Origin of the sequence: Humibacillus sp. DSM 29435 (assembly GCF_001758225.1) — a bacterium.
In the GTDB taxonomy this organism is placed as follows: Bacteria; Actinomycetota; Actinomycetes; order Actinomycetales; family Dermatophilaceae; genus DSM-29435.
In genome coordinates this window covers 56511-171853 of the sequence record NZ_MAST01000045.1, presented here as the reverse complement: position 1 = coordinate 171853, position 115343 = coordinate 56511, and the positions used below count along the sequence as shown (strand labels likewise).

99 protein-coding genes, 2 tRNA genes, 2 pseudogenes and 1 riboswitch (2 of these 104 cut by a window edge) are annotated in these 115343 nt (G+C 69.9%); of the genes and pseudogenes, 46 read left to right on the top strand and 57 right to left on the bottom strand.

Annotation, left to right across the window (positions count from 1 at the left end; all coding sequences use genetic code 11):
- The 3 genes from BA895_RS18840 to BA895_RS18830 form a co-directional block, all read right to left on the bottom strand.
- On the bottom strand, positions 1-578 hold the start of the coding sequence (locus BA895_RS18840; RefSeq protein WP_070193412.1) for an MMPL family transporter. The gene continues 1696 nt to the left of window position 1, outside the view; 578 of the gene's 2274 nt are visible here — the first part of the coding sequence; it begins with the start codon at positions 576-578; its stop codon lies off the left edge, out of view.
- Positions 579-628: 50 nt separating this feature from the next.
- On the bottom strand, positions 629-1246 hold the full coding sequence (locus BA895_RS18835; protein WP_070193411.1) for a hypothetical protein: 618 nt from the start codon (positions 1244-1246) through the stop codon (positions 629-631).
- A 94-nt stretch (positions 1247-1340) separates the two neighbouring features.
- Positions 1341-2708: a DUF2254 domain-containing protein gene (locus tag BA895_RS18830; RefSeq protein ID WP_070193410.1), complete on the bottom strand. Its 1368-nt coding sequence runs from the start codon at positions 2706-2708 to the stop codon at positions 1341-1343.
- A 152-nt stretch (positions 2709-2860) separates the two neighbouring features.
- Between BA895_RS18830 and ppc the strand changes: the two genes are divergently transcribed.
- Positions 2861-5698: a phosphoenolpyruvate carboxylase gene (gene ppc / locus BA895_RS18825; protein WP_070193409.1), complete on the top strand. Its 2838-nt coding sequence runs from the start codon at positions 2861-2863 to the stop codon at positions 5696-5698.
- A 68-nt stretch (positions 5699-5766) separates the two neighbouring features.
- Here the strand turns inward: ppc and BA895_RS18820 are convergent, their stop codons facing one another.
- From BA895_RS18820 to BA895_RS18805, 4 genes are all read right to left on the bottom strand, one after another.
- Entirely contained in the window at positions 5767-6825 is a 1059-nt protein-coding gene (locus BA895_RS18820; RefSeq protein ID WP_070193408.1) for a Brp/Blh family beta-carotene 15,15'-dioxygenase, read from the bottom strand.
- An 11-nt stretch (positions 6826-6836) separates the two neighbouring features.
- Complete coding sequence (locus BA895_RS18815; protein WP_070193407.1) at positions 6837-7697, bottom strand: bacteriorhodopsin-like; 861 nt, start codon at positions 7695-7697, stop codon at positions 6837-6839.
- Between the two features lie 147 nt (positions 7698-7844).
- Positions 7845-8735, bottom strand: coding sequence for a MerR family transcriptional regulator (locus BA895_RS18810; RefSeq protein ID WP_070193406.1), 891 nt, complete (start codon positions 8733-8735; stop codon positions 7845-7847).
- A gap of 61 nt (positions 8736-8796) precedes the next feature.
- Positions 8797-9777: a YafY family protein gene (locus BA895_RS18805; RefSeq protein ID WP_070193405.1), complete on the bottom strand. Its 981-nt coding sequence runs from the start codon at positions 9775-9777 to the stop codon at positions 8797-8799.
- Between the two features lie 61 nt (positions 9778-9838).
- Between BA895_RS18805 and BA895_RS18800 the strand changes: the two genes are divergently transcribed.
- A complete protein-coding gene (locus BA895_RS18800; protein ID WP_083283541.1) occupies positions 9839-10429 on the top strand; it encodes a DinB family protein in 591 nt (196 codons plus the stop codon).
- A 22-nt stretch (positions 10430-10451) separates the two neighbouring features.
- Complete coding sequence (locus BA895_RS18795; RefSeq protein WP_254666556.1) at positions 10452-11027, top strand: DinB family protein; 576 nt, start codon at positions 10452-10454, stop codon at positions 11025-11027.
- 1 nt (position 11028) lies between these two features.
- On the opposite strand, the gene BA895_RS18790 is transcribed toward BA895_RS18795, so the two are convergent.
- The gene (locus tag BA895_RS18790; RefSeq protein ID WP_070193403.1) at positions 11029-11781 is read right to left on the bottom strand and encodes a dienelactone hydrolase family protein; all 753 of its coding nucleotides are present in this window, start codon (positions 11779-11781) and stop codon (positions 11029-11031) included.
- A 145-nt stretch (positions 11782-11926) separates the two neighbouring features.
- Here BA895_RS18790 and BA895_RS18785 point away from each other — a divergent pair, with 145 nt between their 5' ends.
- Positions 11927-12769 (top strand): CPBP family intramembrane glutamic endopeptidase, encoded by an 843-nt coding sequence (locus tag BA895_RS18785; protein ID WP_083283561.1) that lies wholly within the window; start codon positions 11927-11929, stop codon positions 12767-12769.
- Between the two features lie 79 nt (positions 12770-12848).
- Positions 12849-14432 (top strand): dolichyl-phosphate-mannose--protein mannosyltransferase, encoded by a 1584-nt coding sequence (locus tag BA895_RS18780; RefSeq protein WP_070193402.1) that lies wholly within the window; start codon positions 12849-12851, stop codon positions 14430-14432.
- Positions 14433-14450: 18 nt separating this feature from the next.
- Here the strand turns inward: BA895_RS18780 and BA895_RS18775 are convergent, their stop codons facing one another.
- Positions 14451-16340: a hypothetical protein gene (locus BA895_RS18775; protein ID WP_070193401.1), complete on the bottom strand. Its 1890-nt coding sequence runs from the start codon at positions 16338-16340 to the stop codon at positions 14451-14453.
- 109 nt (positions 16341-16449) lie between these two features.
- Here BA895_RS18775 and BA895_RS18770 point away from each other — a divergent pair.
- From BA895_RS18770 to BA895_RS18755, 4 genes are all read left to right on the top strand, one after another.
- Positions 16450-16525 (top strand) — tRNA-Ala (locus BA895_RS18770).
- Positions 16526-16783: 258 nt separating this feature from the next.
- Positions 16784-17257 carry a DUF1003 domain-containing protein gene (locus tag BA895_RS18765; protein ID WP_371327740.1) on the top strand — a complete coding sequence of 158 codons (474 nt, stop codon included), beginning with the start codon at positions 16784-16786 and terminating at the stop codon, positions 17255-17257.
- Between the two features lie 47 nt (positions 17258-17304).
- Positions 17305-19413, top strand: a complete 2109-nt coding sequence (pta, locus tag BA895_RS18760; protein ID WP_070193400.1) for a phosphate acetyltransferase — start codon at positions 17305-17307, stop codon at positions 19411-19413.
- A 7-nt stretch (positions 19414-19420) separates the two neighbouring features.
- Entirely contained in the window at positions 19421-20584 is a 1164-nt protein-coding gene (locus BA895_RS18755; protein ID WP_217493948.1) for an acetate kinase, read from the top strand.
- Here BA895_RS18755 and BA895_RS18750 read toward each other — a convergent pair.
- Entirely contained in the window at positions 20581-22095 is a 1515-nt protein-coding gene (locus BA895_RS18750; RefSeq protein ID WP_070193398.1) for a glycoside hydrolase family 32 protein, read from the bottom strand. The genes BA895_RS18755 and BA895_RS18750 overlap by 4 nt on opposite strands.
- Before the next feature lie 90 nt (positions 22096-22185).
- On the opposite strand from BA895_RS18750, the gene BA895_RS18745 reads away from it, so the two are divergent.
- Positions 22186-23418, top strand: coding sequence for an AI-2E family transporter (locus tag BA895_RS18745; protein ID WP_254666554.1), 1233 nt, complete (start codon positions 22186-22188; stop codon positions 23416-23418).
- 93 nt (positions 23419-23511) lie between these two features.
- Here the strand turns inward: BA895_RS18745 and BA895_RS24050 are convergent, their stop codons facing one another.
- The 6 genes from BA895_RS24050 to glp form a co-directional block, all read right to left on the bottom strand.
- Positions 23512-23667: a hypothetical protein gene (locus tag BA895_RS24050; RefSeq protein WP_175442383.1), complete on the bottom strand. Its 156-nt coding sequence runs from the start codon at positions 23665-23667 to the stop codon at positions 23512-23514.
- 108 nt (positions 23668-23775) lie between these two features.
- On the bottom strand, positions 23776-24903 hold the full coding sequence (locus BA895_RS18740; protein WP_070193397.1) for a hypothetical protein: 1128 nt from the start codon (positions 24901-24903) through the stop codon (positions 23776-23778).
- A 61-nt stretch (positions 24904-24964) separates the two neighbouring features.
- The gene (locus BA895_RS18735) at positions 24965-25600 is read right to left on the bottom strand and encodes a GNAT family N-acetyltransferase (protein ID WP_070193396.1); all 636 of its coding nucleotides are present in this window, start codon (positions 25598-25600) and stop codon (positions 24965-24967) included.
- 54 nt (positions 25601-25654) lie between these two features.
- Positions 25655-26158: a molybdenum cofactor biosynthesis protein B gene (locus tag BA895_RS18730; protein ID WP_070193395.1), complete on the bottom strand. Its 504-nt coding sequence runs from the start codon at positions 26156-26158 to the stop codon at positions 25655-25657.
- Positions 26151-26576, bottom strand: coding sequence for a cyclic pyranopterin monophosphate synthase MoaC (moaC, locus tag BA895_RS18725; RefSeq protein ID WP_254666566.1), 426 nt, complete (start codon positions 26574-26576; stop codon positions 26151-26153). Before moaC ends, BA895_RS18730 begins: the two co-directional genes overlap by 8 nt.
- A gap of 61 nt (positions 26577-26637) precedes the next feature.
- On the bottom strand, positions 26638-29274 hold the full coding sequence (gene glp / locus BA895_RS18720) for a gephyrin-like molybdotransferase Glp (protein ID WP_070193393.1): 2637 nt from the start codon (positions 29272-29274) through the stop codon (positions 26638-26640).
- 55 nt (positions 29275-29329) lie between these two features.
- On the opposite strand from glp, the gene BA895_RS18715 reads away from it, so the two are divergent.
- A complete protein-coding gene (locus BA895_RS18715; protein WP_070193392.1) occupies positions 29330-29983 on the top strand; it encodes a 5-formyltetrahydrofolate cyclo-ligase in 654 nt (217 codons plus the stop codon).
- Here the strand turns inward: BA895_RS18715 and BA895_RS18710 are convergent.
- Positions 29940-32531: a penicillin acylase family protein gene (locus BA895_RS18710; protein ID WP_070193391.1), complete on the bottom strand. Its 2592-nt coding sequence runs from the start codon at positions 32529-32531 to the stop codon at positions 29940-29942. The genes BA895_RS18715 and BA895_RS18710 overlap by 44 nt on opposite strands.
- A gap of 167 nt (positions 32532-32698) precedes the next feature.
- Here BA895_RS18710 and BA895_RS18705 point away from each other — a divergent pair, with 167 nt between their 5' ends.
- Positions 32699-34219 carry a potassium/proton antiporter gene (locus BA895_RS18705; protein ID WP_070193390.1) on the top strand — a complete coding sequence of 507 codons (1521 nt, stop codon included), beginning with the start codon at positions 32699-32701 and terminating at the stop codon, positions 34217-34219.
- A 42-nt stretch (positions 34220-34261) separates the two neighbouring features.
- Positions 34262-34405 (top strand): annotated as a pseudogene (locus BA895_RS24995) (FmdB family zinc ribbon protein); the annotation flags it as partial.
- Positions 34406-34419: 14 nt separating this feature from the next.
- Here the strand turns inward: BA895_RS24995 and BA895_RS24990 are convergent.
- Positions 34420-34725, bottom strand: a complete 306-nt coding sequence (locus tag BA895_RS24990; RefSeq protein ID WP_070193389.1) for a hypothetical protein — start codon at positions 34723-34725, stop codon at positions 34420-34422.
- A gap of 81 nt (positions 34726-34806) precedes the next feature.
- Here BA895_RS24990 and BA895_RS18695 point away from each other — a divergent pair, with 81 nt between their 5' ends.
- From BA895_RS18695 to mscL, 3 genes are all read left to right on the top strand, one after another.
- Positions 34807-35631: an S-methyl-5'-thioadenosine phosphorylase gene (locus tag BA895_RS18695; protein ID WP_070193388.1), complete on the top strand. Its 825-nt coding sequence runs from the start codon at positions 34807-34809 to the stop codon at positions 35629-35631.
- A gap of 83 nt (positions 35632-35714) precedes the next feature.
- Positions 35715-36365: an SAF domain-containing protein gene (locus BA895_RS18690; RefSeq protein WP_175442382.1), complete on the top strand. Its 651-nt coding sequence runs from the start codon at positions 35715-35717 to the stop codon at positions 36363-36365.
- Positions 36366-36551: 186 nt separating this feature from the next.
- Positions 36552-36935 carry a large conductance mechanosensitive channel protein MscL gene (gene mscL, locus BA895_RS18685; RefSeq protein ID WP_070193386.1) on the top strand — a complete coding sequence of 128 codons (384 nt, stop codon included), beginning with the start codon at positions 36552-36554 and terminating at the stop codon, positions 36933-36935.
- 94 nt (positions 36936-37029) lie between these two features.
- On the opposite strand, the gene BA895_RS18680 is transcribed toward mscL, so the two are convergent.
- On the bottom strand, positions 37030-37422 hold the full coding sequence (locus BA895_RS18680) for a tetratricopeptide repeat protein (protein WP_070193385.1): 393 nt from the start codon (positions 37420-37422) through the stop codon (positions 37030-37032).
- 60 nt (positions 37423-37482) lie between these two features.
- Positions 37483-41679: an AAA domain-containing protein gene (locus BA895_RS18675; RefSeq protein ID WP_070193384.1), complete on the bottom strand. Its 4197-nt coding sequence runs from the start codon at positions 41677-41679 to the stop codon at positions 37483-37485.
- Positions 41680-41792: 113 nt separating this feature from the next.
- Between BA895_RS18675 and BA895_RS18670 the strand changes: the two genes are divergently transcribed.
- A tRNA-Arg gene (locus tag BA895_RS18670) sits at positions 41793-41865 on the top strand.
- Positions 41866-41966: 101 nt separating this feature from the next.
- On the opposite strand, the gene BA895_RS18665 is transcribed toward BA895_RS18670, so the two are convergent.
- Positions 41967-42362 carry a universal stress protein gene (locus BA895_RS18665; protein WP_254666553.1) on the bottom strand — a complete coding sequence of 132 codons (396 nt, stop codon included), beginning with the start codon at positions 42360-42362 and terminating at the stop codon, positions 41967-41969.
- Between the two features lie 355 nt (positions 42363-42717).
- Here BA895_RS18665 and BA895_RS18660 point away from each other — a divergent pair, with 355 nt between their 5' ends.
- The 3 genes from BA895_RS18660 to BA895_RS18650 all read left to right on the top strand — a co-directional run bounded on the left by BA895_RS18660 (position 42718) and on the right by BA895_RS18650 (position 47756).
- Positions 42718-44973: a thiamine pyrophosphate-dependent enzyme gene (locus tag BA895_RS18660; protein ID WP_070193383.1), complete on the top strand. Its 2256-nt coding sequence runs from the start codon at positions 42718-42720 to the stop codon at positions 44971-44973.
- A complete protein-coding gene (locus BA895_RS18655) occupies positions 44973-46130 on the top strand; it encodes an FAD-binding oxidoreductase (RefSeq protein ID WP_070193382.1) in 1158 nt (385 codons plus the stop codon). Before BA895_RS18660 ends, BA895_RS18655 begins: the two co-directional genes overlap by 1 nt.
- Before the next feature lie 63 nt (positions 46131-46193).
- Positions 46194-47756 carry an aldehyde dehydrogenase family protein gene (locus tag BA895_RS18650; protein ID WP_070193381.1) on the top strand — a complete coding sequence of 521 codons (1563 nt, stop codon included), beginning with the start codon at positions 46194-46196 and terminating at the stop codon, positions 47754-47756.
- Positions 47757-48222: 466 nt separating this feature from the next.
- Here BA895_RS18650 and BA895_RS18645 read toward each other — a convergent pair whose 3' ends face one another.
- Positions 48223-49890: an APC family permease gene (locus BA895_RS18645; protein ID WP_070193380.1), complete on the bottom strand. Its 1668-nt coding sequence runs from the start codon at positions 49888-49890 to the stop codon at positions 48223-48225.
- A gap of 320 nt (positions 49891-50210) precedes the next feature.
- Between BA895_RS18645 and gntA the strand changes: the two genes are divergently transcribed.
- Both gntA and BA895_RS18635 read left to right on the top strand, forming a co-directional pair.
- Complete coding sequence (gene gntA / locus BA895_RS18640; protein WP_139142769.1) at positions 50211-50897, top strand: guanitoxin biosynthesis heme-dependent pre-guanitoxin N-hydroxylase GntA; 687 nt, start codon at positions 50211-50213, stop codon at positions 50895-50897.
- A complete protein-coding gene (locus tag BA895_RS18635; RefSeq protein WP_070193379.1) occupies positions 50894-51475 on the top strand; it encodes a DUF1989 domain-containing protein in 582 nt (193 codons plus the stop codon). Before gntA ends, BA895_RS18635 begins: the two co-directional genes overlap by 4 nt.
- A 79-nt stretch (positions 51476-51554) precedes the next feature.
- Here the strand turns inward: BA895_RS18635 and BA895_RS18630 are convergent, their stop codons facing one another.
- Positions 51555-53150 (bottom strand): NAD(P)/FAD-dependent oxidoreductase, encoded by a 1596-nt coding sequence (locus BA895_RS18630; protein WP_070193378.1) that lies wholly within the window; start codon positions 53148-53150, stop codon positions 51555-51557.
- 170 nt (positions 53151-53320) lie between these two features.
- Here BA895_RS18630 and BA895_RS18625 point away from each other — a divergent pair.
- The 9 genes and pseudogenes from BA895_RS18625 (at position 53321) to BA895_RS18585 (ending at position 58268) form a co-directional block, all read left to right on the top strand.
- Positions 53321-54143 (top strand): annotated as a pseudogene (locus BA895_RS18625) (TIGR03557 family F420-dependent LLM class oxidoreductase).
- 131 nt (positions 54144-54274) lie between these two features.
- Positions 54275-54841, top strand: coding sequence for an Asp23/Gls24 family envelope stress response protein (locus BA895_RS18620; RefSeq protein ID WP_070193377.1), 567 nt, complete (start codon positions 54275-54277; stop codon positions 54839-54841).
- Positions 54838-55020: a hypothetical protein gene (locus tag BA895_RS18615; RefSeq protein WP_070193376.1), complete on the top strand. Its 183-nt coding sequence runs from the start codon at positions 54838-54840 to the stop codon at positions 55018-55020. The genes BA895_RS18620 and BA895_RS18615 overlap by 4 nt, the downstream gene beginning before the upstream one ends.
- Entirely contained in the window at positions 55020-55442 is a 423-nt protein-coding gene (locus tag BA895_RS18610; RefSeq protein WP_083283536.1) for an Asp23/Gls24 family envelope stress response protein, read from the top strand. The genes BA895_RS18615 and BA895_RS18610 overlap by 1 nt, the downstream gene beginning before the upstream one ends.
- On the top strand, positions 55439-56014 hold the full coding sequence (locus BA895_RS18605) for a DUF6286 domain-containing protein (RefSeq protein ID WP_070193375.1): 576 nt from the start codon (positions 55439-55441) through the stop codon (positions 56012-56014). The genes BA895_RS18610 and BA895_RS18605 overlap by 4 nt, the downstream gene beginning before the upstream one ends.
- Before the next feature lie 40 nt (positions 56015-56054).
- The gene (locus tag BA895_RS18600; protein ID WP_070193374.1) at positions 56055-56669 is read left to right on the top strand and encodes a hypothetical protein; all 615 of its coding nucleotides are present in this window, start codon (positions 56055-56057) and stop codon (positions 56667-56669) included.
- A 3-nt stretch (positions 56670-56672) separates the two neighbouring features.
- Positions 56673-57299 (top strand): RNA polymerase sigma factor, encoded by a 627-nt coding sequence (locus BA895_RS18595; protein ID WP_139142768.1) that lies wholly within the window; start codon positions 56673-56675, stop codon positions 57297-57299.
- Positions 57290-57886 (top strand): Asp23/Gls24 family envelope stress response protein, encoded by a 597-nt coding sequence (locus tag BA895_RS18590; protein ID WP_070193373.1) that lies wholly within the window; start codon positions 57290-57292, stop codon positions 57884-57886. Before BA895_RS18595 ends, BA895_RS18590 begins: the two co-directional genes overlap by 10 nt.
- On the top strand, positions 57879-58268 hold the full coding sequence (locus BA895_RS18585; RefSeq protein WP_070193372.1) for a hypothetical protein: 390 nt from the start codon (positions 57879-57881) through the stop codon (positions 58266-58268). Before BA895_RS18590 ends, BA895_RS18585 begins: the two co-directional genes overlap by 8 nt.
- Positions 58269-58361: 93 nt before the next feature.
- Here the strand turns inward: BA895_RS18585 and BA895_RS18580 are convergent, their stop codons facing one another.
- The 7 genes from BA895_RS18580 to pdxH form a co-directional block, all read right to left on the bottom strand.
- On the bottom strand, positions 58362-59036 hold the full coding sequence (locus BA895_RS18580; protein WP_070193371.1) for an alpha/beta fold hydrolase: 675 nt from the start codon (positions 59034-59036) through the stop codon (positions 58362-58364).
- The gene (locus BA895_RS18575; RefSeq protein WP_070193370.1) at positions 59033-59773 is read right to left on the bottom strand and encodes a DsbA family oxidoreductase; all 741 of its coding nucleotides are present in this window, start codon (positions 59771-59773) and stop codon (positions 59033-59035) included. The genes BA895_RS18580 and BA895_RS18575 overlap by 4 nt, the downstream gene beginning before the upstream one ends.
- A gap of 607 nt (positions 59774-60380) precedes the next feature.
- Entirely contained in the window at positions 60381-61376 is a 996-nt protein-coding gene (locus BA895_RS18570) for a Fic family protein (protein ID WP_070193512.1), read from the bottom strand.
- Positions 61377-61692: 316 nt separating this feature from the next.
- Positions 61693-62388 (bottom strand): TIGR02569 family protein, encoded by a 696-nt coding sequence (locus tag BA895_RS18565; RefSeq protein ID WP_139142767.1) that lies wholly within the window; start codon positions 62386-62388, stop codon positions 61693-61695.
- A gap of 583 nt (positions 62389-62971) precedes the next feature.
- A complete protein-coding gene (locus BA895_RS18560) occupies positions 62972-63886 on the bottom strand; it encodes a C40 family peptidase (protein ID WP_070193368.1) in 915 nt (304 codons plus the stop codon).
- Positions 63885-64063: riboswitch (cyclic di-AMP (ydaO/yuaA leader) on the bottom strand. (Overlaps the previous gene by 2 nt.)
- Positions 64064-64204: 141 nt before the next feature.
- Entirely contained in the window at positions 64205-64900 is a 696-nt protein-coding gene (locus tag BA895_RS18555) for a metal-dependent transcriptional regulator (protein ID WP_070193367.1), read from the bottom strand.
- Between the two features lie 353 nt (positions 64901-65253).
- On the bottom strand, positions 65254-65961 hold the full coding sequence (gene pdxH, locus BA895_RS18550) for a pyridoxamine 5'-phosphate oxidase (protein ID WP_070193366.1): 708 nt from the start codon (positions 65959-65961) through the stop codon (positions 65254-65256).
- Positions 65962-66060: 99 nt separating this feature from the next.
- On the opposite strand from pdxH, the gene BA895_RS18545 reads away from it, so the two are divergent.
- Positions 66061-66504 (top strand): hypothetical protein, encoded by a 444-nt coding sequence (locus BA895_RS18545; protein ID WP_070193365.1) that lies wholly within the window; start codon positions 66061-66063, stop codon positions 66502-66504.
- 58 nt (positions 66505-66562) lie between these two features.
- Here BA895_RS18545 and BA895_RS18540 read toward each other — a convergent pair whose 3' ends face one another.
- Positions 66563-67207: a pentapeptide repeat-containing protein gene (locus BA895_RS18540; RefSeq protein WP_070193364.1), complete on the bottom strand. Its 645-nt coding sequence runs from the start codon at positions 67205-67207 to the stop codon at positions 66563-66565.
- A gap of 206 nt (positions 67208-67413) precedes the next feature.
- Here BA895_RS18540 and serC point away from each other — a divergent pair, with 206 nt between their 5' ends.
- Complete coding sequence (serC, locus tag BA895_RS18535) at positions 67414-68565, top strand: phosphoserine transaminase (protein WP_070193363.1); 1152 nt, start codon at positions 67414-67416, stop codon at positions 68563-68565.
- Positions 68566-68619: 54 nt separating this feature from the next.
- On the opposite strand, the gene BA895_RS18530 is transcribed toward serC, so the two are convergent.
- The 4 genes from BA895_RS18530 to BA895_RS18515 all read right to left on the bottom strand — a co-directional run bounded on the left by BA895_RS18530 (position 68620) and on the right by BA895_RS18515 (position 72947).
- The gene (locus BA895_RS18530; protein ID WP_070193362.1) at positions 68620-69141 is read right to left on the bottom strand and encodes a ferritin; all 522 of its coding nucleotides are present in this window, start codon (positions 69139-69141) and stop codon (positions 68620-68622) included.
- Positions 69142-69328: 187 nt separating this feature from the next.
- Positions 69329-70612 (bottom strand): MFS transporter, encoded by a 1284-nt coding sequence (locus BA895_RS18525; protein WP_070193361.1) that lies wholly within the window; start codon positions 70610-70612, stop codon positions 69329-69331.
- On the bottom strand, positions 70609-71064 hold the full coding sequence (locus BA895_RS18520) for a MarR family winged helix-turn-helix transcriptional regulator (protein ID WP_070193360.1): 456 nt from the start codon (positions 71062-71064) through the stop codon (positions 70609-70611). Before BA895_RS18520 ends, BA895_RS18525 begins: the two co-directional genes overlap by 4 nt.
- Positions 71065-71429: 365 nt before the next feature.
- The gene (locus BA895_RS18515; protein ID WP_070193511.1) at positions 71430-72947 is read right to left on the bottom strand and encodes an NCS2 family permease; all 1518 of its coding nucleotides are present in this window, start codon (positions 72945-72947) and stop codon (positions 71430-71432) included.
- Positions 72948-72998: 51 nt separating this feature from the next.
- Between BA895_RS18515 and BA895_RS18510 the strand changes: the two genes are divergently transcribed.
- Entirely contained in the window at positions 72999-73223 is a 225-nt protein-coding gene (locus tag BA895_RS18510; protein ID WP_070193359.1) for a DUF2530 domain-containing protein, read from the top strand.
- 33 nt (positions 73224-73256) lie between these two features.
- Here BA895_RS18510 and BA895_RS18505 read toward each other — a convergent pair whose 3' ends face one another.
- The 3 genes from BA895_RS18505 to BA895_RS18495 form a co-directional block, all read right to left on the bottom strand.
- Complete coding sequence (locus BA895_RS18505; RefSeq protein WP_083283532.1) at positions 73257-74228, bottom strand: DUF3027 domain-containing protein; 972 nt, start codon at positions 74226-74228, stop codon at positions 73257-73259.
- Between the two features lie 4 nt (positions 74229-74232).
- Positions 74233-74628, bottom strand: a complete 396-nt coding sequence (locus BA895_RS18500) for a cold-shock protein (protein WP_070193358.1) — start codon at positions 74626-74628, stop codon at positions 74233-74235.
- Positions 74629-74760: 132 nt separating this feature from the next.
- Positions 74761-75699, bottom strand: a complete 939-nt coding sequence (locus BA895_RS18495; protein ID WP_070193510.1) for an aldose 1-epimerase family protein — start codon at positions 75697-75699, stop codon at positions 74761-74763.
- 69 nt (positions 75700-75768) lie between these two features.
- On the opposite strand from BA895_RS18495, the gene BA895_RS18490 reads away from it, so the two are divergent.
- Complete coding sequence (locus tag BA895_RS18490; protein ID WP_070193357.1) at positions 75769-78162, top strand: helicase-associated domain-containing protein; 2394 nt, start codon at positions 75769-75771, stop codon at positions 78160-78162.
- A gap of 47 nt (positions 78163-78209) precedes the next feature.
- On the opposite strand, the gene BA895_RS18485 is transcribed toward BA895_RS18490, so the two are convergent.
- Entirely contained in the window at positions 78210-79139 is a 930-nt protein-coding gene (locus BA895_RS18485) for a hydroxymethylglutaryl-CoA lyase (protein WP_070193356.1), read from the bottom strand.
- 104 nt (positions 79140-79243) lie between these two features.
- Here BA895_RS18485 and BA895_RS18480 point away from each other — a divergent pair, with 104 nt between their 5' ends.
- The 6 genes from BA895_RS18480 to BA895_RS18455 all read left to right on the top strand — a co-directional run bounded on the left by BA895_RS18480 (position 79244) and on the right by BA895_RS18455 (position 86424).
- The gene (locus BA895_RS18480) at positions 79244-80896 is read left to right on the top strand and encodes a DNA repair helicase XPB (protein WP_070193355.1); all 1653 of its coding nucleotides are present in this window, start codon (positions 79244-79246) and stop codon (positions 80894-80896) included.
- A gap of 65 nt (positions 80897-80961) precedes the next feature.
- Positions 80962-81153, top strand: a complete 192-nt coding sequence (locus BA895_RS18475; RefSeq protein WP_070193354.1) for a hypothetical protein — start codon at positions 80962-80964, stop codon at positions 81151-81153.
- Between the two features lie 68 nt (positions 81154-81221).
- Positions 81222-81935, top strand: a complete 714-nt coding sequence (locus tag BA895_RS18470) for a response regulator transcription factor (protein WP_070193353.1) — start codon at positions 81222-81224, stop codon at positions 81933-81935.
- A 19-nt stretch (positions 81936-81954) separates the two neighbouring features.
- On the top strand, positions 81955-83466 hold the full coding sequence (locus BA895_RS18465; protein ID WP_254666552.1) for a HAMP domain-containing sensor histidine kinase: 1512 nt from the start codon (positions 81955-81957) through the stop codon (positions 83464-83466).
- A 67-nt stretch (positions 83467-83533) separates the two neighbouring features.
- Positions 83534-84859 (top strand): S1C family serine protease, encoded by a 1326-nt coding sequence (locus BA895_RS18460; protein WP_070193352.1) that lies wholly within the window; start codon positions 83534-83536, stop codon positions 84857-84859.
- A gap of 44 nt (positions 84860-84903) precedes the next feature.
- Positions 84904-86424, top strand: coding sequence for an SDR family NAD(P)-dependent oxidoreductase (locus tag BA895_RS18455; RefSeq protein WP_070193351.1), 1521 nt, complete (start codon positions 84904-84906; stop codon positions 86422-86424).
- A 76-nt stretch (positions 86425-86500) separates the two neighbouring features.
- On the opposite strand, the gene BA895_RS18450 is transcribed toward BA895_RS18455, so the two are convergent.
- The 14 genes from BA895_RS18450 to BA895_RS18390 form a co-directional block, all read right to left on the bottom strand.
- Positions 86501-87316: an aminoglycoside adenylyltransferase domain-containing protein gene (locus BA895_RS18450; RefSeq protein ID WP_070193350.1), complete on the bottom strand. Its 816-nt coding sequence runs from the start codon at positions 87314-87316 to the stop codon at positions 86501-86503.
- Positions 87298-89796, bottom strand: a complete 2499-nt coding sequence (gene pepN / locus BA895_RS18445) for an aminopeptidase N (RefSeq protein ID WP_070193349.1) — start codon at positions 89794-89796, stop codon at positions 87298-87300. The genes BA895_RS18450 and pepN overlap by 19 nt, the downstream gene beginning before the upstream one ends.
- A gap of 37 nt (positions 89797-89833) precedes the next feature.
- The gene (gene htpX, locus BA895_RS18440) at positions 89834-90718 is read right to left on the bottom strand and encodes a zinc metalloprotease HtpX (RefSeq protein ID WP_070193348.1); all 885 of its coding nucleotides are present in this window, start codon (positions 90716-90718) and stop codon (positions 89834-89836) included.
- A gap of 54 nt (positions 90719-90772) precedes the next feature.
- Positions 90773-92413 carry an NADH-quinone oxidoreductase subunit N gene (locus tag BA895_RS18435; RefSeq protein WP_070193347.1) on the bottom strand — a complete coding sequence of 547 codons (1641 nt, stop codon included), beginning with the start codon at positions 92411-92413 and terminating at the stop codon, positions 90773-90775.
- Positions 92410-93924, bottom strand: a complete 1515-nt coding sequence (locus tag BA895_RS18430) for a NuoM family protein (protein ID WP_254666551.1) — start codon at positions 93922-93924, stop codon at positions 92410-92412. Before BA895_RS18430 ends, BA895_RS18435 begins: the two co-directional genes overlap by 4 nt.
- Positions 93921-95888: an NADH-quinone oxidoreductase subunit L gene (locus BA895_RS18425; RefSeq protein ID WP_070193346.1), complete on the bottom strand. Its 1968-nt coding sequence runs from the start codon at positions 95886-95888 to the stop codon at positions 93921-93923. The genes BA895_RS18430 and BA895_RS18425 overlap by 4 nt, the downstream gene beginning before the upstream one ends.
- Complete coding sequence (gene nuoK, locus BA895_RS18420; RefSeq protein ID WP_070193345.1) at positions 95885-96283, bottom strand: NADH-quinone oxidoreductase subunit NuoK; 399 nt, start codon at positions 96281-96283, stop codon at positions 95885-95887. Before nuoK ends, BA895_RS18425 begins: the two co-directional genes overlap by 4 nt.
- Positions 96283-96807, bottom strand: coding sequence for an NADH-quinone oxidoreductase subunit J (locus BA895_RS18415; RefSeq protein ID WP_070193344.1), 525 nt, complete (start codon positions 96805-96807; stop codon positions 96283-96285). The genes nuoK and BA895_RS18415 overlap by 1 nt, the downstream gene beginning before the upstream one ends.
- Positions 96804-97709 carry an NADH-quinone oxidoreductase subunit I gene (locus BA895_RS24595; protein ID WP_254666550.1) on the bottom strand — a complete coding sequence of 302 codons (906 nt, stop codon included), beginning with the start codon at positions 97707-97709 and terminating at the stop codon, positions 96804-96806. The genes BA895_RS18415 and BA895_RS24595 overlap by 4 nt, the downstream gene beginning before the upstream one ends.
- Entirely contained in the window at positions 97702-98016 is a 315-nt protein-coding gene (locus BA895_RS23710) for a hypothetical protein (protein ID WP_139142766.1), read from the bottom strand. The genes BA895_RS24595 and BA895_RS23710 overlap by 8 nt, the downstream gene beginning before the upstream one ends.
- Positions 98017-98021: 5 nt before the next feature.
- Positions 98022-99020: a complex I subunit 1 family protein gene (locus BA895_RS18405; protein ID WP_070193343.1), complete on the bottom strand. Its 999-nt coding sequence runs from the start codon at positions 99018-99020 to the stop codon at positions 98022-98024.
- A complete protein-coding gene (locus tag BA895_RS18400) occupies positions 99017-99550 on the bottom strand; it encodes an NADH-quinone oxidoreductase subunit C (protein ID WP_070193342.1) in 534 nt (177 codons plus the stop codon). The genes BA895_RS18405 and BA895_RS18400 overlap by 4 nt, the downstream gene beginning before the upstream one ends.
- Complete coding sequence (locus BA895_RS18395; RefSeq protein ID WP_254666565.1) at positions 99547-100152, bottom strand: NADH-quinone oxidoreductase subunit B; 606 nt, start codon at positions 100150-100152, stop codon at positions 99547-99549. The genes BA895_RS18400 and BA895_RS18395 overlap by 4 nt, the downstream gene beginning before the upstream one ends.
- A gap of 86 nt (positions 100153-100238) precedes the next feature.
- A complete protein-coding gene (locus tag BA895_RS18390) occupies positions 100239-100598 on the bottom strand; it encodes an NADH-quinone oxidoreductase subunit A (protein ID WP_070193340.1) in 360 nt (119 codons plus the stop codon).
- Positions 100599-101101: 503 nt separating this feature from the next.
- Here BA895_RS18390 and BA895_RS18385 point away from each other — a divergent pair.
- From BA895_RS18385 to BA895_RS18365, 5 genes are all read left to right on the top strand, one after another.
- A complete protein-coding gene (locus BA895_RS18385; protein ID WP_070193339.1) occupies positions 101102-103000 on the top strand; it encodes a 2-oxoacid:acceptor oxidoreductase subunit alpha in 1899 nt (632 codons plus the stop codon).
- Positions 102997-104103, top strand: coding sequence for a 2-oxoacid:ferredoxin oxidoreductase subunit beta (locus tag BA895_RS18380; protein ID WP_083283530.1), 1107 nt, complete (start codon positions 102997-102999; stop codon positions 104101-104103). The genes BA895_RS18385 and BA895_RS18380 overlap by 4 nt, the downstream gene beginning before the upstream one ends.
- Entirely contained in the window at positions 104100-105092 is a 993-nt protein-coding gene (gene rarD / locus BA895_RS18375) for an EamA family transporter RarD (protein ID WP_371327739.1), read from the top strand. The genes BA895_RS18380 and rarD overlap by 4 nt, the downstream gene beginning before the upstream one ends.
- Positions 105093-105405: 313 nt before the next feature.
- Entirely contained in the window at positions 105406-109044 is a 3639-nt protein-coding gene (locus BA895_RS18370; RefSeq protein ID WP_070193338.1) for a PKD domain-containing protein, read from the top strand.
- A 246-nt stretch (positions 109045-109290) separates the two neighbouring features.
- Positions 109291-110706: an aspartate ammonia-lyase gene (locus BA895_RS18365; RefSeq protein ID WP_070193505.1), complete on the top strand. Its 1416-nt coding sequence runs from the start codon at positions 109291-109293 to the stop codon at positions 110704-110706.
- 262 nt (positions 110707-110968) lie between these two features.
- Here the strand turns inward: BA895_RS18365 and BA895_RS18360 are convergent, their stop codons facing one another.
- The 4 genes in view from BA895_RS18360 to nuoN are tightly spaced (at most 31 nt apart) and all read right to left on the bottom strand, a layout consistent with a single transcriptional unit that may run on beyond the window.
- The gene (locus BA895_RS18360) at positions 110969-112288 is read right to left on the bottom strand and encodes a D-arabinono-1,4-lactone oxidase (protein ID WP_070193337.1); all 1320 of its coding nucleotides are present in this window, start codon (positions 112286-112288) and stop codon (positions 110969-110971) included.
- Positions 112281-113453 carry an alanine racemase gene (locus BA895_RS18355; RefSeq protein WP_070193504.1) on the bottom strand — a complete coding sequence of 391 codons (1173 nt, stop codon included), beginning with the start codon at positions 113451-113453 and terminating at the stop codon, positions 112281-112283. Before BA895_RS18355 ends, BA895_RS18360 begins: the two co-directional genes overlap by 8 nt.
- A gap of 31 nt (positions 113454-113484) precedes the next feature.
- Positions 113485-114504, bottom strand: a complete 1020-nt coding sequence (locus BA895_RS18350) for a polyprenyl synthetase family protein (protein WP_070193336.1) — start codon at positions 114502-114504, stop codon at positions 113485-113487.
- Positions 114505-114526: 22 nt separating this feature from the next.
- Positions 114527-115343, bottom strand: partial view of an NADH-quinone oxidoreductase subunit NuoN gene (gene nuoN / locus BA895_RS18345; protein ID WP_070193335.1) — the 3' portion only. 806 nt of this gene lie beyond the right edge of the window; only the last 817 of its 1623 coding nucleotides appear in the window; its start codon lies beyond the right edge, outside the window — the gene reads right to left on this strand; it ends in the stop codon at positions 114527-114529.

Here is a 115343-nt window from a genome sequence, read left to right as displayed (position 1 = left end):
TCGAGGCGAGGCAGGTTCTCGCCGACGAGGGCGGCCTGCTGCGCCCGCGCGGGAACGGAACCGGTCACGCCGACGACGTGGTCCTCGGGCCGGTCCAGGTGTTCGTCGATGTAGCGCCGCGCGGCATCCTGCTGGCTGCTGAAGCTGCTGACCGGGTTCATGAACAGGTAGGTCAGCACTGCCGTGTCTCGTTCGCTGCTGGTGCCGATCAGCGGCAGGCTGTTGGTGATCGGGATCGCCCCGAGGAGCGGCCACTCGAGCTTAGCCCCCTGGTTGATCGCGAGGCCGTCGAGCACCGACTCGGCCTGCACGTAGGGCGACAGACCCGCGGGGTCGCGTTGTACGACGGCGGTGCGGCTCGAGAGCGGAAACCCGAACTCCTGTATCGATCTCAGCTCCGAGCTCAGGGCCGGGCTGTCGAGGGGGATGATGCTGGCGATCTCGTTGTCGTTCGAGGGCGGGGCCGGTGTGAGCACGAGGGCGAGCACGACCAGCAACCAGCCACCGACGATGTACCAACGGTTGCGAACCGTCCAGCCGGCGTATCGCGTGAAGAAGCCGTCCCGCCTGCCCTCCACGCCTGACGGCGGCGGCGAGGAACCGGTGCGTCGTGCGCGCCACGGGGGCCTCATGAACCGGGTAGATCCGACAACCGCAGGCCGAGGCGCCGCAGCTCGCCCGCCGCCAGCCGGTCGTAGCGTCCGGCGGCAAGGTCGGCCTCCGGCTCGCTCGTGATCGTCAGCACCTGCGCCACCGACAGGTTGGTCACGCAGCGGCGCGCCAGCTGACCCATGACGGCATCCCGACGCCTCGGGTCGCCGAGGAGGGCGACGATCTGCGCCACCTCGGCCCGCCAGGCCAGGCGCCCGGGGAGGTAGACGAAGAGCACCGGGCCCAACGGGCCAAGGGCGATCGTCACCGCGAGCAGGATCGCGAGAACCCGGGTGCTGGAGGCGGCCTCCTGACCACCGGTCACGATGCTCGCGCCGCTGGTGACCACCTGCCGGCCGAGCTCGCCGGTGCGATCGCCGATGACGGGAAGCGCCGAGAGGTCTTGCAGTGCCTTACCGGCCGTGCCCAGGGCCCGGCCCGAGTCGACCACCCCCGTGCTCAGGGCTTCGAGGTTCCAGATCTGAAAACCGGCCAGCACGCCGACCACCAGCCAGAACACGACCCAGAAGGCGACGACGCCGTCCCAGGTTCGTACTGAGTCGGCATCCCGCAACCACGACTGGCGCACCTTCATGCCACGCCTGTACCCGATGCCGGCACACAACGCACGGTGACCGGGCCGCGGCAGGCCATCAGTGCACACATCAGTGGGCACATCAGTGGGCACATCAGTGGGCACCGTCGATGATGCCCGGGTCGACCGGATCACGGGTGGGTGAGGCCATCGTTCCGACGCGGGCCGAGATGGCGGCGAGGCGGGCCCGGCTGACATCGTCGAAATCGGCCGAGGCCGTCGTTGCGTCAAGTCGTCGTCGTTCACGGTCGACCAGGCCCAGGTCTGTTGCCGGTACGTTCCAGGCCAGCTCGTCGAGCAGCAGGTACAACCGGCCCATCACGAGCGGGTCTCCCGCCCCGTAGCGCCGGATCTGGGTCAGCGACATCTCGACGAGGTGTTCGAGGTCGGGCCGGTTCACCACCACGCGGGCTCCCTCGTCTGCGGTGTGCTCGACCGGCCCCAGCTCGCAGCCGGCGAGCTGGGAGAGCACGACCGAGATGTGGTCGATGGCATGGATGGCCGTCGTCGGGTCGTTGATGCCCGGCGAGAGCGCCTTGTTGGCGACGTCGGTGAGCTGTCGCAGCCCGAAGCCGACGTCTTGGGCGGCGGTGCGCTCGGGGCCGGTGCGCAGCGAACCACCCACCGTCTCAGCCAGCTCGGTCAGCTGGTCGGCGCTGAGCGGCCCCTGCCGGCCGTGAGCCGACCCGAGCGGAGCACCCTGCACGATGAAGTCGCCGGGAAGGGCCGTGATCTCCAGCACCGCCCCCGCCTGTCGCGAGGCCTTGAGCAGCTCATCGGTGTCGACGCGCAGCAGAAACCCGGAGCTCGTCGACAGCAGGGGCTGGCCTCTGCCCGGCGCCACCGCTGTCGCCGGGTTGCCCTCCCCACGCGGGGCGAGCACCGAACGAACCGTGCCGGCTGCGTCACGGGCCACCTCGTGCAGCATGGTCTCGACGCGGATCTGACGGGTGAGATGGGCCAGGAAGAGCACCAGACCGATGACACTGAGGATGGCGAGCACGAACGCGGTGGTCACGGCCAGGCGCGGCACGAACGGGTCCTGCCCGTCGCCTCCCGAGCGCACCGACCGCAGCACGGTGAGCGAGAAGGCGAAGGTCGACAGGAACAGGGCGAGGGTGCCCTGGACGAAGAGATCCTGGGTGAAGGTGCGCAGCAGTCGAGGCGAGAACTGGCTGCTTGCCAGCTGCAGGGTGACGACCGTCAACGAGAAGGTCAACGAGGTGACGGTGATCAACGAGCTGGCCACAGCATCGAGCACCGTGCTGGCCGCGTTGCCGTCGCCACCGAAGACCACGGCCGTCACCGCGCCGGGCAGCCGGTCGTCGACGGCGGCATCCACCCGCGGCAGCACCAGTCCGAGCGTCACGGCGACGACGATGGCCACGGTCGGCAGCGGCCACAGCTGCGCCCGCAGGGCGTCCTTGGCGCTGCGGGCGACCGCCGCCGGGGCCGAGCTCACGGTTGGGGCCTGCGCGAGAACGACATGTTCGCGACCCTAGCCCGGCCGGCGTGGCCTTCGCGCGTGCCGCGCGAGGGAAGGACTGAGCAACGACCGTCCCCGATGCTGGGACGGGAAACGCGCCGGAAACCTCGAGACGGTACGACTGTGACATGACCTCCTCCGACCGGGCCACGACCGAGCAGCTCCTCGAGGCCGATCGCCGCCGACCCAACGAGGCCACGTTCGCCGGAGGAGTCTCCTCGGCCCAACAACACGCGGCCCTGCGAGCCTCGGTGCGCCAGCTCGGCGCGTTGCTCGGGGAGGCGCTGACGCGGCACGAGGGGCCCGAGCTGCTGGCCCTCGTCGAGAGCGTGCGCAGCCTCGCGCGCCAGCCCGACGACGAGCAGCTGCGAACCACTCTGGCCGGGGTCGACGCGCCGACCGCCGTCGTGCTGGCCCGGGCCTTCACCGCCTACTTCCAGCTGGTCAACGTGACAGAACAGCTGCACCGGTGGCAGGAGGTCACGGCCGGTTCCGAGGGCCCGCTCGCCGCCGCTGCCCTACGCATAGGTGAGGCGCTGGATGCCGGCAGCATCGACCGCGAGCTCATCTCGTCGGTGCTCGGCCGGCTCGAGTACCGCCCGGTCTTCACCGCCCACCCCACCGAGGCGACCCGCCGCACCGTCATCGACCTGCTGCGCCGCATCGCCGACACGGCGGCAGCGATCGAGGACCCCCGGCGACCGGCCTCCGACCTGCCCCGGGTCGAGCGACGGCTGGCCGAGCTCGTCGACCTGCTGTGGCAGACCGACGAGCTGCGCATCGAGCGGCCGGAGCCCACCGACGAGGCCCGCACCGCTATCTACTACCTGCACTCCCTCGCCGCCCAGGTCGTTCCCGACCTGCTGGCCGAGCTCGACCGCACGCTGACCGGCATCGGGGTCTCGCTGCCGGTCGACGCGCGCCCGCTGCGGTTCGGAACGTGGGCCGGCGGCGACCGCGACGGCAACCCCAACGTCACCCCGGCCGTCACGCTGGAGGTCATCGGCCTGCAACACGACGCAGCGTTGCGCGAGCTCGTCGAACACGTCCAAGAGCTGCTGGTGGAGATCTCGTCGTCGACCCGGGTCGTGACGGTGAGCGACGAGCTGCGACAAAGCCTCGAGCGTGACGGGGCCGCCCTGCCCGTCACCAACTCCGCTGTCGAGCGGCTCAACGCCGAGGAGCCCTACCGGCTCAAGCTGAGCTTCGTGCGGGTGCGCCTGCTGCGCACCAGGGACCGCCTCGAGCACGGCACGGTGCACGAGCCCGGACGCGACTACGCCGGCTTCCACGAGCTGTTGGCCGACCTCACCCTCGTTCGCGACTCGATGCTCGCCAGCGGTGACGAGCTGACCGCCGGCGGATCGATCCTTCGCCTCATCCGCGGTGCGACGGCCATCGGGCTGGGACTGGCCACCCTCGACATCCGAGAACACAGCGAGAAGCACCACGCCGCCCTGGCCGAGCTCTACGAACGCATCAGCGAGCTCGACCAACCGTATGCGGCGCTGGACCGTTCGGCACGAATCAGGTTGCTGTCCAACGAGATGGCGTCTCGTCGGCCCCTCACGGGCAGTGGCGCGACCGACCTCGGTCCAGCGGCATCCGCCTCGCTCGAGCTGCTGACCACGATCCGTCACGCGCTCGACACCTACGGCCCCGACACGATCGAGACCTACATCGTGTCGATGACCCACGACGTCGACGACCTGTTCGCAGTGGTCGTGCTGGCGCGGGAGGCAGGCCTCGTCGACATCGGCGCAGACGCCGCCACGACCACGGCCCGCATCGGGTTCGCCCCCCTCTTCGAGACCGTCGCCGAGCTCGAAGCGGCCGGTCCGCTGCTCGACGCCCTACTGGGCGACCCCGCGTACCGCCGCGTCGTCTCGGCCCGCGGGGACGTGCAGGAGATCATGCTGGGCTACTCAGACTCGAGCAAGGATGCCGGGATCGCCGCGTCGCAGTGGCAGATCCACCGGGCGCAGCGAGCCCTGCGTGACGTCGCACGCGAGCACGGCGTGGTGCTGCGCCTCTTCCACGGACGCGGTGGTTCGGTCGGTCGTGGAGGCGGACCTACCGGCGAGGCCGTGCTCTCCCAGCCCTACGGCAGTCTCGACGGCCCGATCAAGATCACGGAGCAGGGCGAGGTGATGAGCGACAAGTACACCCTGCCTGGCCTGGCCCGCTTCAACCTCGAGGTGGCGCTCGCGGCGGTGCTCGAGGCGTCGGTGCTGCACCGCACCTCGTTGCTGCCCCGTGACGTCATCGACGGATGGAACACCACCATGGACCTCGTGGCCGGCCGCGGGCAGAACGCCTACCGCGAGCTGGTGCGCGACCCGGGTCTGGTGCCGTTCTTCGTGTCGGCCACCCCGGTCGACGAGCTCGGCAAGATGAACATCGGGTCGAGGCCTTCCAAGCGGCCAGGTGGCGCCGGCGGGCTTGATGATCTGCGCGCGATCCCGTGGGTGTTCGGGTGGACCCAGTCGCGCATCATCCTGCCCGGCTGGTACGGCGTCGGTTCGGGGCTCGCGGCTGCCCGCGAGGCCGGCCGAGACGAGCTGCTGCAGGAGATGTACGGGTCGTGGGCCTTCTTCCGCACCTTCTTGTCGAACGTGCAGATGAGCCTGGCCAAGACCGACCTCGAGATCGCGGCAGGTTACGTGCGCGAGCTCGTTCCGACCGAGGTGGCCGGCCTGTTCGACACGATCCGCGACGAACACACACGCACGATGGAGGAGGTGCTGCGCGTGACCGGTCAACAACGGCTGCTCGAGCGGGCTCCGGTGCTGCAACGCACCCTTGAGCTGCGCGACAGCTACCTCGCGCCTCTGCACGCCCTCCAGACGTCGCTGCTCGCGCGTTCGCGATCAGTGCCCGACGCAGCCGGGACCGACCCCGACGTGCAACGCGCCCTGCTGCTGACGATCAACGGCATCGCCGCCGGGCTGCGCAACACCGGGTGACGCGACACCCGGTGTCGCGTCACCCGGTCGAACAGGAGGCTCACCCCTTCCCCTCGGCTGCCGGCCGGTCAGCCCAACGACCGGGCGGCCTGAGCCTCACCCGATGACCGCCGCGCGTCGAGCCAGGCCACCACGGCGGCGTGCGGGAACGTGACGGCCAACAGCACCGCCACCTGAGCCTGGATCGTCACGACGCCACTCAGCGAGATGATCACGCCCACCGCGACGAGAGCGACAGCAGTCGGGGCCACCGAGAGCCTCATGAGGTGACGCAGGGCAGCCGCACCGCCGTGGTCCACGCGCGAGACGAGGCCGTCGTGCAGGCGAACCGCATCGACGAGGCGACCGGTGAACCGCACGGCATGCCACAGGCCGAAGTAGACACCGAACGCCGCCAGCGGTGGGCAGGTGGCGAACACGAGGGCCAGCAACACCAGCTCGAACGCCTGGTGCCCTTGTCGACGCCACAGCAGCGCCGCCGTGGCGGCGCCCACGACGACGACGACCGAGGCGAGCCCCGCACTTCGCGAGCTGAGCGCAAGATCAGCCACCGTGGGCGACATCGCCCGAACGATGGGGTCGGTGTCGTCCGGTTGTGACCAGACGATGAGGCCCACGGTCACAAGGCCGACTGCGAGGGCGTGCAGCACCGACACGGGGCTCAGCCCGATCCGGGTTCCCGTGCGGTCGGCCCCTGCGGTCACCTCCCCCCAGCCGAAATGGCCTCCGGCCACCACCAGGAACGCGATGAGGGTGGGGGCCGGAGCCAGCACGAGCAGGATGCCCATCACGCCCGCACTCACCAGGTAGCCCACGAGGAGCAATACGACATCGCGCGCGCCAACTCGGCGGCGCTGGCCCTCACTCGTCTCCGCGGCATCGAGGAACAGCCACCCTGGTAGCAGATGGTCGACGGCACCATGGGGCAGGCCGGCGAGGGCTCCGACGATCGCGATCGGAAGAGTTATCGTTCGAAGCCCTTGCGGCGCAACGGCGTTGGCGCTGAACAGCAACACCATCGCCAGAACGGGAGCCCAGGTGAGCCAGGGGACGTCACGCAGGCTGTCGAAGTCGGCACGGGGCACCCGCTCCCTCTCGGGAGCGGGCACCCCGTGCAGCGTCTCCATGGTGACGACCGTCAGACCGGCGACGGCACGTTCCGGTCGCCCGTGTTGGAGGCGACAGTCGGGCTTGCGTGGTCGTCGTCGTACTCCGGGTCTTCGAGGCCACTCTTGACGCGGGCGATCTTGTAGATCACCAGCCCGTAGGCGGCCTTGGCAAAGATGTCGGCCAGGCTGTAGCCGGTCTGCCTCAGCACGAACCCGCTTGCGCCGCCGAAGAAGTCACCGCCGATGATCGGGAAGAGATAAGCGATCGGGTAGACGCCCCAGAGGGCCAGCAACGAGATGCGCAGCCGCTTGATGCTGGTCTGCACCTGCACGGGCTGACGATCGAGCGACTTGGAGAGCTCGACGAACAGCACGTAGAGCAGGTAGAGGAAGGGGATCGTCGACAGGCCGCCCCACAGCGCACGCGCGCCCATACCCTGGGCGATCTCACCCGGGTAGCCGAGCAGAATCATCAGGGCCGAGGCCGGCACGAGCTTCCAGAGCAGGGTCTTGGAGGCGGCCCGACCGAGCGCCATCACGGCGATCGTCTCGACGAGGAGCAGCGGCACGGTGAGCAGCCAGTCGACGTAGCGGTAGGCCTCGTTGAACTCGATGTTGCTCAGCAGGTGGTCGGCGGCCACCGTGGCCCCCGGGGGGTAGCTCTCCTTGAAGTTCTCGAAGATGCGGAAGTAGTGGTACGCGGCGATGCCGCAGACGGTGGCCGAGACGACGAGCGCGTTCCGATAGCGCGGCGCCACCCTCGACCGGGAGAGCAGGAGGTAAAGAGCGGTGAAGAGCATCGAAGCGATGACGAGCGAGAAGAGGTTGTAGACCGTTGCGAACTGACCGGACGTGAGAGCAGAAATGTCCGTTCCTGAAACCGTGCTCATGGCGTACTCCCGTGTGAGGCGGCATCGTCGCCGCTCGTGGTGGCCGCCGGTTCGCGACCTCTTTCAGCGTACGCCGACTTGGCCTGTCGCGCTCAACTCGTGCAACTTCTACGAGTCACCGGGAAGATGCCGAGAATGCCATGCCGGTCACGACCGGCCGGCCCACGTCTCCACGAGCTGGTCCACCGCACCGGCGAGGCTGTCCGATCTCGCACCGTGAACACTCTGGACGTCAACCCAGCCGGGGCCGGCCAGGAAGAGCCGCAGCGTGCGGTGGCTCTTGACCAGATGAGCCAACTCTTGTTCAACAGCAAGGTCTTTCAGGCTCATCCAGATCAAAACACCGGGCGCTCGGGTGCGTTGGGCAACCCGGGCCAGAGCAGCGACCGGAGTTCGTGGGCCCAACAGACGAGACGGGATGCCGCGTTCCGCGAGGCACGCGCGCAGTGCGTGCAGAGGGAGAACATGCTCTTCGTGGGGACCTCCCGCCAGAAGAATGGCCTTGTCTCGTGGAAGTTCTGGCAAACCTGCCGTGTAGCGGATCAGGGCCATGCTGACGGCCTGGGTCAACAGGTGTTCAACCTCGATACCGGTGCCTGTGTGCTGCCACTGCTCTCCCGCGGAGACGAGAAGCGGTCGCACCACCTCGTCCCACACCGCTACCCCCTTCATCGCCTCGAGAGCCTCCAGCACTCCGTCCTCGACCGCCATCTCGTCAAGCCGGGAGGCTGCCCGGGCGAGACCCCGGGTTCGCCGCCCCGCGCCAGGCACCGCGAGCACGTTGCCACCCGGCCCCCCTGACGATGACGGGATGGGGGCAGCCCCGGTCAGGTCGGCAGCGGCCTGGCGGGGGGACTCCCCCGCGATCACGGCTTGGTGAAAGCGTTCGAGCAGGTCGACGTCGTCGTCGGTGAACCTCCGGTGACCCCCCGATGACCGGGACGAGGCCGTCAGGCCGTAGCGAGTCCCCCACATCCGCACGGTCGACGGGGTCACCCCAAGCCGAGCCGCCAGGTCGCCCACCGTGTGCTCCGTCACGCCTCAGTGTTTCACGCGCGGCCGCTCCGCTGCCCTCGAGACGCGGGGGGTGTCTCGCGGCTCACGGCAGTCGCGTTGCGGCGGCCGAGAGTCGGCGACCCTGCTCGGCCAGCACGGTTCGCAGCTCAGGCGGCTCGATCACCTCGAAGGGCCACGGCAGCCGTCCGAGATTGAGGGCCATGACGCTCAGGTCATGGCCGCCCGCCTCGAGCACGCAGTGGTCGGCGCCATCGGCTGTCACCCTGCCAACAGAGGGCGGGACCTGTTGCTCCACAGCCAGTTTGGAGGCGTGCACCCGCACCCGGGCGACGTGGCCGTACCCGGAGACGCTGATCGCTCGGCTGACGAAGTCGGCCGCATCCGGTGCCTCGCGTGGGGCGTACCGCCATCCCCGTGACCGGGCAGCATCGATGCGGTCGAGCCGAAAGGTGCGCCAGTTGTCACGGTCGAGATCGAAGGCCATGAGATACCAGCGCCGCCCGGTCGCGACCAAGCGGTAGGGCTCGACGCGACGCTCCCCCGTGCCTCTCGGCCCGGTGTAGGTGAAGACGACCTGCTCGGTCTCACGCACCGCCCGGGCCAGGGTGAGCAGCGTGCGCGAGTCGACGATCGGACCGGCCGAGTCGAGGGTGACCGTCGCCTGGTGGATGGCCTCCACCTGCCCTCTCAGACGTGAGGGCAGCACCTGGTCGAGCTTGGCGAGGGTGCGCACCGCGGCCTCACCCAGCCCTTCCACGGTGCCCCCGGCCGCGAGGCGCAGGCAGACGGCCACGGCGACGGCCTCGTCGTCGTCGAGCAGCAGCGGGGGCAGCCGGCGACCGGCCCCGAGCTGGTAGCCGCCGCCCGCGCCGCGCCCGGCGTTGACCGGGTAGCCGAGGTCTCGGAGCCGCTCCACGTCGCGCCGCACGCTGCGGGTCGTCACCCCCAGGCGCTCGGCCAGCTCGGTGCCGCTCCAGACCGGCCTCGACTGCAACAGGTCGAGCAGGCGCAGCACCCGACCCGTCGTCGTCGAGGTGGTGCTGCCGTCGCCGTCGTCCGCCATGCCACGACTCTTTCAGAGCCTGCGGACAGATCCTGTCCTAGATGGCTGCCAGAGTCGAGCCATGACAACGACAACGAACCGACCACTGGTGCTGAACGAGATGCTCGTCGACCAGCTGGACCGGCACTGGCGCCAGCAGCTGCGACCTCGGCTCGAGGGGCTCCTCGACGAGGAGTACCTCTGGGCACCGGCGCCGGGCGCCTGGAACGTGCACCCGCGCGGAGAGGGCCTCACCGAGATGCAGGGCGGCAGTGGCGACTTCACGGTCGACTTCGCTCACCCCCAGCCGAACCCGGCCCCGGTGACGACCATCGCGTGGCGCCTCTCGCACCTCATCGTGGGCGTGCTCGGCGTTCGCGTCCACGCGCACTTCGACGGTCCGCCGGTGGACTACCTGGGGTTCGACTACGCCGGCACCGCCGACCGCGCCCTGGCTCAGCTCGATGAGGCCTACGCCGCCTGGGTGGCCGGAGTCAGGGCCTGGGGCGAAGACGGGCTCGCGCTCGAGTGCGGGCCTGCCGAGGGTCCGTGGGCAGGCCACACGCGCGCCGATCTGGTCGCGCACATCAACCGCGAGGTGATCCACCACGGCGCTGAGATCGCGCTGCTGCGCGACCTGTGGGCGCACCGGGACGACCGGGCGCGGGCCTGACGTGGCGGCCCAGGTTCCACCCGTGGCCGATGAACGTGAAGGCCTGATCGCCTACCTCGACCAGCAGCGCGACGCCTTCGTGTCGGTCTCGTTCGGTCTCACCGAGGAACAGCTTCGGCAGGCTCCCACCGCCGGCAGGCTGAGCCTGGGCGGGCTGATCAAGCACGTCACGACCTGCGAGCGAGGCTGGACCGAGAGAATGGCGGCCGCGCCCGATGCTCCACCCCCGGCCGAGCGGTCGGTCGGCGACGAGAAGCAGGCCTGGGGTGATGACTTCCGGGTCAAAGACGACGACAGCCTCGGCAGTCTGCTGGCCAACCTGGCGGCGGTCGGTGACCGCACCCGAGACGTGCTGCAGCGCGCCGACCTCGACGCGCCCGTTCCGGTGCCGCGCGACGCGCCCTGGTTTCCCAAGGACATCGACGCGTGGTCGGTGCGCTGGGTCGCACTGCACATCATCGAGGAGCTGGCGCGGCATGCCGGCCACGCCGACATCGTGCGTGAGTCCATCGACGGGGCCACGATGTACGAGCTCATCGCCGGTCGAGAGGGGTGGCCCGAGACCGACTGGCTGAAGCCATGGCGGCCGGCCGACTGAGTCAGCCCAGCGGCATCCGGTCAGACGGGGTCAGACGTTCTCGCAGAAAGTCGAGCACGGCGGCCACCGCGACCGGATGCCGCTCAGCCGTCAGGGTGGCGTGGCCGGGGCCGTCGAGCTCGACGCGGCGAAAGCCCTCCCCCAGCTCGCGGGACAGCGTCTCGAAGCGGGTACCGGTGGCCCGGTCGTTCCGGTAGCGCACTCCGAGCACGGGGCATCCGCCGGCCACCCTGGCCCGCACGGCGGCCAGGTCGGCCGGGGCCAGGTTCACGTCGGCCGCGCGCCGGCGGTCGGTCGCCAGTGGGATCGCCGGCTGGGCCACGACGGGCGCCACGACCGAAGGGTCGATCATCATGGCGAGCGCGAAGCTGCCGGTGAAGCACATGCCGATCGCGCCGATGCCCACGCCGCCGAGCTCGGCGTTCAGCCCGGCGGCCAGGCTGCGCAGCCACCCGGCCACGGGCGTGGTGCGCCCCGTGGCCAACAGGGTGAACTCGCGACGGATGCACACCCGGGCGATCACCCCAGCGGCCTCGGTGCGGCTCGGCGCCAGCTCGGCGCTGCCGAAGAAGTGCGGCATCACGACGGTGTAGCCCTCGCGGGTCAGGTCGTGGCCGAAGGTGGTGACCTCGGGGGTGAGGCCCGGGCTCTCGTGCATGAGGATGACACCCGGGCCGACGCCACGACGGTAGGTGTCGAAGGTGAACCGCCCGCTCGTGTGGCTCGACCTCTGCCAGCCCGCCAGCAACGACATCGCCCAACCCTACGGCGGCCCGGCTGCCCACCCCACCCCACCTAAACCTCACCCGTCGAGTGGCCACTTTCGAACGACATCCAGCCGGCGCCCAGGGAACGCGCAGGTCAGGGGCACCTGGAAAAAGTAGGGTTCGACCATGACGATGCCGGAGGCCGGGGTGCTGCGCCGCTTCGTGGCCCATCTCGACGCGCCCGGTCGCGCGCCCATCGGGGTGAGCGACCGGGGAGAGCGCCGCGGCCTGAGGGTCGAGACGTTGCTCGTGCTCGGTCTCAGCCTCGGCGCGTCGGCGATCGGGTCGATCCTCAGCATCATCGAGAAGCTGACGCGCCCGGTGCCGCTGGCGGCGCAGACGACCTCGATGAACAACTCCCAGACCCCCGACCGGCCCTGGCTCGACCTCGCCTACCAGCTCGTCAACATCGCGTTGCCCCTAGTGGCGGTTCTGCTGGCCATCTACCTGCTGAACCGCATCCACCGTCCGTCCCTCGATGTCCGGGCCGGCCGGTTCATCGGGTTCGACCGTCGGCGGCCCGGCAGTGACCTGGTGCGCGGGCTGGGGCTGGCTGCGCTCATCGGTATCCCCGGGCTCGGTTTCTACCTGTTCGCCAAGGCGATCGGCATCAACACCCAGGTGGCCGCCGCCAACCTCACGGCCGTGTGGTGGTCGGGCCCGGTGCTCGTGCTCGCGGCCATCGAGAACGCCGTGCTCGAGGAGGTCATCATGGTGGCCTACCTGTTCACCCGGTGGCGTCAGATCGGGTGGTCATGGCCTCTCGTCATCGGCGTGTCGGCCGTCATCCGCGGCAGCTACCACCTCTACCAGGGCTTCGGCGGGTTCGCCGGCAACATCGTGATGGGGCTCGTGCTGGGGCTGGTGTACGCCCGCACCCGCCGCGTGCTCCCCCTGGTGATCTGCCACGCGATCCTCGACACCGTCGCCTTCGTCGGCTACACCGTGCTGCGATCACGCGGCGTCTCCCTCTGAGATCTGCGCTACCCCCGCCACACGGCCACGGCGGCGGGCCTCTGCGCCCGACTGCGTCCGTCTGCATACGATGGCGCCCATGAACTCGGCCCGGGCGCTGCGCGCACGCCTGCTCGGGCCCCCGGAAGACGACTTCCGCTCAGCGGGCCGCATCCACTGGCTCGGCTGGGGCGGCCCGCTCTTCTTCATGCTCGTCGGCGGCTTCATGCGGTTCTGGCACGTCGGCGCCCCCCACAAGCTGATCTTCGACGAGACGTACTACGTCAAGCAGGGCTGGTCGATGGTCCAGTTCTGGTACGAGGTGAAGAACGACACCCTGCTGCAGAGCGCGAACCAGGTCGACCAGCACTTCACGGCCAACGACCCCTTCATCTACGGCACCGAGGGCGACTTCGTGGTTCACCCACCCGTCGGCAAGTGGCTGATCGGCTGGGGCGAGGTGCCGTTCGGCATCCTCAACTCCTTCGGTTGGCGCTTCGCCGTCGCCCTGGCCGGCACCCTCTCGATCCTCATGCTCGGGCTCATAGCGCGGCGGCTCCTGCGCTCTGACCTGCTCGGCACCGTGGCCGCTGCCCTCCTCGCGTTCGAGGGCCACCACTTCGTGCACTCGCGCACGGGGCTGCTCGACATCTTCGTGATGTTCTTCGGCCTGGCCGCCTTCGGGGCCCTGCTCATCGACCGAGACCGAACGCGCGCCGTGCTGGCCGACAAGGTCGCCGGGCGCACGCGCGAGTCGCTGTCCTGGTGGGGCCCGTGGCTCGGCTGGCGACCGTGGCGGTGGGTCGCCGGGGTGATGCTCGGGCTCTCGGTGGGGGTGAAGTGGTCGGGTCTCTACTTCATCGTCTTCTTCGGCCTGCTCACCGTCTTCTGGGACCTCGGCGCTCGTCGTGCGGCCGGCATCCGCGGTTGGCCCGCCGGCGCCGTCATCAAGGACGGTCTGTTCGCCGTGGTGCAGCTCGTCGGTGTCGCGCTCGTCACCTACGTGGCGAGCTGGACCGGATGGATCCTCAGCAAGGGCGGGTCGTTTCGCGACTGGGCGGCCACCAACCCGAGCGAGAAGTGGGGCTGGCTGCCCGACTGGTGGCGCTCGCTCTGGGCCTACCACCAGCAGATGTACGCCTCGAGCGCCTCGATCAACGACCCCCACCCCTACCGCACCAGCCCCTGGTCGTGGCTGATCCAGGGCCGCCCCACGTCGTTCTTCTACGAGGGGCCGAAGAAGGGCCAGGACGGCTGCCTCGTCGACCAGTGCAGCAAGGCGATCACCTCGATCGGCACCGTGTCGATCTGGTGGGGAGGCACGCTCGCCATCTTCGTGCTGCTGTTCATGTGGGTGCTGCGGCGGGACTGGCGGGCCGGGGCGATCCTCTGCGGGCTGGCCGCCGGGTACGTGCCGTGGTTCTTGCTCGCCAACCGCACCATCTACTCCTTCTACACCGTGGCCTTCGTGCCCTACGTGGTGCTCGCCTGTGTCTACGTGCTGGGCCTGATCATCGGTGGCCGAGACAGCTCACCGACCCGACGACGAGTCGGCTACGCCATCACCGGCGCCTTCGTACTGCTCTCGATGGCGCTCTTCGCGTTCTTCCTGCCCATCTACGTGGCCGACATCATCCCGCTGCAGGAATGGCAGCGACGGATGTGGTTCCCCAGCTGGGTCTGACCCTGGCCGGGCGGAAACTCAGCCCGCCTTCGCGGGCTTGGGCGCCCCGGGCCAGCGCACCAGGTAGCTCGTCGGCTCAGCCCGGGGCGTGAGCGCCAGCCCGGTGTGGTCATCGACGACCAGCCAGGTTCCGAGCGATGTCTCGCGAACCCCGATCACCGCGTCGTAGTGGAAGTCGTAGCGCACGCGCCGGCCAGCATCAAACAGGTCGAGGCGGCCCTGCGGGCCGGCCGTCCAGCGGGCCGCAGTGTCCTCGGGTCGAGGCGAGAAGGCAGCCGACCCGGTGTCATAAGTCAGACCGCTGGCCCAGCGCAGTACCTCCGTGCCGGTCACCGCCTGCTGGCTCACCACCGCCAAGGTCGCCGGATTGCGTTGCACCGCAGTATAGGTGGCCCCCTCGCTCGCGTCGTCTGGCGTCGCCGGCTGGAGCGTCCAGAGCACGCCGGGGACCTTGCCCTGGGCGGCCTCGGCAAGCACCGCCGTCAGCGGCCCGAACTTCTTCTGTCGCACCACCACGCCCTTGGTGCTGACCGCCACCAACCGGCCCCCACGCTCGGCCACGAAGGCCGTGTTCCCCACCACGGCGAGAGTGGGGGCCGACCCTCTTGCGAGCACCAGCACCGGTGTCACCCGAACTGGGGCGCCCTTGGCAGAGCCCCCGACCAGCACGACGCGCGGTGTGGGTTCGTCGGTGAGAGCCACGACCCGGTCACCGAGCTGACGGGCATCGGACACCGCAAGATCGACGACGCGCGTCTGCTGCGTGGCCGGGTCGAAGTGCATCAGATGGTGATCGCGAGTCACGAGCCACATCGTCTGCGCGGCACCGTCGAGCGCGCGCAGCACCCGGCCGTCGATCGGACGCTCCGACACGACGTACTGGTAAGCGACCTCGACCCGGTTCGGATCGCCGAGAAAGACCCGGTAGGTGAAGGTCAGCCCACCGACCACGACGAACGACAGCACGACGATCACGATGTTCAGACGCTGGACGAAGGCGACGTCGCCGCGCAGAAACCGAGGCAGCGCGCTGCTCACCGGCCCCGCCGACGCTGTTGGCCGGTCACGGTCGCTGCCGCCCGCGCTGCCGCGGTCACGCAGCATGGTGACCAGGCCGGACGCGCTCGCACCCTCCCGCGCGGTCACCACGCCATGCACACCCACCACGATTCCGGTCGCGGCCCCGGGGCCCACCGTGACCAGCATGAGCAGGCTCCCGAGCAGAGCGGCGACCCCCAGCAGCAGCGGAAGACCGGCCACCACTCCCACGGCCAAGGTGATGGTGGACAGCGTCGCGCCCACGATGACCTCGGCGAGCAGCATGCCACCGACGAGCAGCAGCGCGACCCGTTCGAGTCGCGACATCCGGCTTCGCGTCGCGAGCACCCACGCGACCGCAACGGTCACCGCCAGCGGGATGCCGTACTGCACGATCGACAGGTACGCGACGGCGAGCGTGAAGTCCGGTGCCTGTGGGTTGGCCTGCGGGCCGGCCCACGCGACGAGCAGCCGCACCCCCCGCCACCCGCCCGTCTCCGTGGCGTAGCTGTGCGACAACCCGAGCACGCTCACCCAACCGACCAGCCCGTAGGCGAGCACCAACACCGAGAGCCCGGCCCAGAACCGCTCGTCGCGGCGCAGCAGCAGACCGACCAGCACAAGCGCAGCCACCCCCGTCCAGGGCGCCGTCCACGGGATGCCGGCCCGCTGACCGGCCACCACCCCGACGACGGCCACGGCCACCACGAAGACGCAGGAGGAGATCGCGACGACAACCGGCCGCCAGGAACGCAACGTGGCCCTCCCCGGGCGCACGAACGAGACGACGACGGCGACGGCCAGCACCGGTACGGCGGCCAGTGAGAGCACGCGAGCGACAGACTCGATGATCGAGGCCACCTCGGGCACGATGTTCCTCCTCCGTTGCCGGCCCCCTCGGGCGATGGTCGCAACCGTAGACGTAGCGTGGGCGGTTTTCACGGGCATCGGGCCTGGTGTTAGAGTTCCTGACGCACGAGGGGCTGTGGCGCAGGTGGTAGCGCGTCTCGTTCGCAATGAGAAGGTCCGGGGTTCGAATCCCCGCAGCTCCACCACGAAGACCCCGCCCGCCCGGCATCTGGGCGAGCGGGGTTTTGTGGGTACCGGCCAGGCATCACTGCTCACGACCCGCCCGCACAGCCCGAGACGAGGGGCTCGAGCCGATGCTGCACGAGATGGCGCTCTTCGCCGGCGTCAGCGAGGTCGGTACACGGCCGGCAGATGGGGTTCTACCGTGGTCTGAGCAGCTCCCCCACCCGATTCCACACGATCCGACCCACCGTGGGGGCCGTGCGACAACCTGAGGGACCGACATGAACCAGCACCGCAGCCCATCTCAGCACCGGCTCACCAGCGCTCGCCGCGTGGCGGCCCAGAACTGGCACGCCACCCAACGAAGCACGCTGACCCCTGGCGAACGGGCCGCCGACACGATGCGCAACAGCATGGGCAGCTGGGGCTTCGTTGGCGGTTTCGTGGCCTTCATGGTCGTCTGGGCGGTGGTCAACAGTCTCACCGCCGGATGGGACCCCTACCCCTTCATCCTGCTGAACCTCTTCCTGTCGATGCTCGCTGGCCTGCAGGGCGCCATCCTGCTGATCGCCGCCAAGCGCCAGGACGCCATCTCGGCCTCGCTGGCGCAGCACGACTACGACACGAACATCGCGGCGAAGACGGATGTGGAGTCGTTGCTCGAGCTGGTGCACGAACAACGGTTCCTCATCACCGAGCTGCGCGACGAGCTGTGCCTCCGGCTCGATACCCTCGGCGAAGGAGCGCAGCGGTAGGGGCGAGCCCCGTTGGCCGGATGCCGCTGGGCCGCTAGGTTCGTGGGGTGAGCCGCAGCGTCTACGTCGCCTCCCCCGAAGGCCTGACCGGCAAGTCCGCCGTGGCGCTCGGCCTGCTCGACGCCCTGATCCGTGAGGTCGGCTCGGTCGGGGTGTTCCGCCCGCTGACCACGCTGGGCGGTAACGGACCCGACGACGAGGTCGACCTCATCATCGACATGCTGCTCAGCCAGCCGGGCATCGACCAGAGCTACGACGAGGCCATCGGGGTGACCTACGCCGAGGCTCACGACGACCCCGACGAGGCGTTCCACGTCATCGTCGAGAAGTTCGGCCACCTCAGTGCTCGCTTCGAGGTCGTCGTCGTGCTCGGGTCGGACTACACCGACGTCTCGACCGGTACCGAGCTGTCGTTCAACGCCCGCGTTGCCGCCAACCTCGGCTCGCCGGTGGTGCTCGCCGTGCACGGTCGAGACCGCACTCCCGACCAGGTCGCCACCGCCGCAGCCAGCGCACTGACCGAACTACGGGCCAACCACGCGAATACCGTTGCGGTGATTGCGAACCGGGTCGATGCCGCCTTGGTCGACGAGACCCGGGCCGAGCTGGCCCGACTCGGCATCCCTGTCACGGCTGCCCTGCCCGAGACCCCGCTGTTGCGAGCGCCCACCTTCCGCGCCCTCGTCGAGGCCACCGACGGCCAGCTCGTGATGGGCAACGAGAGCTGGATGGACCGCGACAGTCTGGGCCTGGTGGTGGCGGCCATGAGCCTGCCGAACGTGCTGTCGCGCCTGTCCACCGACGTCACCGTGATCGCGCCGAGCGACCGCGCCGACCTCATCCCCGGTCTCGTGCTGGCCCATCAGGCGGGCACCTTCCCCAGCCTGGCCGGCATCCTGCTCACCGGCGGCTACGAGATCCCCGACACCATCCGACGGTTGTCGGAGGGCGTGCAGCAGAACCTTCCGATCGCCGTCACCAGCCTCGACACGTTCACGACGGCGCAGCGCCTCATCAAGGTGCGTGGCCCGATGACCAAGGAGTCGATGAACAAGATCGAGACGGCGCGGCGCCTCTTCTCGGAGGGCGTCGACCAACCGGCCCTGCTCGCGGCTATCAACGTGTCGGGCTCCGAGACCCGCACGCCGCTCATGTTCGAGTTCCAGCTGATGGAACGCGCTCGCTCAGACCGCAAGCACATCGTGCTCCCCGAGAGCCACGACGACCGCATCCTCGAGGCTGCCTCGATCCTGCTGCGTCGAGGCGTGGCCGACCTCACCCTGCTCGGCGACGAGAACCAGGTGCGGGCCCGCGGCTCCGTGCTCGGGCTCGACCTCGACGCCGCAAAGATCATCTCGCCCCGCGACACGAGGTTCGTCGACCGCTTCGCCGCCGAGTACGCGCGGCTCCGCAGCCACAAGGGTGTCACGTTCGAGCAGGCGCGAGACACCGTCACCGACGTGTCCTACTTCGGCACGATGATGGTGCACCTCGGTCTCGCTGACGGAATGGTGTCGGGGGCCGCCAACACGACGGCCCACACCATCCGCCCGGCGCTCGAGTTCATCAAGACCCAAGACGGCGTCAAGACGGTCTCGAGCGTCTTTCTCATGTGCCTCGAGGACCGGGTGCTCGTCTACGGCGACTGCGCCGTGATCCCCGACCCCACCACCGAGCAGCTCGCCGACATCGCCATCTCGTCGTCGGCCACCGCCCGTCAGTTCGGCATCGAGCCCCGGGTAGCGATGTTGTCCTACTCCACGGGCGCGTCGGGGTCGGGGGTCGAGGTCGAACGCATCAGGGCTGCGACCGCGATCGTGCGCGAGCGTGAGCCCGACCTGCTCCTCGAGGGTCCGATCCAGTACGACGCCGCCATCGACCCCACGGTCGGCGAGGCGAAGCTGCCCGGGTCGCCGGTCGCCGGCCGGGCCACCGTGTTCATCTTCCCCGACCTCAACACGGGCAACAACACCTACAAGGCCGTGCAGCGCAGCGCGCACGCCATCGCGGTCGGGCCGGTGCTACAGGGCTTGCGCCGGCCCGTCAACGACCTCTCGCGAGGAGCCCTCGTCGACGACATCGTCAACACGGTCGCCATCACTGCGATTCAGGCCCAGGGCCTGCCGCCCAGCCCCCCACCTCCCGGAACGGAATGACCTGCTCGTGAGCTCTGCTACCCGTCAAGACGCGTCACCGGTGCTGGTGCTCAACGCCGGCTCGTCGTCACTGAAGTTCCAGCTGCTCGTACCCGAGACGGCGCAGGTTCTCGCCACCGGCCTCGTCGAGAACATCGGCGAACAGGGCAGCAGCGTGGCCGACCACGGGGCAGCCCTCGCCGTGATGACGTCCGAGCTGACGTCTGCCGGTGTCGACCTCGACCGTGACCCGCTCCGGGCCGTCGGCCATCGCGTCGTGCACGGCGGGTCGTACTTCAGCGACCCCGTGCTCATCGACGACGCGGTGCTCGGCCACGTCCGTGACCTCATCCCCCTCGCCCCGCTGCACAACCCCGGCGCGGTCACCGGCATCGTGGCGGCCCGGGCGAGGTTCGCCGTGCCCCAGGTGGCGGTCTTCGACACGGCGTTCTTCGCCGACCTGCCGCTACCGGCCGCGACCTACGCCGTGCCCCGCGAGCTCGCGGCGAAGCACCGCATCCGGCGCTACGGCTTCCACGGCACCTCGCACCAGTTCGTCTCGGCGGCGGCGGCCGAGCTGGTCGGTCGGCCGCTTGCCGACCTCGACCAGATCGTGCTGCACCTCGGAAACGGCTGCTCGGCGTCGGCAGTGCGGGGTGGACGCGCGATCGACACCTCGATGGGGCTGACTCCGCTCGAGGGGCTCGTCATGGGCACCCGGTCGGGCGACGTCGACCCCGGGTTGCACGCGTTCCTGCACCGCGAGGAGGGCCTCACGAGCGAGCAGGTCGATGCTCTCCTGAACCAGAGATCGGGCCTGCTCGGGCTGGCCGGCGCCAACGACTTCCGCACCCTCGAACGGCTCATGGGTGAGGGCGACGAGCACGCGACCCTCGCCTTCGAGGTGGTCGTGCACCGGATCAAGCACTACGTGGGCGCCTATCTCGCCCAGCTGGGTCATCTCGACGTGCTGAGCTTCACCGCCGGAGTGGGGCAGCACAGTGCCACTCTGCGAGCCGCTGTGGTCGCCGGTCTGGGCGGTCTGGGTCTGCGACTCGATGCCGAGCGCAACGGCGCCCCCTCGTCGGCGGCACGCATCATCAGCACCGACGACTCCCCCGTCACGATCGCGGTCGTGCCGACCAACGAAGAGCTCGCGATCGCCCGCCAGACCGCGGCTCTGGTGCGTTAGCCGTCCACCGAGGGCCAGAGAGTGCGCGGCCCGCTCCAGATGTCGCGCATCACCCACGTCGTCGCCGAGTCGAGCACCGCCGAGCCGCTGGTCAGCACGAGCTGAACCCCGAGCGCGTCGTCTCGGGTGGGATAGGTGCGCGACGCGAGCGCGCGTCCGTTGGCGAACACCTCCAGGGCCGAGTGGTCGACGAGCACCCGCAACGCGACGCTGCCGTCGAGGCCAACCGGCACCAGCCCCTGTCGCTCCAGCGCCTCTACCGCCGGGTCGAGGGTGCTTCGCGACCGGTCGAGCTCGAGCCGCACCTGCCCGGCGTCATCAGCCGTGCCACGAGCCAGCCGGATGACCGTGCGCTCCTCGTCGTCAGGAGTGGCCCGCACCGCCACCTCGACCACCGCGCCCGGTTCGAGCCGCACCACCAGTTCGACGTCGACGGCCACGCCAGAGCCGAGGGCGATGCGCCGGCCCTGGTCGAGCACCCCGACGGCCCCCACGACCGGCTCCGAACGCAGCGACGCCACCTCACGGACCGGCGCCTGCCAGAGCGCGCCGTCGACGCCCAGCGTCACCTCGCGGGGCACCGACAGGGCGCCCGCCCAACCGGCGGCCACGCTGGAGGCCTCTGGCCGCTCCTCCTGGAGCCAGCCGAACATCACTCGCCGACCCCCCTCGTCGGTGAACGACTGCGGAGCGTAGAAGCACGAGCCGCCGAGGTCGAGCCGCTCCAGCGCGACCGGGTCGAAGTGGTCGCCGGCGTAGGTTCCAGTGAGGTAGAGCGCGTGGTGCAGTGACACGTCGTCGCAGGCCGAGAGCACCAGCACGTCGGATGCCGGGCCGCCCGGTTCGAGCGACGGTGGACGGAACAGGTCGACGCACTCCCACATGTCTCCGGTCCAGTAGTCGTCTGTGCGATCACGCTCGTTGGTGTCGCCGACGAGCAGCGTGCCGACCAGGCGCCACTCACGCAGGTCGTCGGAGTCGTAGAGCAGCGCCGTGCCGCCGACTCCGGTGACTCCCGATCCGACCAGCTGCCGCCAGTGACCGCTCTCCCGCCACACGCAGTGGTCGCGGAAGCCGGTGACGTCGAGACCCGGCGGGGGGTGGTCGATCACCGGGTTGCCCGGGTCGGTCACCCAGGTGCGCAGGTCGGCTGAACCGGTCGCCACGCAGGGCAGCTGCCGACCGTCACGGTTTCCCGAGTAGACCAACGTGGGGGTGCCCTGGTCGTCGACGAGGACGCCCGACCAGCAGCCGTCACGATCGGGCCCGTCATCGCTCGGAACCAGGGCCACGGGCTCGTCGTTCCACGTGACCAGGTCCTGGCTGGTCGCGTGCCCCCAGTGGATACGACCGTGCACGGCCGCGTGCGGGTTGTACTGGTAGAAGAGGTGGTAGGTGCCCTGCCACTGACCCAGCCCGTTGGGGTCGTTCAGCCAGCCCCCGGGCGCCGTGAAGTGATAGCGCGGACGCTGCGGGTCGGACTCGGCGCGCTCGACCAGATCTTCGTTCATCGCCGCATCATGCCGCAACCGGGGTGGATCTCGTCACCGGGGCGTGCTGTCCGCGTGGAGACACCTCCCTTCTCGACATACGGTATGAGCGTGAACAGCGAAACCGACAGCGCGCCGACCGACCACGTGCCGACCCTGCCTCCCGACCGCGGGCCTCGACCACCCCTTGAACATGAGCCTGCGGTTCGACCGTCGGCAGCGGGTTCGGTCCCGAGGCACACCGGCGGCTCTTCAGCCGTGCCACCGACGGTGCGGGCGGCCAGTGAGTGGTCGTGGCGTCTGCTGCTCATCGCAGCCGGGATCTTCGTGCTGACGCTGGCCATCCGCGAGGTGTCCGAGATCGTCGTGCCCATCCTGATCGCCCTGCTCCTCACCGCCCTGCTCGGCCCGCTCACGGCCAGGCTACGGCGGCGACTTCCGGCCGGCCCGGCGGCTGGCATCACCCTGGTTGCGTTGCTGCTGGTCGTCAGTGGCGCCCTGACCCTGGTCGGGTCTCAGTTCTCGAGTGGCTTCTCCGACCTGACCAGCCAGGTGGCCAGCGGGCTCGAGCAGATCCGCGACTGGGTGCGCACCACCTTCAAGATCACCGACTCGCAGTTCAACGGCTACTTCGACGAGCTGCGCAACCAGGTGAGCAAGAGCGGCAACCTCGGCGACACCGCCTCGTCCATCGGCCTGACCGCCACCCACTTCGTCGCAGGCCTGTTCATCGCCCTGTTCGCCCTCTTCTTCTTCCTCTACCAGGGCCCGCGCATCTTCGCCTGGGTCGTCCGGCTCTTTCCCCGCGTCGCTCGTGACCGGGTGCACTCCTCGGGCGTCATCGCCTGGGGCCAGCTCTCGGCCTTCGTGCGGGCCACCCTGATCGTCGCCGCGGTCGACGCCATCGGCATCGGAGTGGGCGCCGCCATCCTGCGGGTCCCCTTCGCCCTGCCCATCGGCATCCTGGTGTTCCTGCTGGCCTTCATCCCGATCGTCGGTGCGCTGCTCTCGGGCATGGTCGCGGTGTTGCTCGCCCTCGTCGCGCACGGCCCGGGGGTGGCCCTGATCATGCTTGCCGTCGTTATCGGTGTGCAGCAGGTCGAGTCGCATGTGCTGCAGCCGTTCTTGCTCGGCAAGGCCGTCAGTGTGCACCCGCTCGCGGTCATCCTCGCGATTGCGGCCGGTTCCATCCTCGCCGGCATTGTCGGCGCCCTGGTGGCCGTGCCGTTCGCGGCCGTGCTCAACGCGGTGGGCAAGCACCTCCTCTCAGACGACTCTCCCACTGACATCACGACCGAGCTGGACGAGGGTGGCGACAGCCAAGGGAGCCCAGCCACCGCCTGACCAGCGCCGAGCGAGCGGCCTTCGGCTCACGGGCGCCGCAGCGCTCCAGCGCCCGTGACCTATCCCGACGTCACACAGCCCCTCGCGGGGCAGTCAGCCAGAGACGGCGCGGCGGGTGAAGCGAGCACGCTCGTCGAGCTCGTCGGCCTCGTCGGCGAACTCGGGAGTGGCGAAGACGTCGGCGGGGATGCCGCTCTCGGTGAGACGCGGCTCGGCCTTGGCCTTCAGCGCGTAGGTCGGGCGGGGCACCGGCACCGGGCTCCGGGTTCCCGGCGCGAGCGGCCTTCGGCTCACGGGCGCCGCAGCGCTCCAGCGCCCGTGACCTATCCCGACGTCACACAGCCCCTCGCGGGGCAGTCAGCCAGAGACGGCGCGGCGGGTGAAGCGAGCACGCTCGTCGAGCTCGTCGGCCTCGTCGGCGAACTCGGGAGTGGCGAAGACGTCGGCGGGGATGCCGCTCTCGGTGAGACGCGGCTCGGCCTTGGCCTTCAGCGCGTAGGTCGGGCGGGGCACCGGCACCGGGCTCCAGGTTCCCGGAGCGAGCGGCTCGGCCGCAGCGGCTGGCACCGCGGTCACTGTCGAGACCCCGGCGGCCCCGACCGCCACCGCAGTGGCGGCCTCACCGTCGAAGAAGGACGCGATCTGACGGCGTGCAGCCGGGGCATCCTGCGCACCGACAGTGGCGGCAACGACCGGCGTGGCGACATCCTCGCCCTCGACGGTGGCAGGCGCGGCAGGCCCCGAGGATGCGGCGTAGACGTGGGTGTGCACGGCCTGCGTGTCGTCGGTGGCGAGCTCGAGCTCAGGGTGAGCGGCGTTGCTGCCGGCGACCCCACGAGCCCGGTCGGCCGCGGCCTCGGTGCGCAACCAGACGAGCACGGCCGCGACGGTGAGCACCGCGAACGGTACGGAAAGCCAGGTGAGCACGTTCGTCGCGGCGAGCGTGATCGAGGTCGGAACCCAGACCAGCGCCACAAGCAGCAGGGCTGCTCGCAGTCGTCGCTGGCCCATCGACACTGCTGGCCGTCGCTGCTCGTCGGGGGCGCGCTTCGGTCGATGGGTCTCGGGCATCGGTTCCACCTTGACGTGGTCGGGTTGGGTCGGCGCAGTGCCGGCGGCGGTACGAGCAGGGGTGCCAGCAGGGGTGCCAGCGGTGGTGCGGGTGATAGCGGCGCTGCCTCGGGTCGAACGGGCGGTCAACGGTGAGCCGGCTCGAGCCGACCCCACCGGCTGAGCCCGCTTGACCTCGACCGTCGCCCGGCTGCTGCGTGCCGGGGTGACGGAGTAGGAGTCGGGTCGGGGCTCGGCCAGCTCAGGACCGCGCAGGAACGGGCGCTTCTGCAGCACCCGCATGGCCTCGGAGAACCCGTCGACCGAGCGGGTCGCCGCAGCGTCCTCGCGACGGCGAACCCAGTGCTGCACGAGGTAGGCGGCCCAGACCGCCACGATGACGACGAAGATCAGGCTGCCTTGCACGAGGCCCACCGTAGGACGCTGACGAGCCGACTCCGCGCACATTCGATGCGTGTCGCGCAAGAGGCTGGCGTTACGACCGGGACAGGCGTGCTGTGAGCGTGCCCCGTTCTGCCAGTTCGTCGCTCGTCACTGCGAAGGTGCGGTGGTCGCGCCACTGACCGTCGATGTGCAGGAAGCGCTCGCGCACCCCCTCGTCACGCAGCCCGAGCCGCTCGACCACCGCCAACGACCGCAGGTTGTCGCCGCGGATGTTCACCTCGATGCGATGCAGACCAGCCGGCCCGAGGGCGTGGTCGATGGCCAGCGCCAACGACCGGGTGGCGATGCCGCGGCCGGTGTGAGCGGCATCGAGCCAGTAGCCGACCGCGCCCGACTGCTGGGCGGCACGCACGATTCCGAAGACGTGCACCTGACCGACGATGTGACCGCCCACGTCGATGCACCAGGGCAGGGCCCGGTCTGCCCTCGCCTCGTGGTCGAGGTCACGCACGAACTGCCGGAACGACACCGGACCGCTCGGGTCGGCTCCCGGTGGCAGGGTCGGCTCCCACGGTTGGACGTGGGTCGCGTTGGCCTGGCGCAGGCGCTGCCACTCCTGCTCGTCGGAGGAGCGCAACGGCCGCAGCACGATCGTCGGCTCGTGAAACGACTCACGCAACACCACCGGCCACGTGGCGCGGCCTTCGCGGTGGGGGCGCCACGGCATCCTCATCGCGTCACCACACCCACCATTGCATCACGGCGTCGGAGCACCGGTCGATCACGAGCGCGGGTGGTCGCCACCGGCCACCTGAGAGAGCACATGGGCGAGCACCGGTTCGAGCACTGCGAGGGCGTCGCGCACCCCGCCCCTCGACCCGGGCAGGTTGGCCACGAAGGTCGCCCCGGAGATGCCGACGAGCCCACGCGACAGCATCGCCGTGGGCACGCCCTTGGCGATGCCCGCGGCGCGCAGCGCCTCGGCGACGCCCGGCACGAGCCGGTCGAGCACCGGCAGGGTCTGTTCCGGCGTGACGTCGGTGGGGGTCAGCCCGGTGCCACCGGTGGTCAGCACCAGGCTGGGCGCTCGACCGATCGCCTCGCGGAGGGCCGCGCCGAACGCGTCTCCGTCGGCCACCACCACCGCGTCGTCGACCTGAAATCCCCACTCGCGCAGACGTTCGACGATCACCGGGCCCGAGGTGTCGGAGTAGACGCCGGCGGCCGCCCGGTTCGAGGAGGTGACCACCACGGCGGTGTGACCGGCCCCGACCAGCTCACTCATGCCAGTCTCCCGAGCGTCCGCCCGACTTCGCGGTGACCCGCACGTCGGTGATGCGGGCGTGCTTGTCGACCGCCTTGACCATGTCGACCAGCGCGAGCGCAGCCACGCTCACGGCGGTCAACGCCTCCATCTCGATCCCTGTGCGGTCGGCGGTGCGAACCGTGGCGGTGATGCGCACGCCCGTGTCGACGACCTCGAGGTCGACCTCGACCGCGTGCACGGCGATCGGGTGGGCGAGCGGGATCAGCTCGGGGGTGCGCTTGACGGCCTGGATGCCGGCCAGCCGCGCGACCCCGAGCGCGTCACCCTTGGGCACGTTGCCGCCGCGCAGGGCAGCAACCGCCTCGGCGTGGAGCAGCACCTGACCCGCGGCACTCGCCTCGCGCGCGGTCACCGCCTTGGCCGACACGTCGACCATGTGGGCGGTGCCGTCGGCGCGCAGGTGCGTCAGACCGCTCGGGCTCTCGGATGGCGGCACGTCACGCATCGCTGTCGAGCAGGATCACGTCGACGACGTCTCCGGCGTCGAGCTCGCTGACGTCGTCGGGCACGATGAACAGGCCGTTCGCTCGGGCGAGGTCGCCGACGAAGTGCGAGCCCTGCCCGGCCACGGGACCGGCGAGCAGGGGACCCTCCGGTGACCGCGACAGAACAGCCCGGCCGAACTGCCGCCGCCCACTGAACGAGCGCACCCCTTCGGTGAGGGTGGCCCGACGCAGACGCCGCTTCTCCGGGGCCAGCCGCATCAGGCGCCGAAGGGCTGGTCGCACGAAGATCTCGAACGAGACGAACGACGACACCGGGTTGCCAGGGAGCGCGAACAGCGGCACCCGGCGCCCACCGGGTCCGGTGAGAAATCCGAAACCCTGGGGCTTGCCCGGCTGCATCGCCACCTTGACGAAGTCGACGCCCTCGGTGCGCAAGGCACTCTTGACGACGTCATAGGCGCCCATCGACACGCCACCGCTCGTGATGATCACGTCAGCCTGAGCGACGATCTCGTCGAGGGCAGCGAGCAGCTCGGCGTCGGTGTCGCCGACCGCCGCGCGAATCTCGGCGGAGGCCCCGACCGCGATGCACTCGGCCCACAGCATCGAGCTGTTGGAGTCGTGAATCTGCCCGGGGCCCAGAGAGCCTCCCGGCGAGACGAGCTCTGAACCGGTCGACAGAACGACCACGTGCGGTCGGGCGTGCACCTCGACCTCGCCGTGCCCGCACGCCGCGAGCACCGCGATCGTGCGCGACCCGACGACGTCTCCGGCCGAGGCCACGACCGTGCCCGCGGCGATGTCCTCGCCCCGGCGACGCACGTAGGTGCCGCTCGGCGCCTCGGCCCGACACTCGACCTCGCCCTGGGCTGCCCCATCAGTGTCTTCCACAGCGATCACCGCGTCGGCTCCCGCCGGCATCCGGGCACCCGTCATGATGCGGGCCGCCTCGCCCGGCGAGACGGTGAAGCTCGGGTCGTCACCGGCCGCGACCTCGCCGACGATGCGCAGCCGCACCGCTTCCTCGCCGGCCCCTGCCAGTGAGGGGGAACACACGGCGTAGCCGTCCATCGAGGAGTTGTCGAAGCCCGGGAGGTCGACCTTGGCACGAACGTCGCGGGCCACGACCAGGCCCAACGCCTCGGCCAACGGCAGTGACCGGGTCGGTGACGGCTGGAGGGAGGCCAGGATCGAGCGCAGGTGGTCGTCGACCGAACGCAGGTCTGACACGCCGGGCTCGCCCACCGCGTCGTTGAGCCCACCGAGCACGGCGCTACGGCGCACCCGGCGCAGCCCGTCGATGAGCACGTCTCCGATGCAGCGCACGTCCTCTTCGAAGACGGGGTCACCGATGACCCGCAGGCTCGTGCACTCGGCCAGCGAGGGCGGGCCGTAGGGAAAGCGGGCCTCGAAGCCGGGAACGAACCGGTAGGCGGAGTCGAGGTCGACGTAGGGCTCGGGACCGGGCCGAACGGCCACCACGTGGTAGCTCTCGTCGAGGGAGAAGAAGTCGGAGCGCACGACGAGCAGGTCGTTGGTCGTCTTCACGGGCCGGAAGCGGGTGCGGGGCACGAGCAGCGCTTCCGAGCCCTCGAATACCTCGATCGCGGTGCCCATGGCGGACTCGATCTGGATGATCTCGGGACTGGCAGGGTCGGCCGGGTCGACGGGCTTGCGGTTGACGATGATCGGTAGGCCCAGCACCCCGTCGTGGGCTCTCATCCGCTCGCGGAGTACCTCGAGGTTGATCCAGACGTTGTTGGCGTTGAACGTGCTGTGCCGGGTGGTGTCGCGGAAGTAGCGTTCCTCCCCCTCCTGCACCATGGCGGTGTCACGCAGGATGAGCTGGCCGTCAGCCTTGCGGACGGCCAGGTGCCCACCCTTGCGGTCGCTCCTCGTTCTTCGGCAGACCTCGGCCACGTAGGGCAGGTCGTGCTCGACCATCCAGGCCGCGACGTCGGGGTCGCAGGTCGCGCCGAGGTTGTCGGAGTTGGAGAGGAACGCGAAGCGGATCCCCTTCTCCAGCAAGGCATCGAGCACGCCCGAGGTGACCAGCGAGACGTAGACGTCGCCGTGCCCGGGGGGGCACCACTCGAGCTCAGGGTCTTCGGGCCAGTCGATCGGGGTCAGGTCATCGGGTCGTAGCTTCGGCTCGGCGTTCTGGATGAAGTCGAGTGGCAGCCCCTCGACCGGAAGGGCCGGGTACTTGGCGAGGATCTTCAGCGACTCCTCCGACGTGCGGAAGGAGTTCATCAGCACGAGGGGCAGCTCGACGTCCCACTGTTCGCGCAGCGAGAGCACCTGCTGCGCGATGATGTCGAGAAAGGTGAGGTCGTCCTTGACGACGAGAGCCGACTTCGCACCCGTCATGCCCATGCCCGTTCCGAGACCACCGTTCAGCTTGATGACCGCCGTCTGTGAGAGGGCACTCCTCGCCTCCTCGTGCGACACCGATACGTTGCCGAGCTCCTGAACCTCACCGAGGGGGCGGATCGTCGACTCGGGAACCGTGCCCAGGGCACCCCGTTCGAGCTGGGTGTAGTAGTGCTCGAACACGGCGATGGCCTCCGCGCCGAGCCCACGATCGCGCATGCGCGACACGGCCTCGGCCAACCCCCTCTGACTCATGCGATCACCATACGGGGAGCCTCGGACGCCTTCCGGCGTATGGGATAATCGGGGCGTGCAGAGCTTAGGCGCCAAGCGTGACCTGCGTCACGCCGCCCGGGCTCGGCGCCGGGCGATCTCGGCCGCCCTGTCCGACGAGCAGGTCGCGGCTGCCGGCGAGGCCATCGCGGATGCCGTGCTGGGCCTGGCCGGCCGGCTCTCTGGCCCGGTGCGTGTGGCCGCCTACGAGTCGCTGCCCGACGAGCCTCCCACCGGCCTGCTCATCGAGCGGTTGCTCGCGGCAGGTCACGAGGTGATCGTGCCCGTGACGCTCGCCGACTTCTCACTGCAGTGGCGCCGCGCCGTGGCCGGCACGGTCGCCAACCAGAGCACGGTCACCCGAGGCTCCAGCGCGGCAGGCGCGGGCCGGGATGCCGGGCAGCAGTGGTTGGGCGAAGACGCCCTCTCGAGCGCTGCGCTGGTCATCACCCCCGGTCTGACGGTCGACCGCCGCGGCACCCGCCTCGGCCAGGGTGGAGGCTGCTACGACCGGGCCCTAGGCCACCGCGACCCGTCGACACCCGTGTTGACGCTGCTGCACGAGGGCGAGGCCAGCGAGGTCGACCTGCCGCGCGACGAGCACGACCGCCCCGTCGACGGCTGGGTGAGCACGACCGGCACCGTTGTCACGGTGAAGGGGTGGCCTGGCGGCCCGGCGGACGCAGGGTAAGCTCGGCCTGAGAGGCGGCCTTGACGGCATCCGGAGTGAACGGCCAGGGGAAGCTCTCCCCTGCCGCCCAGGCGTCGATCTGGTCGGTGTAGTTCGGGTGGTAGGCGTGCCCCGACTCCCCCGTGGAGTTGACCCAGACCGAGCGGTTGAGGTCGGCGAGGTCGACGACCATGCGCATCGAGGGCCCGGTCGTGACGTCGTACCCGGGGGCAGCGGCATCCCAGCTGTTGGCGTTGACGATCGCGTTGCCGCCGCCGAGCTCGATGCCGCCGCGGTTGAAGATGCTGCGCACCACGTCGGGCACGCTGTCGCCGCCCAGCACCGGGTGTTGGAGGTCGAGCTGGTGCAGCCGCCCCCAACGCCACGTGGCGGGCACCTTGCCGAGCTTGCGGGCGAGGTCGAGGCGGGCCTCGACGAGGGCCCGCTTGAGGATCTCACCCGACCCCTCGGTGACGCCTGGGGTGGTCTTGTCGTCCCACCAGTCGTTCTTGGGGTCCTTCAGCAGCTGCTCGATGACGATCATCCAGCGGCTGCCCCCGTCGGCGGCGAGGTCGGGTGGCAGCTCGTCGAAGGTGTACTGGAGCAGGTACTTCCACACGGCGTTGTAGTAGGCGGCCGAGGCGCCGTCGCGGCCCTTGTCGCCGGTCTGGGTGCCGTCCCAGTCACGCAGCAGTCCCTGCGCCTGCGCCGTGAAGTCGTCGACCTGCACCTCCAGGAGCCGCTCGATCAGTGACGGGGCGAAGGTGTTGCGCACGTCGCCCTGGATCTGGGTCATCATCTCGGGCGAGACCTTCTTCGCCGAGCCGAGCAACGCGCGGATGCGCTGGGCCCGAAAACCGTAGTCCCACTCGCTGGTCAGGAACGGGGTGTCGCTGGCGGTCACCGCCTGGTTCGCCGTGACGATGAAGCCTTCGGGCGGATCGTAGGAGTAGGGCAGCTGGTCGAAGGGAACCCAGCCCTTCCAGTCCCACTGGCTGTCCCAGCCGGGAGCCGGCCAGAAGCCGGGTGGGGCGCCAGAGGTCGAGCTGCGTCGAACCGGGATGCGGCCCGGGGCCTGGTAGCCGATATGGCCGGCGGTGTCGGCGTAGACGAGGTTCTGCGAGGGCACCGCGAACAGGGCCGCAGCTGCGCGGAACTGGTCCCAGTTCTGCGCCTTGTCGAGGGCGAAGATGGCATCTGCGGTGTTGCTCGGGGTCAGGGCGGTCCAGGCCATCGACACGGCGTACGAGTTGGCCTGAGGTGCGCCTCGCACGACGACCCGGTCACCCGCCTCGTTGATGCCTGCGATCACGTCAGACAGGATCGGCCCGTGCACGGTCGAGCGCACCGTGATCTGCACGTCGGCGGCACCGGCCACCTTGATCGTCTCGGTGCGCTCCTTTAGGGGCACGCTGGCGCCGTCGCGCAGGTAGGTGTTGCCGGTGACCTGCTCGAGGTAGAAGTCGGTGACGTCGGGGCCGAGGTTGGTGAAGCCCCACGCGACCTTCTGGTTGTGGCCGATCACCACCCCCGGCAGCCCCGCGAAGGAGAAGCCCGACACCTGGAAGGGGCACGCCGTGCTGACCGTGCGGCACTGGAGGTTGACCTGTGACCAGATGCTGGGGATGCCGAGTGAGAGGTGCGGGTCGTTGGCGAGCAACGGCTTGCCCGTCGTGGTGCGCGTGCCCGACACGACCCACGAGTTGGAGCCGATGTCCTCGCCCTTGCCGAGGGTGGCAGGCACGGCCTCTACCGCTGCAGAGGCGCGGTCGACCGCAGCCTGACCCGATGCGGTGCGCAGGGCCGGCGGGATCGGCCCGGCCGCCTGGGCAGTCGGCTGGACTGCCGGCGTCCAGTCGTCGGCCGACAGGATGGGCAGGTTCCGCTCGAAGGGGTAGGGCGGGTAGAGCAGGTTGATCTGCTTGACCCCGATGCGGCCGCCCCGCGAGAGGCGGGCCCGAGCGAGCTCGTCGTCGTAGTCTCCGCGCAGGTCCCACGCCATCGCCTTGAGCCAGGCCAGGGAGTCGACAGGGGTCCAGGGCTCGACGCGATAGCCCGGGTGCTGGAGGTCGAGCACGCGGTACTCGAGCGACATCTCCTCGGGCGAACCCTTGGACTTGACCCAGGCGTTGACCCCGTCGGCGTACGCCTGCAGGTACTGGCGCGTCTCGGGGGCGAGCTTGGGCAGCTCCTGCTCTGCGACCCGCCGCCACCCCATCGTGCGGATGACCTTGTCGGCCTCGAGACCGCCCGAGCCGACCAGCTCGGAGAGCCGGCCAGCAGTCAGGTGGCGCCGGTAGTCCATCTCGAAGAAGCGGTCCTGGGCGTTGACGTAGCCCTGGGCGCGAAAGAGGTCGCCGGCGTTGTCGGCGTAGATGGTCGGGATGCCGCGGGCATCGCGCTGAACCTGCACGGTGCCGGTGAGGCCTTCGACGTCCAGCTCACCCCCGGTCTGCGGGAACGACTGACGCACCACGCCGATCGCGAGAATGCTCGCGGCCACGAGGGCGAACAGCACCAGCGCGACGACCGACAGCCCGATACGACGGGCGAGCTTGGAGCGGGACACGCCACGAGACTAGGCCACGAACACCGGCGACCGAGGGAGCCCAAGGGAGGGTGAGAGGGCGTGGCGACCGGTGGCGGGGTGCTGGCGGGGCGGTGGTGCGGCGGACGCCGACGCGGCCGTAGCCGTCGGGATGGTTGGATTGCGCCAGCAACCGCGAGGAGTCGCCCATGCTCGCAGCACCACTGATCACACCGTCGGGGATGACCCTCGACGACCTGACGCGCGTGCTGCTCATCGGCTCGGTGGTGATGCTCGTGGCCGTGGCCGCCGTTCGCCTCTCTGTTCGCTCTGGCCTGCCCTCGCTGCTGATCTATCTCGGCATCGGTCTGGCTCTCGGCAACGCCGGGGCCGGCATCCAGTTCGACTCCGCCTCCTTGACCCGGGTGCTCGGGTACGCAGCACTCGTGCTCATCCTCGCCGAGGGTGGTCTCACGACGTCGTGGAGCAACATCAAGGAGGCGGTGGCGCCCGCCGCGCTGCTCTCGACGGTCGGGGTGATCGTGTCGGTGCTCGTCGTCGCCGTGGCCGCGCACGCTCTCCTACCGCTGTCGTGGACCATCTCGCTGCTGATGGGAGCCATCGTCACGTCGACGGATGCCGCCGCCGTCTTCGCGGTGCTGCGCAACGTGCCGCTGCCCAGACGGCTCTCGGGCATGCTCGAGGCGGAGGCCGGCTTCAACGACGCACCGGTCGTCATCCTCGTCGTCGCCTTCTCAGCACAGGGCGTGCCGGGCGGTGAGTCACTGGGCCCGCTCGAGCTGCTCTGGCTCGCGGTGCTCGAGCTCGGCGGCGGCGCCGTGGTGGGAGTCACGGTCGGCTGGCTGGGCGGTCAGCTGCTCAAGCGGGTCGCGGGCGGGTCGTCGGCCCTGTTCTCGATCGGCGTGGTCACCCTCACCGTGTTCGCCTACGCGCTCGGCGCGGCCGCGCACGTGTCGGGCTTTCTGGCCACCTACCTCAGCGCCCTCGTGCTGGGCAACATGGGGCTGCCCAACCGCACGTCGTTCCAGAGCTTCGGCAACGCGATGGGCTGGATCGCGCAGATCGGGCTGTTCGTGATGCTCGGCCTGCTCGCCGACCCGTTCCGCCTCGACGAGCAGCTCGTTCCGGCGATCGTCATCGGCCTGGTGCTGCTGCTCGTGGCGCGACCGCTGTCGGTCATCGCCTCGACCGTGTGGTTCCGGATGTCGTGGCGCGACCAGGCCTTCTTGTCGTGGGCGGGCCTGCGGGGCGCCGTGCCGGTCGTGCTCGCGACGGTGCCGTTGACCACCGGCACGCCTGACACCGAGTGGATCTTCGACCTCGTCTTCATGCTGGTCGTCATCTTCACCATCGTGCAGGCTCCCACCCTGGGCTGGGTGGCCCGCCGCCTGGGCCTGGTCGAGCAGGTGCACTCGGTCGAGGTCGACCTCGAGAGCACGACCCTCGTGGAGATCGGGGCCGACGTCGTGCAGGTGTCGGTCGGGGCCCACTCTCGGCTGCACGGCGTGGCGGTCTTCGAGCTGCGCCTGCCCAAGGGGGCGAACGTCACGCTCATCGTGCGTGACGGTGAGGGCTTCGTGCCGGGGCAGCACACCACGATCCGTCACGGTGACCGGTTCCTCGTGGTCACCACCTCCAAGGTGCGCGGCCGCACCGAGCGGCGCATCCTCGAGGTCAGCCGCGGGGGGCGCCTCGCGGGCTGGCCGTAGACTTCCCCTGCTCACCTCCCCCATTGACGACCGAGGTCACCCATGCCCACCTACTCCTACGCGTGCCAGGCGTGCCAGCACGCGTTCGACATCCGCCAGTCGTTCACCGACGACTCGCTGACCTTCTGCCCCGAGTGCGGCGAACACTCGCTGCGCAAGGTCATCCACCCGGTCGGCATCTCGTTCAAGGGCTCGGGCTTCTACAAGACCGACTCGCGCGCGGCGGCCGCCAAGAGCGCGAAGGCCGCTGGTGGCTCCGGATCAGGAGGCGGTTCGAAGGAGTCGTCGAACGGCTCGTCGACCACCAACGAGGGCTCAGGTTCGTCGTCCGACTCGTCGGGATCGAAGAGCGGCTCGGGATCATCGGGCTCAGGATCGTCGGGCTCCTCCGGGTCGGGATCATCGGGCTCGGGCTCCTCCGGGTCGGGATCATCGGGCTCGGGCTCTTCTGGGTCGGGCTCCTCCACCGGTTCGACGTCGTCGGGGTCATCCGGCTCGTCGTCCACACCCTCCTGACCACCGCCGCGCCCGTCCACAGGCCACCGTCGTCGAGCGGCAAGGCCGCTCGGCGCACCTAGGCTTCCGGCATGAGCACCACAGCAGAGATCGGCGTCATCGGCGGCTCCGGCCTCTATGACTTCCTCAGCGACTACGAGACGGTGTCGGTCGACACCCCGTTCGGCCGGCCGAGTGACCCGCTCGTCATCGGCGAGGTCGACGGGCGTTCCGTCGCCTTCGTCGCCCGCCACGGCAGGGGGCACCGGTTCGCGCCGCACCAGGTGAACTACCGCGCCAACCTGTGGGCCCTGCGAGCCGTCGGCGCACGTCAGGTGCTCTCGCCGTGTGCCGTCGGTTCGCTCCGGGCCGAGAACGGCCCGGGCACCATCGTCGTTCCCGACCAGCTGGTCGATCGCACCTGGGGCCGCGAGCATACGGTCTATGAGGCCGAGGGCCCGGTCGTGCACGTCGGTTTCGCCGACCCGTACTGCCCGAACGGCCGAGCCATGGCTGTCGATGCTGCCCGACTGGCGGGCTTCGACGTGGTCACCGACGGCACTCTCGTGGTGATCAACGGGCCGCGGTTCTCCTCCCGGGCAGAGTCTCTGATGCACCAGCAGGCCGGGTGGGACGTCGTGGGCATGACCACGATGCCCGAGGCCGGCCTGGCCCGCGAGCTCGCCCTGTGCTTCACCACGATCGCCATGGTCACCGACCTCGATGCCGGGGTCGACGGCGGAGTGGCCGTCAGCCACGACGAGGTGCTCCGCGTGTTCGCAGCCAACGTCGACCGCCTCAAGGGCGTGCTACGCCACGCGATCGGGCAGCTGCCCGCGCACGAAGGCGACGCCGAGGCGACCTGCCCGTGCCGGCGCAGCCTCGACGGGCTCGTACTGCCACTGACCCTGCCCTGATGTTCGCCCGGCACCCCCGCACGACCGGCGGCGATCACGCGGGCAGCTCATCGCCTCCTACATCGGCCGGCCGGCGCCGCTCGGTGTCCAACCCCCGTCGGCGGCGCGCCCGACGGGCTCGGTGGCGGCGGGTCGCGGCTGCCCTGCTGGCCGGGGTGGCCGCCCTCGTGACCCTGTCAGCCATCACCCGAGACCGGGTACCGCCGCCCGGCGCGGCGACGGTCGTCACGGCTCGCGCGCTCGCCGCCGGGTCGGTGCTGGGCGCCAGTGACGTCGAGGTGATCGAGGTGCCGGCACGGGTGCGCCCCGAGCGAGCTTTCCCGACAGCCGACCTCGTCGTCGGTCAGGTCGTCTCTTCGGCGGTCGACGCCGGTGAGGTGCTGACCCCGTCGCGACTGGTCGGCGCCGACCTGCTCGCGGGGCAGCCGGCCGGTCGCGTGGCCATGGCGGTTCCGGTGCTCGACGTCCACGCGACGGGTGCCCGGGCCGGCAGCCACGTCGACCTCTACACCACCGGCTCGGGGGCGCAGGCCGCGTCGAACGTCGTCGTGCTCAGCGTCTCCGGCAACGGCAACGGCAACGGCACCCCATCGGGCTCGACCTGGGGTCAGGGGGCGCCGACGCAGCTGACCCTGGCTCTGACCCCTGCCGACGCCGCGCAGGTGGCCAAGCACCTCAGCGCGCTGGGGGCCGGAGAGGACTTCGTGGTGGCTTTGCGCCCGGGAGGCGCGTAGACCATTATCATCGTCGGTGTCACCGCTCCTACGGCGTTGCACTCAGGTCAACGCCTGACCGAGTTCGCCGGCCGTCTGAGCATCAGACCAGTGCTCTCAGACCCGTGACCCGGATCTTCCGGCAGCCAGCGGCGAACACACCACGCACCGCCCAGATCGGTCGGTGCCGACAGAACAGGATTCACCATGCTCAAGGGATTCAAAGACTTCGTCATGCGAGGGAACGTCATCGACCTCGCGGTCGCGGTCGTACTCGGTGCCGCCTTCACCGCCATCGTCAACGCCATCGTCAAGGGTTTGATCACGCCGCTGATCGCTGCCGTGTTCAGCAAGCCTGACCTCAAGTCCGTCGGCAACTTCACGATCAACAATGCCGACTTCTCCCTCGGGCTTATCCTCGACGCCGCGTTCAACTTCCTCATCATCGCCGCCGCCGTCTACTTCGTCATCGTCATGCCGGTGAACCGGCTGATGGCTGCGCTCAAGAAGGGCGAGGAGCCGGAGCCCGACGCGCCGAGCGCCGAGGTTCTGCTGCTCACCGAGATCCGCGACTCGCTGCGCACCCGCTGACCTCTCAACGTCGAAGGGCACTTCGTGCAGTCTCTGGGGCTCAGGCCCACCAGAGCTCAGCACGAAGTGCCCTTTCGGTCGTTTCAGGGGTGACCTACCGCTCGGGGACCTCGTAGTCCCCGAGAACCCGGGCGAGTGCGAGCGGCCGAGCGGCGTCGTCGTGTCGACCCGCACGCTGCAGGGTGCGCCCGAGCAGCAGATGGGCGTAGGCGTCGGTCGGGCTCTCATCGAGCAACGGCCTGAGCACGGCCTCGGCCCGGGCGAGCTGAGCCGAGTGGTAGTAGGCGCGGGCCAGCAGCAGACGCAGGTCGGTGGTGCCGTGCCGGGCCCTCTCATCAGCTGAACCGCCCTCGAGACCGGCAGAGCGGGCGTCGTCGGCCTCGGCCACGAGCGCGGCCAGAGCCGGCGCCGCGGCGAGGTAGTCGCCTCGCTCGAACAGGGCCTGGGCCCAGGCCAGTCGCAGTGCAAATGGGGACGAGGCGCTCATGACCCGTTCAACACGGCGCCCATCCTTGCCATTCCGGGCCTCAGGAGAAGGCCGTGCGGGTCACTCGTAGTGCGGGGGTCGCTGCTCTTCCAGCCAACGCTCTCGTGCCGTCTCGTCGGCGGGCTCCCCCGCCACCACCGGCTCGGGCGGAGCGTTCGCCGTGTCCGTCGACTCGGTGTAGCCGACGGCGTCTGCCTCGGGGTTGGTGCCCTGTCGGAAGGCCCGACGCCGACGCCCCCGGCTCGCGTTCCCGGTTCTCGGCTCGGCGACGTCCTCGCCGGCCGGCTTGTCGCGCTCTGCGGACGGACCAGGGTCCGACCGGCTCTCGAAGGGGTGAGCGGCATCCGGCCCGGTGGGCGGCTCGACTGATGGGCTCACCTCGGCGGTATCGCTCGGGTCGGCATCGGAGGGGTCGGTGTCGGACGTGACTGTGGCGGACGTGACTGTGGCGGACGTGACTGTGGCGGACGGTGTCGCGGCGCGGGGGCTGACTGCGCTCTCGATGGCCGTCGCTCGTCGCACGATGCCCAGGATGCGGGAGATCTCGCGGGCGGGGTCACGGAAAAGGTCGGTGCTCCAGACCCGTACGTGCGTCCACCCCAGCCGTTCGAGCTGCTCGGGACGTAGGCGGTCGCGGTCGCGCGTGCTCGACAGGGCGGCATAGCGAGGCCCGTCGGTCTCGATGGCGATGAGCGCCCGACCCCGATGGTGGGGGTCCTCGACCGCGAGGTCGACGCGCTGCGCTGCGCTGCCGAACTCCTCGTGCACGGTGAGCCCCTCGCGGCGCAGACGGCGGGCCAGGTCGGCGCGCAGCGGGTCTGCGGTGGGTGAGACGCCTGAGCCCGTCGCGCCCGTGGTGGTACCGCTCGCCGGAGCCGCACCACCGGACTCGGCGTAGGTGAGGAAGTCACGCAGCATGACGGCTCCCCTGGCCTTGAGCCGGTCGGGGTCGAGGTCGGTCGAGCGCAGCGACGACACGACCGTCATGCGTACTCGCGCTCGGGTGATCGCGACGTTGAGGCGGCGCTCACCACCCTCGATGTTGAGCGGGCCGAAGCGGTGCAGCACGCGCCCGTGCGGAGTCTTGCCGTAGCCGACCGACAAGATGATGGCGTCGCGCTCGTCGCCCTGCACCCGTTCGAGGTTCTTGACGAAGAAGCGCTCGTCGGGGTCGCCCTCGAAGAAGGGCGCAGCATCGGGGGCGGAGCGCAGCGCCTCGGTGACCGCGTCGTCGAGACGCTCGGCGTGCTTGATGCCCAGAGCGATGACGCCGAGCGACTCGGTGGGACGGGTACGGGCGTGCTCGAGCACCAGCGCCACGACCCGGGCCACCTCGGCGTCGGTCGTCTCGATCGCGTCGAGCCCGGGCTGCACCTCCGCCTGCCCGTCGACGGCCTCGAACGTGACGGCCGACTCGAGCGAGGTGCCTGGGAAGGTGGTCAGGGCGCCGTCGTACATGGTGGTGTTGGCGAAGGCGATGAGCCGCTCGTCGCGACTGCGGTAGTGCCACGTTAGGCGCCGGGTGGGCAGCGCAGCCGCGAGCACGTCGAGCACCGACTCGAACCCGTCGGTGAGCACCTCGTCAGTCGGCGCTCCCTCGTCGTCGGAGACGACGGTGAAGAAGTTGGTGGGGGGCAGCTGTCGCTCGTCGCCCGCGACGACAACCTGTCGAGCGCGAGAGATCGCCGAGATCGCCTGGGCGGGCTGCACCTGCGAGGCCTCGTCGAAGATCACGACGTCGAACCAACGGCCCGGAGGGAGGGTCGAAGCGACGACGAGCGGGCTCATGGCCCAGCAGGGCTTGATCGCCGTGAGCGTGGCCGATGCCACCGGCATGAGATCACGAAGCGGCTTGTGCCGCCGAGACTTTCCGGCCTCGGCGCGGATCAGGGCTTCGTGGGCCGGGTGGTCGGAGAGCACCTCGCGCACGTTGCGGGCGACCGCGGCCTGCACGCGTTCGACGGTCGCAGACAGGTGGGTCCGGTCGGCCGCCGCGAACTCGGCGGCGTCGCGGCGCAGGCCGGCGCCGTCGTGGGCGCCGTAGGCCGGGTCACGCACAGTGATCTCCTGCGCGAGAGAGGCCCACCAGACGTGCTCGACCTCAGCGGTGACGTCTTCGGTCGCCACCCCGCGCGCCGCGAGGTCGTCGACGACTGCCCCCAGACCGGCATCCCGCACGCCGTCGAGGGCAGCCGATACGTGGGGCAGCACCGCCACTCGCTCGGGCCGGGCGGCGAGGGCGGCCAGCCGTGCACGCAGCTCGTCGAGCGGCAGGTCCATCAGGTTGCTGGCTCCGGCCGGCACAGGCAGCCGGTCAGAGAGCCATTTCAGGTCGCTCGTGAGCCCGTCGAGCAGCGCGATGCCCTCGTCGAGGCGAGGAGAGATCTCGGGGCGTCCGCCACCACCAACCAGCTCGAACCAGTGCTTGCGCTGCTCGCTGGCCGAGACGAGCTCGTCGTGCAGACGTGCCGGCGGACGCCCCGGACGGAGCAGCCGCTTGGTCTGGTGCCGAACACGCCGGCGCGCGAGCCAGCCCATCTGCACGTCACGGTTGGCGCGCCAGTCACGGGTGGCGGTGGCAGCGATGTGCTCGCCCAACGGAAGGTCGAAGACCTCGGGGCGAAACACCTCAAGGGTGCGTCGCACGCTGCTCATCGTGTCGAAGGCGGCGCGCCAGTCGTTGAGCGAGTGGGCCTCTGGCACATGGGATTCGGTCATGATGCCGTTGAGCGCGGCGGCGACGTCGTGCAGCCCCTCAGAGCTGTGACGGTTCGTGACCTCCAGGGCCCTGGCGGCCTCGTCGGCCGTGAGGATGCGGGCGCCGAACCACGGGTCGTCGCCGTCTCGGGTCCAGGCACCGAGGCCGGAGGCGTCACGCAGGCGCCGGCCGAGCTCGACGGCCTTCGCCCGCGGCACGCTCCTGATGGCCTCTGCACGCAGGCGCACGTGCGAGCTGGGTGGGGGTGTGCGGGCGGCGAGCTCGGCCATCGCCTCCTGCACCTGGTGGGCCGAGACCCCCCACGGTTCACGCACCTGGTGCAACGACCGGAGGTGGCGGGTCAGGCGGTCGCGCCGGTCGCGCAAGGTGGCGGCTGTGGTGTCGTGCGGGCTGGGGACGTTCTCGAGGGCGGCATCCAGACCAGTGGCGAACTGCTGGGAGGTCGCGCGCTTGTTGGTGGTTCCGTCGTAGGCGTCGAGCACGAGCCCGCCCAGCCCCACCCGGTCGAGCCGCCCGAGCACCGCGTCGATGGCGGCCCGCTTCTCGGCCACGAAGAGTGTCGACTTGCCCTCGGCCGCGAGCGCCGCGATGAGGTTGGCGATGGTCTGCGACTTGCCGGTTCCCGGCGGGCCCTTGACCACGAGGTGCGCTCCGGCGCGTACCGCGTCGATGGCGGCGTGCTGGCTCGAGTCGGCGTCGAGCACGAGGTACTCGTGCTCGGGGTCGGGGTCGGGCTCGCTGTCGGGTAGGCGCAGGCGCACGGCGGCGAGCGCCGACTCGTCGCCGGCCAAGGCCGCGATGACGTCGTGGTCGGCCAACGAGGAGCCCTGCAGCGCAAGGTCGGCCACCATCGGCAGCTTGGCGTACGAGAAGGTTCCGAGCACGAGCCGCGGCGTGATGGCGAAGTCGGGCACGTGTTCGCAGAGCGTGGTGAGCGCGGCGTACGACGGATAGGGGTCGAAGGAGTTGCCCACGGTGGCGAGGTCGGCGAGCGAGTCGGCATCGATCTCGACACCCTGCTCTGAGCGGAGGTACTCGCGCAGCACCGGGTTGAACTCGACCTCGGGGCCGAGATCGAGCTCGAAGTCGTCTTGCGAGGCACCGGTCGGACGCAGCACGCACGGGCGCAGCAGCACCGGGGATGCCGGTGGGCGGGCAGCCCGCGGCACCGACCACGTCGCCATCCCGATAGCGATGAACCCAGCCGCGATGCCCCGCTCCTCGCGCAGCTCGAGCGCCTTGGAGCGGATGGCGCGGGCGCGCCGTCTGGCCTCACCGAGGGCAGCCGGCTCGCGCACCAGCTCGGACAGGCGCGTGCCCTTGCCCGCCAGCAGCTTCGATACCCCGCCGGGGTGGGCGGTGGTGAGGTCGAGGGTGCCGGAGGGCAGGTCGCGGTACCACAGGAGGGTGTTGCGCCCACCGAGGTCGACGAGGGTTCGCTGCCAGGTCTTGACAGCCGTGGCGACCTGGTCGGCTCGGGGGTCGCCCGAGCTCGACTCGGCCCTGGTGGCAGGGCGCTGCCCGGTGACGTCGGTCATGGCGTCAGGCTAACGAATGTCGGGCTCCTCCCCGTACGTCGACCACAGGGCGCGCCAGCGCGATGCGATTCACGCTCAGGCCCGAGCCTTTGGCACAATGGCCGGGCTCCCCCGCCCTCGTAGCTCAGGGGATAGAGCACCGCTCTCCTAAAGCGGGTGTCGCAGGTTCGAATCCTGCCGGGGGCACATCGCCATCTATGCATTTCAGACGCTGCCAGCAGATGCCGCCAACGACCATCACCGGTGAGCTCGTGCGAACCTGCTGCTGTCGACTTACGCGCGGGCGGTTACCTGGCCTTGACGGCCAGCACCGCGCAGGTGGCATCGAGCAGGATGTTCTGCGCCGTGCTGCCCATCACGACCTTGCCCACCGGTGAGCGCCTGCGAATGCCGATGACGATCAGATCGGCCCCGACCTCGTCGGCCGCCAGCAGGATCGCCTCGGAGGCTGCATGGCCATCGGTGGGCTGACGCACCTCGTGGTCGAGCCCGGCCTTGGCCAGCTCGGCGTCGATGGCGTCCATGTCTTCGGCTGTGGCAAACAGCGCGTCCGCATAGTTGCCGGCACGACCGGTGTTGACCACGATGACCCGGGCGCGGTTCGTCGTGGCGAGCTGGATCGCCGCGGAGAGGGCCGCCGTGCCCTGTGGGGTGGGAATGTAGCCGACCACGATGTTCTGCACGGGGGCTCCTTAGTTGATGCGGCTGGTTGGGCGGAGTTCCATCCCGAGCCCCCTGTTGGACTCCTTGACCACGGGCGTCACCGGCTCGTCGAGCGGGCCAAGATTACCACCGAGTCCCGCTACCGAGCCGACCCTGAAGGCTGGGCACCGACCCAGCACGATGACCACCCAGGTGCAGGACCGGGCCCAGACTGCGAAGTCGGGCCGGTGCCGTATCCGCACGTCTAAAGCGGGTGCCGACAGGTCTGGCCCGATTCGCTCAACCAGGGCGCCATTCGGTCTGGTGCCCGGACTGTCCGATGACCCATGGTGGGGTGGTCGTTGGTGACCGGGCCACAGTGAGGCGGCAGATCGCATGACCGAGCAGATCGACGAGCACTTTCTGGTCGAGGTGCAGGGTTGGTCACGCCCGTTCACGACCGACCGCGAGGCGGGACGCGACGGCGACCAGCGCGCCGAGGCCGTGTCGCCCGAGCTGCTGTTCGACCTGTTCGAGGCGCAGCTGCTCTCGCGCCACCTCGACTTCGCCGCCCGTTCCCTGCAGGCGCTCGGCGAGGGCTTCTACACGATCGGGTCGAGCGGTCACGAGTCCAACGCAGCCGTCGCCCTCAGCTTGCATCCGAGCGACCCGGCGCTCTTGCACTATCGCTCCGGGGGGTTCTACTGCGCCCGGGCCGGGCAGGTGCCGGGTACCGACGCGGCGCTCGATGTGCTGCGCAGTCTGACCTGCTCGGTGGACGACCCGATCTCGGGCGGGCGGCACAAGGTCTTCGGCCACCCGGAGCTCGCGATCATTCCCCAGACATCGACGATCGCCTCACACCTGCCGCGTGCCCTCGGAATGGCGTTCGCCCTCGACCAGCGAGCGCCGCTAGGGGTGAGCACCCCCGTTCCGCCGGATGCCGTCGTCGTGGCGAGTCTCGGCGACGCGTCGGTCAACCACTCGACCGCGGTGGGCGCTCTCAATGCGGCCGGCCACATCGTGCACCGGGGCACTCCCCTCCCGCTACTGCTCATCTGCGAGGACAACGGCATCGGCATCAGCGTGCGCACCCCGCCCGGCTGGACCCGTCGGGCCCTGCAGTCACTGCCCGGCATCCGCTACCTCGCGGCGAACGGGACCGACCCCGAGCAGTGCCTGACCGTCGCTCGCGAGGCGGCCGAATACGTTCGCACCCACCGACAACCCGTGGTGCTGCACCTGAGCACGGTGCGGCTCATGGGCCACGCCGGGTCGGACGTCGAGCTGGCCTACCGCAGCCGTCGTCAGATCGACGACGACGTCGCGGCCGACCCCCTCGTGGCCACCGCCCGAGTCCTGCACGATCGCGGCCTGCTCTCCTCGGGCGGGCTCGTCGACCGGTACGAGCAGGTCCGGCGGCGCGTCGCTGACGTCGTCGAGCATCTGCTGCCGGCGGCTCGTCTCGACTCGGCGGAGGCCGTCATGCGGCCTCTCACCGAGCGCTCCCCCATACGGGTCCGGGCGGAGTCGGCCGTTTCCGCCGACGACCGGCCGGTGGCCTTCCGGGGGAAGCTGCCGGAGGATGCCGGCCCGCTCACCTTGGCCCAGTCGATCAACGCGGCGCTCACCGACCTCATGGCCACCCACCGAGACGTGCTGGTCTTCGGTGAGGACGTCGGCGCCAAGGGGGGTGTCTACGGCGTCACCAGGGGGCTGCGCACCCGGTTCGGGGCCCGGCGCGTCTTCGACACGTTGCTTGACGAGCAGACGATCCTCGGGACTGCCCTCGGTTCGGCCCTCGCGGGCTTTCTGCCCGTGCCCGAGATCCAGTACCTCGCCTACCTGCACAACGCCGAGGACCAGCTGCGTGGTGAGGCGGCCACGCTGCGGTTCTTCTCCAACGGGCAGTACGGCAACGGCATGCTCGTGCGGGTGCCGGGGCTGGCCTACCAGAAGGGGTTCGGGGGGCACTTCCACAACGACAATTCACTCACCGTACTGCGCGACATTCCCGGGATCGTCGTCGCGGTGCCCTCGAGCGCGGCTGAGGCCCCGCGGCTCGTGCGGGCCCTGGCCGCACTGGCCCGGTGCGAGAGCCGGGTCTGTGTGCTTGTCGAGCCCATCGCCCTCTACCACTCGCGCGATCTCCGGCCGGGCGACGGGGCATGGTCAGCGGCCTATCTCCCGCCGCACCACTGGGGCATCGACCTCGCCGAGGTGGGCCGTGGCAGTCTGCACGAAGGCTCGCACGAGAACCTGAACCGGGAGGGTACCGACGTGCTCATCGTGACCTTCGGCAACGGGGTGCCGATGAGCCTGCGCGCGGTGGCCGCCGCGCGGCAGCGAGCCACCTCGCAAGGGCGCTCAGCTCCTCGGGCCGTCGTGTACGACCTGCGCTGGCTGGCGCCGTTGCCGGCCCGCGACCTGCTCGAGAAGGCGTCTCGTGCTGATCGGGTGCTCGTCGTCGACGAGACGCGGCGCACCGGCGGCGTCTCAGAAGGCGTGGTGGCCACGCTCGTCGACGGTGGCTACGGTGGCCGGATCAGCCGGGTCACGAGCAAGGACAGCATCATCCCGCTCGGCCCGGCCGCGGCCACGGTGCTGCTGTCGGAGACCGAGATCGTCGATGCGCTACTGGGAGGAGCCTGATGAGTGCTACGGCCCCGACCCACGCCGACGTCGTCGTCATCGGCGGTGGAGTCATCGGACTCGCGACCGCCTACACGCTGGCCCGCAGCGGCGCCGGGCAGGTCGTTCTGCTCGACCAGGGCTCGTTCGGGTCGGGCTCGACCTGCAAGGCCGCGGGCGGCGTGCGCGCCCAGTTCAGTGACGAGACCAACATCATCATGGGCCACTACGGGCTGGAGGTGTTCGAGCGCTTCGGCCACTTGTTCGACCAGGAGATCGACCTGCGCCAGAACGGCTACCTCTTTCTGCTCGACGACCCGACCGACGTCGCCGACTTCGAGCGGAGCGTCGCGCTGCAGCAGTCGCTCGGCGTCGACACCCGCATGATCGCCGCTGCGGAAGCCCAGCGCCTGGCCCCGATCATCAGCACCGAGGGCGTGCTCGCTGCCGCCTACGGCCCGCGTGACGGGCACTGCACCCCGGAGTCGGTGGTGCTCGGTTACGCGCGGGCGGCCCGGCGCGCAGGTGCCACCCTCATCCCGAACTGCCGCGTCACCGGTGGTGAGGTCACCGACGGCACGATCCGGGCCGTTCACACCGACGCCGGCCGCATCCAGACCCAGACCGTGGTGTGCTGCGCCGGCGCCTGGTCCCGGACGGTCGGGGAATGGTTCGGCGTCGACCTTCCCGTCGACCCGGTGCGCCGGCAGATCATCGTGACCGAGCCGATCCCGGGCCTCGACCAGAGCATGCCGATGACGATCGACTTCTCCACGACCTTCTACTTCCACGAGGAGGGCCCCGGGCTGCTCATCGGCATGTCAGACCCCGACGAGACCGTCGGCTTCAAGCTGAACCGCGGAGACGAGTGGCTGCCGGGTCTGATCGGCGCCGCCGAGCACCGCGTCCCCTCTCTGGCCGACGTCGGCATCGCCAGCGGCTGGGCCGGCCTCTATGAGGTGACGCCCGACCACAACGGGCTGATCGGCGAGGCGCCCGGCGTCAGCCGGTTCCTCTACGCAACCGGGTTCTCCGGGCACGGCTTTCTGCTCGGCCCCGCCATGGGCGAGGTGATGTCGTCGCTGGTTCGTGGCGAGGCACCGTTCGTGGATGTCTCGGCGTTCGACGCCCGACGTTTCGAGCAGGCACAGCTGCACCGAGAGAAGCACATCGTCTAGGACCCCACTCCCCCACGACCGAGATCCCACGATCCTGCTCACCCACCGAGAAGGAGTACCAGCATGACCCCCACCCACGAGCCCGACCGCACCTACGCCCCGGGCCTGCCCACCGCTGAAGACCTGCGGCAGATCGCCCAGGATGCCGCTCGGCGATGCGGCGTCGACGCCGCGGCGCTGCAGGGCGACCACCACGGTCGCTCGCCCATCAACGGTGGCTCCGTCTCATCGGTGCGCTGGAGCTCCCCCGCGGATGTCGACGACGCCGTCGCCGGGGCGCACGCTGCCTTCCGCGAATGGCGTGTGGTGCCGGCGCCGGTGCGGGGCAGCGTGGTCAAGCGGCTCGGCGAGCTGTTGACCGAGCACAAGGACGACCTCGCGACCCTCGTCAGCGTCGAGGTCGGGAAGGTCACCTCCGAGGCCCGGGGTGAGGTGCAGGAGATGATTGACATCTGCGACTACGCGGTCGGCCTGTCCCGTCAGCTGTTCGGCAAGACGATGACCTCAGAGCGGCCCGGTCACCGGCTGATGGAGACGTGGCACCCACTGGGGGTGGTCGGGGTCATCTCCGCGTTCAACTTCCCCGTGGCGGTGTGGTCGTGGAACACGGCCTTGGCACTGGTCTGCGGGGACGCCGTGGTCTGGAAGCCCTCAGAGACCGCGCCGCTCTGCGCCCTCGCCTCGAACGCCCTGCTGCAGCGCGCCTTGACCGAGAGTGGTCACAGCACCGACCTGTCCCAGGTGGTCATCGGCGGGCCGGAGGTCGGTGAGGCACTCGTCGACAACCGCGCGGTGGCGCTCGTGAGCGCGACCGGCTCGACGAGAATGGGCCGGGCGGTCGGCCCCCGCCTGGCGGAACGGTTCGGGCGCAGCCTGCTCGAGCTGGGCGGTAACAACGCCGCCATCGTCGCCCCCAGCGCCGACCTCGACCTGACGGCCCGAGGCATCATCTTCTCGGCTGCCGGCACGGCCGGGCAGCGGTGCACCACGATGCGTCGGGTCATCGCACACGAGTCGGTCATCGACGAGATCACCGAGCGCGTCGCCACCGCGTACGAGAAGCTGCCGGTCGGCAACCCGATGGAGGCCGTCACCTTGGTCGGTCCACTCATCAACCAACAGGCGCATGACGCGTTCGTCGCCGCGATCGAGGCGGCGAAAGCGGCCGGCGGGCAGGTCATGGCCGGTGGTGAACGGGCCCTGGCCGACGCGAGCCCGGACGCCTACTACGTCACGCCGACGGTGATCCGAATGCCGGAGCAGAGCGAGGTCGTGCATCAAGAGACCTTCGCACCGATCCTCTACGTCATGCCGTACACCGATTTCGCCGACGCGGTCGAACTGAACAACGCCGTGCCGCAGGGTCTTTCGTCAAGCATCTTCACCTCCGACCAGGCAGAGGCCGAGCTGTTCATGTCGGCTGTCGGCTCGGACTGCGGCATCGTCAACGTCAACATCGGCACGTCCGGCGCAGAGATCGGCGGCGCCTTCGGCGGAGAGAAGGAGACCGGCGGGGGCCGAGAGTCCGGCTCCGACGCGTGGCGCGCCTACATGCGCCGGGCCACCAACACCATCAACTACTCAGGTGAGCTACCGCTCGCGCAGGGGGTGACCTTCGAGGTCTGACCCGCCTGACGACGACACCACCTGCGCGACGCGCCAAAAGTGTCGGATTTACGACACCACGTGCGCGACGCGCGGCGCGACGCGCCAAAAGTGTCGGATTTACGACACCACCTGCGCGACGCGCGGCGCGACGCGCCAAAAGTGTCGGATTGACGACACCACCTGCGCGACGCGCGGCGCGACGCGCAGCCGGGGTGGGTGGGCGTTCGAAGGCTCGGGATGCCGCTCCGCCGAGCGCGAGCGCTCACACGCCGTCCTCCAGCGAGACCGTGGCACGCCAGCCGACCTCCTCGGCGATGCGCTCACTCGAGGCGGTGACGTGCCGTACAGCAAAGGCGCTCGGCTCCCCTGCAGATCTTCGAGCCGCGCTACGTCTCGATGCTGCGCGACATCGTGCACGGGCAGGTCGAGCGGCTTGCCTGCGCGAGCAGGCCATCACAGTGGTGCCTGCCGCTGAGCTACGGGGTCACGGCATCGCGCCCAGCGCGTCCTCCTCGATCGCGGCCTCACGGCGCGTGTCGTCGATGTAACGCTCGACCTGCTCGGGCACCAGGCGAACCCGCAGCGCGATGACGTAGATGATCGCCGAGAAGACGACGAACACGGGGATCGCGGTGTCAAAGTGCAACCAGCCAAGGCCGCCGTAGTCGCTCATCCACGACAGGATCGCCAAGCCACCGAGCCACGGGACGTACCAGGCCGCGCCGGCGACCCAGTTCCACTCCGGCTCCTCCTGGCCCCGGGCCCGGTTCACGATCATCATGACGCCGAGCAGCACGAAGCCGAGCAGCACGGCGATGAACAGCTTGAGGTCGGTCCCCCAGCCGGTCCAGTAGACGATGAGGTTCGAGGACAGGAAGCCGAGGAACGGGATCGTGTGACCGCCCGGAAGGCGGAACGGCCTCTCCTGGTTGGGGATCTGCCGGCGCATCGCGGCCAGCACCAGCGGACCGGACCCGAACGAGAGCACCGTGGCCGAGGTGATGAAGCCGACGAGCTGCTGCCAGCTCGGGAACGGCAGGAAGAGCACCAGACCGACCACGAAGCTGACCACCAGGCTGACGAACGGCACACCGCGGTCGGTCGTCTTGGCCAGCGACTGGGGGGCGTTGCCGTTTCGGCCCATGGCGTAGGCGATGCGCGAGGTGACCGTGATGTAGATCAGACCCGTGTCGGCCGGTGAGATGATCGCGTCGATGTAGAGCAGCACCGCAAGCCAGCTGAGCCCGAGCAGGCTGGCCACCGCCGCCAGCGGTCCGAAGTCGTTGGCAAAGGTGAGCTTTGACCAGCCCTGTGCGATGTCACCCGGGCTGAGGCTGCCGATGAAGGCGACCTGCAGCGCGATGTAGATGACGGCGGTGAGAAGCACCGAGCCGATGACCGCCAGTGGCACGTTCTTGCTCGGGTTGCTGGTCTCACCGGCGAGCTCGATGCCTTGGCGGAACCCGAGGTAGGAGAACACCACCCCCGACGTCGCGATGGCGGTGAAGACCCCGTGCCACCCCTGCGGCAGGAAGCCCTGGGAGGTGAAGTTGTTGGAGTTGAACTGGGTGAACAGGAACGCGAGGATCACCAGGATGATGATGAAGAGCTTCCACCACACCAGCGCGGTGTTGACGCGCGCGAACCACTGGATGCCGATGTAGTTGATGACCACGAAGACGGCCATGGCGATGACGGCCACGGCCAGGCCCAGGCCGGTCAACGTGTGCACGGTGCTGCCGTCCACCTGGTGCGCCACCGTGAACGGCGCGTACTTGGTGGCGTACTGCAGTGCGCCCTCGACCTCGATCGGGGCCACGCTCATGCACGCGATCCACGTGATCCAGCCGGTCGTATAGCTCGCGAAGGAGCCGAACGACATGTGCGGAAAGCGGACGACGCCGCCAGAGAGCGGGAACATGGTGCCGAGCTCGGCGTAGCACAGCCCGATGAACATGATCATGACCGCGCCGATGGCCCACGAGAAGATGGCCCCCGGTCCAGCGGTCTGGGAGGCGTTCAGCGCGCCGAACAACCAGCCCGAACCGATGATGGACCCGACGCTGGCAAAGAGCAGGCCCACCCTGCCGATGTGTCTTCGCAGCTCATGACCCTCCTGGATGTCCGAGGGTCCTTCCTTTAACGCCGTCATGACATCTCCTCACTCTCGGTGAAGCTCAGCCCCTGCCTTCTCCGAAATTACGCCGCGAACGACCACCGCGCATTCAGGTATCTCTCATATTCGACAGTGATGCTCGTACTCGGCGCAGCGCCCAGCTCGGGTCCAGCACGTTCGGTTCCGGGTGCCCACGTGCGCACCCACCGGGCGCTACCGGCGGCGCAGACCTGTCATTGATGAGCGGCATCCCTCTCTTTGCGGCGGTGAGAACCACCCCGAAGGATGGGCACAGCGGGGTGCCACGGCGTGTTCCATGGAGTCGTCTGTCTAGTTCACGACCCCGAGGAGACAGCATGGTCGAGCTCGCCCCCGACGTCGGTGACCCCCGAACGGCCGAGACCAACGCCCTGCATGCGTCGTTGGCCACGATGGTGAACCGCGACGACTTCCCCTGCCTGGGCGCCCGCTCGGTGTTCCGGCGAGACAACGCCGTGGTGCAGGTCTACGACGAGCTGGGCACCGATGAGGCGACCTCAGCTCTACTGACCGACCTCGCCGCCTTCGCCGACGAGGTGGACGTCGAGGCGGGGTTCGCCTCGTTCGTGGCGATCTTCAGGCGGCCTCGGCTGCACAACGAGCAACACTTCGAAGACCTGCTCTGGGCCCAGCTGCGGATGCTGCACGGCGCCGACGAGCAGGCGTGGAACCCTGACGTGTCAGCTGATCCGACCGACGACCACTTCGCGTTCTCGGTGGGTGGCACCGCCTACTTCGTCGTCGGGCTGCACCCGGTCGCGTCTCGCGATGCCAGGCGTACGGTCTCGCCCACCCTGGTGTTCAACCTGCACGCCCAGTTCGAGGCGCTGCGAGCGTCGGGCCGGTTCGAGCGGATGCGCGATTTGATCCGGCAACGCGACGAGCAGCTGCAGGGCAGCGTCAACCCGATGGTCTCTGACCACGGCATCTACTCGGAGGCCAGGCAGTACTCCGGTCGCGCGGTCGGCGACGACTGGGTGGCCCCGTTCGAGGAGGAATCATGAACAGGCTTGAACCACAGACCGGCACGGGTTTCGCGCTCTCTGCAGGCCAGACGCTGACCGTGGTCGACCCGACGGGCGGCCAGGTCAGTGACCTGTTCGCGTTCGCGGCCGACGACCACGGTGAATGGCTCTCGAGCGGGCGGACCATCGACTACCGCAACGGGATCTACGTCGGGGCCGGTGACACGCTCTACAGCAACCGCAGCCGGCCGATGCTCACCATCACCGAGGACACCTGCGGGCGGCACGACTTTCTGTTGACGCCGTGCAGCCAGCAGACCTTCGACCTGCTCTACCCCGACCTGTTCGGGGCGCCGCATCCGAGCTGCTTCGACAACCTGTGCGGCGGCCTCGCTCAGTACGGCGTCGAGCCCGACCAGATCTCGACCACCCTCAACATCTTCATGAACGTCTGGACCGACCGGACGGGCGAGCTGCACATCGACCCACCGACGTCGGTGGCCGGTGACCGCATCACCTTCCGGGCCGAGATCGACCTGCACGTCGGGCTGACCGCCTGCTCCGCCGAGAAGTCGAACGGCGGAGTGTGCAAGCCGATCGACTACGCGGTCGGGTAGGAAGGCGAGAGTCGCCCCGGCAGCCCAGTTCACCTCACCTCACCTCACCTCACGAGAGCACAATGCCGCTCACGGCCGCTCACGGCATCCTGAGCAACCGGGACCACACCGTCTTGTTCAGCACCCGCTTGACGGTGCATCCTCGGCCGTGGCCCCAGAGCGCGGCCCGGGCGGCGTTCCAGCCACAGGCACCGTGCACTCCACCGCCGGGGTGGGCCGACGCGCCTGCGAGGTAGAGACCCGACACGAAGGTCTCGGGCCGGCCGAGGCCCGGTGTCGGCCGGAACACCAGCTGCTGGTGCAGACCCGACGTGCCCGCGTTGATCGCGCCGCCCACGAGGCTGCGGTCAACGCGCTCGAGATCGCTGGGCGACTGCACGTAGCGCGCCGACACGAGGTCGCGAAACCCGGGCGCAACCCGCTCGACGGAAGACTCCATGCGTTCCACCTGTTGCTCGAGCGTCGCGCCGCTCCAGTCGATCTCGCGTGGCACATGGCTGTAGGCCCACGCCGACTCCGTTCCCGCCGGCGACCGACTGGGGTCTGAGACGGTCATCTGGCCGAAGAGCAGAAACGGTCGTGCGGGCGCTCTGCCGACAGCGAGGTCAGCCGCGAAGTCGACGAATCCGTCGACGTCGACGCCGAGGTGCACGGTGCCCGCCCCACGCACGCCCTCGTTCGCCCACGGCACCGGCCGGTCGAGGGCCCAGTTGAGCTTGATCGTGGCACTGTCCCACTGGAAACGGTCGAGGTCGGCCCGCAGCCGCGCCGGCAGCAGCGCCTCGCCCACGAGATCGCGGTAGAGCGACGGCGCCGGCACGTCGGCCAGCACGGCCCTCCTGACCCCCACCCGGCTGCCGTCGCCGAGCCGTACCCCGACGGCCCGTCCTCGGGACACGTCGATGCCGACCACAGGTGAACCGGTGCGAAACTGCACTCCCACGTGTTCGGCTCGCTCCCGCATTGCCGCCGCGAGCTCACCGGCCCCCCCGGCCGGCACGGGGAAGCCGACGTCCTGGGCGAGCATGGCGAGCAGCCAGCCGAACAGGGCGCTCCCGGCTCCGTCGGGGGAGATGTCACTGTGCATCGCGTTGCCCGTGAGCAGCAGCGCCGGGAGGTCGCCGGAGAAGCGCTCCCGCGCCATTCGACGCACGGGCGAGACCGCGAGACGGGCGAGGTCGAGCGTGCCCGCCGCCCCGAGCCGCGAGAGCAGCCGGGCGGTCGAGGTGACCGGTGGCAGAGGGGTGAAGAGGGCATCGAGAAGTGGGTCACGCACGCGCTGCCAGTGCTCGAACATCTCGATCCAGGCCTGCCCGTCGCCGGGGGCCGACGCCTCGAGACCGGCCGCGGTGTCGTCGACGCGTGACCGCAGCACCGCTGCCCGGCCGTCGTCGAGGGCGTGAGCGAGCGGGTGGGGCGCCGAACGCCAGCGCAGCCCGTGCTCCTCCAGGTGGAGGCCCCGGATGACCGGGCTGGCGGCCGCCAGCGGGTAGAAGGCGCTGAAGAGGTCGGTGACGAAACCGGGGCGGGTGACCTCGGCGCTGCGAACGGCACCGCCGACCTCGTCGTTGGCCTCGACCACCACGACGTCCCAACCGGCATCGCCCAACGCGATCGCGGCCACGAGCCCGTTGGGCCCGGCGCCGACGACAACGGCATCCGCCTGTGCACTCATGTTGCTCTCCTTTGACCTCAGCCGGACTCATCCTCTCCCACGGCTCACCCGTGCGACACCTCCTCACGGGCGGGAGGACTCATGTGGGCACACCGGTAGCCCGGGTCACCGATGTGGGTAAGGGCAGGAGGCATAGCGCACGGAGCACGACGACGAAACGGACGGCAGCAGTGACGAGCTTCGGCTACACCCTCATGACCGAGCAGAGCGGCCCCAAAGACCTGGTGACGTCGGCGGTCGAGGCCGAACGCGCCGGGTTCGACTTCGAGGTGAGCAGCGACCACTACTCACCGTGGCTGACAGAGCAGGGGCATGCGCCCTACGCCTGGGCGGTGCTGGGCGCAGTCGCCCAGGCGACCGAACGGGTCGGCCTGATGACCTACGTGACCTGCCCGACGGTCCGCTACCACCCGGCCGTCGTCGCCCAGAAGGCCGCCACCCTGCAGCTGCTCGCCGACGGGCGCTTCACCCTCGGGCTCGACAGCGGTGAGAACCTCAACGAGCACGTCATCGGTCAGGGCTGGCCCGGCGTCGACACCCGGCAGGCGATGCTGGTCGAGGCGATCGAGATCATCCGCGAGCCGCACGCCGGGGGCTCGTCACCTACCGCGGTGAGCACTTCGACGTCGACTCCGCCCGCGTCTGGGACCTGCCCGACACCCCGGTCGAGATCGGGGTGTCCGTCGGGGGCGACACGGCGATCGCGCGCGCCCACGAGCAGTTCCGCTGGTTCGCCGGCGGGTGGGCCGTCAACGCCGACCTGCCCACCCCTCACGGCTTCGCGGGCGCGAGCCGGTTCGTGCGAGCCGACGACGTGGCGCAGACCATCCCCTGCGGCCCCGACCTCGACGCGGTCGTCGAGGCCGTCCGGCCCTACTGGGAGGCCGGCTTCACCGACATCGCCCTCGTTCAGGTCGGCGGTGCGCCCAGCAGCGCTTTCTCGCCGAAGCCAGGCAACCCTTGCTCGAGCGCCTGCGGGCAGCCGCGCCCTGACACCGCGGAAACTTCCGCCCGGGCCGTGACGGTCGGGCCCAGAGCGGTGTCCTGACTACTGACGGCCCACATCGGCCGACCCGAATCGTCGCCATCCGAGCACGACCCACGCGAACAACCAAGGAGCGAACATGACCGAGAACACGACCGAGGCCAAGCCCACCATCCCGAGCACCACGCAGGAGCAGAACGCTCGCGAGAAGCAGGAGCAGGAGCGTGCCCGCGAGCAGGAGGCGCAGGAGCAGCAGCCCGAGCCCAAGCAGCTCGACGACCTGCACACCGAGCACGGCGACACCACGATCGCCGACCAGGTGGTCGAGAAGATCGCCGGCATCGCCACCCGTGAGGTCAGCGGCGTCTACGCGATGGGCTCGGCCGCGGGCCGCGTCATCAGCAACCTCACCTCGAAGATCTCCTCGTCGAACCGGGCCAACGTCTCGAGCGGGGTGACCATCGAGAAGGGTGAGCGCCAGACCGCGATCGACGTCACCGTCGTCGTCGACTACGGCGTGTCGATCGTCGAGGTCAGTGACAACATCCGCCAGAGCGTCATCGACGGCGTCGAGCACGCCACGGGTCTTGAGGTCGTCGAGGTCAACATCAACGTCACCGACGTGCACCTGCCGGAGGAAGACTCCGACGACGACCAGGGCAGTGCCAACGGGGCCAGCCACCGGCCCTCCGAGCGCCTCGCGTGAGCACGAGCCGCTACGCCGTCATCGTCGGCCTCGTGCTGGGCTACGTGGCCGCCTTCGGGGGCTTCGGCCGCTTCGTGCTCGTCGGCGTCTTCGCTGCCGTCGCCTGGGGCATCGGGCTCGTTCTCGAGGGCAAGCTCGATGTCGGCTCCCTCCTGGGCCGGTCCTCGGATCGTCGCTGATGGCCACCGCTGCGACGACCCGCCCGGCGCCCACCTCCGACAACGGGGCGGCCCTCCCCCGCCCGGCTCTGACCGGTCGAGGCAGGTTGGTGATCTCCCAACACGTGATGGAGCAGATGGCCAGCCAGGTCGCCAGTGAGATCACCCAGGCCGGAGGCACGTCCGGCGGCCTCCTCGGCATCGGCGCCCACCCTGACCTCGCGGCGCGACCCGCCGCGAAGGTCGAGCTGTCGGGCCAGCAGGCGTCGGTCTCGCTCGACATCGTGCTCGGCTACCCCACCCCGCTGGCGGCCACGACCGACCGCGTTCGCCACCACGTGATGACCAAGGTGTCCGCTCTGACCGGCGTCGAGGTGACCCGGGTCGACATCGACGTCACCGGCCTGCACCTGACCACCGGGCAACGAGAGGCCGTCAGATGAGCCGCGGAGCCAACCCCGTCTCGTTGCGGAGGCGGCCGTCGCGAACGGTACCGGCCACCATCGCGGCCGTCTGTGTGACCGCAGTCGGGGTGTCGCTGGCGTGGGCGGGTATCGCCCGCCTCGTCGACGGCGCATGGCCGTCGTTCGTCGGTTGGACCCACCGCCACGTGGGGGACCTGACGTGGGGCTCGACAGCCGCGATCGCCCTCGCGATCGTGCTCGCCCTCGTGGGTCTCGTGCTGCTCGTCAGTGCACTGGCCCCGGGCCGACCCAACGCCTACGTCATCGACGACAGCGACCTCAGCTCCGACAAGGTCGGGTCGACCGAGTTCGTCATGACCCGCAAGGCCGTGGCCAAGCTGGCGACAGCCCACGCCCATCAGGTGTCGGGAGTCGACTCCGTGTCGGCCACGGTGACCGGCCGCGCCGTGCGCCTCACCGTCAGCTCACCCTCCGCCCAGCGCGACGAGCTGGCTCAGAGCGTCACGACCGCGGTGCGTGAGGCGCTGGATGCCGTACGCCTGACGCCCACCCCCACAGTCACAGCGACCGTAAGGACGACCCAGCCATGATCATCTCCAAGAAGGCACCCGACGCCGCGGCGGGCGCGGTATGAGGGTCTTCTCCAGCGGGCTCAACCGCACCTGGCTGGCCATCATCGGGCTGGTGGTGCTGCTCACCGGCGCCGTGGCGACCATGGTCGCCACAGGACTGTTCGCCACGGTGCTGAGCGGCAGCGCCCGCACCTCGGTGCCGGCGTCGGGCGACCACCTCCTCGAACCCGGGGCCACCGACTTCTTCGCCAACCAGGGCGTCATCATCGGCACGGCAGTGCTCGGCATCGTGCTGGCCCTGCTGGGGCTGGCCTGGCTGGTGGCGCAGGTGCCACACACCCGCTCGGCCGCGCCGCTGCGCCTTCGCGACGACGCCGCCACGGGCCTGACCAGCGCCACGTCGGCCGTGCTCGCCGACGTCGTCGTCGCCGACCTCGAGACGCTCCCGGATGTCACCAGTGCCTCCGCGGTGTTACGCGGGAGCGCGAGCCGCCCGCAGCTCACCCTCAAGCTCACGGCATCCGACCGCTCCGACGTGCGAGCGCTGCTCAGCTCGGTGCAGACGGGGCCGGTCTCGCGTCTGGCCGGCGCACTCGACACCACGCTCGAGCACCTCGGTGTGCAGGTCGACGTAAGCCCCGAGCGCCGCACATCCGACAGTGTGACCCTCTGAGTGATGCTCGAGAAGACCGACGACGCCGATGACGCGCCCCGCCCAGAGGCAGCCACGCCGGCAGACCGGGCGCTGCGCGAGTCGACCCTCGTCGTACGCGCTCAGGACGGCGACGTCGCGTCGTTCGAACGGCTGGTGCGCAGCTACGAGAAGGAGCTGCTCCGACTCGGTTACCGCATGCTGACCGACATCGGGGAGGCCCAGGATGCCGTTCAGGACTCGCTCGTGCTCGCCTGGCGTCGGCTGCCCACCCTGAAGGACCCTCAGGCCTTCCACGCGTGGGTCTACCAGCTCATGACGCGGCAGTGCCTCAACCTGCTTCGGGCCCGAAAACGGAGGCGCACGAGCCTGACCCACGAGGGTGACGTCGGGCACGATCCGCACCGTTCGGCAGGGGTCGAGGCCGACCCACCGTCGGCGGCCGCCCAGACCTCGGCCTTAGGCGCGGGGCTCGACGTCGCCCTCACCACCCTTCCCGCGGAGCTGCGCGCGTGCTGGGTGCTCAAGGAGCTGCACCACCTGTCGTATCCGGAGATCGCCTACGCCATCGGCGTACCGGTCGCCACCGTTCGCGGACGCATCGCTCGCGCCCGGCTTCACCTAGCGAGAGGGATGAGCGAATGGCGCTGAGCGAGACCGGGCGGCTCGGCTGCGGCCGCGACGTCGACGATGTGTGGGCCAACATCAACCACGAACCCGACAAGCACGAGGCCACCTGCCCCGACTGCCAGGCGGCTCGTGCCGACCTCGCCGGTCTGGCCTCGGCCACCACGGCCATGGTCGAGACCGACCGCGACGACGACCGCCTGGTGGGCCGACCTGGCGCCCTCGCCGCGATCGTCGCCATCGCGCGCACCGAGGTGCGCCGCGGCAGAACCCTTCCGCTGCTCACGGCATCCCCTGACGCTGCGGGTCAGGTCACGATCAGCGAGCAGGCGGTCGCGAGCATCGTCCGCGAGACGTGCGACGGCTTCGACGACGTCGAGGGGCGCCGCTGTCGGGTGACGGTGGTGAACGAGCAGCCCGGCCAAGCCCCAGCGAGCGGCGGTGGTGCCACCTCACTCGCGGTGCAGCTCTCCCTCACCGTGGGAGGCTCGGTTCGCATCCCGCCGCTCGTCACCGAGCTCCGAGACCGTGTCGCCGTCGCCGTCGAACGTCGAGTCGGCGTGCCCGTCGCGTCGATCGCCATCCACGTGGAGGACCTGCACGATGCCTGAGACTGTCGATGGTGAGCGCTCGCTCGAGGAACGGCTGGCTCTGGCCGCCGGGGCCGTGCTCGGAGTGGCGCGGCTCGAGCCTTCGTTGGCGCAGGCGATTCGGGGGCTGGCCCGGCTGGGCAGCGCGACCTCGTCCGCGGAGGCAGACTCACCCGACGGGGTGTCGGTCACTCGACGCGGGGATGCCGTCGACGTGGCGGTCGAGATCTCGGTGACCGGGCCGAGCACCGCCCTCGAGACCGCCGTCGCCGTGCGTGCGGCCGTGCTGGCCGAGCTGGCGCTCGCCTCGGTGGGGGGCGGAGCCGTGGACGTTCGGGTGCTGTCGGTGGATGCCGCTGTCGCCGGGCACGAAGAAGACGTGCTCGGCACGTCTGCGCGCTGACCTCGACCTCGTGCGGTTGTCGCTGAGCCTGAAGACCGGGCCGACGCCCGGTTCGAGGCCGTCACCAGGCTGCGACCGACGACCGGGAACGACTCAGGCGTCGAGCCACTGCTCGCCCGCGAGCGCGCGGGCCACCAACGGTGAGGGTTGGCGACCGAGGAGGGTGGCGACGGCGAAGTCGGCGGCGATGCCGTCGAACGTGCCGTGATGACGCAGCATGGCGTGCTTTCCGCCGTCGACGGTGACGTAGGCCACCTGGGCGGTGCGGGCCAGGTCTCGGGCCACGGCCGCCGAGTTCGCCGGCCGGGCGATGCGGTCGGCGTCACCGTGCACGATGAGCACCTGCGTGCCGACGAGGTCGATGCGGCCCTCGTCGGGGTAGACCCACGGCGCGAGCGCGACTGCGCTGCGCACCTCGGGTCTGGTGGCGGCGAGAAGGGCGGCTCGGCCCCCCAACGAGTGACCCACCAGGCAGGTCGGAAGGCCGCCTCCGAAGCGCTCGGCCGCCTGGGCCAGCGCCCACTGCACATCGGCGACCGGGGTGTGGTGGGCGTCCCACCCGCGCCGGGAGTTGAGCAGCCGCTGGACGACCAGCTCGTCGGGAGCGAGGTGGGCGATGCGAGCGGCGATCGGCACCATCCGCAGCACCGACAGCTGAGCCGGGCTCACCCTCATCGAATGACGCCGCGACGCCCCTCCATGGAGCACGAGCACGAGGCCCTTCGGGTCAGACGGCACCGACGTGTCGACGATCCGCGCCTCGCTCATCCGCGGGCGGCCTCGGCCGGCCCACCGGCGTCGACGGGAGAAGTGGCTGACTCGTCTCCGGTCGCCACGCCTCGCAGCAAGGCCAGGTAGTCGGAGGCGTCGCGCACCCCGGCCAGGGCCGCATACCCGTTGGCCACCAGCACGGGCACCGACGTGATGCCCAAGGGCCCCGCGGCCTGCTCGTCGCCGCGCACATGGTCGGCGAACTCCTCGCCCGCCAGCACCGACGCGACCCGGCGCTCATCGAGCCCGCACTCAGCACCGGTCCGCTGAAGTACCAAGGGGTCATCAAGCGCCAGACCCTCGCTGAAGTGCGCCGACCAGAACCGTTCGGCCGCGGCCGACTGCAGCGCGTGACCGCCCAGGGCGAGTGCCAGCGCACAGAGCCGGTGGGCGTCGAAGGTGTTCGCCCAGACCGCGCGGCCCCAGTCGAAGACCAGACCGTCGCCGGATGCCGCCTGCTCGACCTTCGCGTTCATCAGCCGACCGGTCTCGGCCCCACCGCCGTGACGGCATCCGAGATGCTCGGCCACGGGCACGCGAGACCCCCGCGGGAAGTCGGGCTCCAGCTCGAAGGCCCGCAGGGTGATGGTCACGTCGGCCGGACGCTCGAAGGCGGATACCGCCGCGTCGAGCCGGCGTCGCGCCAACCACGACCACGGGCAGACCAGGTCGACCCAGAGGGCGAGGTCTATGGGGGTCGTCGAGTCGGCCGCTTGCTGGTTGGTCACACTCATCGCTTCATCCTGTCACTGGAGCCCCGGGTGTCGAGAATCGTCGACGGCTGCACAAGCAGGCTCAGCACTGTGAAGAAAGCCGCCTGACTCACCGGTGGTGCACAACGTCAGGCGCCCGACCTTGAGGGCCGGTTGCCGGTGGCCACGAAGACGCACACCGGCGCATCGGCTGACGAGACGCAGTCGACGTGCCGCACGCCCCGGTCTGAGCAGATCCCGTGGACCGAAGACCGCCAAGCCGCTGTCCACCTCAGCACGAGCGAACCAGCGCAACCCGTGAGCGGTTTCAACCGCAAGGTCAGCTTGCGGCTGTGGTTCAAAGTGACGAACGCGGACGAGGAAGCAGGTGTCGGTCTGCCCGTCCCAGCCAGCCAGCCAGCCATTGGGAATGTACCGGTTATCCGCCATACGGACCCGTGTATGTGGGCATCGTCGAGCCCCAGCTCTTTAGAGAGTCACCCTTGAAGTTGACGAGAAGGACGCTGGTTTCGTCGTCGAGCATCAGTGCCCGGTCGGCTTGCCGAAGACGAACCGCACCCATAGCTGTGTACTCAACACACGGGAAGGAACCTCCGCACGAGTAGCCGCAAAGCGTTCACGGTGGGGATTACCGGGTCACACGTAACCACACGGCGGAGCGTCCGGTGCCCTGCGGCTTCAGGAGCCCTTCGCCCTTCAGCTCATTGAGGACGAGTCGAATGGTCGGATCGCTGATTCCGGGTAGCGCAGCTCTGACATCGGAGATCGCAAAGACGGATGCACCATGGCTCAAGACGTGCTCACGCACGCGTTCGGCTTTCGTGCCTCCAGACCTATCGGCGCCGACACCCTCGGCGAACCGGGCGTAACCGCGCGCAAGGAGCTGGCTGAAGTACGCCAGCCAGGGCCACGGGTCGTTCGCGTGGTCGTTCCAGTCGTGAGTTGAGTCGAGCAACGCCTGGTAGTACCCGTCGGCCGATTCGGCGATGAGCTGCTCGAGCGAAACGTAGCGACCGACCCCATACCCGGCCTCGGCGAGAAGGGCGTTCGTCAGCGCGCGTGCCACACGGCCATTGCCGTCGTCGAACGGGTGGATGATGAGCAGATCAAGGACGAACAGACCGATGAGAAGCACTGGGTGGTGTTGGTTTGCCCTGACGGCATCGACGTAGCGGTCGATGAGCTCGGCCGCGTAGGACTCGGTGCGAGCGGCCGGCACGGGCTTGAATCGGACGGTCTGGACTCCCTCGGAGGACCGGTCGACGACAAGGTTGTCGCTCGCCTTGAAAGTCCCGCCCGTGGCTTTGGTATCCGCGAACAGCAGCCGGTGCAGGTGAAGGAGCAGGCCGACGTTCAGGGGGCGCCAGTCCTCGGCGAAGAGGTAGTCGAGGGCAGAACGGTAGCCGGCGAACTCTTGTTCGCTGCGGGTGCGCAGATCGATGGGCTTGTTGGCGATGATGGCGGCCGCACGGCTGCGGTTCGTGACGATAACGCCCTCGAGGGCAGATGACGCGGTGATGCTCGCCACCCGAGCACGGTTGGCTAACTCGGTGAGCAGGTCGGGCACCTGGTTGAGGTACAGGCCCTCGCTGCCCTGGCCGCGGTCGATGTCGCGCAAGGTCATCACCAGAGGCGCTGGCACAGCGCCGAGAGCTCGGTCAAGATCGACGAACGAGTGCACCAGAAGCCCTCACAGACGGTCTAAACTAGATATTGTGACGGTCACTTATATAGTTTAGGCCGTCTTGATGGTCATTCGGCGACATGACTCCGGTTCATCTGCTTCAGGTCGTGCGGTCATCAGCGTGGAACGTTCACCCCCCATGGCCGTGGATCGTGCGGTAGCGAGGAGCGCCAAGCGTGGTCGACGTCACCCGTTCCGGTGGGGTGCACGTTGGGTTGACTCGGTCAGCCCCGGCGTTGCAACCCACTTCCCTTGATCACACGCCGATGGATACCGCCGCGGAGGCGTAACGCTGCGCTTCATCCAGGAGGTCGACTCCCTCGACGCCGGAAGCCACGCACTCGTTGGTGGTTGCCATCCGGAACAGCAGGGCGCGGGCGACCGCAGCGACAGACACGTCGACGCGGTCCAGCAGAGATGGGTGCGCACCATGCCAAGCGAGTGCGTCCGCGACGACGATGCCATCGGCGTACTCCGGCGGTCGCCAATAGGGCGAGATGTCGATGATGGACGGGACCATGCCCAGGGCGAACAGGACGTTCACCGTCAGATCCCCATGGACGATCTGCGGGGCACTGAGCGGCTCGAGGACGTCCTGCAGGCGTCGGGCGATACCGGCGAACTCGTCGCAGAAATGGATCGGTCGTTCGCCCCAGGCGGCTCGGTCCGCTCGCGCCCACCAGTCGTGTCGCGCGTCGAGGCAGTCCGGTCGGTGCAGGTGCGCGACCGCCCGGTGAAACGCTCTGCCGGCCTCGATGATCTCGACCCAGGTCGAGGACGCCGAGAAGTCCGGCGCGGTGCCCTCGACCCGGTGGGTGGCCGACCAACCCTCGAAGGACCACGATCCGCCCCGGGTGCTCGCCGCTCTGGCGATGCGGACCTCGTCTGATGCGAACTCGACCAGAGCCTGCGCCAGCCACTCGTACGTGCGGCTGGTCTCTGGCTTGAACACCAAGCCACCTGCACCCCACGACGTGCCCTGACCGCCAGTCACCGGGTGGGGTGGCGTGCTCACCGCGAACGCGCTCAGAACGGTCGTGGGAGGCTGGCCAAGGGACACCGTCCACGCCTTTCCTTCTTCGTCCACCTGCAGAAGGCGGACCGTTCGCTATCGAGCGGGCACGGTTCTGCTCGGTCCGGCGATGTGACGGTGCGTCACCGGCGACGCCCAGCGCGCGCTGGTAAGAGCCTTCGACCCCACCGCGGTCCGTGCGTGCTGAGAGATGGCGCTACTCGACGCGGAGTCGTTCGACGAGTTGGGCTCCTGTCTGCATCTCCCGTCGGCACAATCGCAGTGCCGTCGTGTTGGACCACCGCGCGGGGAGACATCTCGCGGCCCGCTCGCCGGAGGCAACAAGCCGCTTTTCAGTGAACTCTGTCATGCGGCCAACCTTGGCCGATTCTCGACAGCGGGTGTTGGAGTGGTCACGCACGACGTCGAACGGCCACGGACGCTGGTGCGTCCGTGGCCGTTCGGCGTGGAGGAGTCGAGCCGCAGGGCGGCTCGGGTCGGCGCCTGGGGCGCCGATCACCGATCAGAAGCGGCCGTAGCCCGAGGGCGCGGTCCAGATGGAGTGGTTGCCCGTGACCGTGCCGGGACGCTGGGCGTCGGCGAGACGGCCGGAGCTGACGTAGATGCCGACGTGGTAGGCCGGGTAGCCGAAGAACACGAGGTCGCCGGGGCGGGGGCTGGACACCCGGGTCGCCGCCCGCTGCTGCGCGCTGGCCGTACGCGGGATCGAGATGCCGGCACGGCCGTAGACGTACTGGGTGTAGCCAGAGCAGTCGAAGCCGGAGGTGCTCGTGCCGCCGTAGACGTACGGAACGCCGTAGAGCGACTGCGCAATGCCGGCGATGCCCGAAGCGCTCTGAGCCCGCACGGGGGCCGGAGCCGGGTTGGACGCCTTGGGAGCGGTGTTTGTGGTGGTGCGCGTCGTCGAACGCGAGGTGACCGCGGTGCGGGTCGTGGAGCGAGACGCACGAGCCTCGGTGGCCCGACGCTGGGCGGCCGCCTCGGCCCGAGCCTTCTCCGCGGCCTGTGCCCGGGCCTTCGACCGTGCTTCTGCCTCGGCCTTGACCTTGGCGGCAGCCTCGGCACGCTGGGTCTTGACGAGGATGTCCTCGATGACGATCGGGGCTGCCGGGCGGGCAGCGGTCGGAGCCACGTAGCCGACCGAGGAGAGCGCGGTGGCACCCTGTGCGGTGGTGGCGGCGACCGGACCGACGGCGGCGGAACCGGCCACGGTGGTGCCGGCCGCGGCGACGAGTGCAGACCCGTTGTCGGCCGCGAACGACGGGGCGGCGAAGGACGCGACGAGCCCGCCAGAGGCAGCCACGATCGCGGCGCCCTTGACAGCCGGCTGTGCGGACTCCTTGGCGATGAGCGTCAGCTCGGCAAGCGGGTTGAAACGACCGGGGGCACGATGGCGCCCGGGAGCGATGTGAGCCACGTTCTACCTCTCGACGCCTACGAAGTGAGCTGTCGGGTTCGGGCTAGAGGTACGTGCCCGGCCCCCGTCAGGGCCCGTGTGGGCCCCTTCGAAGGGCTTCACCCCGAGGACGTCTCGCGACGCCCGAAGAAGTGGTTCCCCCGCTCCTGCCGTGTGGGATTGCAACGAACCTCGGATCGGTGGCAGGACTAGGCGGTCCGATCCAGGCCCTCGCCCGACGGGTGAGCGAGTGGGACAAAGGTAGCGAACGCTTTGGCAAATGTCACGCTGAGGTCACGGTGGGGCAGACACCGGGTCGAGCCAGGCCCGCCGACGACCTCAGACCGGGGCGCAGTAGACGTGAGCGGCGATGTCGTCGGGCAGGGAGACACCGCTGTGCGGGTCGCCACCCTGCCGCACCGCGATGACCCGACCGGCCTCGCGCACCACCTCGACCGTGGCACCCGGCACCACGCCCGCGCTGGTGAGCAGGCCAAGAGCCTCGGGATCGACCTGGACCGGCTCGCCGATACGTCGGATCAGCACCACTCGGGGGGTGTCACCGGCAGCGTTCGCCAGCGCCGACAGGCCGGTGAGAAACTCTTCGGCTCCATCGACCCCGAACTCGGCCAGGCCGGGGATCGGGTTGCCGTAGGGCGACTCGAACCCTTCACCGATGAGACCAAGGATCTTGCGTTCGACCTGCTCAGACATCACGTGCTCCCAGCGGCACGCCTCCTCGTGCGCGAACTCCCACTCGAGCCCGATGACATCGACGAGCAGCCGCTCGGCCAGGCGGTGCTTGCGCATCACGCGCGTAGCGAGCAGCCGACCGTGCTCGGACAGCTCGAGGTGACGGTCTCCGGAGACGGCCACCAGACCGTCGCGCTCCATGCGGGCCACCGTCTGGCTCACCGTGGGACCCGAGTGCTGCAGCCGCTCGGCGATGCGCGCACGCAGGGGGATGATGCCCTCTTCCTCCAGTTCGAAGATGGTGCGCAGGTACATCTCGGTGGTGTCAATCAGGTCGGTCACGGTCCTACCTTCTCAGATTTCGAACGCGTCCTGTGTCGCTCGCCACACACAACGTCCCCAGGGTCGTACCCCTTCCCGCTCACCTCGGAGCGGCCCGTCCGTACGGCCGTGAACGGCATCCGAAAAGTCCTTGCCGACTCAACGGACCCGAGTTACCGTCGACTCACCGAACCCGAAGGGAGGTGATCCGCGAAGTGATTTCTTCCGGAACGTATGAGGTGGCCGCGCGATAACCGCGTCTGCCATCCGTATCCAAGGATGAAGCAGGGCGGTCCGACTCGTCGGACCGCCCTGTTCCTGTTCTCGCCCGTGCTCTGCGTGGGCCCGGATCGATGGGCTTCGCTCAGCGCCGTTCAGGGCTGACGCCGGGAGACCTCCCACGACGAGGCGTCGGCCAGGTCCCCCCGCCCGGTGCGGGTGAACACGAGGCGGTCGTGCAGCCGGTTCGACCGACCGGCCCAGAACTCCACCTCGTCACAGCTCACCCGCCAGCCGCCCCAGAACGGCGGCACGGGAACGTCGGCGTCGCTGCCGGTGTCGGGGTAGCGGCCCAGCACTTCAGCCCACCGGCGCTCGAGGTCATCGCGCCCGGCTGACGGGCGCGACTGGTCTGAGGCCCAGGCAGAGAGACGGGAACCGTAGGGTCGGGAGTCGAAGTAGGCCTCCACCTCGTCACGCTCGATCAGGCTCGCCCGGCCCCGGAACCGGATGGAGCGGAACAGCGCCGGCCACGTGAGGCTGAGCGCGACCCGCGGGTCGGCCTCGATCTCGCGGCTCTTGCTCGACTCGAGGTTCGTGACGAAGCCGGGGCCGCGTTCGTCGAAGAACCGCATCAGCACGGTGCGCACGTTGGGCGCCCCCGAGGCATCGACGGTCGCCACTGACACCGCGGTCGGCTCGGGAACGTCGGCGCGCTCGTCGGCGGCGGAGACCGCGTTCTCGATCCAGGCGCGAGCCTGCTCGAAGGGGTTCGGGAGGAGGTCGCTCTCGAGCAACCCCGCCCCCGTGTAGTCGACCCGGCGCACCCCGTGGGGGCCGGGGCTCTGCGCCGATGTCGTCATGGTCCCAGACTAGGCTTGAGCCGAGCGGGACCGACCGGCGCGGAGCCCGGGTCAGGTTCGCGAGGCAGGAAACGACGCCGCAACGGGTAGGAGCCACGCATGGCAGGCAAAGGAAAGCTGGTCGTGGTCGCCTTCAAGATGGGCGCGAAGTACGGTCCGCAGATCTGGGTGGCGAGCAAGGCCCTACGCGAGCCGGCCAAGGAGGCCGCCGCCAAGCTGCTGACGAGCGAGAAGGCCCGCCGCTCGGCCTTCGAGCACGCCAGGGCTCTCAGTGACGGTTCGGTGCTCAAGGTGCCGCAGACCGGAGAGACCCTCTGGGTCGTGTTCAGCGGCGATACCGCGGTGACGGTCTACCCGGCTTCGAACGTGCCCCTCAGCGCTCTCATCGACCGCGTCGACCTGACCCGGCGCCTCCGGCCGGATGACAAGGTCAAGGTCACCGACCGCGCCAAGGACGCCGCGGATGCCGCCCTACGCCGTGGCGACAAGCCGATCAACCCCGGCCCGGTCCAGCCGCGCCAGGGCTCCTCCGACGCACCCTGAGCACCATCCGGGACCGACCCGGTGACCCGGTGACCCGGCCGGTGCAACTTCAAGCGACCTAGTCGACGACCCGGATGCCGAGCTCGGCCGCGAGCAGGTCGGACAGGTCGATGACCTGCAGCCGGCTCAGGCTGGCGCCGCGCAGGCCGGCGAGACCCCGTGGGGCCCGCAGCTGCGCTCCCGACAGGTCGAGGTCGGCGTAGCGCCCGCGGCCGAACTCCGGTTCGAGCAGGGTGCACCCCTCAAACGTCAGCCCGTCGACCGTCGTCTCCTGCAGGTCGAGCGAGGTGATGACGCAGTCGACGAAGGCCACGGTCTTGAGCTTCGCCCCGCGAAGGTTGAGGAAGTCGATCTTGCCGCCCGTGACCGTGACGTCGCGCCAGGTCGAGGCCCAGGCCGACACGGCGCCGAGCCGGCATCCCTCGAGGGTGGTCTCCACGAGGCTCGCCTCGGGTAGCGACACACTGACTCCGTGCACGCCCTCCCAGGCGCACTCCGACCAGCGCGAACCGTCGAGTCGAACGGCGTCGAGGGTGGCGCCCACCAACGAGCACTCGATGAAGGTGTGCCCTTCAGCGTGCGCTCCCGAGAAGTCGGTGCCCTCGAAGCGCAGCGCGTCGTGATCGCTGTCGAGCTCTCGACCCGACCCGTTCCCGGCGAAGACGCCCGCGGCGTAGCGGGTCTGGTCAGCGGCAGAGGGCATGCGAGCGAGTCTGACAGGTGCGCCAGGCCGACCGAGCGAGCGACTGCGGGCACGGGCGAGTGCCGGCCCTCCCGGTCCACCCAGCGAGCAGTGAGGTCCACCTGTTGGGATCCTGCGGTTCAATGGAAGCGGTGACAAGGGCGTCATCTCATCGCCCAACCCACCGCCACGCATCAGCGACGTGGCCGCGAACCGAAGGTGAACCCGTGACCACAGCTTCCCCCGTTGCCCCGCAGACCCAGCCCGTCAGCATCCCCGCCGAGCTGTTGCCCGCCGACGGACGCTTCGGCTCCGGACCATCGAAGGTGCGTCCCGAGCAGGTCGACTACCTCGCCTCGGTTGCCCATTCGGTGCTCGGCACCTCGCACCGCCAGGCCCCGGTGAAGAACCTCGTCGGTGACGTGCGCTCGGGCCTGCGTGAGCTGTTCGGCCTGCCGGACGGCTACGAGATCATCCTCGGCAACGGCGGCTCGACCGCGTTCTGGGACATCGCGGCCTTCGGTCTCGTGCGCGACCGTGCGCAGCACCTGGCCTTCGGTGAGTTCTCGAGCAAGTTCGGCGCGGTGACGAAGGCCGCCCCCTTCCTCGGCGAGCCGACGATCATCAAGGCCGACCCGGGCACGCTCGCCCACTCGAAGGCCGAGGCCGGAGTCGACGTCTACGCGTGGCCGCACAACGAGACCTCCACCGGCGTGATGGCGCCGGTGAAGCGGGTTGAGGGTGCCGACGACGATGCCCTCGTGCTCATCGACGCCACGTCGGGCGCCGGCGGCCTTCCCGTCGACATCACCGAGACCGACGTCTACTACTTCGCCCCGCAGAAGTGTTTCGCCGCCGACGGCGGGCTGTGGCTCGCTGCGTTCTCGCCCGCCGCCCTCGCCCGCGTCGAGCAGATCGCTGCGACCGGCCGCTGGGTGCCCGACTTCTTCAGCCTGCCGACCGCCATCGACAACTCGCTGAAGAACCAGACCTACAACACCCCGGCCGTGGCGACGCTGGCCCTGATGAAGAACCAGCTCGAGTGGATGAACGGCAACGGTGGTCTCGAGTTCACGACCGCGCGCACCCTCGACTCGAGCACGCGGCTCTACACCTGGGCCGAGCAGACCTCGTACACGACGCCTTACGTGGCCGATCCGGCCGCCCGTTCGCAGGTCGTCGGCACCATCGACTTCGACGACGCCATCGACGCCGCAGCGGTCGCCAAGGTGCTGCGCGCCCACGGCATCGTCGACGTCGAGCCCTATCGCAAGCTCGGGCGCAACCAGCTGCGTGTCGCGATGTTCCCCGCCGTCGACCCCGACGACGTGTCGAAGCTGACCCAGGCCATCGACCACGTGGTCACCGCGCTGAGCTGAACGGCATCCGATGCCAGCTGAGCAGCATCCGGAAGGCGAGAGCCCGGATGCCGCTCAGGCGCCGGCGATGCGCGGTGCCCCGGGGTCGGCACCGCCGTTGGTGGTCGCGCGCAGGAACTCCTCGATGTTCTCGACGTCGGTCACGTTGCGGCGCACGACATCGAGCAGGTCGCGCATCGCGCTGACCTCCTCGACCTGCTCCTTGATGAACCACTGCATGAACTGGTCGGCGGCAAAGTCGTGCTCGTCTCGAGCCACCGCGGTAAGCGCGTTGATCTGCTCGCTGACCCGCTTCTCCTGCGCGAGCGCGAGCTCGACCGGCCCCACCAGGTCGGTGAAGTCGGTGCTCGGCGCCGCCACCCCGGGGATGCGCACCCGGGCGTCGATGTCGAGCAGATAGCGCACCATCATCATGGCGTGGTCGCGCTCCTCGAGAGCCTGCCGGAAGAACAGCGCCGCCATCTCGGGCATGGTCAGGTCGTCGTAGTGCACGGCGATCGCCACGTACTGCTGGTGGGCTGCGAACTCGTGGCCGATCTGCTCGTTGAGCAGGTCGACGAACGTCTGCGATGCCATGGGCCGCTCCTCGGCGTGTGAGGCCGCCACTGTTGCGCGGCCCGTTCGTGCAGGACTGCGACACATCCTAGGGACCGAGCCGCGGGTTGCGCGTTGACCGTTCAGCGTTTGACGAGCGCCGCAACCGCGGCGATCGCCACGAAGAGCACGAGGGCGCCCACGGTGATGCGGTGGCGGAACTTGAAGTTCATCGCACGGCCTCGGGTGTCGCCGATCCGACCGGAGCGACCTGCACGCGCAGGTGCGGTCGGCGCCGCAGCTCGAAGCTCACCGCCAGATCGTCGCGGCGGTGCACCCAGACGGCAACCGCCGCGAGGCTGAGGCCGACCATGATGGTGCCGATGGCAATGGTCCAGCGCGCTCCGAAGGCGTCACCGACCCAGCCGATGAGCGGGGAGCCCAGCGGTGTGCCGCCCATGAAGATCGCCATGTAGAGAGCCATGACCCGGCCGCGCATCATCGGGTCGACGCTGATCTGCACCATGGCGTTGGCGGTGGTCAGCGCCGTCAAGGCGGCGAGCCCGGTCGGCACGAGCATGATCGCGAAGGTGAGGTAGGTCGGGGCGAGAGCGAGCAGACCCGTCGACGCGGTGAAGCCGACGAGCGCCGCGATCAGGACACGCATTCGCGGGGTTCGCCGAGCCGAGAGCAACGCGGCCGCCAGAGACCCCACGGCCATGATCGAGCCGAGCAGGCCGTACTCCCCCGCGCCCTTGTGGAACACCTGGGTGGCCATCAGGGCCATCGTCACCTGGAAGTTCATCCCGAAGGTGCCGAGCACGAAGACGAGGAACAGGATCAGCTTGATGTCAGGGCGGCCCTTGACGTAGCGCAGGCCCTCCCTGATCTGGCCCTTGCCTCGGGCCCTCGGCGACGGCGTCAGCTCGTCGGCGTTCATGCGGGTCAAGGCGAAGAGCACGAAGACGAAGCTGGCCGCGTTGAAGAACAGAGCCTGGCTGATGCCGAACCCGGCGATGACCAGGCCCGCCACGGCGGGCCCGATGAGGCGCCCCAGGTTGAACGAGGCGCTGTTGAGGGCCACCGCGTTCGACAGGTGCTCGTTGTCGACCATCTCCGAGACGAAGGTCTGCCGGGCCGGGTTGTCGACGGCGGTGGCGACACCCTGGATGAACGCGAGGAGGTAGACGTGCCAGAGCTCTACGACGCCGAGAGCCGTCAGCAGCGCCAGCAGCAGGGCGGTCGTGAGCAACGCCGTCTGGGTCAGGAAGAGGATGCGGCGCTTCGGGAAGCGGTCGACGAGCATGCCCGCCCAGGGTGCGAGCAACAGGAAGGGCAGAAACTGCAGACCCGTCACGAGCCCGAGCGCCGTGGCCGAGTGGTCGGTCAGAACCGTGAGCACGAGCCAGTCCTGGGCCACCCGGCCCATCCAGGTGCCGACGTTGGAGACGATGGCGCCCGAGGCGTAGACCCGGTAGTTCCGGATGCCGAGGGAGTGGAAGGTAGGGCTCATTCGCCGGCCACCTTCGCGAGCACGTCGCTGGCCCGGTTCAGCAGGTCGCGCTCGTCGTCGGTGAGGCCCTCCAGCCGTTCGAGCATCCACTCGTCACGGTGCCGGCGCACCCGCTTGATCGTCTTGCGGCCCTCAGGGGTCAGGCTGAGGATCACCTGCCGGCCGTCGGTGGGGTCGTCGGCGCGAGAGACGAGGCCGCGGTTGACCAGGCCCTGCGTCGTGCGGCACATGCTGGGGGCCGACACGTTCTCGATCTCGGCGATCTCACTGTTGGTGCGCGGGGCGTGCTCGAGTCGGATCAGGGCCGAGAACTGGTGCGAAGCCAGCTCGTTGTCGCTCTCGTAGCGGACCCGGCGCGAGATGCGCATGCAGGCGATGCGCAGGTCGTTGGCCAGGGCGACGCGCTCACTGCGGCTCAAGGTCGTGCTGTCGGTGGGGCTCGTGTTCTGCAAGTTCAGGTCCTCGGAAGTCTCGTTCAGATCAGTTCCTTAGCCTAACTCATTAGCACGCCTAAGCATTCCGACGACCACCGTTCGACCCTCCGAACGTGCCCACGACACCACCTGCGCGACGCGCGGCGCGACGCGCCAAAAGTGTTGGATCCACGACACCACCTGCGCGACGCGCGGCGCGACGCGCCAAAAGTGTCGGTTTCACGACACCACCTGCGCGACGCGCGGCGCGACGCGCCAAAAGTGTCGGATTCACGACACCACCTGCGCGACGCGCGGCGCGACGCGCAGAAGGTGCGGGTGGGCGGGTTCGAGCGAGGCTCCGATGGGCGGCCAACCCCTGGCAGGCGGGTCGACCGGCGAAGTCAGCCGGTCAGCAGGGCCTCGATCGGCGACTTCGCGAAGTAGATGACGAACAGCCCGGTCACGACCCAGAGCAGCGGGTGCACGGCACCGGCCTTGCCCTTGGCGATCTTGATGACGACCCAGGCGATGAAGCCACCGCCGATGCCGACAGTGATGTTGTAGGTGAACGGCATCAGAACGATCGTCAGAAAGGCCGGGATGCCGATCTCGAGGTCGTCCCAGGCGATGTTCTTCACCTGGGTCATCATCAGGTACCCCACGATGATGAGCGCCGGTGCGGCGGCCTCGGACGGCACGATCGCGAAGAGCGGCGCAAGAAAGGTTGCGAGCAGGAACAGCACCCCGGTGATGATCGAGGCGAGACCGGTGCGCGCCCCTTCACCCACCCCGGCCGCGGACTCGATGTAGGAGGTGTTGCTGCTGACCCCGCCGGCGCCACCGGCGATCGCGGCGATGGAGTCGACGGCGAGGATGCGGTCGGTGCCGGGAGGGTTGCCCTCGTCGTCGAGCAGGTCGGCCTCGGCGCCGATGGCCACGATGGTGCCCATCGTGTCGAAGAAGTCGGCGAGCAGCAGGCTGAACACGAACAGCACCGCCGTGATGATCCCCAGCTTCTGGAACGAGCCGAGCAGGCTGAACTGGCCGAGGATGCCGAGATCAGGGGTGTTGGTGATCGAGGCCGGCAGGCTCGGCACCGTGAGGGCCCAGGAGTCGGGGTTGGTCAGCGCGCCCTTGTCGTCGAAGACCCGTGGACCGATCTTGGCGATCGACTCGACGACGATGGCCAGCACCGTGGCCGTGACGATCCCGATGAGGATGGCGCCCTTGACCTTGCGGATGAGCAGCACGGCGATGAGCAGCACTCCGACCACGAACACGACGGTCGGCCAGCCGTTCAGGCTGCCGTTGATGCCGAGCTCGCTGGGCACGTTGCCCGGCGAGCTCGGGCGGCGCGCGAAGCCGGCGTCGATGAAGCCGATGAAGGTGATGAACAGCCCGATGCCGACCGAGATCGCCACCTTGAGCGGCCCGGGGATGGCGCGGAAGACCGCGGTGCGAAAGCCGGTGAGCACCAGCACGAGGATGATGATGCCCTCGATGACGACCAGGCCCATCAGGTCGGCGTAGGTGATCTTCTCGCCCGAGTGGGTGAAGATCATCCCGGCGATGAGGGCGTTGATCCCGAGCCCGGCGGCCAGGGCGATCGGGAAGTTGGCCACCACCCCCATCAGGATCGACATGACGCCGGCCACCACCGCGGTCCCGACGGCGACGAGCAGCTTGCTCTGGGCCAGGTCGGTCGTGCCGCCGATCATGTTTCCCGAGCCGTCGACCACCCCGGAGAGGATGATCGGGTTGAGCACGATGATGTACGCCATCGTGAAGAAGGTGACGACCCCACCGCGGATCTCGCGAGACACGGTGGAACCGCGCTCGGTGATGCGGAAGTAACGGTCGAGCCCGGAGCTACCGGGGCGGCCGGGGTTGAGCCGGCGGGCGCGTGTTTCGGTCGACATGGCGCACACCATAGTGGCCATCCGCATCCCGCCACGCCTTACGCTGACCAGGTGAGCGACCAGACCCCGATCGAACCGATCCGTGCGCCGATGTTGCGCATCGTCGAGATAGGGCTGGCCTGTTGGCTCGTCGCGCTCGCCGTGACCCTGGCCGTGCCGAGCCTGCACCAGGGCGCCCGCGACTGGTGGCCATGGACGTGCGTCGCCGGCTTCGTGCTCGGCGGGTTGGGTTGGCTCTACGTGCGCCGGGGTCGGGGCAACGCCCACGACGCCTGACGGCGAACAGCCGCAGCCCGGATGCCGCTGAGCTCAGTCGGCGTGTGCCTCGCCTGGCGAGCCAGCCACCTCGCCCTCCTCGACGCCAACCGCCTCAGCAGCAACAGCGGCCTCAGCAGCGTCGTGAGCCGGCGGGGCGTCGGTGGCCTCGCTGGTCTGCCCGACCGGCTCGGACGCTTCGGGCGGCGCCTCGTCGTTGAGCTCGTCGCTGGGCAGTTCCGTGGGCTCGTGCTTCGGCTGGTTGAGTGCCGGTTCGAGGTCGACCGCGAACTCGTCGACGATCGGGTGCCCGATCGAGACCGGCTCGGGCGCGTCCACCTCGGTTTCGGAGTGGGCACCACAGCCGTGGTCGAGGGAGATGACCCGGCCGTCAGACGGGCTCCACTCGTTCGCGCACACTCCGAACGTGGCTCGGAGGGCGCCCGGCAACGGCAGGAAGTAGCCACAGGTGGTGCAGCGCGCACTGGCCTTGACGGAGACGTCTGACGTCGGCCCGCCCTCACCGGCGTACCAGCGGCTCGCGGCCTCGTCGCGTCCTTCGGCCGACAGCACGCGCGGGCGACCGAGCCCGAGCTCGAAGAAGGCCATCTGGTCGACCTCCTCCTCCCCCGACGCCTCGAAGCCGGCCTCGAGGTAAGGGTCGTCGGCACGGTAGGGCAGGGTGTCGCCGGCGCCGAGGTCGCCCGGCGCCAGCCGTTCGGCGTAGGGCAGCCATTCGGGGGCGAGCACGGCGTCGGCGGTCGGCAGCAGGTTGGTCTCGCAGACCGTTGCCACCTTGCCGCGTGGTACCCGGGCCACACTCACGCCCCAGCGCCAGCCGCCGTACCCGGCGGACAGACAGGCGAACCAGTGCATCCCGAGGCGTTCGCCGAGCGCCTCGAAGCCGAGGTGCTCACCGACCGTGCCGGGCTCGGCGACCGGTTGCAGGGCCGCCCTGGCCAGCTCGACGGCGCCGGCGAGAACGGCATCCTGCTTCGGTCGGGCCGCGGTCGTGGTGATCGTCACCGGCTCAGGCCTCCAGCTGGTCGGCAAGACCGCGCAGGGCCCGGGCCACGTTGGCCCCCATCTTGCGGTCGGGATAGCGCCCGTGGCGCAGTCCCTCACCCACGCCGTCGAGCAGCTGAACGACGTCTTCGATGATGACGACCATGTCCTCGGCCGGGCGCCGGTCGCGTTCGCGCCGGTTGGCGGTGACCGAGACCGCGGGCTCGAGCAACGAGACCGACAGCGCCTGGGCACCCCGGCGACCTTCGACGATGCCGAACTCCACCCGTGCACCCTTCTTGAGGCTCGTGACGCCCTCGGGAAGCACGCTGGAGCTGACGAACACGTCGGCCCCCTCGTCTTCGGCGATGAAGCCGAAGCCCTTGTCGGAGTCGTAGAACCTGACCTTGCCAGTCGGCACAGTGCACCTCGTCGATCGTTCGGGACGAACCGGCACTGGGCACGGTTCGACAGCGCTGCTCGCGCTGGGCTCCAGCCTATCGGCTGACCGCAACCCCGATTCCCACCGCCAGGCTCCGGTCGAGCGAGTCGGTCAGCCGGGTGAGATCCCCCAGGTGCCGGTCCACTCGTCTCCCGGCGCAAGGGTCACCAGGGACGTGCGGGAGTTGAACGCGTCGGCCGGGCAGGTCATCGGCTCGACGGCGATGCCGGCGAGGCCCTTGTGCAGCCGGGCGGCGCCGGTGAAGACCTGCAGCCAGGTGAACGCCGGGTCGGCCCACAGCGTCACCCTGCGGTCGTCGGCCGCCACGCTGACGCGCCAGCGGCCGTCAGCATCTCCGTCGATCTCGGTGTAGGCGGTGTCGAGGTCGGTGCTGCCCACGGGACGAGCTTCGCGGAAGTCGTACTCGGTGTGCTCCACCGGCAGGGTGGCCACAGGCAGAGACCGCTCGTCGACCTCGACCCGCTGGTTCGCCGGGACCGTCAGCGTCACCTCGGACAGCTCGGTGTCACCGATCGAGAGGTAGGGGTGGGCGCCGTAGCCGAAGGGCGCGTCGGCGCGCCCGACGTTTCGGGCCGTCGTCGTGACCACCAGGCCCGAGTCGTCGAGCCGGTAGGTGGTGCGCAGGTCGAGGTGGTGGCGCCAACCGGGTTGCGGGTGCAGGCGGTAGCCGACGGTCACAGACGAGTCGGCGTGCTCGACCAGCTCCCACAGAGCCCAGCGCACGAGCCCGTGGCTGGCGTTGTCGAGCTCGACCTCGGTGAGCGGCAGCTGCTGCGTCACCGTGTCGCCCCAGCAGTAGCGGCCGTCACGGATGCGGTTCGGCCATGGCATGAGCTGTTGGCCCCGGCCCGACTGGCAGGGTTCGTCGGTGTCGTACCCGGCGACCACGTCGACGCCGTCGTGGGTCAGCAGTCGTAGCCCGCCTCCGACCTCGACGATGGTGGCCGCGAAGCCGCCGTGGGCGATGGTCCACTGCTCACCGGTGGGGCTCGGGCCCGGGTTCGACGGATCGGGCGTGGGCAGGCTCATGCTGCAACCGTAGCGGCCCGGGGCTCGGCCGCGGCGGGGCAGAGAGCGGCGGGGCATAGAGTTGACCGGATGCCCACCCCGCGCCGCAGTCTTGCTGACGACATCCGCGGCCGTAGCGACTCCGAGCTCACCGACCTCGTTCTCGCCCGGCCGGATCTGGCGCGCCCGTCGCCGGCCGATCTCACCAGCCTGGCGGCTCGGGCGAGCACTCGGGCCAGTGTGCAGCGGGCGGTCGAGGCGCTCGACCGCGGCCATCTGCAGGTGCTCGAGGCACTCGTCATCGAAGGTGGCGACGTCGGCGACCGGCCCAGCACCGAGTCGCCGTCGAGCGAGCTGGATGCCGCGGGCCGCCGCGACAGCGAGCCGGGCCTCTTCACGCTCCTGGGGGTCGAGAGCACCGGCGACCGGGCCGTGGTCACCGGGCTGGTCGACGACCTGTGGCGCGTCGGTCTGCTGTGGCGCGGCGACGACCGCGAGCACCACGTCGTGCGCACCGTTCCCGAGGTGCTCGGTCCCACGGTGGCCGGGCTCGGGGCGCCGATCGAAGAGCTGCGTCCCTCCCTGACCCCTCGCCACGGCGACCCCGAGGCTCTGCGGGCGACCATCGACGCCGCCCCCTCCCCCGCCCGGGCCATGCTCGAGAAGATGACGTGGGGCCCGTCGCTCGGGGTGCTGCCCCAGGAGCGCGCCGGCTCGAGCAGCGCCCGCTGGCTGATCGAGCACCATCTCCTCGTGCCGGTGTCGGCTGACCGGGTCGCCCTCCCGCGCGAGGTGGGTCTCGCCCTGCGCTCGGGTCGTCTGCACCGCGACACAGTCCTGGTGCCGCCTGAGGTCACGACCCGTGCGGTGTCACTCACCGACGCCGTGGCCGGCGGGTCGGCCAGTGAGCTGCTCACGCATCTCGATGAGCTGGCCGCGGTCTGGGGCGCCGAGCCGCCTCGGGCGGTGCGTACGGGCGGGCTGTCCGTTCGCGACCTCAAGGCGACCGCCGCCGCCCTCGACCTTGACCTCGACCGATCGGCGTTCGTGGTCGAGATCGCCTACGCGGCTCGGCTGGTGGCCGACGACGGCGAGGTCGTGCCCGTCTGGGCGCCCACGTCAGAGGTCGACGAATGGTCAGCTTCGGAGGCCGGGCACCGTTGGGCATCGCTCGCGCTGGCCTGGGCCCGGTCAACCCGGGCCGCCCACCTCGTGGGCCGCAAGGTCGGTTCGGGGTTGTCGGCGGCCAATGCGCTCGGCCCCGACGTGCAGTGGCCGGCCATCCGCGGCATCCGTCGGGAGGTGCTGCGCGAGCTCGCCTCCCTGGAGGCCGGCCTCTCGCCCGACGCCGAGTCGTTGCGCGAGCGGCTCTTGTGGCGCCGACCGCTGCGACCGGCATCGGTGCTCTCCGACGCGCTGGATGCGGTGCTTCGTGAGGCGGAGTGGCTGGGCGTGACGGGTCGCGGCGCCCTCTCGGCACCCGGCCGAGCGCTGTCGGACGCGCTGCCCGGCACAGCCTCCCCGCGAGGGCGAACCGGCACCGCTGACGGCGCCTCCGACAGTGCGGGTCGGGCCGTCGCCGTGGCCATGTCGGCCCACCTGCCGAAGCCGGTCGACCACGTGCTCGTCCAGGCCGACCTCACGGCGGTCGCTCCCGGCCCGCTGGAGGGCAGCCTCGCCTCGTTCATGCGACTGTCCGCCGACGTCGAGTCCCGTGGTGGCGCCACGGTCTACCGTTTCACGCCCGCCTCGGTGCGACGCGCCCTCGACGCCGGGTGGACCGCGGCCGAGTTCATCGACACGGTGCGCCGGTCGAGCCGCACCCCCCTGCCGCAGCCGCTCGAGTACCTCGTGTCCGACGTGGCCCGCAAACACGGTCAGACGCGCGTCGGTGGCGCGTCCGCCTACATCCGCAGCGACGACGAGTCGGTGCTCGAGACCATGCTGGCGGCCCGCGAGCTCGCACCCCTGCAGCTGCGACGGCTCGCCCCGACCGTGCTGGTCTCGGGCGCCGACCCGCGGGTTCTCGTCGAGCTGCTGCGCGACCACGGTTTCGTGCCGATCCAGGAGGGTCAGGACGGCTCGGTCGTGCACGCGGAGGCGCCGCGCCGTCGAGCCGGGTCGCGGAGGCGCGCCGTGCCTCCCGCCGTGTCACCGGTCGACGCCGACTTCACCACGACCCTCGTGGCGGGGTTGCGCGCCGCTGAGGCGAGCGCCGACGAGCGGCGGGCCGTGGAGGAGTCGCGGCCCGGGCCCCGCATCCCGACGACCGACCCGGTCGTTACCCTGTCGCTGCTGCGTGACGCGGTTGCCGAACGGCACGGTGTCTGGATCGGGGTCTCCGACCAGGGCGGTGGGGTGGCTCGCCACCTGATCCACCCCCGCCGGGTCGACGGCGGGCGGGTGTGGGCCACCGACGAGGGTGGGCGCGAGAAGTCGTACTCGGTGCACCGCATCACCGGCGCCACCCTCGAGACCCCCTGACACCGTCGAGAGCACGTTTGGTGACACACGGACCGGGCTGTCGACCGCTACGAGGTGAGGGCGCGAACGACGTTGCTCGGGCTGGGCCGACCCAGCTGCTGAGCCATCCACGCGCTCGTCTCGACGAGGGCCTCGAGGTCGACTCCCGTGCGCACCCCGGCGCCGTGCAGGGCCCAGACCAGGTCTTCGGTGGCCAGGTTGCCGGTGGCCGACTTCGCGTAGGGGCAGCCGCCGAGGCCCCCGGCCGCCGCATCGACGACGGTGACGCCGTCGCGCAGCGCCGCCATCGTGTTGGCGAGCGCCTGACCGTAGGTGTCGTGGAAGTGGACCGCGACGCGGTCGGCGGCGATCCCGCGGGCTGCGAGCGCCTCGAGGAGCCGGTGCACGTGCCCGGTCGTGCCAACGCCGATCGTGTCGCCGAGGCTGAGCTGGTCACAGCCCAGGCCCATGAGCCGTTCGGCGACGTCTACAACCTGACCGATCGGCACCGGGCCCTCCCACGGGTCGCCGAAGCACATCGACACGTAGGCGCGCACCCACCTGCCCGCCTCCTGCGCCCGGGTCACGACCGGCTCGAACATGGCGTACTGGTCGACCATCGAGCGGTTGAGGTTCTTCTGCGCAAAGGTCTCGGTGGCCGAGCCGAAGATCGCGATGGCCTGCACACCGAGCTGTTCCGCCCGGTCGAGGCCCCGGGCGTTGGGCACCAGCACCGGCCGGCGCCGGCTCACCCCCGCGGCGCCCAGCGCGCCGAGCACCTGCTCGGCGTCGCCCATCTGCGGCACCCACGCCGCAGGCACGAACGAGGTGGTCTCGATAGTGGCGAGCCCAGCGGCATCCAGTCGCTCGATGAACTCCACCTTCGTGGCGGCGGGCACGACCGTCTTCTCGTTCTGCAGCCCGTCGCGCGGGCCGACCTCGTAGATGGTCACCTCGGCCGGCAGCCCGGATGCCGTCTCGACCTGTGGCGCTCGCATCCACCCATACTGTCACCACGAAACAGACCGCCGGGGTCGAGGTATTTCAACGCGCTCCGGTGCGTCGGAATACATCGAACCGGAAGGGCGGTTGTGCCAACACGATGACTGACGGACCCCTGATCGTGCAGAGCGACAAGACCCTCCTCCTCGAGGTCGACCACCCGGATGCCGAAGCGGCTCGCCGTGCGATAGCCCCGTTCGCCGAGCTCGAACGCGCGCCGGAGCACATCCACACCTACCGGATCACCCCGCTCGGTCTGTGGAACGCCCGCGCGGCCGGCCACGACGCCGAGGGGGTGGTCGATGCCCTCATCACCTACAGCCGTTACGCCGTGCCGAACGCGCTGCTCGTCGACGTGGCCGACACGATGGCCCGCTACGGCCGGCTGACCCTCGAGAAGGAGGGTTTCGCCGACAGCCCTGAGGGCACTCGATTGGTTTTGCGCACCACCGACCGACCGGTGCTTGAAGAGGTGCTGCGGCACAAGAAGATCAAGCCGCTGACCGGCGAGCGCATCGACGACCTAGCGGTGGTCGTGCACCCGAGCGAGCGCGGCAGCCTCAAGCAGGAGCTGCTCAAGGTCGGCTGGCCGGCGGAGGACCTGGCCGGCTACGTCGACGGCGAGGCCCACCCGATCGAGCTCAACCTCGCCGACTGGCACCTGCGGCCCTACCAGCAGCAGGCGATCGACGGGTTCTGGCACGGCGGCTCGGGGGTTGTGGTGCTGCCCTGCGGGGCGGGCAAGACGCTGGTCGGCGCCGGCGCCATGGCGGCGGCCAAGGCGACGACGCTGATCCTGGTCACCAACACGGTGAGCGCTCGGCAGTGGCGCGACGAGCTGTTGCGGCGCACGTCGCTCACCGACGAGGAGATCGGCGAGTACTCGGGGGCTCGTAAGGAGATCCGCCCCGTGACCATCGCCACCTACCAGGTGCTGACGACCAGGCGGAAGGGCGTCTACACCCACCTCGGCCTGCTCGACGCCAAGGACTGGGGCCTGATCGTCTACGACGAGGTGCACCTGCTGCCGGCGCCCATCTTTCGCATGACGGCCGACCTGCAGGCCCGCCGACGCCTCGGGCTGACGGCCACCCTGGTGCGTGAGGACGGCCACGAGGCCGACGTCTTCAGCCTCATCGGTCCGAAGCGGTTCGACGCCCCCTGGAAGGACATCGAGGCCCAGGGCTACATCGCCCCCGCCGACTGTGTCGAGGTGCGCGTCAGCCTGCCCGACGGGCAACGGATGACGTACGCCACCGCCGAGCCCGAGGACCGCTACCGCCTGGCGAGCTGCTCCGACGCCAAGCTTCCGGTGGTGCAACAGCTGGTCGCCCGCCACCGCGATGAGCCGACGCTCGTGATCGGGCAGTACCTCGACCAGCTGCACGAGCTCGCCGAGCTGCTTCAGGCCGATGTGATCACCGGCGAGACACCGGTCAAGGAACGGCAGCGGCTCTACGACGCCTTCCGCACCGGCGAGGTCAGCACGCTGGTCGTCAGCAAGGTGGCGAACTTCTCCATCGACCTGCCCGAGGCCAGCGTCGCGATCCAGGTGTCGGGCACCTTCGGCTCACGGCAGGAGGAGGCCCAGCGCCTCGGCCGCGTGCTGCGGCCGAAGGGCGATGGACGCACCGCGCACTTCTACACGATCGTCAGCCGCGACACTGTCGACGCCGACTTCGCCGCGCACCGCCAGCGCTTCCTCGCCGAGCAGGGCTACTCCTACCGCATCGTCGACGCCGACGACCTGTGAGCTGGTTGACCATCCGGCTCCCGCCAATTAGGTAAGACACACCTTACCTAACTAGCATTGTCGTCGTGAGCAAGCTCAAGGCCAAGGACCTCACGGCGAATAAGCTCAAGAAGATCAAGCCGAAGTCCAAGTGCTGCAAGAAGAGCACCCGGTGCCTCAAGTGCCCCGTGGTGCTGCATCGACTCGGCAAGCAGGAGTGCGAGTCGATGTGCAAGCGCGACTTCCAGAAGGCGCTCGACACCGCCCGCAAGCGCTGAACGAGCGTGGAGGCAAGTTTCGGGGGATACTCAGGGAACTCCCAGCAAACACGCCGACACTCATCCACGTGGAGACCCAGACGCCAGAGGCAAAGCTGCTTGTCGTCGAGGACGAGCCCAACATCCGCGAGCTGCTCGCGACGTCCCTCCGGTTCGCCGGGTTCGAGGTCGAGACGGCCGCCGACGGGGCCTCCGCCCTGGCGATGGCCGAGCTGTCCGAGCCCGACCTCGTCGTGCTCGACGTGATGCTGCCCGACGTCGACGGCTTCGAGGTGACGCGGCGGCTGCGCGACCGCGGCCGCCTGCAGCCGATCGTGTTCGTCACCGCCCGTGACGCGACGGGCGACAAGATCCAGGGTCTCACCGTGGGGGGAGACGACTACGTCACGAAGCCGTTCAGCCTCGAAGAGGTCATCGCCCGCATCCGGGCCGTGCTGCGTCGCACGCGGGGCGCGGTCGACGACGGGGCCGTGCTCCGCTTCCTCGACCTCGAGCTCAACGAGGACTCCCACGAGGTGCGGCGCGGCCGACGGGTGATCGACCTGTCGCCCACGGAGTTCAAGCTGCTGCGCTACCTGCTGCTCAACCCGAACCGGGTGCTGTCGAAGCTGCAGATCCTCGACCACGTGTGGGACTACGACTTTCGCGGTGAGTCGGGCATCGTCGAGTCGTACATCTCCTACCTCCGGCGCAAGATCGATGCCGACGGCCCCTCACTGATCCATACCAAGCGTGGGGTGGGCTACGTTCTGCGAGTGCCCCCCGAGCCCGCGACGACCTGACGCCCACCTGACCGTGACCGTGACCGGCCAGCGCGTACGCACGAGGCGACCCCGCGTCGCCCGGCTGCTCGGCGCTCCCCGACGGCTACGTGCTCTGCCCCTGCGGTGGCGCCTGCTCGCCGTCGCCCTCGGGCTCATCCTTGTCGCGCTGCTCGCGACGATGGTCGTGGTGGGCAACCTGCTGGGCCGCTACCTGCTCGGACAGGCCGACCAGGAGCTGCGGGTCTACGGGGCCGGCATCGCCCTCAGCCAGGTCGAGCAGGCCAACCAGGGCGCGTCCCCGCTGCCGACCGGCTTCACCCTGCGCTACCTGCCGGTGGGCACCGACGCCCAGGTGTCGCTCGGCGAGGCCGCCACCGAGACCACGCGCGCTGCCATCCCGAACCTGGCGCCCACTGACCCCCTCGTCACAGCGAGAACGACCTTCGTGGTGGGCTCCCAAGGTGGAACCGGCCCCGACTGGCTCGCCCTCGCCCTGCCCAACAAGGGCGGGAACGCCACGTTCGTGCTGGCCCTGCCCCTACGGCAGCTGCACAACACCGTCAACCAGTTCCTCTGGTACGCCGGGGGGATCGGGGCCCTCGTGCTGCTCGCGTGCGGCGGTCTGGGCTGGTACCTGGTGCGCCGCACCTTCCGCCCGTTGACCCGCATCGAGGACACCGCCGCCGCCATCGCCGCCGGCGACCTGACCCAGCGCATCGAGGTGCCCGACACCCACGACGAGGTTGCTTCCCTCTCTCGCTCGCTCAACGCGATGCTGGCCCGCATCGAGCACGGTTTCGCAGTGCGCGAGGCGAACGAGGAGAAGATGCGCCGCTTCATCGCAGACGCATCGCACGAGCTGCGCACCCCGCTCGCCGCCGTCTCCGGGTACGCCGAGCTGTACCGCCAGGGGGCCCTCCCCACCCCAGAGGCTGTCACCGGTGCCATGGGTCGCATCGAGGGTGAGAGCCACCGGATGAGCGGCCTTGTCGAAGACCTCCTCACGCTCGCCCGGCTCGACAGCGAGCGCCCCCTCGAGCTGCAGCCGGTCGACCTGGCCGTGCTCGCCGCCGACGCGGCCCAGGACGCCCGCACCATCAGCCCCGACCGCCACTTCACGGCATCCGGCATCAGCGGGCCCATCGTGCCGACCGAGCTCGTGGCCGACGAGCGTCAGCTGCGCCAGGTCGTGACGAACCTGGTGACCAACGCCCGCGTGCACACGCCGGCCGGCAGCCCGGTCGAGATCCTCGTCGGCCAGGCCGGCGTAGGCCAGGTCACCATGCACGTGCGCGACCACGGCAACGGCATCGCAATGGCAGACAGGGCAACGGTTTTCGAACGCTTCTTCCGAACCGACTGGTCGCGCAGCCGCGGCCGCGGTGGTGGCAACGGGCTCGGCCTGGCCATCGTCCAGGCCATCGTGCACGCACACGGAGGGGTGGTGCGGGTCGACGAGACGCCCGGTGGGGGTGCCACCTTCGTGGTCGACCTGCCGGTCGCGCCACCGGTCAGAGACGAGCCGCTGAGGTCCACAGCCGATTCCTAGGAACTGCACAACATCATCCCAACGTCGACCGGTCTGATGGGGATAACGAACCAACAGAGGAGGAGTCATGACCATGGCGCCGGACAACACCGAACAGATCCCGATGTCGCAGTACTGGAACGGGGAGCCCGGCGACCCGCAACGGCCGGCGTACGGCTCCTACCCCGACCCGACTCCGCCCCCACCGCCGCCCGTACCGCCGTTGGGTGAGGCCAGGAACGAGCGCCCGCGACCGCGGCGACGCTTCGCCGAGACCGCCGGCGTGGCCCTGCTCGCGGCGGTGCTCGCGAGCGGCGGCACGTACGCCGTGACCCAGTCCCGAGCCAACGGCGGAACCGCCGCGACCCAGAGCTCGAGCTCGACGACCAACCCCAACTCCAACAGCTCGCCCACCGTGGTGCAGGGCAATGCGCTCGCGCCCGACTGGTCGGCGGTCGCGAAGGCGGTGTCACCGAGCGTGGTCAGCATCAACGTGACCACGGGGCAGGGCGGGGACGCCGGCTCCGGCGTCGTGTTCGACGGCTCCGGTCACATCCTCACCAACAACCACGTCGTCGCCGCCGCGTCGGGCAACAGCCAAGCGGCGCTGACCGTGACGCTGGCCGACGGACGCACCTACGCGGCCACCATCGTCGGAACCGACCCCTCCACCGACCTCGCCATCATCAAGGTCACCAAGGGGCCGAGCGACCTCACCCCGATCACCCTCGGTGACTCCGAGGCCATCACGGTCGGTGACCCGGTCATGGCCGTGGGCAACCCGCTCGGCCTCTCGGGCACGGTGACCACGGGCATCGTCTCGGCCCTCAACCGCCCGGTCAGCACGGGCGCCGCCGACCAGTCCCCGTTGGGCAACCAGTCGCAGTCCGAGCCGGTGGTCACCAACGCCATCCAGACCTCCGCCGCCATCAACCCCGGCAACTCCGGTGGCGCCCTCGTCAACGCCAAGGGCGAGCTGATCGGCATCAACAGCTCGATCGCCTCGCTCGGGCAGAGCTCGTCGGGTAGCCAGAGCGGCAACATCGGCATCGGCTTCGCCATCCCGGTCAAGGAGGCCAAGGTGATCGCCGACCAGCTGATCAAGTCGGGCAAGGCCGAACACGCGTTCCTCGGGGTCAGCTCTCGCGACACGGTCATCACCGACGGGTCCGCCAAGCGAGCGGGCGCCCAGATCGTCAGCGTGGCGAGCGGAACCCCCGCGGCCAAGGCCGGCCTCAAGAACGGTGACGTCATCACTGCGGTGAACGGCGAGCCGGTCGACTCCGCCACCGCCCTCGTGGGCCAGGTGCGCGAGCTGGCGGCCGGAGACCAGGCCAAGCTCACCGTGTTCCGCGACGGGGCCAAGCAGACCATCAGCGTCACCCTCGCCGTCAAGCCCGACACCGCGAACTGAGTCTTTCGTCCGGAGACTTCGAGACATCGACCTAGGATGCTTCGGTGACCCAGGACGATCCCGACCAGAACGCAACGCCGTCGCCCCACCTCGACCCCGAGGACGTCGCGACGGCGTTGCGCGTGCTGGCGGCCGCCCCAGCGCTGGAGCGTGACGACCCCGACTTCGAGACCCTCAAACGCGCGGCCTCCCTCTTCTACAAGCGGATGAAGAAAGACCGGCGCAACGCCAAGACCTGGGCCGAGCGCAAGGCCGACCGCCAGGTCATCGAGGCCACCGCCACGGGGTCGCGGCTTCGCATCGACGACGAGACCCGCGGCCTCCCCCTGGTGAGCACCGCCAAGGGCGCCTACGCCGGTGAGCTGGTCAACCCTCGCGGGTGCTACATCTGCAAGGCCGACTTTCGCCTCGTCGACGCGTTCTACCACTGGCTGTGCCCCGACTGCGCGGCCCGCTCGCACGCCAAGCGCGACCAGCGCACCGACCTCACCGGCAAGCGCGCGCTGCTCACGGGGGGCCGAGCCAAGATCGGCATGTACATCGCGCTCCGCCTGCTGCGAGACGGTGCCCACACGACCATCACGACCCGCTTCCCCCGGGATGCCGTCCGCCGGTTCGCCGCGATGGACGACAGCGCCGACTGGATCGACCGTCTCAAGATCGTGGGCATCGACCTGCGCGACCCGACCCAGGTCGTCTCCCTCGCTGACGAGGTCTCCTCGGCCGGGACCCTCGACATCCTGATCAACAACGCCGCCCAGACCGTGCGCCGCTCCCCCGGGTCGTACGGCAACCTCGTCGACCAGGAGTCGGCCCCGCTCCCCGCGGGTATCGCTCTCCCCGAGATGGTGACCTTCGACCGCATCAGCGAAGCCCACCCGGCATCCATCGCCGGCGCCCTCGAGGCCCATGCTGTGGCCCACCACGAGGGTGAGTCGGCCGAGCATGCGATGGCCGCCCAGAGTGCTGCGTCGATGACGGCGCTCGCCCTCTCGGCCGGTCACGCCAGCCTCGAGGCCCACCTGGCCGGCACCGCGGTGGATGCCGGTGGGCTGCTGCCTGACCTCCAGCGGTCGAACTCGTGGACCCAACGGATCGAGGAGGTCGACCCGCTCGAGCTGCTCGAGGTGCAGCTGTGCAACTCCACCGCGCCGTTCATCCTCATCTCGCGGTTGCGCCCGGCGATGCGCGCCGCGGTGCTCGGCGGTGCCCGGCGCGCCTACGTCGTCAACGTCTCGGCCATGGAAGGTCAGTTCTCACGGCGTTACAAGGGCCCCGGACACCCCCACACGAACATGGCCAAGGCAGCGCTCAACATGCTCACCCGAACCAGCGCCGGCGAGATGTTCGAGACCGACCGCATCCTCATGACCGCGGTCGACACCGGCTGGATCACCGACGAGCGCCCGCACCAGGAGAAGCTGCGTATCGCCGCCGAAGGCTGGCACGCGCCCCTCGACCTCGTCGACGGGGCCGCCCGGGTGTACGACCCGATCGTGCGCGGTGAGGCCGGCGACGACCTCTACGGCTGCTTCGTCAAGGACTACGAGCCGAGCCCCTGGTGACGGTGTGCTCGCTCAGCGGCGGCGGTTCGGGTCAGTGACGCCGGAGCGCTTCGGCGCCGTTGACCCGCGGCCCCGCTCACTGAGCCGGGCGGGTCGCCAGGGCGTCGTCGATGACGTCGGCCATGAGGGCGATGAGGTCGCGCCCGCGCCGGGCCGGGCCGTTCGCGTAGGTCGAGTGGCCATCCGGTCGCTCGCGCACCCGCAGCGCCTCCTCGACGACCTCGCGATGCTGCGGGAGGGCTTCGAGCGCCCATCGACCCCCGCCCGACTTCGACGTGAGTCGCCCGGTGGCGAGCAGATGGTGCAGACGAGGTGCGCCCAGCCCGCCCCACTCGGCCGCCCCGGGCAGCGCGGCCTCGCGCGGGTGGTGGCGCAGGGCCTCCAGCTGTGAGCTCCAGTAGCCCTCGAGGTTGGCCCGCGTCGCCGCCCTGAGGGCGGCGGCGTCCTGATGGATCGGCAGATCTCGGATATCCTTGCCCCGCAGAGTGATTCCCCGCTCGGCCAGCTCGTGCCAGGTGACCAGGATCTGGTCGCACTGTCTACCGACCGCGAACCAGCCGTCCAGCACGCCGGGAGTGGGCGGTACCGCCTCTGGCGAGCCCGCCAGGTCACTCTCGAGCAGGTAGAACCCGTCGTAGGCCGGCCCCGGCCCGGCCTTGCCGAGCTCGGCGTGCACGCGCCGCAACGCCTCCACGTCGGCCTCACCAGGTCGGCGCGTCAGCGTTGCGACGAAGTCGACGTCGCTGCCCGCGAAGAACTCACCGTCGAAGCAGATCGAACCGTGCAGGTAGAGGCCGTCGAGCAGTCCCGGCGCAGCCTCGTCGACGAGAGCGGTGTGCGACTCGCTGACCGCGGCCACGGCATCCGGGAGGCTCACGAGGGGCCGTGCCACACCCGGCGTGACTCGAGGGCCTCGCGCAGCTCGGCATCGGCGTCGATGAGCTGGCGACGAACGGCGGGCGAGAGGTCGTCGCGGGCCAGAGCCGCGGCGCTGAGCTCGGCGGTGGCGGCGGTGAAGACCTTCGGGAAGGCGACGAGCACCACTCTCGCCAGGGCGTCCTCGCCCACCCACTGCGACATCGCGGGCACATCGGTGAAGTACCGAGGCACGTAGTCGGCGACGAGGGAGTCGGACGGGGCCGACCAGAACCCGCGGGCCAGGTGCACCATCTCGTAGTTCGACCGCCCTCGCTTCTGCGTCAGCTCGTCCCACGCCCACGCCTTGGCGTCCGCGTCGGGGAGGGCTGCGCGACACATGAGGGCGTTCAGCGAGCCTTGGAGGGTGTCGTCGCGGGCCAGGTAGGTGTCGATGTCTGCCGCGTCGATCAGGCCCCGGCCCGCGAGGTTGCGCACGACGATCCACCGGAAGTCGCCATCGTCGGCCAAGCCCTGAGGCAGCTCGTGTCCGGCCGCCCAGGACGTCAGCATCGACTCGTCGTCGCTCGCGGCGGCAGCCAGGCGGGCCGCCGCCAAGGCCTCGGTCGTACCGTCGCCCGCCGTGGTCAGCATCTGGGCGGCCACCTGGGTCAGGCGCCGCAGCGCGGCATCCTGCTCCGCCCTGGGCACGAACCACGCGATGATGCGGTGCTCCGCGTAGGCGGCGACCCGGGTCAGGATGGACGAGTTGGTCTCGTGGGGCCAGGCGGCGTCGAAGACCTCGAGGAAGACCCGCGGGTCGACGGTGGCACCGTGCACCCCGTCGAGCAGGGCCGACCACACGACCGCCCGCGCCTGCGCGTCGTCGACGAGGGGAAGCTGCTCGGCCAGGTGGGCCAGGGTGCTGTCGGACAAGCGAACTCGTGCCCAGGTGAGGTCGCTGGCGTTGGGCACGACCAGAGCTGGAACCGGCTGGCCGACGAGCCCTTCGATGGTGGTCTCGGCCGCGTCGACGGTGAGCTCGATTCGCGTGGTCTCGCGACCGTCGGTGAACCCCGCCACGTCAAACGCGTGCGGTCGGTTCGCCGGCCGCTCGGCCGGTGTCTCGCGCCGCATGGTCGCCGCCGTGACGGTTCCCGTGGCGCCTTCGAGCTCGACAGCCAGCGTGTCGCGACCGGCGGTCAGCAGCCACCCCTGAGACCAGGTCGCCAGGTTCTGCCCGCTGGCCTGCTCGATGGAGCCGAGAAAGTCGGCGAGCGTGCCGTTGGCGTAAGACTTCTGAGTCAGGTACGCCTGCAGGCCGGCGACGAAGGCCTCGTCGCCGACGTAGGCGATCAGCTGTCGCAGCGCGGCCGCGCCCTTGGCGTAGGAGATGCCGTCGAAGTTCTGCAGGGCACTCTGGGCATCGAGTGCCTCCACGCCGGCCACGGGGTGGGTCGACGGCGAGCGCTCGGCGCCGTAACCCCACACCTTGCGCACGATCGTCGAGTCGACCCACGCCTCGGTGTACTCCGTGGCACCGGCGAGGCAGCGATGGGACATGTACTCGGCGAACGACTCGTTGAGCCAGAGGTCGTCCCACCACTGCATCGTCACGAGGTCGCCGAACCACATGTGCGACATCTCGTGCGCGATGGTGTTGGCCCGGCTCAGCAGCTCGTCACGGGTCGCCGCCCCGCGGTAGAGATACTGGTCGCGAAAGGTCACGCAGCCGGGGTTCTCCATGGCGCCCGCGTTGAACTCGGGCACGAACACCTGGTGGTACTCCCCGAACGGGTAGCGGATGCCGAAGAGGTCGTGGAAGTAGTCGAACGACCGCCGGGTGATGTCGATCATCTCGGCTGCGTGACGTTCGAGAGGTTCGCGCAGCGAGGCGCGAGCGTGCAGCCCGAGGGGGATGCCGTCGTGCTCGTCGAGCACCGACACGTAGGGCCCGGCGCACACCGTCACGAAGTAGGTGGCCAGCGGCTTCGTCGTCGCGAGGGACCATCGCCCTGGCTCGGTCTGGGTGGCCGCCCCGTTACCGATGACCATCCACTCGGACGGCGCCGTGACCTTCACGTCGTAGGGAGCCTTGAGGTCGGGTTGGTCGAAGCAGACGTAAACGCTCGGTGCGGCGTCGAGGAAGAGGTGACCGTAGACGTAGTCGAGGTCGTCGGCCGGGTCGGTGGCCCGGTGCAGGCCCTGGCCGTCGTGGCTGTAGGCCATCGTCGCCTCGACGACGAGCTCGTTGTCGAGGGCGAGGCCGGGCAGTGGTAGCCGCCCGTCGTGCACGGAGGCCGGGTCGAGGGCTGTGCCGTTGAGCGTGATGGAGCCGATCGCGACCGCCTTGAGGTCGGCCCAGGTCTCGGCGTTCTCGAGTCGGCTGGCGAACCGCACGGTGGCCCGCGACCCGAAGACCTCCGGGCCTCGGTCGAGATCGAGGTCGACGGCATACGACGTCACGGTCAGGAGGTCGCTGCGATCGCGGGATTCGGCAAGGGTCAGACTGCGCATGCCCCTGAGCCTGCCAGATCGCCTACGGCAGCGGCGGTCAGGAGCGGCGCGGGCCGCCCGCCAGGTTCTCCAGTCGCGCGATGCGCTGGCTCATCGGGGGGTGGGTGGCGAAGAAGCGCGAGACGTCTTTGGCCCGGAACGGGTTGGCGATCATCATGTGGCTCGCGTTGACGATCGCCTGCTGAGGCTGCAGCGGCGCCCGAGCCACCCCGGACTCGAGCTTGCGCAGGGCCGAGGCCAGTGCCAACGGGTCACCGGTGAGCTTGGACCCGTCTTCGTCGGCGTCGTACTCCCGCGTGCGACTGATGGCCATCTGGATCATCATGGCCGCGAAGGGGGCGAGCAGGCTCATGGCGAGCAGCGCGAGCGGGTTGGGGCGGTTGTCGTCGGAACCACCGCCGGCCGTGCCGCTGAACAGGCTGGTGAACATCAGCATCTGGCCGACGGAGGTGATGACGCCGGCCACCGCGGCGGCGACCGAGGCGGTGAGGATGTCGCGGTTGTAGACGTGCATGAGCTCGTGACCGAGCACCCCGCGCAGCTCTCGCTCGTCGAGCAGCGAGAGGATGCCCTCGGTGCAGCAGACGGCGGCGTTACGCGGGTTGCGCCCGGTGGCAAAGGCGTTCGGCGCTTGGGTCGGAGAGATGTAGAGCCGGGGCATGGGCTTGCCGGCCCTGGTCGACAGCTCGCCGACGATCCGGTACATCGCGGGCGCCTGAGCCTCCGAGACGGGGTAGGCGTGCATGGCCCTGATGGCCAGCTTGTCGCTGTTCCAGTAGCCGTAGAACGTGGTGGCGACGCCGATGAGCGCAAAGAGCCAGATGAAGCGGCCGCCACCGATGATCGCGCCCAGACCGAGCAACAGGGCCCAGATGCCGCCGAAAAGGGCAGCGGTCTTCAGCCCGTTGAAATGGTTGTGCATGCCGGTTGAACGTGCGACGTTCGGTGCCCGTTCCCAGCGCTCTCGCGGGGGCCCTCAGCCCAGCACGCCGAGCAGCAGGTCGGGTTGGACGCTGACCACGAACAACAGCGCCGCCGAGATCACCAGCGCGGCCACGAGGGCGCCCCGTCGGACTCGGAGGCTGGGTGGGTTGTGGGGACTGCGCGAACCGCGGGGACTGCCGCCGGCGACCAGGGCCGCCTCCGACGCCGAGGTGACGGTCACCGACTCTGACGCCTCGTCGAGCGAGGTGACGACCGGGCGCAGCCACCGCAGGTAGACCGCGACCCCCAGCACGGCGTTCGCGGCCGCGATGACCGCGAGCCATACCCACCCTTCGGAGACGACGGGGCGCAGGGCCACGATCTTGCCGACGAGACCGATGATGCCGGGCGGTAGACCGGCCAGGGAGGTGAGGGCGAGGCCCAGGGCGCCGGCCCGCCAGGGGTGGCGGCGCCACAGCCCGCCGTAGCCGACCAGGGACCGCCCGGCGACCCCGGCGTCACGCATCGTGAGGGCGACCACGGCGAAAGCCACGAGGGTGGCCGCGACGTAGGTCAACAGGTAGGCCGCTGAGGCGCGGGTGCCGAGCGGCGAGACGCTGATGAGCGGCAGCACCACCCAGCCGGCCTGCGCCACGGTCGACCAGGCGAGCAGCAGCACGACGTCGTTCTGCCGCAGTGCCATGAGGTTGCCGACGGTCATGCTGAGGGCCGAGAGCACGCCGATGGCCACCAGGCCAGGGGTGCCGAGCACCGCCACGGCCCTCAGGAAGACCAGCAGCGCGGCGAGGGCCCCGATCTTCGACACCGTGGCCAGGAAGGTCGCGACCGGCAGAGTGGCACCGGCGTAGGCCGTGGGGGTCCACGCGTGGAACGGCACCAGCGAGAGCTTGAACCCGATGCCCGCCACGACGAACACGACCGAGAGGGCCAGCAGGGACGCCGATCCGGCGCTGTCGAGGGCCACGGGAGAGCCGGCCGCGCCGCCCGCGGCATCCGGGCTCAGGAACGGGCTGCCGGTGGCCGCGAACCACAGAGCAGCGCCGAGCACGAGCAACGCGAACGAGACGAGCGAGGTGACGAGCAGCTGCACGGCCCCGACGATGGAGCGGCGGCCCCCGGCCAGCGCCACCAGGGCGATGACCGGCAGGGTGGCCAGCTCGAGGGCGACGAGCCACGTGCCGAGGTCGCGGCTGGCGGCGAGCACCACGGTTCCGGCCAGCGCCGCGAGCAGCAGCACGGCCTCGACCGGTTCGCGGGTGTGCCCCGACCGCGGCGGCATGGGCCCGCCGCCGGGTGCGGCATCCGCCCGGGTTCGCGTGGAAGGCCAGGCGAGCAGAAGGCACACCACGGCCGCCAGACTCGCCGCGAGCTGGAGCCCGCTGGCCAGGGAGTCGGCCTGCCAGAAGCAGCTGTCGGTCAGGTACGGCGGAGCCGCCGTGGAGGAGAACCATCCTTGCTGTCCCACGCAGAAGCTCGACCGGCTCGAACCGGCTTCCTGAAGCACGCCCGGCAGCGAGGTCCAGGCGCCGAAGCCGGCCGCGACCACCGCGACGGCGAAGGGGGCCTGCCGCAGCCGCGGCGAGACGAGGTCGACGACGAGAACCGCGATGATCCCCAGCAGAGGGAAGAGCGCCGGCCACAGGGCGCCCACGTCGATGACGACCCCGTTCATCGGCCGGCCCCGCCGAGCACGGCGACCACGTCGAGCTCGGAGATGCTCAGCAGCAGATGCGGCACGACACCGAGACCGACGACGGCGACGATGAGGGCGACCACCACGCCCCAGCGCGGGCCGGCCGAGTCGCGCACGGCGTTCGCGGCATCGCCGGTGGCGGCATCGCTGCCTTCGCCGGCCCAGACGATGCGCAGCACCCGAAGGGAGTACGCCGCCGCGAGGGCGATGCCGACCGCGCCGACGACGACACACGTTCTCAGCACCGCCACCGACCGGCCGGGGGCCGGTGACCAGGCGGCGTAGAGGGCCAGGAACTCGCCCCAGAAGCTGACCAGACCCGGCAGGCCTAGAGCGGCTGCGAAGCCGAAGACGAGCGCGACGCCGAGGCGGGGTGTCTTGTCGCGCAGCGCTGCGCGCGCCACGGACAGGTCGGCTGAGCCCCACCGCTCCTTGAGGTCACCCACGACGAAGAAGAGCAGCGCTGACACCACGCCGTGGGCCACGTTGCCGAAGAGGGCAGCCTGCAGGCCGGCGTCGCTGCCCGACGCGATCGCGAGCACGACGAAGCCCATGTGGGCCACCGAGCTGTAGGCGACGAGCCGCTTGAGGTCGCGTTCGACGAGGCAGGCCAGTCCGCCCCAGATGATGCCGGTCGCGCCGAGGATCGCGAGCGCGGGGCTGAGAGCGGCGACGCCTTCGGGCACGGCCGGCACCGCGAGCCGCACGATGCCGTAGGTGCCCATCTTCAGCAGTACCCCCGCGAGCAGCACCGAGCCGGCCGTCGGGGCGATCGTGTGCGCACTCGGCAACCAGGTGTGCAAGGGCCAGATCGGCACCTTGATGGCGAGGCCGGTGAGCAGCACCGCGGCGATCGTCACCTGGACGGGCCGAGAGAGCCCGTCGCCGTGCAGGCCGGCGAGCGTGTCGAGATCAGAGGTGCCCTGGTACCAGACGAGCAGCAGGATGCCGATGAGCATCAGGGTCGAACCGAAGACCGTGAACAGCACGAACCGCCCGGCGGCGTCGGCGCGGCGGTCGTCGCCCACGTGGTCGTCGCCGAAGCGGCGGATCAGCACCCACATCGGCACGAGCACGACTTCGAAGGCGATGAAGAACAGCACCGCGTCGCGGGCCAGGAAGGTCGCGAGCGCCCCGGTCTCGACGAGCAGGATGGCACCCAGGTAGGTCGATCGAGAGCCGCCTGGTGGCGTCGGTCCGGAGAGGGCGTGCACCACGACGGCGACCGTCAGCAGGGCGGTCAGCAGCACCAGGGCCGCCGACAGACCGTCGACGGCGAAGTGCCATCGGATGCCGAGTGACCGGATCCATGACACGTCCACCCGGTAGGAGCCCGTGACGACGAGCACCGCGAGCACCGCGGTCACCAGCGAGCCGCCCAGGGCGATCCCGCGGTCGCCACCGCTGGTGGACGGCAGGGTGAGGAGCGCCACAGCCGACAGCAGGGGAACGAGCAGGAGCAGCGTCATGACGGTGGCACCCAGGGTCACTGCCACACCGTCACCCCCAGCACGGCTACGACGACGATGCCGACGACGACGCCCAGCAGGGCACTGGCGGGAACGGCCCGGTGCACCCGCACCCCGACCCGGCCGAGCTGGCGGGCGGCCACCGCGGGCGCGCGCGGGGAGGCATCCACCACGTCGCGGTCGAGCACGACGACGAGGCGCGCCAGTGCGGTGACGCCGGCACCCACCCGTGCGTAGGCGGTGTCGGCGCCGAACCCCACAACGGCGCCGGCCCGGAGCCGCGACGGAAGCCTTTCTGCGGCGTCGCGACGCCCGCGATCGCTCCATGACCAGGCTGCGAAGCACCCTCCGGCGATCAACAGCAGCGACACGATGGCCGAGGCGAGGCCCACGTGCACGGCCCCGTCGAGCCCCATGAGGAGCAGGGTGCCGAAGACCGTCAGGGCGGCCAGGGCGAAGACCGACAGGGATGCCGTCAACGTGATCGGCTTGTGATCGCCGTGTGCGGCCAGCACGCCCGGCTCGCCCACCGCCAGCGGCGTGGCCGGCATCGCGTCGTCGAACGCGCTGGTGGTGAGCGAACGCGCCGGTGCACCACCGTGTTCGACCTCGAACGAGTCGTTCGCGGCAGAAGGAGTGAGGGTGGGAGTGGGACGGGGGGTGTCGAGCAGAAGCCAGGCCCGGGTGCAGTAGGCGGCAGTCAGGGCCGTCGTGGCGAAGAGAGCGACCACGACGACCCAGGCCCGTAGGCCCTCGCTGCCGGTGGCGCCCTCCAGGGCGGCGTCGATCGCGGTGTCCTTGGTGAAGAAGCCGACGAGCGGCGGCACCCCGGCCAGCGAGGCGAGACCGATCGCCATGGCCAGGCGCAGGGCTCGACGGTCGCGAGCGCGGCCGCGCAGCGTCTCGAGAGCCGTCGCCCCGACGAGAGCGGCGAGCCAACCGGCTCCGAGAAACAGCAGCGCCTTGAAGAAGGCATGGCCGACCAGGTGCGAGACCGCCGGCACGGGGCCGACCTCGGGTGGCGCGGCCGCGAGGGCTCCGAGCATGATGGCGACCTGGCTGAGCGTCGAGTAGGCCAGCAGCCGCTTCAGATCGGTCTGCGCGAAGGCGAGCAGGCCGGCGTAGACCATCGTGACGGCGGCGAGGACGGCCAGCACCGTGCGCGCGGTCTCGTCGGTCGCGTAGAGGGGGAAGAGCCGGGCGATCACGTAGGTACCGGCCGCGACCATGGTGGCGGCGTGGATCAGGGCGGAGGCCGGGGTCGGGCCCTCCATCGCGTCGGGCAGCCAGTCGTGGAACGGCACGAGCCCCGACTTACCGGCCACCCCGATCACGACGCAGATGAGTCCGACGGTCAGCACGGCATCGGCGCCGGGCAGCATCGGCACCGTGAGCACGTCGAGCAGGTCGGTGCTGCGGGCCCGTACCGAGAGCGCGATGAGGCCCACCACCATGGCGATGTCGGCGACGCTCGTGACCAGAAATGCCTTGTGGGCCGCCCGCCGCGCCGACCGACGTTCGCTGTCGTGACCGATGAGCAACCACGAGCACCAGCCCATGACCTCCCAGCCGACGAGAGTCAGGGCCAGGTCAGCCGACGCCACGACGAGCAGCATCCCGGCGGTGAAGAGCGACACGGTGGCGGCGAACTGGGCGTAGCGCGGGTCCTCCCGCAGGTACCAGACGGTGAAGACCTGGATGGCGAGCACGACGAGAGCGACCACCAGCGTGACCACCGACGAGAGCTGGTCGGAGAGCAGGTGCAGCGGCGCACTGAGGTTGCGCAGCGGCAGGTCGCCGACCGAGTCGATGTCGGCCGTGTTCATCGGTGAGACGGCCAGGGCCACGGCCAGGGCCAGGGCCGACACGACCACGGCCGAGCCGACGGCGATGGCCCGGGCCGCGACCGCAGAGCGGCGCGCCAGCAGGCCGGCCAGCCCGGCGAGGGCAGGTAGCAGCACGACGAGACGCACCACCTCGATCATGACGCCACCTCGTTTCGAGGTGAGTCGCGATCGCCGGTGGTCGCGTAGTCGGGGTCGTCGGCAGGGTCGGCGGCAGGGTCGTCAGCAGGGTTGTCGGTCAGCTCGGGGTCGGCGGTGAGGTCGATGTGCCCCAGCCCGCGGAACATCGCCAGGATCACCGCGAGCGCCACACACACCTCGGCCGCCGCGATCGTAATCACGAAGAGCGTCAGCACCGGCCCGGCGGCGAAGGGGGCATCAGGCTGCGAGCCGACCGTCACAAGAATAAGGTTCGCGGCGTTGAGGATCAGCTCGACGCCGATGAGCACCAGCACGGCATTGCGGCGAGCCAGCACCCCGAAGACGCCGATGCCAGCGAGCAGGGCGGCCAGGGCCAGGGGGTACTGCAGGTGCATCACGGGGCGTCGACCCCCTGACGGATCACGAGCCGCGACACCGCGAAGGCACCGATCAGGGCGACGAGCAGCAACACCGAGAGCAGCTCGAAAGGCCACACCCAGGTGCCGAACACGGCCTGGGCGATCTGCAGGGTGCCGCTGCGGGGTCGATCGAGGTCGACGGTGACCCCAGACAGCACCGGAAGCAACGTCGCCGCGAGCAGGGCCGTGGTGGCGCCACCCAGCACGACGGCCACGACCCTCTGCCACGGCGGGGTGCTGATGTCAGGGTTGGGGCCGATCGGTGCCCGCGTGAGCATGAGGGCGAAGAGCACGAGCACAACGATGGCGCCGACGTAGACCAACAGCTGCACGAGGGCGACCAGCTCCTGACCCAGCACGAGGTAGCAGCCGGCGAGCGACCCGAGCGAGACGAGCAGCCACAGGGCGGCGTGCACCACATGGCGGGTCGTCACGGAGAGCAGCGCAGAGAGTGCGGTGATGGCGCCGACGACGACGAAGACGATGTCGCGGGTCGTCACTCGCGGCCCTCCCCCGGGTCGCTCGGCGCATCGGTCGGCGGATCGCTCGGCAGGTGGCTCGGTGACCCCGGCCGCACGATCGGCAGCACACGGGTCGGGTCGACCACCCGTCGGGGCCGGGCCGGGGGCGGGCCTGCTTCTGCACCATCGGCATGGTCATCACGGTCATCACGGTCGTCACGGACGGTCGGCTCGGGCACGCCGGTGCGTTCAGCGCCGCCGACGCCGCTGGCATCATCGCCCCGGTCGGCTTCGTCCTCGCGCGAACGGGTGGCCGCCGCGGCCGCCGCTCGCGCGGTGGGTACCGCTCCAACCGGCCGCGTGGCGGGCGCCGCTCCCGCAGGTCTCACCCGTGCGGGCCGAGGGGCGGAGCCGGCGGCACCGGCTCCAGAGCCTCGGGGCGGTTTGGCCGCGGCCGCCACCTCGGCCGGGTCGGCGCTGCCGGCGTCGAGGGCCGACGGAGGAGGCACCGTCGCCATCCAGGCCCCGAGCCGGTCCTTCTCGTGCAACAGGTCGCGAATGTCGGTCTCGGCGTACTCGAACTCCGGGCTCCAGTGCAGCGCGTCGAAGGGACACACCTCGATGCAGATGCTGCAGTACATGCACAGCGAGAAGTCGATGGCGAAGCGATCAAGCACGTTGCGCTGCCGGGCCCGCCCGCCGGGGGTCGTCGGAGGCAGCTCCTCCTTGTGCGAGTCGATGTAGATGCACCAGTCGGGGCACTCCCGGGCGCAGAGCATGCACGAGGTGCAGTTCTCCTCGGTCAGTGCGATGACGCCCCGCGAGCGAGGGGGCAGCGCCGGTGAGACGTCGGGGTACTCGGCCGTGTGGGCGTGCCGGGTCAGAGACTTCGCCGTGGTCGCGAGCCCCTTGATGAGCCCGGGCAGGATGCCGTCAGCCATGGTCTCTCCTCGTCGCGCCGGGTTGCAGCACTCCTTGCGCGTCGCGCCGCGCGTCGCGCAGTTGGTGTCGTGGTTTCGACACCGGTTGCGCGTCGCGCCGCGCGTCGCGCAGTTGGTGTCGTGGTTTCGACACTGGTTGCGCGTCGCGCCGCGCGTCGCGCAGTTGGTGTCGTGGTTTCGACACTGGTTGCGCGTCGCGCCGCGCGTCGCGCAGTTGGTGTCGTGGTTTCGACACTGGTTGCGCGTCGCGCCGCGCGTCGCGCAGTTGGTGTCGTGGTTTCGGGTGCAGGTGGGTCGGGTGGGTCACGTGAGTCATTGCGTCATCACCACGACGATGGCTGTGAGGGCGAGCTGGGCCAGGGCGATCGGCACGAGCCACACCCAGGCCAGCCGCTGCAGCTGGTCTTCTCTCATGCGCGGCCACGACACGCGCAGCCAGATGACGACCACGGCGACGGCGAAACCCTTGAGCAGGGTCCAGAGCCAGCCCAGCCCGTCGGCGTGCCAGCCCGCCGGCCCGCCGAGGTAGAGCACCGCGAACAGCAGCGACATGACGACGATGCCCGCGTACTCGGCGAGCAGGAAGAAGGCGAACCGCAGGCCGGTGTACTCGGTGAAGGCGCCGAAGACGATCTCGGAGTCGGCCACCGGCATGTCGAAGGGCGGCCGTTGCAGCTCGGCGAGCGCCGAGACGAGGAAGACGAACCCGCCCGGAAGCTGCCAGAGCAGCCACCAGGGGTTCCAGGCGGCGGTGATGCCGATCAGTGACAGGGTGCCGGCGGCCAGCGCTACCGAGGCGACGGCCAGCACCATCGGCAGCTCGTAGCTCACGAGCTGCGCCCCGGCCCGCATGGCCCCGAGCAGCGAGTACTTGTTCGCCGAGGCCCACCCGGCCATCAGCGTGCCGATGATGCCGACCCCGATCACGGCCAGCACGAACAGGGCGCTGGCGTCGACGTCGGCCCCGACCACGGTGGGCGAGAGCGGGATGACCGCGAGCGCCACGAGGTAGGGCACGAGGGCCACCGCAGGCGCGAGGCGGAAGACCCACCGGTCAGCCCGGGCCGGGGTGACGTCCTCCTTCTGCACGAACTTCACGCCGTCGGCCACCAGCTGGGCCCAGCCGTGGAAGCCGCCGGCGTACATCGGGCCCAGCCGCCCCTGCATGTGCGCCATCACCTTGTGCTCGGTCTGGCCGACGAGCAGGGGCAGCACGAGAAAAGCCGCCAGCACGGCGACCGCACGCAGCACCACCTCGAGCCAGGGGTCGATGGTGAGGGTGAGGTCGAACGGCAGGCTGAGCCCGGTCATCGCGGCCCCCAGTCGGGGCTGGGCACACCCGGCGCCTGCACGCGGCGCCGGCCCGGCGCTTTGGTGCTCTCGTGGCCCTCGCCGGGCTCCTTGGCGCCGGGCCAGGCCTTCGAGGCGCGGGCGGCCAGCATGAACGACTTGCGCAGGGGCGTGCCCTCGAACCCGTCGGGGAGCAGCAGGGGTCGCAGGCCGAGGCCGGTGCCGTCGTCGAACCCGTCGAAGTCGATGCCGAACATCTCGTGCGTCTCGCGCTCGTGCCAGGCGGCGCCCGCGAAGACCCCGGTCAGTGACGGCACCGCTGCGCCGTCGGCGGCGCGGGTTCGCAGCAGCACCGAACGCAGCCCGCGCCCGTCGGCCGGCACACCGACGTCGATCAGGTGGCACACGAGGTCGAAACCGGCATCCGCCTCGGCGTCGGTCTGGTCGACGGCGCTCAGCCAGTCGAAGAAGGTGAAGCCGTCCTCGCGCACGGCCAGCACGGTGGCACTCCACTCACCGAACGGCACCTCGCGCACGTCGGTCACCTTCACGCCCGACCACCGTCACGGGGGGCGGATGCCGTTCCGCCCGAACGCGCTTCACGTCTTGGGCTGGGCTTGCCGACCAGCGGTCGACGCAGGTCGCCCGCGTCTCCGACTCGGGTTCCGGCGTACTTGCGGCGCAGCTTCTGGGTCGAGAGCCGTTCGTTCGCGATCTGCTCCTGGAGACGGATGATGCCGTGCAACAGCGCCTCCGGCCGCGGCGGGCAGCCGGGCACGTACACGTCGACCGGCACGATCTGGTCGACCCCCTTGGTGACGGAGTAGCTGTCCCAGTAGGGCCCGCCCGAGTTCGAGCACGCGCCGAACGAGATGACGTACTTCGGCTCGGGCATCTGGTCGTAGAGGCGCCGGATCGCCGGGGCCATCTTGTCGGTGACGGTGCCCGACACGACCATCAGGTCGGCCTGGCGCGGGCCGGGAGCGAACGGGATCACGCCGAGACGGATGAAGTCGTGCCGACCCATCGAGGCGGCGATGAACTCGATGGCACAGCAGGCGAGGCCGAAGTTGAAGACCCACAGGGAGTAGCGCCGCCCCCAGTTGAGCACCACCCGGATCGGTTTGGGGGCGTGCTCTGCGACGACGCCCATGCTCGCGTCGGGGTCGACGGGCCTCAGTACGGGAAGCGGGAGGTCAACCGCGCGCCCGCTGGTGCTCCCCGGGCCGGATGCCGTCATCACACCCACCTCAGCAGTCCGCGGCGGGCGGCGTGTCCCAGACCGAGCAGGATGACGCCGATGAAGATCGCCATCTCGACGAGGCTGGCCGAGCCGATCTCGGGCGAACGGAGCACCAGGGCCCACGGGAAGAGGTAGACGGCGTCGACGGCGAAGATCACGTAGAGAAAGGCAAAGACGAAGTAGCGCACCTTGGTCTGAGCCCAGCCCTCACCCACAGGGTCGACGCCCGACTCGTACGTGGTCGCCTTCATGGCGGTGGGGGCGCGCGGCGCGAGCAGGCGGCGCACGGTCATGGCGGCCACGAAAAGGAGTACTCCGGCTGCGAGCACTGCTGTGATCGTCACGTAGCCGGACATGCGGGCCAGCCTAGTCAGTCGGGCCCGGGAGCAGGGTGGAAGGGCGCGGTGACGAGGGCCGGGTCGGCGACGACGAGCTGGACGACCGGCATCCAGACCGCGGTGGTGTGCGGACGCCAGCCACCCCCGGCCGCCGGTCCGACCCCTGAAGGCGGACGTGCCGGCGAGGCACCGTGCAGCCGCCGGGCCCGGGCTGAGAAGTGCCTTCGTGCGGAACAACCGTCTGCCTCACGCCAGGCGGGTGCCTACACGAGCGGTTGGACAGGCCGCGCGCTCCGGGGCGGTCGCCCGCCAGCCTCGTCGAGCCCTCCCCCTTCGAAGCAGCTGCGTGTCCACGACGTGACAGCCTCCACGAGTCGAGCCCAGACACGGAATACCATGGAAATTGCTCGCGTTGCGAGGTATGAGGCAGAGAATCGGCAGTGAATCGTCGATCGCGCCTCACATCGGCAACTCGTCGGCAACACAGTGAATCGGTCGGAAGTTCGAGGGCGTCGCATCGCATGAGCACCAAACTGGTCCAGCAGCTCGATCGCGTGGTCATCCGCTTCGCCGGCGACTCCGGCGACGGCATGCAGCTCACCGGCGACCGGTTCACCTCAGAGACGGCACTGCTCGGCAACGACCTCTCCACGCTGCCCAACTTCCCGGCCGAGATCCGGGCGCCCCAGGGCACGCTGCCTGGCGTGTCGAGCTTCCAGCTGCACTTCGCCGACCACAGCGTGCTCACGCCCGGCGATGCCCCCGACGTGCTCGTCGCGATGAACCCCGCCGCCCTCAAGGCGAACCTGAGCGACCTGCCCCGCGGCGCGACGATCATCGTCAACACCGACGAGTTCAGCAAGCGCAACCTCTCGAAGGTGGGCTACACGATCAGCCCGCTCGACGACGGGTCGCTCGAGTCGTGGCACGTGCACCCGGTGGCCCTCACCTCGATCGCTGTCGAGTCGCTGGCTGCGTTCACCGAGCTGAGCCGTAAGGAGAAGGAACGCGCGAAGAACATGTTCGCGCTCGGGCTGCTCTCGTGGCTCTACACCCGTCCGACCGACGGCACTGAGGCCTTCCTCAAGAGCAAGTTCGCCGACAAGCCCGACATCCTCGAGGCCAACCTGACCGCGTTGCGGGCCGGCTTCAACTACGGCGAGACCACCGAGGACTTCTCCGTCTCCTACGAGGTGGCACCGGCGACGATGGATGCCGGCACCTACCGCAACGTCACCGGCAACGTGGCGCTCTCGCTCGGCCTGGTCGCCGCCGCGCACCGCGCCGGCCTCCCCCTGTTCCTCGGCAGCTACCCGATCACCCCGGCATCCGACATCCTGCACACCCTCGCCGGGCTCAAGCGCTACGGCGTCGCGACGATGCAGGCCGAAGACGAGATTGCTGGGGTAGGGGCGGCCCTGGGAGCCAGCTTCGGCGGCGCCCTCGGCGTGACCACCACCTCCGGCCCGGGTCTCGCGCTCAAGGCCGAGACGATCGGCCTGGCCGTGTCGCTCGAGCTGCCGCTCGTCGTCTGCGACATCCAGCGCGGCGGGCCCTCCACCGGTCTGCCCACCAAGACCGAGCAGGCCGACCTGCTCCAGGCGCTCTTCGGGCGCAACGGCGAGTCCCCGGTCGCCGTGGTGGCGCCCTCGACCCCCTCCGACTGCTTCGACATCGCCGTCGAGGCGGTGCGCATCGCGACGACCTACCGCACGCCGGTGATCGTGCTCTCCGACGGCTACCTGGCCAACGGCTCCGAGCCGTGGAAGCTGCCGAAGACGAGCGAGCTGCCCGACATCACCGTCGAGTTCGCGACCGAGCCGAACGGGGTCGACGCCAAGGGAGCCCCGGTGTTCCACCCCTACCTGCGTGACCCCGACACCCTCGCGCGACCGTGGGCCATCCCCGGCACCCCCGGCCTCGAGCACCGCGTGGGCGGCATCGAGAAGGCCGACATCACCGGCAACATCTCGTACGACCCCGACAACCACGACCACATGACCAGGCTGCGTCAGGCCAAGATCGACGGCATCGCCGACACCATCGCGCCGCTCTCGGTCGACGACCCGACCGGTGACGCCGAGGTGCTCGTGCTCGGCTGGGGCTCAACCTACGGCCCCATCGCCGCCGCGGTGCGGGTGGCTCGGGCCAGCGGCGTGAAGGTGGCACAGGCTCACCTGCGCCACCTCAACCCGTTCCCGGCCAACACGGGCGAGGTGCTGCGCGCCTACGAGCGCGTCATCGTTCCCGAGATGAACCTCGGCCAGCTCGCGATGCTGCTGCGGGCGAAGTACCTCGTCGACGTCGAGTCGCACACCTCCGTGCGCGGCCTGCCCTTCCAGTCGGGCGAGCTGGCCGACGTCATCACCGCCGCCGTGACGTCCGTATCGAACGAGCCCCTGAAGGAGTCCGCCACATGACCACCGAACTGGGGATGCCGCTGCGCTCACCAGACGCCCATGGCACAGCGGGCATCAATAGCCTCACCGGAACAGCGGGTGTGCCGCGGCTCGGCGACGACGTCACCCTGACGAAGAGGGACTTCACCTCCGACCAGGAGGTGCGCTGGTGCCCCGGCTGCGGTGACTACGTGATTCTGGCCGCCGTGCAGGGCTTCCTGCCCGAGCTCGGGCTCAAACGCGAGAACATCGTGTTCGTCTCGGGAATCGGGTGCAGCTCGCGCTTCCCGTACTACCTCGACACCTACGGGATGCACTCGATCCACGGCCGGGCCCCCGCGATCGCCACCGGCCTCGCCTCGACCCGGCCCGACCTCTCGGTGTGGGTCATCACCGGCGACGGCGACGCCCTGTCCATCGGGGGCAACCACCTGATCCACGCCCTGCGCCGCAACGTCAACCTCAAGATCTTGTTGTTCAACAACGAGATCTACGGCCTGACGAAGGGCCAGTACTCCCCCACCTCGCACGTCGGGCAGGTTACGAAAAGCTCACCGCTCGGGTCGGTCGACCGGCCGTTCAACCCCGTCTCCCTCGCGCTGGGCGCCGAGGCCACCTTCGTGGCGCGCACCATGGACTCCGACCGCCAACACCTGACGGGCGTGCTTCGCGCCGCCGCTGAGCACCGCGGCTCGGCGCTCGTCGAGATCTACCAGAACTGCCCGATCTTCAACGACGGGGTGTTCGACGTGCTGAAGGACCGCACTGAGGCCGCCGCCCGCATCCTGCACCTCGTCGACGGTGAGCAGGTGGGCGCCGGCGAGAACGTCGTCGTGCGCGACGACCGGGGTTTGCTCTCGTTCGTGCCGCGAGCAGAGGCCGACCCGACCCGGATCGTGGTGCACGACCCAGGCGCCGACGACCCCTCTGCTGCTTTCGCGCTCTCTCGGCTCGACAGCCCCGACCTGGGCCACGTGCCGATGGGCGTGTTCCGCGACGTGCAACGCCCAACCTACGACGACGGGCTCCGCGAACAGATCGCGGCGTCACGCACCGGCACGGTCACGGACGCCGACATCGACGCCCTGCTCGCCGGGAGGGACACCTGGACCGTGGGAGCGTGACCGCCCGCCACACGCTGGCGTCGGCCACCGCCTCGGCATCAGGTGCGCCAGGTGCGCCAGGTGCGCCATCGAACGAGGTGGGCAAGGGCACACTGTTCGGGTTCGCCGCTTACGGCCTGTGGGGCCTCTTCCCGCTCTACTTCGACGCCCTGAAGCCGGCCGGTGCCTGGGAGATCCTGGCCCACCGCATCCTGTGGACCCTGCTCTTCTGCGCGATCGTGCTCGTCTTTCGCCGGGACTTCGCGTGGGTCCGGCCGATGTTGCGGCGCCCGAAGCTGATCGCCGGCATCACGGTCGCCGCGATCTTCCTGGCCGTCAACTGGACCGTCTACGTGGCGGCCGTGACCTCGGGCAACACCAGCGACGCCGCCCTCGGCTACTTCCTCAACCCCCTCGTCACCGTCGCGCTGGGGGTGGTCGTGCTCGGCGAACGGCTGCGCGTGCTGCAGTGGGCCGCCGTCGGCGTCGGCGTCATCGCCGGCGTCTACCTCGGCGTCGTGGGCGGCAAGGTGCCCGTGGTCGCCCTGACCCTCGCCATCTCGTTCGCGACCTACGGCCTGATCAAGAAGAAGGTCGGCGCCACCCTCGAGGCGCTGCACGGGCTCACCATCGAAACCGTCGTGCTGGCCCCGGTCGCCGTGGTCGTGCTCGTCGTGGTCAACCACACCGGCGGTCTCGCCTTCGGCCAGCACGGAGGCGTGCACACGGCGCTGCTGGTGGGCTCGGGCATCGCCACGGCGATCCCCCTGCTCTGTTTCGCGGCCGCCGCTCGCCGCATCCCCCTCGTCACCATCGGGTTGCTCCAGTTCATCACCCCGGTCATGCAGCTGCTCTGCGCCGTGCTCTTCCTGGGTGAGCACATGCCGCGCGAGCGCTGGATCGGCTTCGGCATCGTGTGGGTCGCGCTGGTCGTGCTGACCGTCGACTCTCTCGTCGGGGTGCGGGCCTCCCGACGCGCCGCCGTGCCGGTCGAAGGCTGCCCCCGCTGACCCAGCCCGACCGTCAGCACCTGACTCGAGCAGCGTAGGCCGCCCATCCCCGGGGGATGCTCCCACCTGAGATCGGATGCCGCTCGAGCCCGACCGGGTCCGAATGCGGCATCTGCGGCATCTGCGGGGTTCGCACGCAGACGTTCGCATCGAGTATTCGCGATTCCCACGCGGCCAGGGTCGCTGCGAACCTATGGTTCGCACCAGATGGGGTTGCCAACGACGGCAGCTTACGGTATACGACCGAAAAGTCGGGAAGTCGGTAGCGATGAGGGTTTTGCGCGATATAGGAGTAGGTGTCACATCCGTTGCCATGGCGCTTGGAGGTGCCCTCCTCGTGACCCCGGTGGCCCAGGCTGCGCAACCAGGGGTGGGCCAACCGGTTCCACAGCACACGACGCTCGCGCCGCAGACCCCCCGCAAGGACACGCCACGCATCAGCTCCGGTGAGATCTTCGACATGGCCTACATCGGCAACCGGGTCTTCATCGCCGGCACCTTCACGTCCTTGCAGAACACGACGGGCAACGGTGCGGTCGTCAACCAGAAGTCGCTGGCGGCCTACAACCTCGACACCGGCCTGATCGACACCTCCTTCCGCCCCACCATCGCCGGCGGCCAGGTCAACACGGTCGAGGTGTCACCCGACGGCACGAAGCTCTACATCGCCGGTGCGTTCAAGACGATCAACGGTGTGAGCAAGAAGAACATCGCGCTGCTCAACCCCACGACCGGTGCGCCGGTCACCTCCTTCACCGCCACCCCGAACTCCTCGGTCGACGCCCTCGCGGCGACCAACTCCACGCTGTACGTCGGTGGGCGGTTCAAGACGATCAACAACGTGCCCATGGTCGGACTGGCCGCCGTCAACGGCGCAACCGGCGCCGTCGACACCGGCTTCAACAACCAGCTGAGCGGCGGCATCGGCGTCAACGGCACCCTCACCGTGCACATGCTCAAGCTGACGCACGACAACGCCAAGCTGCTCGTCGTGCACACGGCTCGGCAGATCGCGGGCCAGGACCGCTACGGCGTCGGTCTCATCGACACCGCGACCAAGTCGCTGCTGCCCTGGCGGACCCGGCTGTGGGACGAGAACCTGCCGTTCGTCGGCGGGATCCAACGCCTCTACGGCGGCGACATCGCCCCCAACGACCAGTACTTCGTCGTGTCCAGTGCCGATGGCGGCGACCGTCCCCCGATCAGCGACACCGCGGTGGCCTTCCCCATCGCCGGCGGCGACATGACGCAGCCGCTGTGGGTGCAGCGCTCGTTCGACTCGATCTACTCGGTCGCCATCACCGAGCAGGCCGTCTACATCGGCGGACACTTCAACTGGAACGAGTCGCCGACCTCGCCCGACCCCTGGCCGGGTCTGGACAACGTGGGCTACGGCAACGGTCAGGGCCTCTCCGGCTACGCCCTCGGTGACGCCGTCGTTCGGCGCGACCACCTCGGCGCCCTCGACCCGGCCACCGGCAAGGCGGTCGAGTGGAACCCCGGCTCCAACTCCTTCGAGGGCAACAAGGCCATGCTGGCCACGCCCAACGGCATCCTCACCGGCGGTGACGGCATGCTCCAGGGCGGGCTGAAGACCGGTCGGGTCGCCTTCTTCGACCTCCGGACCCTTCCGGCGGCGACCCCGACCGACACGACGGTCACCGAGCCGATCCAGGGAAGGGTGTTCACGGCGGGGCAGTCCGTCACGATCACCGGTACCGCCAAGTCGGCCTCGGCGATCAAGCGGGTCCAGGTGGAGATCCAGGACCGGAGCTCCAAGCAGTTCCTCCAGGACGACCTGGTCACCTGGCGCTCGACCAACAACAACGTCTACGCCACCCTCGGCACCCCCTCCGGTGGAGTGACCCCGTGGTCGGTGACGTTGACCTTCACCGGCAGCCGTCAGCTGCAGGTCATGGCCAAGGCGTTCGGAACCAACGGTACGAGCGACCCGGTCAAGGACGTCAAGAAGTTCGAGACCTTCAGCTTCGACGACCAGACCCCGACGACCTCGGTCACCGGTCCGTCCGGCTCGATCATCAGCTCCACGAGCTTCACGGTCACCGGTAGCGCCCAGGACGACCACGGTGTGCGGCGCATCTCGATGTGGATCCGCGACGAGAACCTCAACTACCTTCAGGCGGACGGCACCCTGTCGTCGAACTTCGCCAGCTTCAGCATCGACCCCGACACCGCAGACGCGACGAGCACCACGTGGCGCTACGACGTGACGGTCCCCCACGAGGGCGTATGGCGAGTGGCCGCCACGGCCATCGACACCGCCGGGCAGCAGGACCTGCGCAGCGGTATCCGGGACTTCAACGTCACGAGCTCGGGTGTGGCACCGACGGTGACGATCACCTCGCCGGTGGCACAGACGCCGCCGACCAGCGCGTTCCCGGTGACCGTGACGCCCGGCGGCACGATGACCTTCGCCGGCACGGCGAGCGACGACCAGCAGCTCAAGAGCGTCGAGATCTCGTTGCGCAACAGCACAACTGGTGAGGCGCTCGCGTCTGACGGAACCTGGGGCCGCGACGTGGTCGCAGGCAACTTCCGAGTCTCTCCGGTCAACCTCAACGCGGCCACCTACAACTGGAGCTGGACGACGCCGTTCACGTTGAAACCGGGTACCTACAGCTTCAGTGTCCGCGCTACCGACAACCTCGACCTGAGCACGTCCGGCAGCAACCAGGGCCGCCTCACGATCACCGCCCAGGTGGACGGCGACGCGTTCCCGAACGGACTGCTGGACTTCACCGGCACCGACCAGTCCCTGGAGGCCCTCCACCTCGACCTCTCCGGCACTGCGACCGACGACGTGGGCGTCAGCGCCGTCAAGGTCTCGCTCCAGGACAGCGAGACCCGGCGGTACGTCCAGCCCAACGGCACGATGGCGGCGAACTTCGCCACCCTCAACGCGAACCTCGCCACGCCCGGCGGCACCAGCACGACGTGGACGCTGCCGGTCGACCTTCCGGCCTCCGGCAACTTCGGCGTCACGGCCTACGCCGTCGACACCGTCGGCCAGCAGGACCAGTCGACGAGCGGCGCCACCGCGCGCTACCTCGTGTTCCCCGGCGACGCGGACCCCTACCTCAGCGACACGCTCCGGCAGCCCGTCGAGGGGTCGTCGTTCACCGACGGCCGGATCTTCGTCAGCGGACGCGCCTTCGACGACGTGGCGATGGCCCGGCTCGATGTGGGGATCTCCAACAGCCTCGGTCAGTTCATGAACAGCTCCGGCTCGTTCAGCACCGGTGAGCGCTACGTCACGGCGTTCCTCACCAGCCCGGGGACCCCCGGCTCGCAGTACTCGTTCACCTCGCCGGTGCTGCCGGCCGGCTCCTACAAGGTGCGCGTGCGGCCGGTCGACAACCACGGCCAGTACCCGCTGGTCAACCCCGACGTCAACGTGACGGTCACCCAGCCGAGCAACCAGCCGCCGGTGGCCAGCGCCACGGGCTCCTGCTCGGCGAACGTCTGCTCGTTCGACGCTCGCGGCTCGACCGACGAGAACGTCTCGACACTGACGTACTCGTGGAACTACGGCAACGGGCGCACCGGCTCCGGGCCGCTGCCCACGTACTCGTACTCGACGCCGGGCGCCTTCACGGTGACCCTCACCGTCAAGGACGAGTACAACGCCACGGCGACGACGACCCTGCCGGTCACCATCACCGAACCGGCCGGCAACCAGGCGCCGACCGCCGTCATCTCCCCGCCGAACTGCCAGGCGCTCGTGTGCAACTTCAGCGGCGCGACCTCGGCAGACCCCAACACCGGTGACACCTTCACCTACGCTTGGGACTTCGGTGACCTCACCGCGCAGAGCACCTCCTCGGCGCCCAACCACACGTACGCCGCGAGCGGCACCTACACGGTGACGCTCACGACGACCGACGGCTGGGGCAAGTTCTCGACGAGCACGAAGACGGTGACGGTGGGCTGAGTGGGCTGAGTGGGCTGACTTAGTCAGGGGCCTTGCGGATCGTAGAAGCTCGTCGATCCGCAGGGCCCCTGCTCGCGTCTGTGCCGTCACGGAGCAGGCGACGGTTCTGACGGCATCGGGCCACTCCCGCCGATGTGGTCTGGGCCACGGCACCCGGACACAGCGATAACGCTTCCCCGTTTCACGGCCTCCGACTGCCCCATGCCCGAGGTGATCCTGGCCGGCGCCGCGAGGCATGATGGGGGCATGAGCGAGCAAGCCGCGTCGGCGCAGCCCCAGTTCCGTACCGAGCACGACTCGATGGGTGAGGTGCAGGTTCCCGCCGCAGCCCTGTGGGGGGCCCAGACCGCCCGGGCGGTCGAGAACTTCCCCATCAGCGGGATGCCGGTGCCGCCCGGCGTCGTGCATGCGCTGGCTCGGCTCAAGGCCGCCGCGGCCGAGGTCAACAGCGAGCTGGGGGTGGTCGCGCCCGACCTGGCGCGGGCCATCGCCGCCGCCGCCTCAGAGGTGGCCGACGGCGAGCACGACGACCAGTTCCCGATCGACGTGTTCCAGACCGGGTCCGGCACCTCGACGAACATGAACGTCAACGAGGTCGTGGCCCGGCTCGCCCACCTCGCCACCGACCTGCAGGTGCACCCCAACGACCACGTCAATGCCGGCCAGTCGAGCAACGACACCTTCCCCAGCGCCCTGCGCATCGCGGCCACCCTGGCCGCCCTCGACGACCTCGCCCCGGCCCTCGACCACCTGGCCGGGTCGCTGGCGAGCAAGCAGACCGAGTTCGCCGACGTCGTCAAGGCCGGGCGTACCCACCTGATGGATGCCGTACCGGTGACCCTCGGTCAGGAGTTCGGCGGCTACCGTCGACAGGTCGAGCTGGGCGCAGCCCGCGTGCGGGCCGCCGCCGACGCCACCCGCGAGCTACCTCTCGGCGGTACCGCGGCCGGTACCGGGCTCAATGCCGCCCCGGGGTTCGCGGCGGCGGTCATCGCGAAGGTCTCATCGGTGACCGGCACCGACTTCCGCGAGGCGAGCGACCACTTCGAGGCGCAGTCGGCCCAGGATGCCGTGGTCGAGCTCTCGGGCGCGATCAAGGTGGTGGCTGTGAGCCTGACCAAGATCTGCAACGACCTGCGCTGGATGAGCTCCGGCCCTCGCACCGGGCTCGGCGAGATCCACCTTCCCGACCTGCAGCCCGGGTCGAGCATCATGCCGGGCAAGGTCAACCCCGTGATCGCCGAGGCAACCCTGATGGCCTGCGCCCAGGTGATCGGCAACGACGTCACCATCACCACGGCCGGCGCGGCCGGCAACTTCGAGCTCAACGTCATGCTGCCGGTGCTGGCCAAGAACGTGCTCGAGTCGATCACCCTGCTCGCATCGTGCGCACGGCTGCTGGCCGACCGCTGCGTCGACGGCATCACGGCCGAGGTCGACCACGCGCGTGAGCTGGCCGAGAGCTCACCGAGCATCGTCACCCCGCTCAACCGCTACATCGGATACGAGGCGGCCTCCGCGGTCGTGAAACAGGCGGTCAAGGAGCGACGCACCATCCGCGAGGTCGTCATCGAGCACGGTCACCTCGAGAGCGGAGCCCTCACCGAGCAACAGCTCGACGAGGCCCTCGACGTGCTCTCGATGACGCGGCCGGCAGGCTGAAAACCACCGGCCGACCGGGGCTGAGGCCCTCCACGGGCATCAGGAACCAGTGCCGGCGCACACACACCACCCGCACATGCTCGAACGGACCGTCGGTGCTCTCGAGCACGCTCCGGTCCTGAATCTCGGCTGGTGCCCCGCACTCGGGACACTGCGTCAGGTCGATCATGATGCCCTCCTTCGTGACTACTGCTGCACCTAGGAGGGCGGCCTCGGCCCGCTGATACGGTCCATTGCCGCCGGCGTGGGCAGAGGCGGCGGGTCAGGGGCCCAGAACGCGGCGCAGGTAGGGGTTGTCGAACCGTCGCTGCGGGTCGACCCAGTCGCGCACCGCCACGAAGGCGTCGAAACGTGGGTAGGCGGCCTGCAGGTAGGCGGCATCCCGGGTGTGGATCTTGCCCCAGTGCGGCCGACCATGATGGTTGGTCGCGATCGCCTCGAACGCGGCGAAGTAGTCGCGGCGCACCTGGCGGTGGTACTGGTGGATGGCCACGTAACAGCTCTCGCGTTCATGAGCGGTCGAGAGCCACACGTCGTCAGCGGCCGCCACCCGGCACTCGACCGGGAAGGAGATCCGCTCGTCGTGGGTGTCGACCCAGTCGCGCAGCTCGAGCAGCACGTCGCGCAGAGCGTGCCGGGGAAAGGACCACTCCGACTCCACGAACCGCACCTTGCGGGACGACACGAACACCTGATGCGACCGTTCGGTGAACTGCCTCGCGCTCAGTGCCCGAGCGGCGACGGCGTTGATGCCCTTGGTCGTTCGCGGCAGACTGGTCGCAACCCGGTTGGTCAGCTCGAACACCCTGTTGCTCAGCAGATCGTCGTCGAGACGGCGTCGCCACGCTTTCCGGGGAACCGCCGCCGTGCCCGCAGCAACCCGGTTGTTCCGCTTCGTCAGGGCGCGGTCGGTGTGCGGGAACCAGTAGAACTCGAAGTGGTCGTTGGCCTCGGCGATCTCGTCGAGGTGACCGAGCAGCTCGCTCATCGGCTCGGGTCTCTCGACGGCGTGGAGCAGGAAGGCGGGCACCACCGCCACCGTCAGCTCGGTCACGACGCCAAGGGCTCCGAGCCCCAACCGGGCAGCCTGGAACAGGTCGGGTTCGACCGTCTCCGAGCACTCGACGACCGAACCGTCGGCCAGCACGATCCGCAGGCCCCGGATTCCCGCCGAGAGGCCGGGTAGCCCGAGCCCGGTGCCGTGCGTTCCGGTGGCCGTTGCCCCGGCCAGACTCTGCTCGTCGATGTCACCCAGGTTGGGCAACGCCAGGCCGAGCTGCTCGAGCTCGTCGCTGAGCACCCGCAACGGCGTGCCGGCCCGCACGGTGACCTCGCCGCGCGTGGGGTCGATGGTCGTGACACCCGACAACGCACCGAGCTCAAGCCCCACCCCGTCGGTGACCGCCACCCCCGTGAACGAGTGGCCGGCCCCGATCGCCTTGACCCGTCGGCCTTGCCGACCCGCCTGCCGCACCGCCGCCACCACCTCCGCCTCGGTGCGCACGCGCGCCAGACTCGCGAGCCGGGCCCGTTCGGTGCCGGCCCAGTTGCTCCAGTCGACCCCACGACTCTGCTCAGCCAAAGCACTGTCCTTCACCGCGATAGGTGGACGCGGTTCCGACGACCTCGTCACCGCGCAGCAGGGCGAAGTCGGTGAACCGTTCGGCCAGCTCGCCGGCCTTGGCGTGGCGGAACCAGACCCGGTCGCCGAGCGACAGCTGGTCGCCGGCCCTGCCCCGCAGCGGGGTCTGCACCTCGCCGGTTCCCTCGGTCTTGGTCAGGGCGAGGCCCTGACCGTCGACCGGTGTGGCCACCCGGGACCATCCGGGTGGGCCGGAGGCGACATAGCCACCGCCGTAGGTCGTGACCACGCCTTCGGCGGGTCGACGCACGACCGGCGTCGCGAAGAAGGCGGCCGGCACGAGGTCAAGGCCGTCGTAGCCGTCGAAGAGGGTTGGGGCATAGAGGCCCGAACCCGCAGCCAGCTCGGTCAGCGACGGGTCCTTTCCGGTGACCTCGAGGCTGCCGGTGCCGCCCCCGTTGACGAAGTCGAGCCGGGTGAGTGCCCGCGCTGCGCTGACCACCTGCGTGCGTCGGTCGCGAAGATCTCGGTCAGACCAGGCCTTCACCCGACGCACGGCGATCGACGAGTCGGGCAGCCCGGCGATCTGGGCGTCGTAGAACATCAACCCGACCACGTGCAGGCCACGTTCGAGCGCTCGTCTGATGACGGTCTCGACCTCGCCGGGTGTTCGCGTCGGTGAGCGGCGCACGCCGAGATGGGCCCCGGCAACGCGCAACGAGGCATCGACGTCGACCGCGACCCGCAGACCCTCATGGCCCGCGACCTCGCGAGCAAGGAAGTCGACGTGTTCGACGCTGTCGATCATCACCGTCACAGCGGTCGTCAGGGCGTGGTCACCGGCCAGAGTCGTGAGCGCCGCGACGTCGACACTCGGGTAGGCCACCATGATGTTGTCGTGCCCCGACCGGGCCCACCAGAGGGCCTCGCGCACCGAGTAGCACATCAACCCCTCGAAACCCGCACGGCCCAAGGCTCGCTCGATGAGAGGGCGGCTGCGCAGCGACTTGGTGGCCACCCGGATCGGATGGCCGTGCGCTCGCCCGACCAACGTGTCGGCGTTGCGGTCGAAGGCATCGAGGTCGACCACGGCCAGGGGTGCCGGCAGCAGGGCCGTGGCCCTGTTGAGACGACCCGCCACCGACCCGGTGGCGCCAGAGGACATGTTCCGCACCTTACGCATGCTCCGCGTCAGGTCAACCAGTGCGTTGCACGACCGACAGGGCCAGGCTGCGCAGCGCGGCCTTGGCGTCACTGTCGGGAAGGGGGTCCAGCAGGGCCTGGGCTTCGCGGGCCACCCCTTCGGTCTCCTCGGTGGCCAGGGTGAAGGCGCGGTGGGAGCGGAGCAGCGACAGGGCCTCGGCGAGGCCGTCATCGTCGTCACTGAGGTCGCTGCCCAGCAGCTCGAGCAGGCGGGCGTCCGCCGGCACCGACGGGTCGGCGATCTGCTTGGCCCGCAGCACCACGAGCGTGTCGACACCCTCACGCAGGTCGGTTCCCGGCTCCTTGCCCATCTCTTCGGCGTCTGAGGACACGTCGATGAGGTCGTCAGCCAGCTGGAAGGCGATGCCGACCTTCTCGCCGTAGCCACGCAGGATCTCGACGGTCTGCGGCGAGGCTCCGCTGAACATGGTGCCGTAGCGGCCGGCGGTCGAGATGAGCACGCCCGTCTTGTCGGCCAGCACGTCGAGGTAGTAGTCGACCGGGTCCACGCCCTCCGGGCACGGCCGGTCATCGCGGATCTGGCCCGAGCACAGCCGCACGAACGCCTGCGCCTGGATGAGCACCGCCTCGGCTCCGAGACCCGCCACCAGTTCGGACGCCTTGCCGAAGAGCAGGTCGCCCACCAGGATCGCCGTCGAGTTGTCGTAGGCCCGGTTGACCGAGACGACCCCTCGACGAACGCTTGCCTCGTCCATGACGTCGTCGTGGTAGAGCGAGGCAAGGTGGGTCAGCTCGACACCGGCGGCAGCACGCACGACCTGCTCGTTGATGCCTTCACCGACCTCCGCGGCCAGCAGGGTGAGCAACGGACGGAACCGTTTGCCTCCCGCTTCCACGAGGTGGGCCGACGCTCCGGCGATGAAGGGGTCGTCGTGGTCGACGACCTCCCGCAGCAGCGCGTCGACCTGGCCCAGCCCGTCCTGTAGCCGCGCCGTCAGCCGCGGGCTGGCCCCGGGCACGGCCAGAACGGCCGGAGTGGCGTGCGTCGTCATCGAGTACCTGGGCCGGCGTGCGTCAACGCACGAACTGGGAGGCCCGGTCGGCGAGGTCGAGCAGAGCCGACGGCACCACCCCGAGCGCGAGGGTGATCACGGTGCCGATGGCGATGGAGAACGTGGTGGTGACCGAAGGAACCACCACCTCGACCGCGTTGGCGGCGTCTCCGGTGTCGCCGGGTGGGTCACCGAAGTACATCAGCACGATGACGCGAGCGTAGACGAACACGGTGATGGCACTGCACAGCACACCGACGACCACCAGTACCGTGCCGGTGGCCCCTCCGGTTCCGACCGCAGCCGAGAACACCGCGAACTTCGCCATGAAGCCCGAGGTGGCCGGAATACCCGCGAAGGCGAGCATCAGGAAGGCGAACGCCCCCGCCACGAGCGGGTAGCGCTTGCCCAGTCCCGCCCACTGCGACAGGTGGGTGGCCTCACCGCCGTTCTGGCGGACCAGGGAGATGATGGCGAAGGCGGCGATGATCGCGAAGCCGTAGGTGGCCACGTAGAAGAGCACCGCCCCGACGCCCTTGCTGTCGAAGGCGAGCACCCCGACCAGCACGAAGCCTGCGTGGGCGATCGAGGAGTAGGCCAGCAGTCGCTTCATGTCGGTCTGCGTCACCGACAGCACCGACCCGACGACCATGGTGAGCAGGGCGATGACCACCAGGGCATTGGTCCATTCCCACCGCCCGGTGTCGAGACCCACGTACGCCAGACGAAGGATGGCGCCGAAGGCTGCGGCCTTGGTGCAGGCCGCCATGAACCCCGTCACGGGGGTCGGGGCGCCCTGGTAGACGTCTGGAGTCCACGCGTGGAAGGGAACGGCCGCC

Excerpts from the sequence above, each read along its gene's own strand:
- BA895_RS18835 (WP_070193411.1), bottom strand. The coding sequence starts at position 1,246 with ATGAAGGTGCGCCAGTCGTGGTTGCGGGATGCCGACTCAGTACGAACC.
- ppc (WP_070193409.1), top strand. The coding sequence starts at position 2,861 with ATGACCTCCTCCGACCGGGCCACGACCGAGCAGCTCCTCGAGGCCGAT.
- BA895_RS18820 (WP_070193408.1), bottom strand. The coding sequence starts at position 6,825 with ATGGAGACGCTGCACGGGGTGCCCGCTCCCGAGAGGGAGCGGGTGCCC.
- BA895_RS18815 (WP_070193407.1), bottom strand. The coding sequence starts at position 7,697 with ATGAGCACGGTTTCAGGAACGGACATTTCTGCTCTCACGTCCGGTCAG.
- BA895_RS18805 (WP_070193405.1), bottom strand. The coding sequence starts at position 9,777 with ATGGCGGACGACGGCGACGGCAGCACCACCTCGACGACGACGGGTCGG.
- BA895_RS18800 (WP_083283541.1), top strand. The coding sequence starts at position 9,839 with ATGACAACGACAACGAACCGACCACTGGTGCTGAACGAGATGCTCGTC.
- BA895_RS18790 (WP_070193403.1), bottom strand. The coding sequence starts at position 11,781 with ATGTCGTTGCTGGCGGGCTGGCAGAGGTCGAGCCACACGAGCGGGCGG.
- BA895_RS18785 (WP_083283561.1), top strand. The coding sequence starts at position 11,927 with ATGCCGGAGGCCGGGGTGCTGCGCCGCTTCGTGGCCCATCTCGACGCG.
- BA895_RS18780 (WP_070193402.1), top strand. The coding sequence starts at position 12,849 with ATGAACTCGGCCCGGGCGCTGCGCGCACGCCTGCTCGGGCCCCCGGAA.
- BA895_RS18765 (WP_371327740.1), top strand. The coding sequence starts at position 16,784 with ATGAACCAGCACCGCAGCCCATCTCAGCACCGGCTCACCAGCGCTCGC.
- BA895_RS18750 (WP_070193398.1), bottom strand. The coding sequence starts at position 22,095 with ATGAACGAAGATCTGGTCGAGCGCGCCGAGTCCGACCCGCAGCGTCCG.
- BA895_RS18735 (WP_070193396.1), bottom strand. The coding sequence starts at position 25,600 with ATGCCGTGGCGCCCCCACCGCGAAGGCCGCGCCACGTGGCCGGTGGTG.
- BA895_RS18730 (WP_070193395.1), bottom strand. The coding sequence starts at position 26,158 with ATGAGTGAGCTGGTCGGGGCCGGTCACACCGCCGTGGTGGTCACCTCC.
- moaC (WP_254666566.1), bottom strand. The coding sequence starts at position 26,576 with ATGGTCGACGTGTCGGCCAAGGCGGTGACCGCGCGCGAGGCGAGTGCC.
- glp (WP_070193393.1), bottom strand. The coding sequence starts at position 29,274 with ATGAGTCAGAGGGGGTTGGCCGAGGCCGTGTCGCGCATGCGCGATCGT.
- BA895_RS18705 (WP_070193390.1), top strand. The coding sequence starts at position 32,699 with ATGCTCGCAGCACCACTGATCACACCGTCGGGGATGACCCTCGACGAC.
- BA895_RS18695 (WP_070193388.1), top strand. The coding sequence starts at position 34,807 with ATGAGCACCACAGCAGAGATCGGCGTCATCGGCGGCTCCGGCCTCTAT.
- mscL (WP_070193386.1), top strand. The coding sequence starts at position 36,552 with ATGCTCAAGGGATTCAAAGACTTCGTCATGCGAGGGAACGTCATCGAC.
- BA895_RS18680 (WP_070193385.1), bottom strand. The coding sequence starts at position 37,422 with ATGAGCGCCTCGTCCCCATTTGCACTGCGACTGGCCTGGGCCCAGGCC.
- BA895_RS18675 (WP_070193384.1), bottom strand. The coding sequence starts at position 41,679 with ATGACCGACGTCACCGGGCAGCGCCCTGCCACCAGGGCCGAGTCGAGC.
- BA895_RS18660 (WP_070193383.1), top strand. The coding sequence starts at position 42,718 with ATGACCGAGCAGATCGACGAGCACTTTCTGGTCGAGGTGCAGGGTTGG.
- BA895_RS18655 (WP_070193382.1), top strand. The coding sequence starts at position 44,973 with ATGAGTGCTACGGCCCCGACCCACGCCGACGTCGTCGTCATCGGCGGT.
- BA895_RS18650 (WP_070193381.1), top strand. The coding sequence starts at position 46,194 with ATGACCCCCACCCACGAGCCCGACCGCACCTACGCCCCGGGCCTGCCC.
- BA895_RS18645 (WP_070193380.1), bottom strand. The coding sequence starts at position 49,890 with ATGACGGCGTTAAAGGAAGGACCCTCGGACATCCAGGAGGGTCATGAG.
- gntA (WP_139142769.1), top strand. The coding sequence starts at position 50,211 with ATGGTCGAGCTCGCCCCCGACGTCGGTGACCCCCGAACGGCCGAGACC.
- BA895_RS18635 (WP_070193379.1), top strand. The coding sequence starts at position 50,894 with ATGAACAGGCTTGAACCACAGACCGGCACGGGTTTCGCGCTCTCTGCA.
- BA895_RS18630 (WP_070193378.1), bottom strand. The coding sequence starts at position 53,150 with ATGAGTGCACAGGCGGATGCCGTTGTCGTCGGCGCCGGGCCCAACGGG.
- BA895_RS18620 (WP_070193377.1), top strand. The coding sequence starts at position 54,275 with ATGACCGAGAACACGACCGAGGCCAAGCCCACCATCCCGAGCACCACG.
- BA895_RS18610 (WP_083283536.1), top strand. The coding sequence starts at position 55,020 with ATGGCCACCGCTGCGACGACCCGCCCGGCGCCCACCTCCGACAACGGG.
- BA895_RS18605 (WP_070193375.1), top strand. The coding sequence starts at position 55,439 with ATGAGCCGCGGAGCCAACCCCGTCTCGTTGCGGAGGCGGCCGTCGCGA.
- BA895_RS18600 (WP_070193374.1), top strand. The coding sequence starts at position 56,055 with ATGAGGGTCTTCTCCAGCGGGCTCAACCGCACCTGGCTGGCCATCATC.
- BA895_RS18595 (WP_139142768.1), top strand. The coding sequence starts at position 56,673 with ATGCTCGAGAAGACCGACGACGCCGATGACGCGCCCCGCCCAGAGGCA.
- BA895_RS18590 (WP_070193373.1), top strand. The coding sequence starts at position 57,290 with ATGGCGCTGAGCGAGACCGGGCGGCTCGGCTGCGGCCGCGACGTCGAC.
- BA895_RS18585 (WP_070193372.1), top strand. The coding sequence starts at position 57,879 with ATGCCTGAGACTGTCGATGGTGAGCGCTCGCTCGAGGAACGGCTGGCT.
- BA895_RS18580 (WP_070193371.1), bottom strand. The coding sequence starts at position 59,036 with ATGAGCGAGGCGCGGATCGTCGACACGTCGGTGCCGTCTGACCCGAAG.
- BA895_RS18575 (WP_070193370.1), bottom strand. The coding sequence starts at position 59,773 with ATGAGTGTGACCAACCAGCAAGCGGCCGACTCGACGACCCCCATAGAC.
- BA895_RS18570 (WP_070193512.1), bottom strand. The coding sequence starts at position 61,376 with ATGACCTTGCGCGACATCGACCGCGGCCAGGGCAGCGAGGGCCTGTAC.
- pdxH (WP_070193366.1), bottom strand. The coding sequence starts at position 65,961 with ATGACGACATCGGCGCAGAGCCCCGGCCCCCACGGGGTGCGCCGGGTC.
- BA895_RS18545 (WP_070193365.1), top strand. The coding sequence starts at position 66,061 with ATGGCAGGCAAAGGAAAGCTGGTCGTGGTCGCCTTCAAGATGGGCGCG.
- BA895_RS18540 (WP_070193364.1), bottom strand. The coding sequence starts at position 67,207 with ATGCCCTCTGCCGCTGACCAGACCCGCTACGCCGCGGGCGTCTTCGCC.
- BA895_RS18530 (WP_070193362.1), bottom strand. The coding sequence starts at position 69,141 with ATGGCATCGCAGACGTTCGTCGACCTGCTCAACGAGCAGATCGGCCAC.
- BA895_RS18525 (WP_070193361.1), bottom strand. The coding sequence starts at position 70,612 with ATGAGCCCTACCTTCCACTCCCTCGGCATCCGGAACTACCGGGTCTAC.
- BA895_RS18515 (WP_070193511.1), bottom strand. The coding sequence starts at position 72,947 with ATGTCGACCGAAACACGCGCCCGCCGGCTCAACCCCGGCCGCCCCGGT.
- BA895_RS18495 (WP_070193510.1), bottom strand. The coding sequence starts at position 75,699 with ATGAGCCTGCCCACGCCCGATCCGTCGAACCCGGGCCCGAGCCCCACC.
- BA895_RS18490 (WP_070193357.1), top strand. The coding sequence starts at position 75,769 with ATGCCCACCCCGCGCCGCAGTCTTGCTGACGACATCCGCGGCCGTAGC.
- BA895_RS18485 (WP_070193356.1), bottom strand. The coding sequence starts at position 79,139 with ATGCGAGCGCCACAGGTCGAGACGGCATCCGGGCTGCCGGCCGAGGTG.
- BA895_RS18480 (WP_070193355.1), top strand. The coding sequence starts at position 79,244 with ATGACTGACGGACCCCTGATCGTGCAGAGCGACAAGACCCTCCTCCTC.
- BA895_RS18460 (WP_070193352.1), top strand. The coding sequence starts at position 83,534 with ATGACCATGGCGCCGGACAACACCGAACAGATCCCGATGTCGCAGTAC.
- pepN (WP_070193349.1), bottom strand. The coding sequence starts at position 89,796 with ATGCGCAGTCTGACCCTTGCCGAATCCCGCGATCGCAGCGACCTCCTG.
- htpX (WP_070193348.1), bottom strand. The coding sequence starts at position 90,718 with ATGCACAACCATTTCAACGGGCTGAAGACCGCTGCCCTTTTCGGCGGC.
- BA895_RS18435 (WP_070193347.1), bottom strand. The coding sequence starts at position 92,413 with ATGAACGGGGTCGTCATCGACGTGGGCGCCCTGTGGCCGGCGCTCTTC.
- BA895_RS18425 (WP_070193346.1), bottom strand. The coding sequence starts at position 95,888 with ATGATCGAGGTGGTGCGTCTCGTCGTGCTGCTACCTGCCCTCGCCGGG.
- nuoK (WP_070193345.1), bottom strand. The coding sequence starts at position 96,283 with ATGCACCTGCAGTACCCCCTGGCCCTGGCCGCCCTGCTCGCTGGCATC.
- BA895_RS24595 (WP_254666550.1), bottom strand. The coding sequence starts at position 97,709 with ATGGCTGACGGCATCCTGCCCGGGCTCATCAAGGGGCTCGCGACCACG.
- BA895_RS18405 (WP_070193343.1), bottom strand. The coding sequence starts at position 99,020 with ATGACCGGGCTCAGCCTGCCGTTCGACCTCACCCTCACCATCGACCCC.
- BA895_RS18395 (WP_254666565.1), bottom strand. The coding sequence starts at position 100,152 with ATGGGCGTCGTCGCAGAGCACGCCCCCAAACCGATCCGGGTGGTGCTC.
- BA895_RS18390 (WP_070193340.1), bottom strand. The coding sequence starts at position 100,598 with ATGTCCGGCTACGTGACGATCACAGCAGTGCTCGCAGCCGGAGTACTC.
- BA895_RS18385 (WP_070193339.1), top strand. The coding sequence starts at position 101,102 with ATGAGCACCAAACTGGTCCAGCAGCTCGATCGCGTGGTCATCCGCTTC.
- BA895_RS18380 (WP_083283530.1), top strand. The coding sequence starts at position 102,997 with ATGACCACCGAACTGGGGATGCCGCTGCGCTCACCAGACGCCCATGGC.
- BA895_RS18370 (WP_070193338.1), top strand. The coding sequence starts at position 105,406 with ATGGCGCTTGGAGGTGCCCTCCTCGTGACCCCGGTGGCCCAGGCTGCG.
- BA895_RS18365 (WP_070193505.1), top strand. The coding sequence starts at position 109,291 with ATGAGCGAGCAAGCCGCGTCGGCGCAGCCCCAGTTCCGTACCGAGCAC.
- BA895_RS18355 (WP_070193504.1), bottom strand. The coding sequence starts at position 113,453 with ATGTCCTCTGGCGCCACCGGGTCGGTGGCGGGTCGTCTCAACAGGGCC.
- BA895_RS18350 (WP_070193336.1), bottom strand. The coding sequence starts at position 114,504 with ATGACGACGCACGCCACTCCGGCCGTTCTGGCCGTGCCCGGGGCCAGC.